General features: G+C 70.2%; 107 protein-coding genes and 2 pseudogenes. 47 read left to right on the forward strand and 62 right to left on the reverse strand.

Annotated elements, in window-relative coordinates:
* Positions 1 to 133: 133 nt before the first annotated feature.
* Together ACIBEF_RS20480 and ACIBEF_RS20485 are read right to left on the reverse strand one after the other, a co-directional pair.
* On the reverse strand, positions 134 to 655 hold the full coding sequence (locus ACIBEF_RS20480; protein ID WP_396794796.1) for a hypothetical protein: 522 nt from the start codon (positions 653 to 655) through the stop codon (positions 134 to 136).
* 7 nt (positions 656 to 662) lie between these two features.
* Positions 663 to 1,370 (reverse strand): DUF899 family protein, encoded by a 708-nt coding sequence (locus ACIBEF_RS20485; RefSeq protein WP_396794797.1) that lies wholly within the window; start codon positions 1,368 to 1,370, stop codon positions 663 to 665.
* 136 nt (positions 1,371 to 1,506) lie between these two features.
* On the opposite strand from ACIBEF_RS20485, the gene ACIBEF_RS20490 reads away from it, so the two are divergent.
* Positions 1,507 to 2,427, forward strand: coding sequence for an RNA polymerase subunit sigma-70 (locus ACIBEF_RS20490; RefSeq protein ID WP_396794798.1), 921 nt, complete (start codon positions 1,507 to 1,509; stop codon positions 2,425 to 2,427).
* An 11-nt stretch (positions 2,428 to 2,438) separates the two neighbouring features.
* Here ACIBEF_RS20490 and ACIBEF_RS20495 read toward each other — a convergent pair whose 3' ends face one another.
* From ACIBEF_RS20495 to ACIBEF_RS20535, 9 genes and pseudogenes are all read right to left on the reverse strand, one after another.
* Positions 2,439 to 2,672, reverse strand: coding sequence for a hypothetical protein (locus tag ACIBEF_RS20495; protein WP_396794799.1), 234 nt, complete (start codon positions 2,670 to 2,672; stop codon positions 2,439 to 2,441).
* Positions 2,635 to 3,330 (reverse strand): annotated as a pseudogene (locus ACIBEF_RS20500) (IS701 family transposase); the annotation flags it as partial. The gene ACIBEF_RS20495 and the pseudogene ACIBEF_RS20500, both read right to left, overlap by 38 nt.
* 144 nt (positions 3,331 to 3,474) lie before the next feature.
* Complete coding sequence (locus tag ACIBEF_RS20505) at positions 3,475 to 4,089, reverse strand: dihydrofolate reductase family protein (RefSeq protein WP_396794800.1); 615 nt, start codon at positions 4,087 to 4,089, stop codon at positions 3,475 to 3,477.
* Between the two features lie 284 nt (positions 4,090 to 4,373).
* Positions 4,374 to 5,774: a non-reducing end alpha-L-arabinofuranosidase family hydrolase gene (locus ACIBEF_RS20510; RefSeq protein WP_396794801.1), complete on the reverse strand. Its 1,401-nt coding sequence runs from the start codon at positions 5,772 to 5,774 to the stop codon at positions 4,374 to 4,376.
* 188 nt (positions 5,775 to 5,962) lie between these two features.
* Positions 5,963 to 7,048, reverse strand: a complete 1,086-nt coding sequence (locus tag ACIBEF_RS20515) for a hypothetical protein (protein ID WP_396794802.1) — start codon at positions 7,046 to 7,048, stop codon at positions 5,963 to 5,965.
* Between the two features lie 47 nt (positions 7,049 to 7,095).
* Positions 7,096 to 7,548, reverse strand: coding sequence for an OsmC family protein (locus tag ACIBEF_RS20520; protein WP_396794803.1), 453 nt, complete (start codon positions 7,546 to 7,548; stop codon positions 7,096 to 7,098).
* Positions 7,549 to 7,573: 25 nt separating this feature from the next.
* Positions 7,574 to 9,313: a multicopper oxidase family protein gene (locus ACIBEF_RS20525; protein ID WP_396794804.1), complete on the reverse strand. Its 1,740-nt coding sequence runs from the start codon at positions 9,311 to 9,313 to the stop codon at positions 7,574 to 7,576.
* Positions 9,310 to 9,762 carry a DUF6220 domain-containing protein gene (locus tag ACIBEF_RS20530; RefSeq protein ID WP_396794806.1) on the reverse strand — a complete coding sequence of 151 codons (453 nt, stop codon included), beginning with the start codon at positions 9,760 to 9,762 and terminating at the stop codon, positions 9,310 to 9,312. The genes ACIBEF_RS20525 and ACIBEF_RS20530 overlap by 4 nt, the downstream gene beginning before the upstream one ends.
* Before the next feature lie 10 nt (positions 9,763 to 9,772).
* Positions 9,773 to 10,765 carry a carboxymuconolactone decarboxylase family protein gene (locus ACIBEF_RS20535; protein ID WP_396794808.1) on the reverse strand — a complete coding sequence of 331 codons (993 nt, stop codon included), beginning with the start codon at positions 10,763 to 10,765 and terminating at the stop codon, positions 9,773 to 9,775.
* Positions 10,766 to 10,909: 144 nt separating this feature from the next.
* Here ACIBEF_RS20535 and ACIBEF_RS20540 point away from each other — a divergent pair, with 144 nt between their 5' ends.
* The 3 genes from ACIBEF_RS20540 to ACIBEF_RS20550 all read left to right on the forward strand — a co-directional run bounded on the left by ACIBEF_RS20540 (position 10,910) and on the right by ACIBEF_RS20550 (position 13,549).
* Positions 10,910 to 12,040, forward strand: a complete 1,131-nt coding sequence (locus ACIBEF_RS20540) for a sensor histidine kinase (protein ID WP_396794810.1) — start codon at positions 10,910 to 10,912, stop codon at positions 12,038 to 12,040.
* A 25-nt stretch (positions 12,041 to 12,065) separates the two neighbouring features.
* Positions 12,066 to 12,728, forward strand: a complete 663-nt coding sequence (locus ACIBEF_RS20545; protein ID WP_396794811.1) for a response regulator — start codon at positions 12,066 to 12,068, stop codon at positions 12,726 to 12,728.
* Between the two features lie 107 nt (positions 12,729 to 12,835).
* Positions 12,836 to 13,549: a hypothetical protein gene (locus tag ACIBEF_RS20550; protein ID WP_396794812.1), complete on the forward strand. Its 714-nt coding sequence runs from the start codon at positions 12,836 to 12,838 to the stop codon at positions 13,547 to 13,549.
* Between the two features lie 12 nt (positions 13,550 to 13,561).
* Here the strand turns inward: ACIBEF_RS20550 and ACIBEF_RS20555 are convergent, their stop codons facing one another.
* On the reverse strand, positions 13,562 to 14,329 hold the full coding sequence (locus tag ACIBEF_RS20555) for a class I SAM-dependent methyltransferase (RefSeq protein ID WP_396794813.1): 768 nt from the start codon (positions 14,327 to 14,329) through the stop codon (positions 13,562 to 13,564).
* Between the two features lie 352 nt (positions 14,330 to 14,681).
* Positions 14,682 to 17,678, reverse strand: coding sequence for a glycosyl hydrolase family 95 catalytic domain-containing protein (locus tag ACIBEF_RS20560; protein ID WP_396794814.1), 2,997 nt, complete (start codon positions 17,676 to 17,678; stop codon positions 14,682 to 14,684).
* A gap of 482 nt (positions 17,679 to 18,160) precedes the next feature.
* Between ACIBEF_RS20560 and ACIBEF_RS20565 the strand changes: the two genes are divergently transcribed.
* Positions 18,161 to 19,165 carry a hypothetical protein gene (locus ACIBEF_RS20565; protein ID WP_396794815.1) on the forward strand — a complete coding sequence of 335 codons (1,005 nt, stop codon included), beginning with the start codon at positions 18,161 to 18,163 and terminating at the stop codon, positions 19,163 to 19,165.
* Here the strand turns inward: ACIBEF_RS20565 and ACIBEF_RS20570 are convergent.
* The gene (locus tag ACIBEF_RS20570) at positions 19,138 to 19,767 is read right to left on the reverse strand and encodes a transcriptional regulator (RefSeq protein ID WP_396794816.1); all 630 of its coding nucleotides are present in this window, start codon (positions 19,765 to 19,767) and stop codon (positions 19,138 to 19,140) included. The two genes, ACIBEF_RS20565 and ACIBEF_RS20570, sit on opposite strands and share 28 nt — an antisense overlap.
* A gap of 82 nt (positions 19,768 to 19,849) precedes the next feature.
* On the opposite strand from ACIBEF_RS20570, the gene ACIBEF_RS20575 reads away from it, so the two are divergent.
* Positions 19,850 to 20,725: an alpha/beta fold hydrolase gene (locus ACIBEF_RS20575; RefSeq protein ID WP_396794817.1), complete on the forward strand. Its 876-nt coding sequence runs from the start codon at positions 19,850 to 19,852 to the stop codon at positions 20,723 to 20,725.
* Between the two features lie 7 nt (positions 20,726 to 20,732).
* Here ACIBEF_RS20575 and ACIBEF_RS20580 read toward each other — a convergent pair whose 3' ends face one another.
* Positions 20,733 to 20,963 carry a hypothetical protein gene (locus ACIBEF_RS20580; RefSeq protein ID WP_396794818.1) on the reverse strand — a complete coding sequence of 77 codons (231 nt, stop codon included), beginning with the start codon at positions 20,961 to 20,963 and terminating at the stop codon, positions 20,733 to 20,735.
* Positions 20,964 to 21,088: 125 nt separating this feature from the next.
* Between ACIBEF_RS20580 and ACIBEF_RS20585 the strand changes: the two genes are divergently transcribed.
* Complete coding sequence (locus ACIBEF_RS20585; protein ID WP_396794819.1) at positions 21,089 to 21,484, forward strand: hypothetical protein; 396 nt, start codon at positions 21,089 to 21,091, stop codon at positions 21,482 to 21,484.
* A 15-nt stretch (positions 21,485 to 21,499) separates the two neighbouring features.
* Here ACIBEF_RS20585 and ACIBEF_RS20590 read toward each other — a convergent pair whose 3' ends face one another.
* A complete protein-coding gene (locus ACIBEF_RS20590; protein WP_355008640.1) occupies positions 21,500 to 21,883 on the reverse strand; it encodes a hypothetical protein in 384 nt (127 codons plus the stop codon).
* A gap of 350 nt (positions 21,884 to 22,233) precedes the next feature.
* Between ACIBEF_RS20590 and ACIBEF_RS20595 the strand changes: the two genes are divergently transcribed.
* Entirely contained in the window at positions 22,234 to 23,277 is a 1,044-nt protein-coding gene (locus ACIBEF_RS20595; protein WP_396794820.1) for an SMP-30/gluconolactonase/LRE family protein, read from the forward strand.
* A 51-nt stretch (positions 23,278 to 23,328) separates the two neighbouring features.
* Here ACIBEF_RS20595 and ACIBEF_RS20600 read toward each other — a convergent pair whose 3' ends face one another.
* Together ACIBEF_RS20600 and ACIBEF_RS20605 are read right to left on the reverse strand one after the other, a co-directional pair.
* Entirely contained in the window at positions 23,329 to 23,967 is a 639-nt protein-coding gene (locus ACIBEF_RS20600) for a hypothetical protein (protein WP_396794821.1), read from the reverse strand.
* On the reverse strand, positions 23,964 to 24,125 hold the full coding sequence (locus tag ACIBEF_RS20605; RefSeq protein ID WP_387353843.1) for a hypothetical protein: 162 nt from the start codon (positions 24,123 to 24,125) through the stop codon (positions 23,964 to 23,966). The genes ACIBEF_RS20600 and ACIBEF_RS20605 overlap by 4 nt, the downstream gene beginning before the upstream one ends.
* A 63-nt stretch (positions 24,126 to 24,188) precedes the next feature.
* On the opposite strand from ACIBEF_RS20605, the gene ACIBEF_RS20610 reads away from it, so the two are divergent.
* The 3 genes from ACIBEF_RS20610 to ACIBEF_RS20620 all read left to right on the forward strand — a co-directional run bounded on the left by ACIBEF_RS20610 (position 24,189) and on the right by ACIBEF_RS20620 (position 29,898).
* Positions 24,189 to 28,271: a tetratricopeptide repeat protein gene (locus ACIBEF_RS20610; protein ID WP_396794822.1), complete on the forward strand. Its 4,083-nt coding sequence runs from the start codon at positions 24,189 to 24,191 to the stop codon at positions 28,269 to 28,271.
* A 65-nt stretch (positions 28,272 to 28,336) separates the two neighbouring features.
* Positions 28,337 to 29,041 carry a haloacid dehalogenase-like hydrolase gene (locus tag ACIBEF_RS20615; protein WP_396794823.1) on the forward strand — a complete coding sequence of 235 codons (705 nt, stop codon included), beginning with the start codon at positions 28,337 to 28,339 and terminating at the stop codon, positions 29,039 to 29,041.
* Complete coding sequence (locus ACIBEF_RS20620; protein ID WP_396794824.1) at positions 29,038 to 29,898, forward strand: oxygenase MpaB family protein; 861 nt, start codon at positions 29,038 to 29,040, stop codon at positions 29,896 to 29,898. The genes ACIBEF_RS20615 and ACIBEF_RS20620 overlap by 4 nt, the downstream gene beginning before the upstream one ends.
* Before the next feature lie 134 nt (positions 29,899 to 30,032).
* Here the strand turns inward: ACIBEF_RS20620 and ACIBEF_RS20625 are convergent, their stop codons facing one another.
* The 4 genes from ACIBEF_RS20625 to ACIBEF_RS20640 are packed head-to-tail and all read right to left on the reverse strand — an operon-like array spanning position 30,033 to position 35,561.
* Positions 30,033 to 32,357 carry a glycoside hydrolase family 3 N-terminal domain-containing protein gene (locus tag ACIBEF_RS20625; RefSeq protein ID WP_396794825.1) on the reverse strand — a complete coding sequence of 775 codons (2,325 nt, stop codon included), beginning with the start codon at positions 32,355 to 32,357 and terminating at the stop codon, positions 30,033 to 30,035.
* Positions 32,358 to 32,395: 38 nt separating this feature from the next.
* Entirely contained in the window at positions 32,396 to 33,262 is an 867-nt protein-coding gene (locus ACIBEF_RS20630; RefSeq protein WP_393224165.1) for a carbohydrate ABC transporter permease, read from the reverse strand.
* Positions 33,259 to 34,257: a carbohydrate ABC transporter permease gene (locus tag ACIBEF_RS20635; protein WP_396794826.1), complete on the reverse strand. Its 999-nt coding sequence runs from the start codon at positions 34,255 to 34,257 to the stop codon at positions 33,259 to 33,261. The genes ACIBEF_RS20630 and ACIBEF_RS20635 overlap by 4 nt, the downstream gene beginning before the upstream one ends.
* On the reverse strand, positions 34,254 to 35,561 hold the full coding sequence (locus ACIBEF_RS20640; RefSeq protein WP_396794827.1) for an extracellular solute-binding protein: 1,308 nt from the start codon (positions 35,559 to 35,561) through the stop codon (positions 34,254 to 34,256). Before ACIBEF_RS20640 ends, ACIBEF_RS20635 begins: the two co-directional genes overlap by 4 nt.
* A gap of 139 nt (positions 35,562 to 35,700) precedes the next feature.
* Here ACIBEF_RS20640 and ACIBEF_RS20645 point away from each other — a divergent pair, with 139 nt between their 5' ends.
* The 6 genes from ACIBEF_RS20645 to ACIBEF_RS20670 all read left to right on the forward strand — a co-directional run bounded on the left by ACIBEF_RS20645 (position 35,701) and on the right by ACIBEF_RS20670 (position 43,383).
* Positions 35,701 to 36,705 (forward strand): LacI family DNA-binding transcriptional regulator, encoded by a 1,005-nt coding sequence (locus ACIBEF_RS20645; protein ID WP_357227031.1) that lies wholly within the window; start codon positions 35,701 to 35,703, stop codon positions 36,703 to 36,705.
* Between the two features lie 150 nt (positions 36,706 to 36,855).
* Positions 36,856 to 38,703 (forward strand): glycoside hydrolase family 15 protein, encoded by a 1,848-nt coding sequence (locus ACIBEF_RS20650; RefSeq protein ID WP_396794828.1) that lies wholly within the window; start codon positions 36,856 to 36,858, stop codon positions 38,701 to 38,703.
* 129 nt (positions 38,704 to 38,832) lie between these two features.
* A complete protein-coding gene (locus ACIBEF_RS20655) occupies positions 38,833 to 39,387 on the forward strand; it encodes a hypothetical protein (RefSeq protein WP_396794829.1) in 555 nt (184 codons plus the stop codon).
* A 322-nt stretch (positions 39,388 to 39,709) separates the two neighbouring features.
* Positions 39,710 to 41,905, forward strand: a complete 2,196-nt coding sequence (locus tag ACIBEF_RS20660) for a HelD family protein (protein WP_396794830.1) — start codon at positions 39,710 to 39,712, stop codon at positions 41,903 to 41,905.
* A gap of 76 nt (positions 41,906 to 41,981) precedes the next feature.
* Complete coding sequence (locus ACIBEF_RS20665; RefSeq protein ID WP_396794831.1) at positions 41,982 to 42,662, forward strand: DUF1152 domain-containing protein; 681 nt, start codon at positions 41,982 to 41,984, stop codon at positions 42,660 to 42,662.
* A gap of 52 nt (positions 42,663 to 42,714) precedes the next feature.
* Positions 42,715 to 43,383, forward strand: a complete 669-nt coding sequence (locus ACIBEF_RS20670) for a class I SAM-dependent methyltransferase (RefSeq protein ID WP_396794832.1) — start codon at positions 42,715 to 42,717, stop codon at positions 43,381 to 43,383.
* Here the strand turns inward: ACIBEF_RS20670 and ACIBEF_RS20675 are convergent.
* A complete protein-coding gene (locus tag ACIBEF_RS20675) occupies positions 43,380 to 44,030 on the reverse strand; it encodes a TetR/AcrR family transcriptional regulator (protein ID WP_396794833.1) in 651 nt (216 codons plus the stop codon). The genes ACIBEF_RS20670 and ACIBEF_RS20675 overlap by 4 nt on opposite strands.
* 58 nt (positions 44,031 to 44,088) lie before the next feature.
* Between ACIBEF_RS20675 and ACIBEF_RS20680 the strand changes: the two genes are divergently transcribed.
* Both ACIBEF_RS20680 and ACIBEF_RS20685 read left to right on the forward strand, forming a co-directional pair.
* Positions 44,089 to 44,919: an SDR family NAD(P)-dependent oxidoreductase gene (locus ACIBEF_RS20680; RefSeq protein WP_396794834.1), complete on the forward strand. Its 831-nt coding sequence runs from the start codon at positions 44,089 to 44,091 to the stop codon at positions 44,917 to 44,919.
* Between the two features lie 90 nt (positions 44,920 to 45,009).
* On the forward strand, positions 45,010 to 45,333 hold the full coding sequence (locus tag ACIBEF_RS20685; protein ID WP_396794835.1) for a nuclear transport factor 2 family protein: 324 nt from the start codon (positions 45,010 to 45,012) through the stop codon (positions 45,331 to 45,333).
* A 129-nt stretch (positions 45,334 to 45,462) separates the two neighbouring features.
* Here the strand turns inward: ACIBEF_RS20685 and ACIBEF_RS20690 are convergent, their stop codons facing one another.
* A complete protein-coding gene (locus ACIBEF_RS20690; protein ID WP_396794836.1) occupies positions 45,463 to 46,236 on the reverse strand; it encodes an alpha/beta fold hydrolase in 774 nt (257 codons plus the stop codon).
* A 319-nt stretch (positions 46,237 to 46,555) separates the two neighbouring features.
* Between ACIBEF_RS20690 and ACIBEF_RS20695 the strand changes: the two genes are divergently transcribed.
* Positions 46,556 to 47,164: a TetR/AcrR family transcriptional regulator gene (locus tag ACIBEF_RS20695; protein WP_396794837.1), complete on the forward strand. Its 609-nt coding sequence runs from the start codon at positions 46,556 to 46,558 to the stop codon at positions 47,162 to 47,164.
* A 164-nt stretch (positions 47,165 to 47,328) separates the two neighbouring features.
* Here ACIBEF_RS20695 and ACIBEF_RS20700 read toward each other — a convergent pair whose 3' ends face one another.
* The 4 genes from ACIBEF_RS20700 to ACIBEF_RS20715 all read right to left on the reverse strand — a co-directional run bounded on the left by ACIBEF_RS20700 (position 47,329) and on the right by ACIBEF_RS20715 (position 51,178).
* Entirely contained in the window at positions 47,329 to 48,768 is a 1,440-nt protein-coding gene (locus ACIBEF_RS20700) for a dihydrolipoyl dehydrogenase family protein (protein ID WP_396794838.1), read from the reverse strand.
* A 1-nt stretch (position 48,769) separates the two neighbouring features.
* A complete protein-coding gene (locus tag ACIBEF_RS20705; protein ID WP_396794839.1) occupies positions 48,770 to 49,327 on the reverse strand; it encodes a hypothetical protein in 558 nt (185 codons plus the stop codon).
* Between the two features lie 78 nt (positions 49,328 to 49,405).
* Complete coding sequence (locus ACIBEF_RS20710) at positions 49,406 to 49,705, reverse strand: hypothetical protein (RefSeq protein WP_396794840.1); 300 nt, start codon at positions 49,703 to 49,705, stop codon at positions 49,406 to 49,408.
* A gap of 237 nt (positions 49,706 to 49,942) precedes the next feature.
* Positions 49,943 to 51,178 carry a low temperature requirement protein A gene (locus ACIBEF_RS20715; RefSeq protein WP_396794841.1) on the reverse strand — a complete coding sequence of 412 codons (1,236 nt, stop codon included), beginning with the start codon at positions 51,176 to 51,178 and terminating at the stop codon, positions 49,943 to 49,945.
* A 381-nt stretch (positions 51,179 to 51,559) separates the two neighbouring features.
* Between ACIBEF_RS20715 and ACIBEF_RS20720 the strand changes: the two genes are divergently transcribed.
* From ACIBEF_RS20720 to ACIBEF_RS20730, 3 genes are all read left to right on the forward strand, one after another.
* Complete coding sequence (locus ACIBEF_RS20720; protein ID WP_396794842.1) at positions 51,560 to 52,837, forward strand: PQQ-dependent sugar dehydrogenase; 1,278 nt, start codon at positions 51,560 to 51,562, stop codon at positions 52,835 to 52,837.
* A gap of 200 nt (positions 52,838 to 53,037) precedes the next feature.
* The gene (locus ACIBEF_RS20725) at positions 53,038 to 53,619 is read left to right on the forward strand and encodes a DinB family protein (protein ID WP_396794843.1); all 582 of its coding nucleotides are present in this window, start codon (positions 53,038 to 53,040) and stop codon (positions 53,617 to 53,619) included.
* 43 nt (positions 53,620 to 53,662) lie between these two features.
* The gene (locus ACIBEF_RS20730) at positions 53,663 to 55,234 is read left to right on the forward strand and encodes an LPXTG cell wall anchor domain-containing protein (RefSeq protein ID WP_396794844.1); all 1,572 of its coding nucleotides are present in this window, start codon (positions 53,663 to 53,665) and stop codon (positions 55,232 to 55,234) included.
* A gap of 120 nt (positions 55,235 to 55,354) precedes the next feature.
* Here the strand turns inward: ACIBEF_RS20730 and ACIBEF_RS20735 are convergent, their stop codons facing one another.
* The 3 genes from ACIBEF_RS20735 to ACIBEF_RS20745 form a co-directional block, all read right to left on the reverse strand.
* Complete coding sequence (locus ACIBEF_RS20735) at positions 55,355 to 56,098, reverse strand: alpha/beta fold hydrolase (protein ID WP_396794899.1); 744 nt, start codon at positions 56,096 to 56,098, stop codon at positions 55,355 to 55,357.
* 97 nt (positions 56,099 to 56,195) lie between these two features.
* A complete protein-coding gene (locus ACIBEF_RS20740; RefSeq protein ID WP_396794845.1) occupies positions 56,196 to 56,765 on the reverse strand; it encodes a DJ-1/PfpI family protein in 570 nt (189 codons plus the stop codon).
* A gap of 89 nt (positions 56,766 to 56,854) precedes the next feature.
* Positions 56,855 to 57,598, reverse strand: a complete 744-nt coding sequence (locus ACIBEF_RS20745; RefSeq protein ID WP_396794846.1) for a GntR family transcriptional regulator — start codon at positions 57,596 to 57,598, stop codon at positions 56,855 to 56,857.
* A gap of 435 nt (positions 57,599 to 58,033) precedes the next feature.
* Here ACIBEF_RS20745 and ACIBEF_RS20750 point away from each other — a divergent pair, with 435 nt between their 5' ends.
* The 8 genes from ACIBEF_RS20750 to ACIBEF_RS20785 all read left to right on the forward strand — a co-directional run bounded on the left by ACIBEF_RS20750 (position 58,034) and on the right by ACIBEF_RS20785 (position 66,407).
* Positions 58,034 to 59,419 (forward strand): extracellular solute-binding protein, encoded by a 1,386-nt coding sequence (locus ACIBEF_RS20750; RefSeq protein WP_396794847.1) that lies wholly within the window; start codon positions 58,034 to 58,036, stop codon positions 59,417 to 59,419.
* A 38-nt stretch (positions 59,420 to 59,457) separates the two neighbouring features.
* Positions 59,458 to 60,366 carry a sugar ABC transporter permease gene (locus tag ACIBEF_RS20755; RefSeq protein WP_357260678.1) on the forward strand — a complete coding sequence of 303 codons (909 nt, stop codon included), beginning with the start codon at positions 59,458 to 59,460 and terminating at the stop codon, positions 60,364 to 60,366.
* The gene (locus ACIBEF_RS20760; protein WP_396794848.1) at positions 60,366 to 61,277 is read left to right on the forward strand and encodes a carbohydrate ABC transporter permease; all 912 of its coding nucleotides are present in this window, start codon (positions 60,366 to 60,368) and stop codon (positions 61,275 to 61,277) included. Before ACIBEF_RS20755 ends, ACIBEF_RS20760 begins: the two co-directional genes overlap by 1 nt.
* Positions 61,277 to 62,344, forward strand: a complete 1,068-nt coding sequence (locus ACIBEF_RS20765; RefSeq protein ID WP_396794849.1) for an ABC transporter ATP-binding protein — start codon at positions 61,277 to 61,279, stop codon at positions 62,342 to 62,344. Before ACIBEF_RS20760 ends, ACIBEF_RS20765 begins: the two co-directional genes overlap by 1 nt.
* Complete coding sequence (locus ACIBEF_RS20770) at positions 62,344 to 63,420, forward strand: ABC transporter ATP-binding protein (protein WP_396794850.1); 1,077 nt, start codon at positions 62,344 to 62,346, stop codon at positions 63,418 to 63,420. The genes ACIBEF_RS20765 and ACIBEF_RS20770 overlap by 1 nt, the downstream gene beginning before the upstream one ends.
* A 152-nt stretch (positions 63,421 to 63,572) precedes the next feature.
* Positions 63,573 to 65,033, forward strand: a complete 1,461-nt coding sequence (locus tag ACIBEF_RS20775; RefSeq protein ID WP_396794851.1) for an NAD-dependent succinate-semialdehyde dehydrogenase — start codon at positions 63,573 to 63,575, stop codon at positions 65,031 to 65,033.
* On the forward strand, positions 65,030 to 65,179 hold the full coding sequence (locus ACIBEF_RS20780) for a hypothetical protein (protein WP_396794852.1): 150 nt from the start codon (positions 65,030 to 65,032) through the stop codon (positions 65,177 to 65,179). Before ACIBEF_RS20775 ends, ACIBEF_RS20780 begins: the two co-directional genes overlap by 4 nt.
* Entirely contained in the window at positions 65,172 to 66,407 is a 1,236-nt protein-coding gene (locus ACIBEF_RS20785) for an iron-containing alcohol dehydrogenase (RefSeq protein ID WP_396794853.1), read from the forward strand. The genes ACIBEF_RS20780 and ACIBEF_RS20785 overlap by 8 nt, the downstream gene beginning before the upstream one ends.
* A gap of 143 nt (positions 66,408 to 66,550) precedes the next feature.
* Here the strand turns inward: ACIBEF_RS20785 and ACIBEF_RS20790 are convergent, their stop codons facing one another.
* Positions 66,551 to 67,687: a hypothetical protein gene (locus ACIBEF_RS20790; protein WP_396794854.1), complete on the reverse strand. Its 1,137-nt coding sequence runs from the start codon at positions 67,685 to 67,687 to the stop codon at positions 66,551 to 66,553.
* Between the two features lie 364 nt (positions 67,688 to 68,051).
* Between ACIBEF_RS20790 and zwf the strand changes: the two genes are divergently transcribed.
* Complete coding sequence (gene zwf / locus ACIBEF_RS20795) at positions 68,052 to 69,545, forward strand: glucose-6-phosphate dehydrogenase (protein ID WP_396794855.1); 1,494 nt, start codon at positions 68,052 to 68,054, stop codon at positions 69,543 to 69,545.
* Between the two features lie 150 nt (positions 69,546 to 69,695).
* On the opposite strand, the gene ptsP is transcribed toward zwf, so the two are convergent.
* The 9 genes from ptsP to ACIBEF_RS20840 form a co-directional block, all read right to left on the reverse strand.
* On the reverse strand, positions 69,696 to 71,369 hold the full coding sequence (ptsP, locus tag ACIBEF_RS20800; protein WP_396794856.1) for a phosphoenolpyruvate--protein phosphotransferase: 1,674 nt from the start codon (positions 71,367 to 71,369) through the stop codon (positions 69,696 to 69,698).
* On the reverse strand, positions 71,362 to 71,628 hold the full coding sequence (locus ACIBEF_RS20805; RefSeq protein ID WP_357203559.1) for an HPr family phosphocarrier protein: 267 nt from the start codon (positions 71,626 to 71,628) through the stop codon (positions 71,362 to 71,364). Before ACIBEF_RS20805 ends, ptsP begins: the two co-directional genes overlap by 8 nt.
* 9 nt (positions 71,629 to 71,637) lie before the next feature.
* The gene (locus tag ACIBEF_RS20810; protein WP_396794857.1) at positions 71,638 to 72,678 is read right to left on the reverse strand and encodes a zinc-dependent dehydrogenase; all 1,041 of its coding nucleotides are present in this window, start codon (positions 72,676 to 72,678) and stop codon (positions 71,638 to 71,640) included.
* A complete protein-coding gene (locus ACIBEF_RS20815) occupies positions 72,675 to 73,109 on the reverse strand; it encodes a PTS sugar transporter subunit IIA (RefSeq protein ID WP_396794858.1) in 435 nt (144 codons plus the stop codon). Before ACIBEF_RS20815 ends, ACIBEF_RS20810 begins: the two co-directional genes overlap by 4 nt.
* Complete coding sequence (locus ACIBEF_RS20820; protein ID WP_357203568.1) at positions 73,102 to 73,410, reverse strand: PTS lactose transporter subunit IIB; 309 nt, start codon at positions 73,408 to 73,410, stop codon at positions 73,102 to 73,104. Before ACIBEF_RS20820 ends, ACIBEF_RS20815 begins: the two co-directional genes overlap by 8 nt.
* A gap of 4 nt (positions 73,411 to 73,414) precedes the next feature.
* Positions 73,415 to 74,575: a mannitol-specific PTS transporter subunit IIC gene (mtlA, locus tag ACIBEF_RS20825; RefSeq protein ID WP_396794859.1), complete on the reverse strand. Its 1,161-nt coding sequence runs from the start codon at positions 74,573 to 74,575 to the stop codon at positions 73,415 to 73,417.
* A 58-nt stretch (positions 74,576 to 74,633) separates the two neighbouring features.
* On the reverse strand, positions 74,634 to 75,542 hold the full coding sequence (pfkB, locus tag ACIBEF_RS20830; RefSeq protein ID WP_396794860.1) for a 1-phosphofructokinase: 909 nt from the start codon (positions 75,540 to 75,542) through the stop codon (positions 74,634 to 74,636).
* A 13-nt stretch (positions 75,543 to 75,555) separates the two neighbouring features.
* On the reverse strand, positions 75,556 to 76,317 hold the full coding sequence (locus ACIBEF_RS20835; protein WP_396794861.1) for a DeoR/GlpR family DNA-binding transcription regulator: 762 nt from the start codon (positions 76,315 to 76,317) through the stop codon (positions 75,556 to 75,558).
* A gap of 113 nt (positions 76,318 to 76,430) precedes the next feature.
* Entirely contained in the window at positions 76,431 to 76,637 is a 207-nt protein-coding gene (locus tag ACIBEF_RS20840) for a hypothetical protein (RefSeq protein WP_396794862.1), read from the reverse strand.
* A gap of 119 nt (positions 76,638 to 76,756) precedes the next feature.
* Between ACIBEF_RS20840 and ACIBEF_RS20845 the strand changes: the two genes are divergently transcribed.
* Positions 76,757 to 76,957, forward strand: a complete 201-nt coding sequence (locus ACIBEF_RS20845; RefSeq protein ID WP_396794863.1) for a hypothetical protein — start codon at positions 76,757 to 76,759, stop codon at positions 76,955 to 76,957.
* Between the two features lie 357 nt (positions 76,958 to 77,314).
* Positions 77,315 to 78,334 (forward strand): aldo/keto reductase, encoded by a 1,020-nt coding sequence (locus ACIBEF_RS20850; protein WP_396794864.1) that lies wholly within the window; start codon positions 77,315 to 77,317, stop codon positions 78,332 to 78,334.
* A gap of 241 nt (positions 78,335 to 78,575) precedes the next feature.
* On the opposite strand, the gene ACIBEF_RS20855 is transcribed toward ACIBEF_RS20850, so the two are convergent.
* Positions 78,576 to 79,673 (reverse strand): tartrate dehydrogenase, encoded by a 1,098-nt coding sequence (locus ACIBEF_RS20855; protein ID WP_396794865.1) that lies wholly within the window; start codon positions 79,671 to 79,673, stop codon positions 78,576 to 78,578.
* Entirely contained in the window at positions 79,670 to 80,359 is a 690-nt protein-coding gene (locus ACIBEF_RS20860) for a GntR family transcriptional regulator (protein WP_393224064.1), read from the reverse strand. Before ACIBEF_RS20860 ends, ACIBEF_RS20855 begins: the two co-directional genes overlap by 4 nt.
* A gap of 98 nt (positions 80,360 to 80,457) precedes the next feature.
* Between ACIBEF_RS20860 and ACIBEF_RS20865 the strand changes: the two genes are divergently transcribed.
* The 6 genes from ACIBEF_RS20865 to ACIBEF_RS20890 all read left to right on the forward strand — a co-directional run bounded on the left by ACIBEF_RS20865 (position 80,458) and on the right by ACIBEF_RS20890 (position 86,886).
* Positions 80,458 to 81,717, forward strand: coding sequence for an MFS transporter (locus ACIBEF_RS20865; protein ID WP_396794866.1), 1,260 nt, complete (start codon positions 80,458 to 80,460; stop codon positions 81,715 to 81,717).
* Complete coding sequence (locus ACIBEF_RS20870) at positions 81,717 to 82,661, forward strand: phosphoglycerate dehydrogenase (protein ID WP_396794867.1); 945 nt, start codon at positions 81,717 to 81,719, stop codon at positions 82,659 to 82,661. Before ACIBEF_RS20865 ends, ACIBEF_RS20870 begins: the two co-directional genes overlap by 1 nt.
* Positions 82,658 to 84,322: an FAD-binding dehydrogenase gene (locus tag ACIBEF_RS20875; protein WP_396794868.1), complete on the forward strand. Its 1,665-nt coding sequence runs from the start codon at positions 82,658 to 82,660 to the stop codon at positions 84,320 to 84,322. Before ACIBEF_RS20870 ends, ACIBEF_RS20875 begins: the two co-directional genes overlap by 4 nt.
* Before the next feature lie 29 nt (positions 84,323 to 84,351).
* Positions 84,352 to 85,725: an acyclic terpene utilization AtuA family protein gene (locus ACIBEF_RS20880; protein WP_396794869.1), complete on the forward strand. Its 1,374-nt coding sequence runs from the start codon at positions 84,352 to 84,354 to the stop codon at positions 85,723 to 85,725.
* Positions 85,715 to 86,050, forward strand: coding sequence for a DUF4387 domain-containing protein (locus tag ACIBEF_RS20885; protein WP_396794870.1), 336 nt, complete (start codon positions 85,715 to 85,717; stop codon positions 86,048 to 86,050). Before ACIBEF_RS20880 ends, ACIBEF_RS20885 begins: the two co-directional genes overlap by 11 nt.
* A 128-nt stretch (positions 86,051 to 86,178) precedes the next feature.
* Positions 86,179 to 86,886: an SDR family oxidoreductase gene (locus ACIBEF_RS20890; protein WP_396794871.1), complete on the forward strand. Its 708-nt coding sequence runs from the start codon at positions 86,179 to 86,181 to the stop codon at positions 86,884 to 86,886.
* An 83-nt stretch (positions 86,887 to 86,969) separates the two neighbouring features.
* On the opposite strand, the gene ACIBEF_RS20895 is transcribed toward ACIBEF_RS20890, so the two are convergent.
* Both ACIBEF_RS20895 and ACIBEF_RS20900 read right to left on the reverse strand, forming a co-directional pair.
* Complete coding sequence (locus ACIBEF_RS20895) at positions 86,970 to 87,608, reverse strand: response regulator (RefSeq protein ID WP_396794872.1); 639 nt, start codon at positions 87,606 to 87,608, stop codon at positions 86,970 to 86,972.
* The gene (locus tag ACIBEF_RS20900; protein ID WP_396794873.1) at positions 87,605 to 88,750 is read right to left on the reverse strand and encodes a sensor histidine kinase; all 1,146 of its coding nucleotides are present in this window, start codon (positions 88,748 to 88,750) and stop codon (positions 87,605 to 87,607) included. Before ACIBEF_RS20900 ends, ACIBEF_RS20895 begins: the two co-directional genes overlap by 4 nt.
* 146 nt (positions 88,751 to 88,896) lie before the next feature.
* On the opposite strand from ACIBEF_RS20900, the gene ACIBEF_RS20905 reads away from it, so the two are divergent.
* From ACIBEF_RS20905 to ACIBEF_RS20925, 5 genes and pseudogenes are all read left to right on the forward strand, one after another.
* A complete protein-coding gene (locus ACIBEF_RS20905) occupies positions 88,897 to 89,892 on the forward strand; it encodes a DUF418 domain-containing protein (protein ID WP_396794874.1) in 996 nt (331 codons plus the stop codon).
* Positions 89,893 to 89,990: 98 nt separating this feature from the next.
* Complete coding sequence (locus ACIBEF_RS20910; protein ID WP_396794875.1) at positions 89,991 to 90,887, forward strand: ABC transporter ATP-binding protein; 897 nt, start codon at positions 89,991 to 89,993, stop codon at positions 90,885 to 90,887.
* Positions 90,884 to 91,633 carry an ABC transporter permease gene (locus tag ACIBEF_RS20915; RefSeq protein ID WP_396794876.1) on the forward strand — a complete coding sequence of 250 codons (750 nt, stop codon included), beginning with the start codon at positions 90,884 to 90,886 and terminating at the stop codon, positions 91,631 to 91,633. The genes ACIBEF_RS20910 and ACIBEF_RS20915 overlap by 4 nt, the downstream gene beginning before the upstream one ends.
* Positions 91,634 to 91,647: 14 nt before the next feature.
* Positions 91,648 to 92,802 (forward strand): sensor histidine kinase, encoded by a 1,155-nt coding sequence (locus tag ACIBEF_RS20920; RefSeq protein ID WP_396794877.1) that lies wholly within the window; start codon positions 91,648 to 91,650, stop codon positions 92,800 to 92,802.
* A pseudogene (locus ACIBEF_RS20925) lies at positions 92,799 to 93,451 on the forward strand (response regulator). Before ACIBEF_RS20920 ends, ACIBEF_RS20925 begins: the two are co-directional and overlap by 4 nt.
* 246 nt (positions 93,452 to 93,697) lie before the next feature.
* Here the strand turns inward: ACIBEF_RS20925 and ACIBEF_RS20930 are convergent.
* On the reverse strand, positions 93,698 to 94,585 hold the full coding sequence (locus ACIBEF_RS20930; RefSeq protein ID WP_396794878.1) for a LysR family transcriptional regulator: 888 nt from the start codon (positions 94,583 to 94,585) through the stop codon (positions 93,698 to 93,700).
* A gap of 84 nt (positions 94,586 to 94,669) precedes the next feature.
* On the opposite strand from ACIBEF_RS20930, the gene ACIBEF_RS20935 reads away from it, so the two are divergent.
* Complete coding sequence (locus tag ACIBEF_RS20935; protein WP_396794879.1) at positions 94,670 to 95,983, forward strand: aspartate aminotransferase family protein; 1,314 nt, start codon at positions 94,670 to 94,672, stop codon at positions 95,981 to 95,983.
* A 61-nt stretch (positions 95,984 to 96,044) separates the two neighbouring features.
* Here the strand turns inward: ACIBEF_RS20935 and ACIBEF_RS20940 are convergent, their stop codons facing one another.
* The gene (locus tag ACIBEF_RS20940; protein ID WP_396794880.1) at positions 96,045 to 96,575 is read right to left on the reverse strand and encodes a hypothetical protein; all 531 of its coding nucleotides are present in this window, start codon (positions 96,573 to 96,575) and stop codon (positions 96,045 to 96,047) included.
* A gap of 223 nt (positions 96,576 to 96,798) precedes the next feature.
* On the reverse strand, positions 96,799 to 97,338 hold the full coding sequence (locus ACIBEF_RS20945) for a DinB family protein (RefSeq protein WP_396794881.1): 540 nt from the start codon (positions 97,336 to 97,338) through the stop codon (positions 96,799 to 96,801).
* 656 nt (positions 97,339 to 97,994) lie between these two features.
* Here ACIBEF_RS20945 and ACIBEF_RS20950 point away from each other — a divergent pair.
* Positions 97,995 to 98,765 carry a BTAD domain-containing putative transcriptional regulator gene (locus ACIBEF_RS20950; RefSeq protein WP_396794882.1) on the forward strand — a complete coding sequence of 257 codons (771 nt, stop codon included), beginning with the start codon at positions 97,995 to 97,997 and terminating at the stop codon, positions 98,763 to 98,765.
* Positions 98,766 to 98,774: 9 nt separating this feature from the next.
* On the opposite strand, the gene ACIBEF_RS20955 is transcribed toward ACIBEF_RS20950, so the two are convergent.
* The 14 genes from ACIBEF_RS20955 to ACIBEF_RS21020 form a co-directional block, all read right to left on the reverse strand.
* Positions 98,775 to 99,632, reverse strand: a complete 858-nt coding sequence (locus ACIBEF_RS20955) for a 2,3,4,5-tetrahydropyridine-2,6-dicarboxylate N-succinyltransferase (RefSeq protein ID WP_396794883.1) — start codon at positions 99,630 to 99,632, stop codon at positions 98,775 to 98,777.
* A complete protein-coding gene (locus ACIBEF_RS20960; protein WP_396794885.1) occupies positions 99,625 to 100,749 on the reverse strand; it encodes a pyridoxal phosphate-dependent aminotransferase in 1,125 nt (374 codons plus the stop codon). Before ACIBEF_RS20960 ends, ACIBEF_RS20955 begins: the two co-directional genes overlap by 8 nt.
* Positions 100,743 to 102,068 carry a diaminopimelate decarboxylase gene (lysA, locus tag ACIBEF_RS20965; RefSeq protein ID WP_396794886.1) on the reverse strand — a complete coding sequence of 442 codons (1,326 nt, stop codon included), beginning with the start codon at positions 102,066 to 102,068 and terminating at the stop codon, positions 100,743 to 100,745. Before lysA ends, ACIBEF_RS20960 begins: the two co-directional genes overlap by 7 nt.
* A gap of 40 nt (positions 102,069 to 102,108) precedes the next feature.
* Entirely contained in the window at positions 102,109 to 102,813 is a 705-nt protein-coding gene (locus ACIBEF_RS20970; protein WP_396794887.1) for a class I SAM-dependent methyltransferase, read from the reverse strand.
* A 5-nt stretch (positions 102,814 to 102,818) separates the two neighbouring features.
* Positions 102,819 to 103,556, reverse strand: a complete 738-nt coding sequence (locus tag ACIBEF_RS20975) for a thioesterase II family protein (RefSeq protein WP_396794888.1) — start codon at positions 103,554 to 103,556, stop codon at positions 102,819 to 102,821.
* Entirely contained in the window at positions 103,553 to 104,659 is a 1,107-nt protein-coding gene (locus ACIBEF_RS20980) for a hypothetical protein (RefSeq protein WP_396794889.1), read from the reverse strand. The genes ACIBEF_RS20975 and ACIBEF_RS20980 overlap by 4 nt, the downstream gene beginning before the upstream one ends.
* Positions 104,656 to 105,855: a cytochrome P450 gene (locus ACIBEF_RS20985; protein ID WP_396794890.1), complete on the reverse strand. Its 1,200-nt coding sequence runs from the start codon at positions 105,853 to 105,855 to the stop codon at positions 104,656 to 104,658. Before ACIBEF_RS20985 ends, ACIBEF_RS20980 begins: the two co-directional genes overlap by 4 nt.
* Positions 105,852 to 106,664, reverse strand: a complete 813-nt coding sequence (locus ACIBEF_RS20990; protein ID WP_396794891.1) for a methyltransferase domain-containing protein — start codon at positions 106,662 to 106,664, stop codon at positions 105,852 to 105,854. Before ACIBEF_RS20990 ends, ACIBEF_RS20985 begins: the two co-directional genes overlap by 4 nt.
* A gap of 4 nt (positions 106,665 to 106,668) precedes the next feature.
* Positions 106,669 to 107,829, reverse strand: coding sequence for an acyl-CoA dehydrogenase family protein (locus ACIBEF_RS20995; protein ID WP_396794892.1), 1,161 nt, complete (start codon positions 107,827 to 107,829; stop codon positions 106,669 to 106,671).
* Positions 107,826 to 109,010 carry an acyl-CoA dehydrogenase family protein gene (locus ACIBEF_RS21000; RefSeq protein WP_396794893.1) on the reverse strand — a complete coding sequence of 395 codons (1,185 nt, stop codon included), beginning with the start codon at positions 109,008 to 109,010 and terminating at the stop codon, positions 107,826 to 107,828. Before ACIBEF_RS21000 ends, ACIBEF_RS20995 begins: the two co-directional genes overlap by 4 nt.
* A complete protein-coding gene (locus tag ACIBEF_RS21005) occupies positions 109,007 to 110,626 on the reverse strand; it encodes an amino acid adenylation domain-containing protein (RefSeq protein WP_396794894.1) in 1,620 nt (539 codons plus the stop codon). The genes ACIBEF_RS21000 and ACIBEF_RS21005 overlap by 4 nt, the downstream gene beginning before the upstream one ends.
* Positions 110,623 to 110,886 carry an acyl carrier protein gene (locus ACIBEF_RS21010; protein WP_355008489.1) on the reverse strand — a complete coding sequence of 88 codons (264 nt, stop codon included), beginning with the start codon at positions 110,884 to 110,886 and terminating at the stop codon, positions 110,623 to 110,625. The genes ACIBEF_RS21005 and ACIBEF_RS21010 overlap by 4 nt, the downstream gene beginning before the upstream one ends.
* 72 nt (positions 110,887 to 110,958) lie before the next feature.
* Positions 110,959 to 111,924: an EamA family transporter gene (locus ACIBEF_RS21015; protein ID WP_396794895.1), complete on the reverse strand. Its 966-nt coding sequence runs from the start codon at positions 111,922 to 111,924 to the stop codon at positions 110,959 to 110,961.
* Positions 111,925 to 112,005: 81 nt separating this feature from the next.
* Complete coding sequence (locus ACIBEF_RS21020; protein WP_396794896.1) at positions 112,006 to 113,031, reverse strand: iron-containing redox enzyme family protein; 1,026 nt, start codon at positions 113,029 to 113,031, stop codon at positions 112,006 to 112,008.
* Positions 113,032 to 113,199 lie beyond the last annotated feature (168 nt).

Genomic DNA, 113,199 nt, shown 5'->3' on the forward strand with positions numbered 1-113,199 from the left:
TCGCTAACCCACTTACCGGAGACCTCTTCAGTTATCGATCACCGCCACGCCGTGACCTCACCCGGCCCACGCCCACTTACGAAACACGGCCTAGTACTCCTACGTCACTTGATCTGCCGGCTGGCTTACTCGGCTAGCTCATGAAGAAGATCATGGCCGCGAGGCTTGCCCCCATGGCCAGGTGCTCCCAACGGAGCAGGTCCGTGATCGGTCGATCGCGCAGCCGGACGAGTGCGGTCGCCATCCAGCAGAGGTAAGCCGCCGTGGCGGCGCGTAGCAACACGAGCGCCGCGTCATGGCCGGTGACGGTGCCGTGGTCCGTCCGGGGCCCGGCGGTCATGTGGTGGGCAGCCATCGACTCGCCATGTTGATGCACCAGCACGGAGAGCGCCATGAGCACGGCCCCGGCCATACGGTGCCACTCCACCTCCGGGCCGCGCTCGGTCGGACCGCCGACGACGATTGCCACCGCCAAGACCAGGAGCAGCAGCGTGCCCGCGTACTGCACAACCGATGCGGCGTCCAGGGCCACCGCGACCATGACAGCCACCATCGCACCCGCAAGCATTCGGGCTCTGCGGGAAGCGCCCGCCCGCGGCACGACGCAGCAGCAGGCTGACACCGCGGCCGACCCGAGCATGATCACCTCGATCATCAGGACGTCATCGTGGTGCGACGCCCGGGCGTGACCATTGCGCGGTGGGGCGGCCGTTGAGACGCCACGGGTGCCCGGTCACCCGCGGCCAGCCTTCAGGCGAGTTCTCCCAGTTCTCCTGCCGGCCGTACACCGTGAGGTCCAGGGCGTGGTAGGTGGTCATCAAGGCCTCCACGCCCCGCCCGGTGGTCCAGTAGGTTTCGTAGACCTGGTCGCCGTCGCGCCGGTAGCAGGCGATGAACCCGAAGTCACGACCGTCGGCCAGCGCCGGGTCGGAGTCTTTCGCCGAATACCAGGGGAACGGGTAGCCCATGAACTCCGCGAACGGGGCACTTTCGTCGTAGGGGCCCTGGCAGAACACGGCGTAGGTGACGTCCCGAGCGTGCAAGTAGTCCAGTATCTGCATGTGACAGGTCGAGAAGGTGCACCCCTCACACTGATGCTCGTACGGTTTGCCGTCGTGCCACATGTGAAAGTAGGCGATGAGCATCCGGCGGCCCTCGAAAACCTCCACCAGCGGGGTGTCCCCGCCGGGGCCCTGGACCGTCACCGTCGGCATCAAGGTCATCGGCAGCTGACGACGAGCGGCTGCGATCGCGTCTCCTTCGCGGGTATGGGCCTTCTCCCGGACCAGCAGTTCGTTGCGCTCGCGCAGCCAGGTCTCCCGGTCGACGACCGGGGGCGCGGCGGCGCTGGACGTGGGGGTTGCCGTCATGGCTATCTCCTTCGTGGAGTGGGGATCGGTCACAGGTACAGACGACCGAGTCGGCGATCGTCATCGGTGACCGATGACGGATGGGTCCGCGGTCGTCAGTACGGTTGTGAGGACCATTCAGCCCCGGGGAAACCACATGTCCGACTCGTCTGATGAACAGGCGGTCTGGCTGCAGCGCGCCTTCGACGAGCACCGGCGTGAGCTACACATCCACTGCTACCGCCTCGCAGGGAACGTCACCGACGCGGATGACCTGGTGCAGGAGGCCTTCCTGCGTGCCTGGCGGGCTCGCGACCGCTTCGAGGGTCGGGCGTCGGCGCGCACCTGGTTCTACCGGATCGCCACGAACGTCTTCCTCGACAGCCGCAAGGCGGCCGGTCACCGGACGGTTCCGTATGGTGACCCGCTGGAGTGGTCCACCGAGCTCGGTCCTTATCCAGACGCCCTGTTGGCCGACGATCCGCAGACCGGTCTCGCCGCCCGGGAGACCGTCGAGTTGGCCCTGATCGCAGCGCTCATGTACCTGCCGCCGCGGCAGCGGGCGGCCTTCGTGCTGCGCGACGTCTACGGCTGGACGCCGCAGGAGATCGCCGACGCGCTCGACACCGCCGTAGCGGCCGTCAACAGCCTTCTCCAGCGGGCCCGCCACACCCTCCGGCGGCGCGCTCCGTCGGACCCGAAGGACTGGCGCCGCCCGCAGCTCACCAGTGAGGACGAAGAGATCCTGCGCCGCTACGCCAACGCGAAGGACCCGGAGATGATCCGGGCACTGCTCGCCGAGGACGTACGGATCACGATGCCGCCCGAGCCGCCGGTCGTCGGGATCGACGCGGCCGCGGAGTTCCTCGGCCGACCGCTCGACTGGCGTACGTTCCCCACCTCGGCCAACGGGCGCCCGGCACTGATCAACTATCTCCGCCGGCCTGGCAGCTCGCACTACGAGGCGTTGGTCGTCGACGTACTCCGGATCGAAAACGGGAAGATCGTAGAGAGCAACGCCTTCATCGGTGCCCGTCACGTCGCCGCCTTCAGCATGCCCGCCACGCTCGAGCCCTAGACGAGTAAGTCTCAAGCTAAGCGGCCGAGCCTGCGCTGGTAGTGGGATCGCCGGGCTCGGGCTTGGGATGTTCGTCGCCAGGTGGACCAGCGCAGGGTGTGCGCTGGGGGTAGTGGCAGGGCGAGGACGAAGGCGTTGAGGAGTCGGCGGATCTCGGCGACGGTCAACGCGATGATCTCCGGGTCGGGGTCGGGCTGCTGCGCGGTGGCGGCGGCGAGGATGGTCAGGACGGCCAGGGCGAGCATGGCCAGGGTGATGAACCGGTGCCAGGACGTAGGCGATCCCGCGGCGTTCCAGGTCAGCGCGCAGGCCAGGGTCGGCGCCGTAAACCTCGTCGCCAGTCACCCACCCGACCGGGACACCGGCGTCCAGCGCAGCGGCGATCATCTGCCGTGCCAGGGCAGGCTTCGTAGCGAACCCGACGTCGTCCGGGACGCCGGCGGCGGTGAGACGGTCGGGGCGATCGCACCAGGATGCCTCGGGTAGGTAGAGCCGGCGATCGATCATCGCCCGCCCCGCCGGTGACACGTAGGCCAGGAACACCCCGACCTGGCTGTTCTCGACACGCCCGGCGGTGCCCGTTTACTGCCGCTGCACCCCGACCGAGCACACGCCCTTCTTCAGGAAGCCGGTCTCGTCGACGACAAGCACCGCGTCGGGGTGGCCGAGCTGCTCGATCAGCCAATCACGCACGTCATCGCGGACGGCGTCGGCGTCCCACACCGCCGTACGCAGCAGCCGCTGCATCGCCTGCGGATCGTCGTGACCCGCCCGTTCGGCCAACGACCAGCAGGTCTTACGTTCCACGCCCGACAGCAGCCCTTCCACGAACTGCCCGGCGGTCCGACGGGGCTCCGCCCGCACGAACCGGTCCGCGACACGTGTCACCGCCTCGTCCAGGATGACCCGCCACCCGGTCGGGTCTACGCTGTGGTACACGGCCACCGCACGATCTTCGGTTGTCCTCACAAACCATCGATGATCAACGTGGTGGCCGTCCTCATGCCCGCGCCACGCCCAACGCCGAAGCCAAGTGACGTTGGAGTACTAGTTTCCGGCCGGCACCTGGTCCTTGACCTCGTCGTAGCCGACCGGCGTCGGCACCGGGCCCGGCGCGTAGATCACGCGAAGGACACCCGTCGGGAACGCTTCCGTTGCCAGCAGTCGCAGGTGGTACGCGGTGTCACCCTCGTCGAACAGCCTGCGGCCCTTGCGCGCGGCCACCGGATGCACCAGCAGACGCAGCTCGTCGACCAGGCCGGCGGCGAGCAGTTGCTGCACGACGGAGATCGACCCGGGGATGAGAACCCCCCGCACGCCGACGTCGGCCTTCAGCGCGGTGACGGCATCGAGGAGGTCACCGTCGATCAGCTCGGAGTTGCGCCAGGAGAACTCCGGCGACTGACGCGAGGCGACGACCTTGCGCATGTCGCCGAGCTGCTTGGCGAACGGTGCGTCCTCGCCACCGGCGGCCTCGCGGTCCGGCCAGGCCCCGGCGAAGCTGTCGTACGTCTCGCGGCCGATGAGCAGCACGTTGGCGGCGTCGTAGTCCTCGGTGACGGCGCGGCCCATGTTCTCGTCGAAGTACGGGAAGTGCCAGTCAGGGTCGATCTCGGCCACACCGTCGGCCGAGATGAACAGCGTGGAGATGACCTTTGCCATCGCGGAGGTCCCTTCGAGTCGGGTGATGTCGGTAGGTCGACCGGCGCATCGTCCCAAACTCGTCAGCCGCAGCCCGCCCCGCTGGCGCGTGTCGTGCCCCGTCTTTGTCAGCCGGGGTACCGCGACTTCCGTGAACTCGAGTGGATCAAGCGCCGGACCGGGCCGGGCAGGCCCAACCGGAGACCGGGGCGCCAGAGGATCGATCGCGCCCGGCGTGGTGCGGGGCGGGCTCGGCGTGACGCCGAGCCCGCCCGTTCCGGGGCGGTCGAGCTTGATCAGACTGGTCAGCGCTGCAGGGTCAGCAGCCCCGGCCGGTACGGCAGCAGGCCGTAGTCGCCGCCGGAGCTGGGAGAACGACCCTGGTAGAGCAGTTGCAGGTTGCAGGCGTTGACGGTCATCGTCTGGTCGGCGTTGGTGCGCAGCAGCTCACCGTGGCTGATGTCGTTTGTCCAGGTGGCACCGCTGTTGACCTTGCCCGCGAACGGGTTGCTCTCGCTGGTGGCTTGCGGCGTCCACGAACCGCCCAGACTGGTGGCCGTGAATGAGCGGAAGTAGCGACCCTGCGAACCGATCGCCTCGACGATCATGAGGTACTTGTTCAGACCCTGGAGCTTGTAGACCTGCACCGCCTCGAACAGGTTGTTCGTGGTGTCACTCATGATGGTCGTGTAGTTCGAGCCGAAGCTGCCCGGGAAGTTGCCGATCGGCATGCTGGCCCGGTAGATCTTGCCGTTGTCACCGGCGAAGAACAGGTACATGTTCGTGCCGTCACCGATGACCGCCTGGTCGATCGGGCCGGTGCCGGAGCCGGTGATGCTGCCGCTGAACAGCGTCTGCGCCGCCGACCACCCGTTCGGGTTGGTCGGGTCGGACGAGGTCCGGTACGAGAACGCTGGCCCACCCCACTGGTAGGCCAACACCCAGATGTTGCGCGGCGCGAAGTAGAACAACGACGGCGCGACAGTCGCGTTGTTCATCGCGTTCTGGCTCGCCGATCCCATCTGCGAGTAATTCGAGAACAGACCGAAGTTCATCGAACCCCACCTGGTCCCGGTGTCGTGGGTGGTGGCATAGACGAGCTGCTGGCCGTTGTACGGCGCGACGGTGAAGTCCTTCAGCGACACCCAACCCGACCTCGGCTGCGCCAGCGCACCGGTCGACGACCACCGGTACGTCGAGGGAAGGTCACAGGTCTGGGTGGGCGGCGGCGTGGTCGGCGGCGGATCGGTCGGCGGCGGAGTCGTCGGGGGTGGAGTCGTCGGCGTCGTGCCACCGGTGCAGGTGACACCGTTCAGGGCGAAGCTCGTCGGTGCCGGATTGCTGCCCGTCCAGGACCCGTTGAACCCGAACGACACAGTGCCGTTGGCCGGGATAGCACCGTTGTAACTCACGTTCTTCGCGGTCACCGCCGACCCGCTCTGCGTCAGCGACGTGTTCCAGGCCTGCGTCACCGTCTGCCCGGCACCGTACGACCAGGTCAGCGTCCAACTGCTCAGCGGGTCACCCAGGTTCGTGATCGCGACGTTGGCGCCGAAGCCGCCCTGCCACTGCGACGACACGGCGTAGTTCACCGAACAACCCTCAGCCGCGGCACCGGCCGGCAGCGCCGCGACAACTGTCGACGACAGCAGTAAGCCGACGCCGGCCGCAACCAGACCGGCATTGGTGGCTCTGGATCTGACCATGTAGCACCCTCCTCGCGGGACGGCGGCCCATGCATTGGTGGTGGTCATTGCGTGGTGACCGGTTGTGAACGTTAACAGGCCGCGTCAGACATGCTACGGGAGCGCTCCCATACCCTCAACAGCATCTATCTCTCGTCCTCGCCGATGTCGAGCTCGCCGATGCCGCCGGCCGAGGCGGTGACCTTCCCTCAGACGACGGTGAGGGTCACGACACCGAACTGGTTGCTCCGCTGTACGTAGTGCGGCAGATAGAGCTTCCACGTCACGGTCAGCTCACGCCCGGCCCGCATCGACGCCGGCACCTCGGCGACCATCTCGAACACGGCACTGCCGCCAGCGGGGATCTGCGGCAGGGCGCGGCAGTTCAGCCGGTACAGCTGGGCCGAGTTCACCGCGTCGTTCGTCGCGTCGCCGAGAGAGAACCGTTCCATCAGGTAGGCCGGGCAAGGGTCCAACGCGAGGGTGCCGTCGGTCGGGTTGCCCAGCGTCACCCGGAAGGTGAGCCGCGACCCGGCGACGGCGGTCGTCGGCCCCTGCACGGCGACGGTGAGCTTCTCGAGCGGCGAGGACGGGGGCTTCGACACCGCCACCGGCTCGGTGAATCCGCCCGCGGACAGCGTCCCGCGCGCGCGGGGGTTGACCCCCTCCCCCTGCGGACAGCCCGGACGCTCGTCGGCGGTGACCGGTGCGCGAAGCCTGCCACCGTCGTGCGGCAGTTCGATCGCGAGCTCCAACGACCCCTTCACGGGCTGGCAGAACGGTCCGGACCAGTCCAGACGCAGGCTGGCGTTGCCGCCGGCCGGCACGACGACCACCCGGGTACGGCCCTCCTCGTCGATGCCGTGGGTGTAGAGCATCGGGATCTCGCGACCGCCGGCGCGCATGGTCGTGGGCACCTCGCCCTGCAGGGTGCACTCGTCCGTCGACGAGTTCCGCACGTCCACTTCGCCGATGAGCTTGCCGATGGCGGCGTCGAAGCCCCGAGGCGTCTCACCGCCGTTGCCGGGCCGCGTCCAGGTGGTGAGCCGACCGGTCAGCTGCTCCGCCCGGCACGGTTCGCTGCCGGTGGCCGGCGTTCTCGGCGCGGGAGGGCGACCGTTGAAGTCCTCGTCGGTGATCTTCAGGTCGGCCCAGGGCACGCTGCCGTCGGCGAGCAACTCGGTGGGCACCGGCAGCGCGACCGTCGGGTCCGAGCGACCCGGCTGGGCGTTCGGATCGGCACACGCCACCACCACGGTGAGGACGATCAGCAGTGGCACCAGTAGTCGACGCATCCCGCCACCCTCACACGAACGAGCCGCCCGGGCCTGAGTAGCAGTGCTCAGCGCCGATCAGTCTCCGATGGCCCCGGGCCCTCGGCGATCGCGACGGGAGTGCCGAGCTCGACGGTACGGGAGACCGTGCACAACCGATCGTGCGACTGCTGCAACGACCGGGGCAGCGCCGCACGGGCCGCGTCGCCCTCCGCGCCCTCCGGGAACGTCACCGTGAACTCGACCCGCAGGTTGCGCATCCGGTTCCCGCCGGCCTCGTCCCGGATCTTGTCACCGGTCACGGCGACGGCGAACCCGGTCGGCTCGGCACGACGACTGGTGATGTGGTCCACGTCCACGGCGGCGCAACCGCCGATGGCGGCCAGCAGCAACTCCACCGGCGTGAAACTGCCGTCCTCACCCGTGCCCAACGACACCGACCCGCCACGGGAGTTCCGCACGACGTAGTTGCCCAGGCTGGTGCGCTCGATCGCCACCGAACGGAAGGTGTCCTCAGTCATGACAGAAAACTACCCGCCTCGACGATCACGAGTACGTGAGATGCAGCGTCATCCCGGCATCGGCGTGCGCCAGGTTGTGGCAGTGGTTGGCCCACATCCCCGGGTTGTCGGCCCGGAACGCCACCTCCCACACCTCGCCCGGACGGACGTCGAACGAGTCCAGCCACAGCGGGCTTCCGGTCGCCGGTTCACCATCGCGGGCCAGCACCAGGACGTGGTGGCCGTGCAGGTGCCACGGGTGCACGGTCTGCGACCGGTTGACGATCGTGAACCGTACGACGTCACCCAGGCGTACGACCTGCGGTGGGATGTCCGGATCGGCCGCGCCGTTGACGGTGTGGGCGTACCGCGGTAGCAGTCTGCGCAGGTCGAGGACGCGGTCGAGGACGAGGGTGAACGTCTTGTCGAACCGGGACCACCGCACCGGGGCAGTCGTGCCGTAGCCGAGCGGATCCAGCACCGGCCAGGCGCCGGTCGCCGTCGACACCGGGCCGGTCGAGTAGACGGTGCGTCCGTCGACGACCAGTGCCACCGGGGTCGCCGACGCGTCGAAGACCAGGTCGTAGCGGCCCCCGGCCGGGATCAGCACGGCGGTGTCCACCAGCGGCGTCGGGCCGCGCAGGTCGACACCGTCGACCGCGGCCACCCGGAACGCGGTCCCGGCCAGGGCGTAGCGGTGCGTGGTGCTGTCGGTGTTGATCAGTCGCATCCGCACCGGCACGCCGGCCTGGACCTTCTCCACTCTCGGCGCGGGCAACGGACGGCCCGCCAGGGTGTGCACCGGCACTGTGACGTCGAGGCCGGTCACCGGGCCCGGTCGCACCACCAGCACGCCGTAGAGACCCATCCGCACGCCGACATCGGAGGCCGAATGCGTGTGGTACCAGTACGTTCCGGCCTGGTCGGCGCGGAGCCGGTAGACGAACTCCTGCCCGGGCCGCACCGCCGCCTGGGTCACACCGGGTACCCCGTCCTGATCGTTGGGCACGTCGTACCCGTGCCAGTGCACTGTGACGCCGCGCTCGATGTTCCGGTTGCGCAGCGTCACCTCCAGGACGTCGCCGACCGTGGCGGTCAACTCCGGTCCGGGGACCTGCCCGTTGAACGCCCACGCCGCTACGTTCCGCCCGGCCGCGTCCACAGTGGCGGCTGCGGCGGTCAGGGTGAACCGCCGGGTGGGTTCGTCGGCGATGCGGGCCGCCGGAGAACCATGCTCATGCGGTACGGCGGGCGCGGCGCCCGGGGTGACGGTCAGCCCGGTTCCGGTCAGCAGGGCCGCGACCGCCACCACGAGGGCCACCCGGGACACCGTCCGGGACGGGCGCGCACCGAGCGCACGCGCCGAGATCACCGTGGCCGCCACGACCCCGGCGACTGCCAGCAGCCCCGCCCCGGCCGACGCCGGATAGCCGTGCAGGACCGTCACGAGCAGGGCGCTGCTCGTGGCGTACCCGGCGAAGAGGAGCGGGACCGCGACGGCCCGGATGTCGCCCCGGGCCCGCAGCAACCGCGGGCCGGCGACGCCCACCGCCGCGAGCGACAGCGGGGCCGCGATGAGGACCTTCTCCGCCGCGAACCACCAGCCGGCCCGGGCGAGGCCGGTGATCGTGAGCGCGCGGGCGAGCGTGGCGAGCAGCGCGACGGCCGCCAGTCCCAGTGCGAGCGGGCGACGACGGGCAGCGGACGCGGCGCCAGCCCCCAGCCAGGCGGCGACCGCGAGGACCGCGATCACGAGGTCGGCCACGAGTAGCGACCCGGTGGTCACGCCGGCTCTCCTTCCCGGGTGACCAGCCGAGCCACGCCGGCGGGAACCGAAACGGCGAGCTGTCGCGCCGCCCGATGGACGCCGACCACGACGTGCACCGCGATGATCCCGTTGAGCGCGTGCAACCCACCGATGGTCAGGCCGAGCGGGGTGCTGACACCCGACGCGTCGGTGGAGGCCTCCGCCAACATGGCGATGAGTGGCTGGAGGGCGACGAGGCCGATCGGGAGGACCGCCAGTCCGATGATCTTTCCGGGTGCCTTCGCCAGCGCGGCGAACAGGGCGGTGAGCAGCGTGAGAAGCGGGATCACCGCCATGCCGTTGACGCTGTGCAGCGCGTACGCGTCGTCGCCGGCGGGTCTGGTGAACCCACCCACGGCGGCGAGGACGAACTGCACGGCGAACGCGACGAGCAGCAGTGCGCTGATGATGACGAGTGCCTTGCGCATGGGTTACCTCCTAGATGTGCGCCGAGGCGAGGGCCTGGGCGACGTGATCGGTGGCCGTGATCGCCCCGTACGCGACCAACCGCACGAGGTCCGCGTCGGCGGGGTGGGAGAGCCGCCAGAGAGCGACGTCACCCGGGCTGATCGCGCCGGGCGCGAACGCCGCCAGCAACGCGATCCGCGTCCCGACGCGGTCCGCGCCCGGCACGTCCCGGACCAGGTCGACGGCCCAGTCCGCGGGCCGCGCCGGGAACTGCCCGTCCTCCCAGCGCACCGTGGCCGTGACGGTCTGGCGCGCCACCGCGCCCAGCAGATCCCCACCCCGGGTGGCGGCGTTCCGCAGCGACGCGTAGGCGACACCCACCGGGCTGTCCCCCGCCCAGGCGGGAGGTGATGCCGTCGGGTCGACGTCGAGCAGCGGAAGGCTTCGGCCGGGCTCCTTCGACTCCCGGGCCGCCCTGGCGTAGAGCCGGCCCCCGACCGAGCGCACCAGCGGGGAACGTTGCAGGCCGCCGGGGAGCAGATCGGGGTCGAGCAACGCGGAGACGACCCGGTTGATGAAGTGGAAGGCGAGCAGGGTGCCGGTGATCTCCGGGCCGTGGGCGCTGGTCCAGTCGGCGGATCTGGGGTTGCGGCTCGCCTGCGCCCAGCCGACGAGCGCGGCGTACCCCGGCTCGGCGGGCGTCTCGCCCCGGGCGACGGTCTCGGCCAGCTTCGGTGCGCCCAGCGCGTGCAGCAGCAGCACGTGGGCGTCGACGCAGAACTGACAGCGGTTGACCCGGGAGACCGACGCCGCGACGAGTTCGCGGTCGACCCGGGGCGCGTCCCCGGCGAGCAGCGCCTCCCGCATCAGCGCCCAGGTCGCGGCCAGCACCTCCGGCACGGCCGAGAGCGCCTGGAAGGCCGGCAACGGCCCGAGAAAGTCGTCGCGCAACTGTTGGTAGACGGCTGCGGTGCGGCCGGTGGCCGCCCTCGTCGGTGTGGGGGCGAAAAAGCGGTATGTCATGGGCTCGATGCTTGTTCCGGCGGGCCGGGAAAACGTCGTGCCGTCGCAGACACTTGCCGCGCCGCTCATACCGCGTCCGTGGTACGCCGCAGCTACCACGCGCGCGGGATGCTCCACCGACGACGGCCGTTCTACAGTGCGACCATGCGCCGCGACCTCCCGTACGCCGTCGGCGGTCTCGCCCTCGGCGTCCTCCTGCTCGGCAACGCCGTGCTCACCCCGGACGCCGCGCCGGTCGAGGTGCTCGACGTCGCCCTGGTCCTCGCCACCGTGGTGGCCCTGGCGGCGTGCCGGCGATACCCGGTGGTGGCGCTGGGCGTGGTCACCGTCGCCATGCTGGCCGTCCACGTCCGGGTGCATCCCGGGGTGTCCGCCGCGTTCCCCGTCCTGTGCGCGGTCTACGTCAGCGCCTGGCAGGGGCACCGGTCGGCCGCCGCCGTGGCCAGCCTCGCCTTCCTCGGTAGCTTCCTGGCCAGCGACATCTCGATGGCGCCGCCCGGCCGAGCGGGCCAACTGGTCGCCGAACGGACGGCCCTGCTGCTCGGCTGGTTCGTGGCGGCCAACGTCGCCGGCCTCGTCGCGCGGCAGCGCCGGGCGTACCTGGAGCAGGTCGAGCAGCGGGCCGTCGAGGCCGAACGCACCCGCGAGGAGATGGCGTTGCGCCGCGCCGGGGAGGAGCGCCTGCGCATCGCCCGCGACCTGCACGACTCCCTGACCCACAGCATCTCCGTGATCAAGGTGCAGGCGGGGATCGCCGTGCACCTGGCCCGCAAACACGGCGAGGAGCCGTCGGCCACGCTGCTGGCGATCCAGGAGGCCAGCGGCGCCGCCATGCGGGAACTCCGCACGACCCTCGACGTCCTACGCGCACCGACCGACGGCGATCGGGTCGGGCTGGCCCGGGTGGACGAGTTGGCCGAGCGGACCCGGGCGGTCGGCGTACCGGTGCAGGTGACCGTCACCGGCCAGCGCGGCGACCTGCCCGACGAGGTCGACCAGGCCGGGTACCGGGTCATCCAGGAGGCGCTCACCAACGTGGCCCGCCACGCCGGGCCCGCGACCGCGCACATCCAGGTGGAGTACGCCCCGGCGGGGCTGACCGTCGCGGTCAGCGACGACGGTCGCGCGTCGCCGGCCGAGCCGCTGACCCCGGGCGTGGGCCTGCGCGGCATGCGGGAGCGGGTCAGCGCCCTGGGCGGCACACTGCGGACCGCCGCGCACGACGACCACGGGTTCACCGTACGGGCCACCTTCCCGCTGGACGGCCCACGATGACCGCCCGCCGCCCGCAGGAGCCGGGATGATCCGGGTCCTGCTCGCCGACGACCAGGCGCTGATGCGGGCCGGCTTCCGGGCACTGCTCGAGGCCGAGGACCACCTGGAGGTCGTCGGCGAGGCGACCGACGGCACCTCGGCCGTCCACCTGTCGCGGAGTCTGCGCCCGGACGTCGTCCTCATGGATGTGCAGATGCCGGGCCTCGACGGCATCGAGGCCACCCGGCGCATCGCCGCCGATCCCGACCTGGCCGCGATCCGCGTTCTCATCCTCACCAACTACGGGCTCGACTCCTACGTGTTCGCCGCGCTCCGCGCGGGCGCCAGCGGCTTCCTCCTCAAGGACGCCGACCCCGCCGACCTGCTGCACGCCGTCACCGTCGTGGCGCGCGGTGACGCGCTGCTCGCGCCGACCGTCACCCGCACACTGATCAGTGAGTTCGTGGCCGGACCACCGCCGGCCGTGCCGACCGCCGGCCGCGACGTGCTGACCGCCCGGGAGCAGGAGATCGTCGAACTGGTCGCCCGTGGGCTGACCAACGACGAGATCGCCGCGCGCATGGTGATCAGTCCGCTGACCGCCAAGACTCACGTCAACCGGGCGATGACGAAGCTGCACTGCCGCGACCGGGCCCAGTTGGTCGTGTGGGCGTACGAGTCGGGGCTGATCACGCCGCGTCGGCGGTGATCGCCGTCTCCGAAAGACGAGTCGATCAACCCCCCTTGGGAACATGAGGGAGGGTCGACGCACTAGCATTGCCGCCGTCCGCGACGGCTCTGCTGAATCGAGGCGACATGCGTTGGCTCCGTCGATTGCTGGGCGGTAGGCGAGTCCAGCTCGACCCGGGACGCCAGCAGGCGCTGCTGCACGACGTCCAGTCCCGGTACGGCCCCCACGCGCGGGTCCGGTTCACCGAGCAGGTCGACGCGCTCGCCGGTTCGCTCGACAGTGACGACGGCCTGGTGGTGGCGACCCGGATCGTGAGTCAGGTCGCCGACGAGGCCCACGTGGACCTTCAGGCCCAGGCGCAGGAGATCCACCGGCGGACGGGCCGGCGGCTGCTGGTGCACCGCCGTAACTACCGGCCGCTGTGGAAGGAGGCGGGCCCGGCCCTGCGCTGGCCGCTGTTCGCGTTGCCGTGTGGCTTCCACCCGTACGCGCAGGTGGCCGCCGCCGTCACCGTGGTCGGCAAGCGGGCGCCCCGGCTCGACCGGGTGACCGACCCGAACCCGGTGGTGACCCGCGTGTTCGAGGTGCTCGACCTGACCACCTCCGGCTGGGAGTACGGCCGGGTGCGGGTGGACACCGACGCCGCCACCCTGGCCGATCGGCTGATCGTCAGCGCCGGGCAGGTCCTCGCGGCCATGGACGACCCGCCGCGACTGCCACCCGCGGTGCGGGAGCTGATGCGTCGCAACAACACCGTCGCCGTGCACGACCCGGCCGGCCCTCGGGCGGTTGGCGGGATCAACCTGGGCGCGCGGATGCGGGAGGAGTTCCTGGTCTGAGCGCCGTCGGCGCTACTGATCGGGGCGCCGACGGGCGAGATGGACGGTGAGGTCGGCGCAGAGCTCGACGGTCTCGGGTAGGACCTGTTCGATCTGGGCGAAGACCTGCTCCTGCGTGGAGGTCGGCAGCTCGAGGTACGCCGAGATCGTCGACAGCTGTCCGACGTAGTCGCGCGCACTCATCGTCAGCCGACGCTCGATCACGGTCTGCTGCACATCGGTGAACCACTCGGACCGTTGGAGCTCGGTGCCCGGCCACTGCATGGCCTGCTCCGGCGGCGTGCCGTCGGGCGAGGGGATCTCGTCGCTCTCCAGGAAGGGTGCCCGGGCGGCGCGGAGAGCGTCCGCCACCGCCGGGTCGACCAGCTGGGTGGGTCCACCGAACGAGGCGAACACCCCGCCGGGTTCCAGCAACGCGGCCATCCGTGACCACCGCGCCTCCGGTTTCGTCCAGTGCAGGGCCGCCGCCGCGTAGACCAGGTGGTACGTCGCGCCCGGCCGTAGGTCCTCGAACGCGGCCCGCACGGTGTGGACGCCTGCCGGCACGTGCTTGCGCAGCTCGGCGAGCATGGCCCGGTCCGGCTCGGTCGCGGTGACCGTGACGCCCGCTGCGGCGAACAGCCGGGTCGCCTTGCCCGTGCCGGCGCCGATCTCCAGGGCCGTTCGCACGGGCCGGCCCGCGTACGTCAGCACCACATCGACAAGCTCGGCGGGGTACCCCGGTCGGTACCGTTCGTATTGTCTGGCCACCATCCCGAAGCTCAGTGCGCGAACAGGCATGGGGCAATCCTGTCACCACTCGCGTCGGTGACGCCGGAACCTTCCCGGAACGGTCGGCTGCGTGCCGGCGTGACGACAACCACGCGCAACCGCTTGCCGGTCCGCCGAACACCGCTCGACCATGGGCGGACGGGGCCGGAGGGTCTGGTGATCGTCGGAGTCGACGTGAGCGGTATACCTCAGAGTCAGATTCATACCTCCGAGGTATACCGCTCAACACCGGCCGACACCGGATCCGCCCCGAGGAGGGTGACCGACGGTCAGCGCCGACCGCCGACCGCCGACGGCGACCGGGCCCGTCCCCCAGGTGGGACGGACCCGGTCGTGCTCCCCCGAGCTGGATTCGTTGCCGTCAGCCCCCGATCGCGATGGCGAAGATGTGCATGGTCGGCACGTTCGTCGCGGGACGGGCGCTGATGTTCGGCAACACGACCGAGGCCACCGCCTTGCTCTGCAACGCCACACCGACGTAGTAGACGCACGCGGCGGTGTTCTGACGGCCGTTGTTGGGCCGGTTCTGGTACGCGGACACGATGGCCGCGGTACCCCCGGAGTGTGGCCCGCCGTACCAGTCCGGCGAGCTCAACGTGAACGTCTGGCGGGTGCCGTCGGCGTAGACCACGGTGCCGGTGCCCGACACCGCTCCGTAGGTGCCGGTCAGCAGGAAGCCGAGCGTGCTGCCGGTGCCGGTCACGCCGATGGTCTGGCCCGAGGCGATGGCGTTGTCGGCGGCCCCGGAGCTGACGTTGGGCCAGCGGAAGTTGACCCCGTTGCGGCTCACCGTGCCACCCGGGCTCGCCCCGGCCTGCGCGAGGGCCTGCGCGGAGAGCGAGGCCCCACCGCCGTCGAAGTTCCCGACGTTGGTGTTGCTGTCGCTGGTGATGCCGACGTTGCTGAAGCTCTGCTCCAGCGTCGGCGTGGCGGCACCGGAACTGGTGACCCGGTAGGTGCGCCCGGCCTGCACGGTGACCTCGATCAGGTCGGACTCGATCCGGGTGGTCCGGGCCGCCGTACCGTCGGCGGTGTCGACCACGGTGACGGTGCCGGTCAGGATCCGGGAGCGCAGGCGGACGGTGCCGGCCCGGTCCGGTCGGACGAGGATCTCGGTGGCCAGGCCGCTCGCCCAGGTGATGCCGACCGTGTGCCCACCCCGACCGCGCAGACCGGTCACCCGCCCGCTCGGCCAGGCCGGCGGCAGCGCGGGCAGGACGTGCAACTCGCCGATGTGGCTCTGCAGCAGCATCTCGGCGATGCCGGCGGTGGCGCCGAAGTTGCCGTCGATCTGGAACGGCGGGTGCAGGTCGAACATGTTGGGCGCGAGTCGCGCGGTGGTGGCGAGGTAGCGGATCAGGTCGTGGGCCCGCTTGCCCTCCTCCATCCGCGCCCAGAAGTTGATTTTCCAGGCCAGCGACCAGCCAGTGCCGTCGTCACCGCGCAGCGCCAGGGTCCGCCGGGCCGCCTCGAACAGCTGTGGGGTGCCGCGCTTGGTGATCTGGTTGCTGGGGGCCAGCCCGTACAGGTGCGAGATGTGCCGGTGGTTGGGCTCGGTCTCCACCCAGTCGTAGAGCCACTCCATGATGTTGCCGCGCGAGCCGACCTTCATCGGGGGGAGCCGGTCCCGGGTGGCACGAACCTGGGCCCGGAAGGTGCTGTCCACGTCGAGGATCTCGCTCGCCCGGGCGACGCCGTCGAACAGGTCCCGCAGGATCTGGTTGTCCATGGTGGGGCCGGCGCAGACGCTGGCGTTCGAGTGGTGACTCAGCTCCGGTGAGTTCGACGGGTTCGTCACCAGGTAACCGAGGGTCGGCTCGGTCACCAGAGTGTTGAGGAAGAACTGCGCGGCACCCTTCATGGCCGGGTAGTTCGTCCGCAGGAACTCGATGTCGCCGTTGAACAGGTAGTGGTCCCAGATCAGCGTGGACAGCCAGGCGCCGCCGGTCTGCCACATGCCCCAGAACGCGCCGTCGACCACCGCCGTGGCCCGCCACGCGTCCGTGTTGTGGTGGGTGACCCAGCCGCCGGCCCCGTACTGCACCTGGGCGGTCCGTGCTCCGGCGACGGCGAGATCTCTGACCATGTCGAAGACCGGGTTGTGGCACTCGGCCAGGTTCGTGGTGTTGGCCGGCCAGTAGTTCATCGGCAGGTTGGCGTTGATCGTGTACTTCGAGTCCCAGGATGGGGTCAGCGAGTCGTTCCAGATGCCCTGGAGGTTCGCCGGTTGGGTGCCGGGCCGCGAGGACGAGATCAGCAGGTACCTGCCGAACTGGAACAGCAGCGCCGAGAACTGCGGGTCGTTGACGCTGTTGTGCTGCGCGATCCGGACGTCCGTCGTCTGGTCGGCCGCGGACGTGCGGCCCAGATCCAGGCTGACCCGGTTGAACAGCGCCTGGTAGTCGGCCACGTGCCGGTTGCGCAACTGGTCGTAGCTGCTGGCCCGCGCGCTGGTGAGCCGCTGCCGGGCGATGCCCTGGTAGTCGCCGCCGACGTTGCGGTAGTTGACGTAGCTGGAGCCGATGGAGATCAGCAGGACCACGCTGTTGGCGTTCGTCACCCGCAGGGTGCCGCCGGAGCTGGACACACTGCCGCCGCTGATCGTCGCGTTGGCGAGGGCGAGGAAGCGGACCTGGCCGGTGACGCCCTCCATGTTTCCGGAGACGCCGTCGAGGCCGATGGTGGTGCCGTCGGGGCTGGACACCGACGTCCGCTGCGGGCTGTCGAAGGTGGCGGTGAAGCTGATCGAGCCGGTGCGGTCGGCGGTCAGTCGCATGGCGATGACCTGATCCGGCGCGCTCGCGAACACCTCCCGTTGGTGGCGAACGCCGTTGAGCACGTAGGACGTCGTCACGGTGGCGGTGGTGAGGTCGAGCGTCCGGTCGTACTGTGACGCTCCGCTGGCGGAACCGAACGCGAGCCGGAGGTTGCCGACGGTCTGGTAGGCGAGCTGACCACCGGGGTTGCCCATCATGGTCTGGTTGATCAGATCCTGTGCCTGGGTCCACTGGTTCGCGTTGACCAGCCGCCGGATCTCTGGCAGCGCCGCCGCGCCTCGGGTGTTGCTGGGATCGTGCGGCCCACCGGCCCAGACGGTGTCCTCGTTGAGCTGAAGCCGCTCGGTGTCGACGTTGCCGAAGACCATGGCGCCGAGCCGGCCGTTGCCGATCGGCAGCGCCCGCAGCCAGTCGGTGCCGGCCCCTTCGTCATACCAGAGGGCGAGGTCCCCGGCGGCCATCACCTGCGGCGGGGCCGCCGAGTCGGCCTTGGCCACCGCGGTCCAGGGCACCGGCAGGAGAGCACCGCCCGCGCCGGCTGCGCCGACCTTGAGGGCCTGCCGTCGGGTCAGGTCTGACATCGATCCTCCAAACGGTGGCCAGTCCGGCCACCCCGAAGCGTGACAACTATGGGACTCGACATGGGGATCCGCTTGGTGGGGCCAACCGGGACCCTGCCTGAGCAGGCCGACGCCGGGCCTTGGCGCGCCAGACATCTGATGTGTTTCGGGAAGGTTACTCCGGGGCCACAGAATAGGCAACGGTCGATAGATCGATGGACGCGGCGACCATCTGGCCGGTCAGCAAGATGCACGGGCGGATGGGCAGCGTCGCACAGACTCTGCACCGCACAGAGATCCGCCAAAATCACGCCGACGAACACTCGGGCCGATGCACATACATCAGATGTACGCGGGCGGGCAGTCGGGTCAGCCGTTGCACCAGCTCCGACGTGCGACCCGAAGTGGCAGCGCAACCCTGGTGGGCGCGGCTCCCGTACGCAATCGGGTTGTCCTCTGCCCGCGTCACGGGTGACCATGGGCGGCATGGCGGGAGCTCGGGGGTGAGATCGCCTCTTCAAGGTGGACTACCGCCCGGCAGCGCGGTGGTGGTCGGGGCCGTCGTGGAGATCGCCTGCGACGAGTCGGGATTCTCGGGTACGAACCTGCTGCACTCGACCGCCCCGGTGATCACGCACGCGAGCGTCGACCTGGCCGTCGACGAGGCGGTCGCGCTCATCACCGCCCTGCGGTCCGGGTTCCGGTTCGCGCCGCACGAGCTCAAGTCCGGCCGGTTCCTGCGCGGTTCGGGTGCCCAGGAGGCACTGGAGTGGTTCCTGGCGGCGCTGGCCGGTCGCGCGCACGTCCACCTCATCGACAAGGAGTTCTTCCTCGTCACCCGAATCGTGGACTTCCTGCTGACCGAGCCGTCGTACGCGGCGGGCACCCACCTGGCCCCCGAGCACCATCCGGCGGCTCTCGCCCTGCACGAGGCCGGACGCGCGACCGGAGGCGACTGGGCCGCCTTCCTGTCGGCGTTCGTCGATCTGGTCCGGATGAAGCGGCGGCTTCCGGTCGACCAGACCGTGCAACGGTTCTTCCAGGCCCGGGACGCGCTGCGGCGACACGGCCTCGGCACGGTGGCCGACGCCGTCCTCGACGGACTGAGCCCGGACCACGTTCGGGCCGTGGTGGCCAGGCTCGACGTCGACGACCGCACGGTCCCTCCCCCGCTGGAACCACTGCTTCCGGCGCTGGCGGAGACGGTCCTGTCCTGGAGCGGCGGCCGGCGGCAGGTGCTGGTGACCCACGACGAGCAGAGCGCCCTGACGGCTGATCGCCTGACCCGCCTCCAGAGGGTGTTGGCCGACGGCTACGCGTCGGCGACCGGCGCCGACCGGGCCGGGGCGTTGCCGAACGGGGTGTCGCCCCTGGCAGGGCTGGTGATGGTCGACTCCCGCGACGATCCGCGCGTACAGGTAGCGGATCTCCTCGCCGGAGTGGCCCGGCGGATGCCCGGCATCATCGACGACGCGCTCCGTCAGCCGCCGCCCGCTGCCGCAGGGTGACGGGCAGCCGGGTCATGATCGGCACGGGCGCGGAGGGTCTGCGTGGTCGCCGAGTCAGCGGGGAAGAACGCCTCGACGGCCAACCCGGCGACTGTGACCTCCCGCGGCGTACCGAAGAGGGTCGTGGTGCTGACGAAGGACAACTCCTGGTCACCGTGCCGGTAGCGCAGCGGGACGAGAACACGTGAGAGGGCATCGCCTGGCGGTGTCGTGTCGACGTCGCCACCGGGATAGCCGCGAAGCTCCTCGTGCAGGTCGTACAGGATCGGGTCGTTGGTTGTCGCCGCCTGCTGTTGCAGCCGTTTCAACAGGTGGGCACGCCACTCGGGCAGATTGACGATGCGCGGTGCCAGACCGTCGGGGTGCAGGCTGAGGCGCAGCACGTTGATCGGTGCAGTGAGCAGGTGGGGCTGCGCGTCCATGGTGAACAGGGCGACGGCAGGGTTGGCGTCGACGAGGTGCCAGTGCTGGTCGACGAGCAGCGCGGGGTACGGGCTGTGCCCATCGAGGATCCGCCATACGGCGGCCCGGACCGGTGTCAGCTCGGTTTCGCCCAGTTCGTGGCGCGGGAAGGCGGGCGCGTAACCGCCGGCCAGCAGCATCGCGAGCGCCGTCCCGAAGAACCCGACGGCTCGCCGCCCGCAAGGCACCCCGACACAGGTCAGCCGTCCGTAGTCTCATCGAATGCAGGACATCCAGACGCACACCTTGGCCATTCCCGGCGTCGACCTGGTCTACGACGTCCGCGGCCCGCTACCTCCCACCGGCGCCCATCGCGCGCTGCTCATGATCGGCCAGCCGATGGCGGCGGAGGGCTTCACCGCGCTCGCCCCGCACTTCACGGACCGCACGGTCCTCACCTACGACCCGCGCGGTCTGGACCGCAGCGTCCGCACGGACGGTCGCTCCGACCACACGCCGCAGCAGCAGGCCGCCGACCTGCACGCGCTCCTGCAGGCACTCGGGGTCGGCCCGGTCGACGTGTTCGCCAGCAGCGGCGGCGCGGTGACGGCGCTCGAACTGGTCGCCACCCATCCCGACGACATCGCCACCCTGGTGGCGCACGAACCCCCGATCAACGCCGTGCTCCCCGACGCCACGGCCGCCGAGCGCGCCCGAGCCGACTTCTACGAGGCGTACCAGACGAAGGGCCCGGGTGCGGGGATGGCCGCGTTCATCGCCATGACGTCCTGGCAGGGCGAGTTCACCGACGCCTACTTCGCCCAGCCCGCTCCTGACCCGGCGACGTTCGGGTTGACCGACGACGACGACGGCAGCCGCGACGATCCGCTGCTGTCGCAGAACTCGTGGGCCATCACCGACTACCGTCCCGACGCGACTGTGCTCGCCGCCGCGCCCACCCGGATCGTAGTCGCTGTCGGCGAGGAGTCGGCCGGAACGTACAACGCTCGGACCGCCCTGGGCCTCGCGGCGCTGCTCGGCCAGGAGGCCGTGGTGTTCCCGAGCCACCACGGCGGGTTCCTCGGCGGCGAGTTCGGCTACGCGGGCAAGCCGGAGGAGTTCGCCGAGCGTCTGCGGGAGGTGCTGGACGCCGGCTGACCTCTGCTCAACCGGTCGCCTCGGAGTAGACCTCGACGTCGTAGAGCAGCTGCACATCGCGGCGGCCGTTGGTGACGCCGACGAAGACCGGATCACCGCACGGGGTACGGCCCTGACGCCACACCTGTTCCCGGGCCGCCTCCAGCGACTCGTGGTGGGCTTTGCCCTGCTGATGCAGTTGCAACACCCGGCGGGCGGTGCCCCGGTCGGTGCCGAGGTGGATTCGCAGGAGAGGCACGCCGGGACCTCCTTGCTCGACGCTGGATCTCGTGCGGCTGGCCGACCAGCCGTATCGTGAGACGCGGGGGCGATGATCCGCCGTCTTCGATTAAACGCCACCCGCTGCGGTCGAGGAGGGCATTGATGACTGGTCTGGCGACCGTCGGCGCACTCGTGGGTGTCCTGCTCGTCGGTCTCGTGGTCCTGATCCGTAAGCCGGCCAACGTCCGCTCGCTGCTCAGATGGTCGGCCCTGGCGATCACTGTGCTGGTGGCCGCCGTGCTGGTTCCCCTCACCGTGGACGACTCGGGCGCGGCGGCCGGCTATCTGCTCGGCGTTCCCGTTGTCGCGGCGTTGCTGCCCGTCCTCGCGCAGCAGACCGGGCGGCTGACCATGGTCGCCGATCTGGTGGCCGCGCTCGTGCTCACCGGATGGGGTCTGCTGCTCGGGCTGGGCATCGGTGTCGCGTTCCTACCAGCGGTGATACTCCTGATCGCCAGCGCCGCGGGCACCTGGGCGCAGCGACCGTCCACCACGTGACCCGGTGACCCGCTGTCAGCCGTCCGGGGTGAACAGCCCCTGTACGCCGACGACGATCGCGATGAGGCCGAAGATCGCGAGCAACAGCCGGACGCCGGTGGCACCGTCCGACCGCTCGTCGCGCGGCGTCGACCGCCCGGTCAACCGGCCCCACAGAAGGGCGAGCCCCACACCGATCCCCACCACCTCGAAGTGGAACACCCGGGGCCCGGACACCAGGTGGACGATCAGGTAGTAACCGCCGGTCACCAACGCCACGAGGCCGACCACCCACGCGATCGGGGCGGCTCGACCGGCGAGGCGGCCCAGGTCGTCGCCGACGCGCGGCAGCAGCCGCAGCACCGCCACGGCGAGCAGGAAGCCACCGACGATGTTGGCGAGGTCGAGCAGCAGAGCCATAAGCACGGGAGGCCTCCGTCGATCGGGTGATCAGCCGGTGGGAGCGTACCCACGGAACCGGTCAGTCGAAACGGCCCGCCTCGATGATGAGTTCCGACGCTCCGGGTCACCGATGATGCGTCCACTGTGGTTGTACCGGAAGGATTTCCGGAGACCGATTTGGCATTGACCAGCGTCTTTGTGTTTGCGATCCTCGTGCCGCTCGGAATCAACGCCGAAAGATTGCTGCGAGTTGTCGGTTCATCACCTAGGCTCCCGAATGCCCACATCGACGGCCCGCCCTCACGCCGTGCCAGCCACCGACCTTGCACGCTGGCCATCGCTACCCTCGACGCCGATTGGAGTGTTCGATGACCTGGCGTCCAACCATTGCCGCACTGGCCGGCCTGTGCCTGGCGGTCAGCGCCACCCCCCTGCCCGCCGGTGCTGCCGTCGCCGCCCACGTCAGCGCTCACGCCGCGCTCGCCGGTCCGCCCGGCGCACCGCCCGGGGCCTGCCCGACGGGGGCCAGTTACGGCCCGCCGCTGCCGGCCAGCACCGTGACGGCCCCACGAATCCAGGGCGGGTTCACCTTCCTCGAAGGGCCGGTCTGGGTCGCCGACGGCGGCTACCTGCTGTTCTCCGACATGACCGCCGGCACCGGACCGTACAACGTCCAGCCGTCGACGATCCGCCGGTTCACCGCGCCCGCCACCGTCGACACGTTCATCACCAACGCCGGCAGCAACGGCCTGGCGCTCAGTGCCGACTCCCAGCAGCTCGTCGCGGCCACCCATGACCAGCGGAGCGTGTCGTCGTACCGGCTGAGCGACCGGGCCCGCAGCACCGTCGCGCCCAACTACCAGGGCCGGGCGTTCAACTCGCCGAACGACGTCGCGGTCCGTTCCGACGGCGTCGTCTACTTCACCGACCCCAACTTCCAGCGCGGCAACCGCCCCGACCAGATGAGCGGGCGCACCAGCGTCTTCCGCGTCTCCAACGGGCAGGTGTCGCTGGTCGACGACCGGTTGCGCCAACCCAACGGCATCTCGCTCTCACCGGACGGGACGGCGTTGTACGTGGGCGCCTACTCGGAGAACAAGATCTACAAGTACGCGGTCCAGCCCGACGGCAGCATCGGGGCCCGCAGCGTCTTCGTGAACTACATCGGCGGCCCGGACGGCGGCACGATCGACTGCGCCGGCAACGTGTACTGGACCTCGGGCGGAGACTCCCTGGTCCACGTCTACTCCCCCGCGGGCACCGAGCTCGGCACGATCCGGTCCGGCAACTCCGGCACGACCAATGTGGCGTTCGGCGGCCCCGACCGGCAGACCCTCTTCGTCACGTCCGGCCGCTGGGGTGACTCCGGGCTGCACAGCGTGCGGCTCAACGTCCCCGGATATCCGTACTGACCAACGGTTGGGCGGCGCGCCGCTCTCGTCGTGGCCCGACGAGGCGGCGCGCTATCCGGCGGTCGCGGCGATGAACACCACCGCCCGGACCACCACCAGCGCGGCGGCCAGGAACGTCTGCCGGCGGGCCCGGCGCAACGCCTCCCTGACCTGCCAGGCGTGCGCCGTGGCGAGCAGCCAGCGCAGGTACGGGTCGGTCCGGGCGATGTTGCGGCGCGCGGTGGCGAGCCCGGCCCGGAGAGCGGCCCGCTCCTGCGGGGCAGCCGTGGACAGGCGGCGGGTGATCTCCGCGGCGATCCGGCGATGACGCAGCAGACCGTCGACGTCGTCCGCGTACCCGCCGAAGTGGTACCAGGGCTCGGCCTCCAGCCGCTCGCGCAGGCCGCGCAGCTCCGGCCCGGTGAGCGTCGCCGGCGTGGTCATCGGCGGTACGAGCACCTCGCTGGTCCGCCAGATCGCCCAGGCCACGCCGAGCAGCGTCACCAGCAGGCCGCCGCCCGCCCACGCCGCGTGAGCCCAGTCGGTGACCTTGCCGGCGGCGATCAGCGGGCCGCCACCGAGCAGCAGCGCGCCCACCGCGCCGGCCGAGGAGATGATCCACCGCGCCGCCGCCCGACTGTCCGCGACCGAGTCCAACGGGGACGGCAGCACGTCCAACCCCGCGCCGGTCGTCGGCGACTCCCCGGTCATCGACTGTCGTCGCGGAAGACGACGCCCAACGGGCCGTTCTCGTCGTCGGGCAGATCGGTGTACGGCACCCAGCGCTGCCCGTCGAAAAACTCCAGCTCGCCGCTGTCGTTGATCCGCACGGCGTTGACCTGCGCGAGCTCCTCAGGATCGTCAGCCATGGATACAGTATCGGTCAGCCCGGCAATCCATCCCGGCATCGGGTCGTCCGCAGGGGGCCCCTCGTGATCCGGTTGACAGTCAGCGCGACCGACGTGGTCCTGGTCGTTGGGGGCGACCGACGCCGGTACCCGGTGGGCCCAGGCGATCAACGTACGGCCGACCTGCTCTGGCGGCTGCGCGGCAGCCCCTCGGTGGAGCTGTCGTACGAGGTCGGCGTCGCGCTCGGCCGCCGTTTCCTCGACGCCCCCGGTCCGGCCCTGCGCGCTGAACTGGCCCGCCCCGGCCGGCACCGGCTCGGCATCGAGGTCGTCGGCCCAACCCTGGCCGACCTGCCCTGGGAAACCCTGGTGCTGCCCGGCGAGGAACTGCCGTTGGCGCTGCGACCCGACATCGACGTCTGCCGGACCGGCGACGACGCACCGGCACCCACGGTCCGGGTGGACGGCCCACTGCGGATGCTCGCGGCGATCGCGAGCCCGGACGACTCGACCCAGCCGCTGCTGGACCATGAACGGGAACTCGGGCGGATACTCGGCGCTGTGGAACCCGGGCATCGGCACGGGGTGCGGGTCCGCGTCCTGGAGTGGGGCAGCGCCGCCGCGATCCGGGCCGCCCTCGCCGAGGAACCGTTCCACGTCCTGCACGTCTCCAGCCACGCGCGTCCGGGTGCGCTGCTGCTGGAGACGCCCACCGGCACGGAGGACCGTGTGGACGCCGCGCGGTTCCTGGCCGAGGTGCTGCCGCCCGGCCGGACCGTGCCGTTGATCGTGCTGGCCGGCTGCTCGACAGCCCGCCCGGATCAACGGGAACTGCCCGGGTTGGCCGGCGCGCTGCTGAGCCACGGCGCGCCGGCGGTGTTGGCGATGAACGGGACGGTCAGCGACGGGTACACCATCGACTTCTGCGCTCGGCTCTACGAGCGGTTGGCCGCCCGCAGCGAGCCGGAGCTGCTGGCGGAGGTCTCCGCCGTACGCCGCGAGCTGGCCCCGACCGCCGCCGAGTGGTGGATGCCGACGCTGTTCCTGGCCGACCCGGCGCTGCGGCTGGCCGGCGGACGGGACGGCGCTGCCATTGCCGCACCGCCGGGTCAGTCGATCGTCGGGGACGGCGTGGTGCGTGCGCCCACGGACTTCGTGGGCCGCCGGGAGATCCTGCGTCGGCTGTCCCGGGGAAAGCTTCGGGTACTCGTCCATGGCATCGGTGGGATCGGCAAGACGAGTCTCGCCGCGGAACTCGCGCGGCGGTTCCGCGACGCGGGTGGCATCGTCGTGGCGACCCACGGCGACGCCACCGTCGACGCGATCCTCGACGAGCTGCGCCGCCAGGTGGAGAGCCACTGCGCCGAAGCGGCCTCTGACGACCCGCTGCGGCGATGGCTCGTCGCCCTCGTCCAGCCGGGCCAGGACTGGCGGCGACGGTTGGACGCGATCGGCACCGGTGGCCCGCCGCTGCTGCTCGTCCTCGACAACGCCGAGGACGCCCTGGATGCCGAGCACCGGTTGGCCGACGCGGACCTGGCGGCGTTCCTCGCCGCCTGGGCGTCCCACCACGAGCTGGTCGTGACCAGCCGGCACCCTTTCCCGGTCGCCGGTCTGGAAGCCTGTCACCTCGGTCCGCTCTCCTGGCAGGAGACCCGCAAGCTGCTCTGGCGGCTGCCGGGCGTGGGCCAGCTGGCGTCGGCGGAACAGCAACGGATGTGGCACCGGCTGGGTGGCCACCCTCGCGCGCTGGAGTACCTCGACGGTCTGCTGCGCGGCGGCAACGCCCGATCCGACGAGGTCGCCGGCCGACTGGCCGCAGCCGGTGGTGGCCGGGACGCCGCGCCGGCCGAGGTCGGCACACCGCTGGCCGAGGCCGGGGCGCTGGCCGCCGAGGATGTGCTGCTGCCCCGGCTGCTCGCCCGCCTGGAGTCCGTCCCGGAGGCCCGTCGGTTGCTGCTCGGCGCGGCGGTGTACCGCACTCCGGCGGACCGGACCGGGCTCGCCTGGCAGCTCGCCGACCCGGCCGACGGCGACGACCCACCACCGGAACCGGCGGGGCTGGACGGGGCGGTCGAGACGCTGTCGCAGCTGGGGCTGCTCGCCCCGGTCACCGGAGGCCACCTGGTGCACCGGTGGACGGCGGCGAGCCTGCAGCGGATCGCCGGCCGCGACGCGGTGGTCGACGCGCACCGCCGGGCGGGCCGTTACTGGGGCTGGCGGGCCCGGTCCAGCACCGACCAGCACGACTTCATCCGCCGGGCCGTCGAGGCCAGGTACCACCACCTGGCGGCGGGTGACACCGACGAGGTCGTCACCTACTCCGAGCTGGCCTGCCAGGAGTTGCACGCGGCCGGGCACTGGGCCTGGGAGGAGAAGATCTGGCGGGAACTGCTGCCGCTGGCATCCCCGGGCTCGGCGCGTTACGCGAGCTTCCTCAAGGGACTCGGCGACGTGCACCTCAGCCGGGGCGAGTACCCGCAGGCGACGCAGCGTTACGAGGCGGCGCTTGCCGTCTACCGGGATCTCGGCGACGACAGCGGGGTCGGCAAGCTCCTGCACCAGTTGGGCCTGGTCGCCGACAACCGGGGCGACCGGGCGAGCGCGGACCGGCTGTTCCAGGAGGCGTTGACGATCCTGAGCGGACTCGACGACCGCTCGGCGGTCTCCCGGACCCTGCACCAGCTCGCCGGGATCGCCCGCGGCAACGGCGACGCCGAGCTGGCCATGTCGCGTTACCTGGAGGAGCTGGCGATCGCCCGGGACCTCGACGACCTGGAGGGGATCGCGGCGAGCCACCACCAGATCGGCGTACTCGCCTTCGAGTCCCGGGACTTCGTGAAGGCGGAGCGGTGCGTCCAGGTGGCGATCACCAGCTACGGACGGTTGGGCGTCCGGGTCCAGCAGGGCAGCGGGCTGGTGATGCTCGGACGCATCGCCCTCGCCCAGTTCGCGTACGAGACCGCTGAGGAGCGGGTCCGCGCCGCCCTGAAGATCTTCGAGGAGGTCGGCAGCAACGGTCACATCGCGGAGTGCTCGCTGTTGCTCGGTCACCTCTCCCGCGACCTCGACGACCTCGAGTTCGCCGAGAGCTGCTACGCCCGCGCCCGGACGATCGTCGCGGCCCTCGGCGAGGACCCGCTGCTGCGCCGCTGCGACGAACTGCTCGGCGGTGTCCGAACCGTCCTCGGCCGGGCTGCCGAGGCGGTGCCGCACACCCTCAACGCGATCGGCGGGGACGACCAGCCGCCGCTCCAGGCGGCTCTGGAATGGCTGGCCGTGCAGCGCCTGGAACTGGGCGCGCACGCCTTCTCGGCCCTGCTGTCCCGGCACCTCGACCGGAGGCACGCGGCGCAGCGGGCCGAGTGGGTCGAGGCGTACCTGCGGTTCCGGTTCGACGCTTCCCACCCGACGCCGCTGGGCAGTGGTTACGTCCATCGCGCCATCGCCGCCGCCCAGGCCGGTGAGTTCGGCACCGCCCGGATGTGCCTGCTGCGGGCGTTGCCGATCTGCGCCGCCGCCGGCTACCAGGCGGGGGTCGCCAAGTGCCACGAGGACCTCGGAGGGGCAGCCCTGGAGACCCGCCGGCTGACCGAGGCGCGGTCCCGCTACGAGCAGGCGTTGCAGGTCTACCGCGTGCTGCGCCACGAGCCCAACCAGGCCATCGTCCTGCACCAGCTCGGCCGGGTCTGCGAGGAGCAGGAGGATCTCGCCGGCGCGGACGGGTTCTACCGTCGCTCCATCGCGATCAAGAAACGGCTCGGGAACCTGTCGGGCGTCTCCAACAGCACCTTCCACCTGGGCAGGGTGGCCGGCCTGCGCGGCGACCGGGCCCTGGCCGAGCGGTGCTACCGGACCTGCCTGCGGATCGACCGCGAGCAGGGCAACTGGGAGGCGGTGGCACTGGACCAGGTGGCGCTCGGGCAGCTGCGCGTCGAGCAGGGCCACCCGGCGGAGGGCGTCCCGCTGATCGTCGAGGCGCTGAGCATCGACCGGCAGATCGGGTCGGCGAACGCGGCGCTCGACCTCAACGCGCTTCGCGAACTGCGGGCCAGGATCGGCGACGAGGTGTTCGCGGCCATCCTCACCGACGCCTTCGGCGCGGCCAGCGCCGCCGAGGTGCTCGACCTGATCGCGGTGCTACCGACCGCGGACGAGCCAACCTGACCCACCCGGCCACCCGTACACTCGGCCAATGGCGAACCGCCCGCGGCACCGAGGTCGGTAGACCGATGAGGGCGTCGACCGCAGACACCGTGATCTTTGATTTCGACGGTGTGCTGCTGCGCGGGGACGCATTCGGGCTGTTCCTGCGACGCACTGCTTTCGCGGGTGCCCGGCTGCCGCTGGCCGTCGCCGCGCTCGTCCTCCTCGCGCCCGTCGCCACCGTTCCCGCGCTCCGTCCGTGGGCGGCGCGGTGGGTCAGCCGGATCGGCCTGGTGGGCCGGAACGGGGACGAGTTGCGGGCGGAGCTGGAACGCTTCGGTACGAACCTCGGTGCGGAACCCGGGCGGATGATCGAGCCCGGTCTGCGGATGATCCGTAGCCACCTCGCCGCCGGCGACCGGGTCATCGTGGTGACCGCGTGCGAGCACACCCTGGCGCGCGCCGTGCTCGACGCGATCGGCCTCGCCGAGGTCGAGCTCGTGGCATCGCACATTCGCGGGCCGAGGCTGATAGTGCACAACCACGGGGCGACCAAGATGGCGCAGCTCACCGGCCAGGGGGTGACGCCACCGTGGCGGGTCGCCTACAGCGACTCCCTGTCGGATCTGCCCATCCTCGACGCCGCCGAGCAGCCAGTGCTGGTCAACGCGACAACACGTGAGGTCACCCGGGCACGGCGGCTCCTCGGCGCCCGGCTGACGACTGTCACCTGGTTGGCTGGCCAGGGCCCGGGGCACCCACATCACACCGCTGGAGACGACCGCCGATGAGAGGCCGCTACGACAACCTGACCCGCATCCGCGCTCTCGACCCGGAGCGCGACCACCTGGCCATCTACCAGACGATGCTGCGCTACGAGTTTCCGTGGGACATGAAGCTCGGGCTCAACCTCGCCTTCAACCGGTCGTTCTCCATCCCCGCCATCGCCGCCGTGCACACCGCCACCGGGGAGCTGACCGAACGCACCCAGAAGCGCATCGACGACACCGGTCTGCTGATGTACGAGATGGTGCTCAACGGCTTCGACCAGCCTCGGGGCCGCGAGGCGTTGCGGCGCGTCAACCAGATCCACCGCCCGTACGACATCAGCAACGACGACTTCCGCTACGTCCTCGGCTGCCTGGTCGTGATCCCCACCCGGTGGTTGCAGGAGTACGGCTGGCGCCCACCCTGCTGCCACGAACGTCACGCCACGTACCTGTTCTACCGGGAACTCGGCCGACGGATGGGCATCACCGACATCCCGGGGTCGTACGGCGAGTTCGAGACCTGGTTCGACGCGTACGACGCAGCTCACCTGCAACCGAACGACGACGCGGCGGCCATCGAACGCGCCACCCGCATGCTAATGCTCACCCGGATCCCCCGGACGCTCACCCCACTGGGAAACGCACTGGTCAGCGCCCTGTATGACGCGCCGCTGCGGCGCGCGACACGGGTCGACACGCCGACCTGGCCGGTCCGGGCGGGTGTGCACCTGGCCCTGCGGACGCGCTCGCTGTCGCAGCGGTGGTTCGGTGCGCCACCGGCGACCGCGTTGTTCGCCGACGGCATCAACACCAAGAGCTACCCCGACGGGTACGAGATCAGCCAGCTCGGCCCCCACCAGGACCGCGTGCACGAGTAGCACGTCGTGGTGCCAGCGACACCGGCTCGGACGCGCCGGGCCCTACGCCATCGGTGCGAGGTCACCGCGGCGACCGGCCCGAGAGTGCGGTCGGTCCGCCGACCGTCCGTTGGGGACAGTCGGCGGACCGGCTCTCAGCGGACGTCCGTGGTGGTCCAGCGTGGGGAGGTGTTGGTGATCGGGACGGTGTCGCCGACCAGCGTGGTCAGCGCCTGGGCGTCCCGCCGCGCACTGGTGCCGACCCACAGCTCGACGTCGCCAGGCTCCACCACCCGGGTGAACGTGCGGTCGGAGAAGGCCAGACGGGTGGTGGGCACCGTCAGCTCGACAGTGACGGACTGGCCCGGTTCCAGATGGACCCGCCGGTAGCCGAGCAGCTGCGCCACCGGCCGGGTCACCGAGGCGACCACATCGCGACCGTAGAGCTGGACCACGTCGTCGCCAGCGACCGCGCCGGTGTTCGTCACCCGCACGGTCACCTCCACCGCCCCGCTGGTGGGCGTCGTGCTGGGCACGGTGAGCTCGCTGTACGCGAATGTCGTGTAGGACAGGCCGTGGCCGAACGGCGCCACGGGCGTCGCCGGAAGGTTGGTCACCTCGTTGCCCGTACCGAGGGTGGGGTGCAGGTAGGAGTACGGTTGCGCGCCGGCCGACCGGGGCATGCTGACCGGCAGCCGGCCCGACGGGTTGACCCGCCCGGAGAGCACCCCCGCGATCGCCCCGGCGCCCTCCTCGCCCGGGAAGAACGCCTGCACCACCGCCGCGCAGCGCGCGAGCGCCCAGCCGACCGCGTACGGCCGGCCGGTAACCAGAACGAGGACGACCGGTGTGCCGGTTGCCAACACCGCCTCGACCAGTTGGCGCTGGACGCCGGGCAGCTCCAGGTCCTCCCGGTCGCAGCCCTCCCCTACCGTGCCGCGTCCGAAGAGGCCGGCGTGGTCGCCGACGACCAGGACGGCCACGTCAGCGGCGGAGGCTGTGGCGATGGCCTCGTCGAAGCCGGATCGGTCGTCGTCGTCCACGTCGCAGCCGCGTGCCCAGGTGACGAGGTCGCCGCCGAACTCGGCCCGCACGGCGTCGAGCACGGTCGGCACGTCGATGCCGGTCTCCACGCCGGGGTGCTGGACGAGGACGTGGTTGAGGAATGAGTAGCACCCGAAGAGCGCGCTCTGCCGGTCGGCGTTCGGGCCGATGAGGGCCACCCGTCGCCCCGCGGGCAGCGGCAGCGCGTCCCGGTTGGCGACCAGCACGATCGATTCCTCGGCGAGCCGACGGGCGATCGACCGGTGCTCGGGCGAGTCGAGATCGATCGTCTGGGGCGGCTCGTCGTCGAAGGTCGCGTCGAGCAGACCCAGGTCCCGCTTCTGGCGCAGCACCCGCAGCACCGCGCGGTCGATCAGCGCCTCGTCGAGCTTGCCCGCCCGCAGCGACTCCCTCAGGGTCAGGTAGGCGTCGCCGGTGGGCAGCTCGACGTCGAGACCGGCGGTCAACGCCTGCCCGGCCGCATCGGGGTGATCGCTCGCCACGTGGTGCAGCAGGTTCAGGAACGCGACCCCGTAGTAGTCGGCCACCACAGTGCCGTCGAAGCCCCACTGGTCGCGCAGGATGCCGGTCAGCATCGTCGGGTCGGCGGCGACCGGCACCCCGTCGATCTCGGTGTACGAGTGCATGACGCTGCGTGCGTCGCCGTCGAGGATCGCCATCTCGAACGGGGGCAGCAGCACGTCGGCCAGTTCCCGGCGGCCGATGTGCACCGGGGCGAAGTTGCGCCCGGCGCGCGAGGCGGAGTAGCCGGCGAAGTGCTTGAGGGTGGCGTGCACCCCCTGCGACTGCAGGCCGCGCACGTACGAGGTGCCGATGGTGCCGACCAGGTACGGGTCTTCGGCCACGCACTCGTCGACCCGGCCCCAGCGGGGGTCACGGATCACGTCGAGCACCGGAGACAGCCCCTGGTGCACGCCCAGGGCCCGCATCGAGGCGCCGATCGCCGCGGCCATCTCGGTGACCAGTTCGGGGTTGAACGCGGCACCCCAGGCCAGCGGGGTGGGGAACGTGGCCGCCTTCCACGCGGACAGCCCGGTGAGGCACTCCTCGTGCACGATCGCCGGGATGCCGAGCCGGGTGCCGGTGACCAGGTCCCGCTGGAACTTCCACAACCACGACGCGCGTTGCGCCGGGTCCAACGGCCGGGTCCCGTAGGCGCGGGTGAGGTGACCGAGCCCGTGCCGGGAGAAGTCCTCGAGCTTGGAGGAGTCGCCGAACTCGCCCTGCAACGGTGCGACCGCTTCGCCGTCCTCTTTTTCCCAAAAGCCGACGAGCTGGGCGATCTTCTCCTCGATCGTCATCCGGCCGAGGAGTTCGCGTACGCGGGCCTCGCCGTCGTGCCCGTCCGGTCGTCCGTGTTCCGGACCGGCCTGGGCCGGCACCGGCCCGTCCACCACCGCGTGGACCTCAGTCATGCTGTGCCTTCCTGTGGTTGTGCTCGTACCGCTGCCGCTCAGCCCTTGACCGCACCCTGCAGGCCACCGACGATCTGCTTCTCCGCGAGCGTGAAGAAGAGCAGCGCCGGCAGCATTGCCAGCGAGGTGAAGGCGAGTACGCCTGCCGTGTCGGTCGTGTACTGGCTGGAGAAGTTCTGCACGCCCAGCGGCAGGGTGTGCAGGTTGACGTCGCTGAGGACGAGCAGCGGCAGCAGGAACGAGTTCCAGCTCGCCACGAACGCCAGGACGCCAACGGTGACGAGCGCGGGCCGCGACAGCGGCATCGCGACGCGCCAGAGGAAGCCGAGCCGACTCGCACCGTCGATGGCGGCGGCGTCCTCCAACTCTCGCGGAATGGCGGAGAGGAAGGGACGCAGAATCACGATCGTCAGCGGCAGTGAGAAGGCGACCTGAGGCAGGATCACCGCGTAGTAAGAGTTGATCAGGTTCAGGTCACGCAGCATGAGGTAGAGCGGCAGGATCGCCGCCCCGGCCGGAAACAGCAGGCCGAGCGTGAAGAAGGTGTAGAGCCCTTCTCGCCCGCGGAACCGGTAGCGGGCCAGCACGAACGCGGCGGCCAGGCCGAGGACGACGACGGCGAGCGTGGTGCCGAGGGCGATGACCGCGCTGTTGAACGCCTGTTGCCAGAAGTTGCTCTGGGTCAGCACCCGGGAGTAGTTGTCCCAGACGAACGGGTCGGGCAGGCCGGCCGGGTCGGCGACGATCTGCGGGGTGGTGCGGAAACCGCCGATGACCACGTAGATGACCGGGGCGATCGACACCGCCGCGATCGCGAGGGCGAGCGCGTAGGTGAGCGGCGTGCCCCAGGAAACCTGGCGGCGTCCGGTGGACGGGGGGAGAACCGAATTCACGGCCATCGTCACTTCGCCCTTCCGGTGATGGCGCCCTCGATGTCGCGGCGGAGCAGGAACCGCTGGAACAGCAGCGCCGCCACGAAGGAGATGACGAAGAGGATTACCGCCACGGCGTTGCCGTAGCCCCACAGCCGGGCGAAGAACCCGTTGTCCACCATGTACGTCGCCATGGTGGCGGATGCGCCGAGGGACCGCACGGCGGGCACCGATGTCACCCAGATCATGTCGAAGATCTGCAGTGAGCCGATCATGGACAGGAACATCCAGATCCGGATCGTCGGGCCGAGCAGCGGAATCGTGACGTGCCGTTGGATCTGCCACCAGCTCGCACCGTCGATGGCGGCGGCCTCGGTCAGCTCGTCGGGCACATTGGACAGTCCGGCGAGGAGCAGGATGATGGCGAAGCCGACGTATTTCCAGGTGAGAACGGCCAGCAGGGTCCAGATGACCACGTCCAGGTCGGCCAGCCAGGCCTGCACCAGGCCGCCCATTCCCAGGGACCGCAGCAGCGCGTCGACAGTGCCGTCGCCGGTGAGGAGCAACTTCCACATGATGCCGACCGTGACCTCGGCCAGCACGTACGGCACGAACACCAGGAGGCGGAACACCGACCGCCCACGGAAGCGGCGGTTGAGCAGCAGGGCGACGCCCAGGGCGATCGGCCCCTGGATCAGCAGCGACCCGAACACGATGATGGCGTTGTTGCGCAACGCGTCGAGGAAGATCGGGTCCTGGAAGGCGAGGGTGTAGTTCCGCAGACCGACGAACTCGGTGGGCGGCCCGACCCCGCGCCACCGGAACAGGCTGTAGTAGACCGCGAAGCCCATCGGCACCAGCACGAACATCACGTAGATGGCGACGGCCGGCGCGGTCAGCCCGATGATCTCGTACCACTTGCGGCGGTTGTCGGCTCGGCGGGCGGAATCGCGCGCGGCCCGGTGGGGGCCCGCCGGCGACGCGGAAGCGCCGCCGGCGGGCATACGGATCTGGTTGGCGGAGGTCACTTGCTTGCGGCCGCCTTCATTGCCGAGACGACCTTCTCAGGCGTCCCGTTGCCGGCGAAGATGGTGACGATCGCGTCGTTCATCGCGTTACCGATGGTGCTGCCGTAGGCCGTGTCGAGCCAGAGCTGGACGTAGCTCGCCCCGGAGGTGGCCTCCAGGATGGACTTCAGCGCGGGGTCCTTGACGGCGTCCGCCGCACCCTTGGCAACGGGCAGGCCGGTGCCGGTCTCGGCGTAGCCCTTCTGCACCTCGGGGCTCACGATGTACTTGAGGAACTCGACGCACTCGGACGGGGCGTTCTTGGAGCAGGAGAACCCGTCACCACCGCCGAGGGCCGCCTTCGGGTCACCCGGGGAACCGCTGATCGCCGGCACCGGGAACCAGCCGAGGAACGACGCGAGCTTCGTCTTGTCCGTGGCGACGGTGTCCAGCGTGCCGCGGTTCCAGTCACCCATGAGCTCCATCGCGGCCTTGCCGTTGGCGAGCATGCCGTTGGCGCTGGTCGGATCGTTCTGGCCCGGCGTGGCGATGAAGTTGGGCTGGAACGGCTTGGTGTCGATGAACGCCTTCAGGTCCTGGCCGGCCTTCACGAAGCACGGATCGTCGAAGGTCTTCTCCGTAGACGCCTTCTTGAGGGTGTCGACCGAGCAGGCACGCAGCGCCATGTTGTACCACCAGTGCGCGGCCGGCCACTTGTCACCGGCACCCACGGCGATCGGAATGACGTTGATCGCCTTGAGCTTGGTGACCGCGGCGTTGAGCTCCTCGAAGTTGGTCGGCGGAGCCGCGATGCCCGCTCGCGCGAACATCTCCTTGTTGTACCAGACGCCCTCGATGCCCATCCGGAACGGCAGGCCGTACTGCTTGCCCTTGACCTGCCAGATCTCTGCGGCACTGCCGATGTCGCCGACCTCGGTCTTGGTCTGGTCGGTGATCTCCTTGAGGTAGTCGGCCTCCACCTGCTCGGTCATCTCGCCGCCACCCCAGGCCTGGAAGATGTCCGGCGGGTCGCTGCTCAGCAGCGCGGCGGGGAGCCGGGTGCGCTGGAGCTGGTTCGTCTCGATCGCCTCGATCTCGATCTTGACGGTGGGGTGGAGTGCGGAGAAGTCCTTGGCGACCTTCTCCCAGTAGGTCTTGCCGGGCCCGTCCTGTGAGGCGTTGTGCCACCAGGTCAGGGTCACCGGGTCCTTGTACAGCTCGTTCTGAGGGGCCGCCTCTTCGCCGCCGCCGCCACAGCCGGCGGTAACGAGAACACTTGTCATCAACAGTGCCAGGACGGCACTTGCACGCCGCTTCGTTGCCATAGATGTCTCCTCGACTACTCAGTCGCGGTACTCGGCCTGCGGCGAAGTTTTACAGTCATGTAACTTGATGTCAATCGGTATCGATAACGTTTTCGAGTCGCCGACACCGCAGCGGCAGCAGGGCCCTATCATCATCGGCGTGGTGTTTCAGCAGCGCGTCAAGATGTCGGATGTGGCACGTACTGCCGGCGTCTCGGTCGCGACCGTGTCGAAGGTCGTCAACGGCCGCTACGGCGTGGCCCAGGCAACCGTGGAGCGGGTCCAGCAGGTCATCCACGAGCTCGGCTACGAGGCGAGCCTGGGAGCGCAGAGCCTGCGCAGCCACCGCACCAACGTGCTCGGCATCCTGGTCGCCGAGTTCGAGCCGTTCTCGACCGAGCTGCTCAAGGGGGCGTCGCAGGAGGTCGCCGGGAGCGGATACCAGCTACTGGCCTACTCCAGCGGCGACGGCGAGGGTGCCGCCGTGGGGTGGGAGCGGCGCTCGCTCGCCCGACTCTCCGGCACACTCATCGACGGCGCCGTGATCGTCACGCCGACAGTGGTCGAGACCGAACACAGCTTCCACGTCGTGGCCGTCGACCCCCACACCGGGCCGTCCGACCTGCCCACCGTCGACTCGGACAACTTCGCCGGCGCCGTACTGGCGACCAACTATCTGCTGTCCCTCGGCCACACGCGCATCGGGCACATCAGTGGGCGCACCGACCTGAAGTCCGCCCAGCTACGCGAGGCCGGCTTCCGCAGTGCGATGGCCGAAGCCGGCGTGCCGGTGGACGAGCGGCTCGTCCGCGTCGGCGGGTTCCGGATCGAGAGCGCCGCCGGCACGGCCGCAGAGCTGCTCGCCCTCAGCGACCGACCGAGCGCGATCTTCGCGGGTAACGACCTCTCCGCGATCTCCACGATGACCGTGGCCCGCGACATGGGCCTGTCGGTGCCCGACGACCTGTCGGTGATCGGCTTCGACAACGTCCCGGAGTCGGCGCTGGTCAACCCGCCGCTGACGACCATCATGCAGCCGCTGCAACGAATGGGCGCCGAGGCGTTGCGCCTCCTCGTCGACCTGATCGCCGGCGTCGACCGCGACACTCACATCCGGCTCCCCACCGAGCTGGTCATCCGCTCCTCCTGCCGCCCGCTGCGCTGACTGTGCGGCCGGCCGGGTCGGCGCAGAATCCCGGCCCTGGCCGTGTCACGTGGGGGGAACGCGACAGGGTGGCGGAACGTGAATCTCACCTAAGCCGACAATTCCTCCCCTAAGTTCGGTGCGCAGGACGCCGCCGAACCGGGGAGAGATGTGGACAGCTATCCGGCGATCGAGGATCACGGGCTCATCGGCGACCTGCAGACCGCCGCGCTGGTGACGTGCGACGGGACCGTCGACTGGTTCTGCGCGCCGCGCTTCGACTCACCGAGCATCTTCGCCGCCCTGCTCGACAAGGAGAAGGGCGGCTACTTCCAAATCGCGCCGCACGACGTGCGGTACGTGACCAAACAGCTCTACCTCCCCGGCACACCCATCCTGATCACCCGGTTCATCAGCGCCGACGGGGTGGCCGAGGTAATGGACTTCATGCCGGTCACCGGCGAGCGGGCCACCGACGCGCATCGGCTGGTCCGTACCGTCACCATGGTCCGCGGCAGCATGCGCTTCCGGGTGGAGTGCCGCCCACGGTTCGACTACGCCCGCGAAGAGCATCAGCTTGAGCGCCACCACAACGGCTACGTCTTCCGCAGCCGGTCGGCGGCGCTGACGTTCCACCCCGTCGACCCGGTTCGGCGGCTGATCTCCGAACAGGGTGACGTCCACCTTGAGGGCGGCGACCTGGTCGCGTACGGCACGCTGAACGAGGGCGACACCGGCGGGGTGGTCCTGGAGACGGGTGGGGTTGAACCGCGCATCTTCGCGCCGGAAGAGATCCAGGGCATGTTCGAGTGGACCCGGGACTACTGGCGGCGCTGGCTCGAACGTTCCCGCTACACCGGCCGGTGGCGGGAGATGGTCGAGCGCTCGGCCATCACGCTCAAACTCATGACGTACGCGCCGACCGGCGCGATGATCGCCGCGCCCACCACCGCGCTGCCCGAGCTGGTCGGCGGCACCCGCAACTGGGACTACCGCTACACCTGGGTACGCGACACGTCTTTCTCGGTGCACGCACTGCTCGGCCTCGGCTTCACCGAGGAGGTCAGCCGGTACATGAACTGGCTGGACGAGCGGATCCGCGAGGCCGGCGACCATCAGGACCCATTGAAGATCATGTACCGGGTGGACGGCTCCTCCGACCTGCACGAGGAGGTTCTGGACCATCTGGAGGGCTACCGAGGCTCCCGGCCGGTACGGATCGGCAACGGCGCCGCCGACCAGCTCCAGCTCGACATCCACGGCGAGGCCCTCTATGCCATGCACCTCGCCGACGAGCAGGGCATCCGCGTCTCGCACCAGGTGTGGAAGAGCACCGTCCGGCTGGTCGACTGGCTCTGCCACAACTGGGACCAACCCGACGCCGGCATCTGGGAGAGCCGCCACCACCCCCGCAACTACACCTTCGGTCGGGTGATGTCCTGGGTCGCGCTGGACCGGGCCATCCGGCTGGCCACCCGCACCGGCCGCCCCGGGGACATGACCTGCTGGACCGAGCAGCGCAACCGCATCTACAACCAGGTCATGGAGCGCGGATACGACCGGGCCCGCGGCACCTTCGTGCAGGCGTACGACGAGAACGTGCTGGACGCGGCACTGCTCGCCATGCCGGCGGTCGGTTTCGTCACGCCGAGCGACCCGCTGTGGCAGTCCACCCTGCAGGCGATCGAGCGTGAACTGGTCTCCGACAGCCTGGTCCACCGGTACGACCCTGTCCACTCCCCCGACGGCCTCCCGGGCCACGAGGGCACCTTCAACATGTGCACCTTCTGGTACGTCGAGGCGCTGGCCCGTGCTGGCCGCCTCGACGACGCCCGACTCACGTTCGAGAAGATGTTCACCTTCAGCAACCACCTCGGCCTCTATGCCGAGGAGATCGCGGCGACCGGGGAGCAGATCGGCAACTATCCCCAGGCGTTCAGCCATCTCTCCCTGATCAACTCAGCGCTGACACTCAACGACCTGCTCGACACCGAGGCCGACGCCCGCCGCAGGCGGTAGCGCCAGCTCGTCCCGGCCAGCCCGCCGCGCACGCGGAGCCGACGGCGGGAATGACTTGACGCGCCCGAGTCCATCACGCATCGTCGATATACATTGACCATCTCGAATGTATAGACGCGGGGAGAGCCGATGAAGGCCTTCGTCACCACCATTTCGGTTGCGGCACTGCTGCTCCTGGCCACCGGCGGCGCATCCCACGGCCAGTCAGCTGCCGACCCGCCCTGCACCGGGCAGATCCACCCGAACCCGGGGTTCGAGCACGGCACCACAGGCTGGACGGCCGGCCCCCGCATCGTCGTGTTCGGCGACGCGACACGACCGGCACACACCGGCCGCGCCTACGCCGCCTTCGCCGGACTGGACGTGACGCGTACCGACCTGCTGCGCACCACCGTCACAGTGCCGGCCAACTGCAACCTGACGGTCAGCTTCTGGGTGCGGACCACCACCACGGAGACCAGCCGCGGCGACTACCTGAACGTCGGACTGGCGGTCACCGGGATACCCCCGAAGACGAGGTTCTCGCTGGCCTTCGACGGCGGAGCGCAGTGGCGGCAGTACGTGATGTCGAGCGGAACCGCCACGAGCGAACGCACCGCGACGGCCAGCTTCCTCGCCAGCGAGACGGCCGGCAACGGGGCCACCGCCTTCGACGTCGACGACGTGTCCTTCAGCTTGGGCTGACCTGCGCCGGACGACCCTCGGCACCGCGGTGACCGTCCTCGCGCCGCGCGACCTCGGCCGACATCTGCCGCAGGTCGGCTCAGTGGGGTTGATCGGGCCACGTCACCACTCGGAATGCATCCGCAGAACAGATGGAGACTCGACTGTCAATAAGATAAATGGGATTGGTGAGGCCACGAAGAGCCACGGAACTGCGCGGCATTGAGATTCCGATCTCTGCTGGCGGATTGCCTGGTCGGTGAGGGAAACGGACTCTATGCTTGCCGCCGAATGCGCTGCGGCCCATCCGGGCCGAGGGTTACGCCGATCCAAGGATTTGTGAATGCACCGGAAGTCTGCCCCGAGCATCGGCACCGCTGGCGTCGCCGAATCAGCACCTGGCGGCCAACTGCCGGCCTCCACCGCGGAGGGTGCCGCGCGACGACCCGCGGTCGCCGAGGAACAGGCATTTCTGGATCTGGCCACGGCACGGCGCGACAGGCTGGTCGATCACCTACAGGTCGAGCTTTCTGCAGAGGCCCTGGACGCGTTGGAGCTGGCCCGGCAGCGCATGCTCCGCCAGCAGTACGACGAACTACGGCGAGCAGAGGAAGGGCTGGTCTTCGGCCGCCTCGACGGCCTCGACGGCACTGTGCGCCACGTGGGCCGCGTCGGTCTTCGTGACGACGGCGAAGGCACTGAGCCACTGCTGGTGGACTGGCGCGCTCCCGCAGCTCGGCCGTTCTACACCGCTACGGCTGTCGACCCACAGGGTCAGGCACGGCGCCGGCACATCCGTACGACGGGATCGGCCGTCGTCGGCGTGGACGACGAACCCCTCGACGGAAGTACGACTGCGGAACTCGTCGGCGAAGGCGCCCTGCTGGCCGCTCTCGACCAGCGGCGCACCGGCCGCATGTCGACGGCGATCTCCACCCTGCAACGCGAACAGGACGACATCATCCGGGCTGAGGCGACGGGCCCACTGATCGTCCAGGGCGGTCCCGGCACGGGCAAGACCGTGGTTGCCCTGCACCGCGTCGCGTACCTGCTGTTCACCCACCGGAAGATGGCCGACCAGGCGGTCCTGGTCCTGGGTCCCTCGCCGCGGTTCCTCCAGTACATCGCGCAGGTGCTGCCCGCGCTCGGTGAGACCGCCGTCGTCTCGGCGACCTGCGACACCCTGCTGGCCGACATTCACGTGGGCCGCGACGAGAGCCGACGTCTCGCCGAGATCAAGGGCCGCGCCCTCTGGCAGCCGACGCTCGAAAGCTACGTCACGTCGCTGCTCCCCCGACCGCGCGAGCTGAAGCTGCGCTGGGAGGGCGAGTTCTACGTCATTCCGGCCGCGACCGTGGCGCAGGCGCTCGCCTCGGCGGTGCAGGGGCGTCCGTACCACCGGGCCCGCGCGGCGTTCGCCGAGCAGTTGCACCACCGTCTGGCCGATGTCGTCGCCGAACAGCGCGAGACGCTGATGGCGGAGATGGAGGAAGGCTTCGAGGACATCCTCGCCCGCGTCGACAAGGGCATGGCGCATGACCAATCCTCCACCGAGGCGTCCACCGGCAGCGACATCAACGGGTTGCTCTCCGAGGAGGAGGTCGAAGAGCTTCGGTGTCGTATCGCCGAGAACACCACCATCGCCCGGTTCATCGAAGCGTGGTGGCCCACCCTCGATCCCGAAACCCTGCTGGGTGGCCTCCTGACCGACCGCACCCTGCTGGCCCGGTTCGCCCCGCAGCTGTCCCCCGAGGAGATCGCGGCCGTCGCGGCCGAGCCCACGCCCTGGGCATCAAGCGACGTCCCTCTTCTCGACGCCCTCGCCGACCTGCTCGGCGACGTCGACACCCCGCAACCACAGGGCGAATTCCTCGCCGAACGTGCTCGCCGCCAGCGCGGCTGGGTGTACGGCCACGTCGTCATCGACGAGGCGCAGGAACTGTCCGAGATGCAGTGGCAGACGATTCTCCGCCGTTGTCCCAGTCGCTCCATCACCGCCGTCGGCGACATCGACCAGGCCGAGGCAGCCCACCGGCACACCAGTTGGGCGCAAGCGGTACGGGCTGCCTTCGGAGAACGCTGGACCGCCGCGGAACTGACCATCTGCTACCGGACCCCGCGCGAGGTCATGGACCTCACCGAACCGATCTTGAAGAAGGCTGGCAGCCACAACACTCCGCCACGAGCGGTGCGCTCCTCCGGCATCGCCCCCTGGGAGCGGACGATCACACCGGCTGAGCTTGCCGGCGCCGCCGTGGACGGGGTGCGGCAGTTGCAGCAACGGTGGCACGGCGGCACGGTCGGCGTCATCGCCCCCGCGGAGCGCATCGCCACACTCCAAGCCGTGCTGAGTGATGTGCCAGTGCTCACCGCGACCCAGTCCAAGGGACTGGAATGGGACGCGACACTCCTCATCGACCCTCAGGGCATCGCCGCCGAACCGCGCGGTTGGAACGGCCTCTACGTCGCGCTCACCCGATGCACCCAGGAACTCGGACAGCTGACCCTCACGCCGCGGTCATGCGGCTCAGCCGCGTAGGCAGAAGGGATGGCCGGCCGGGTCGCGCAGGACGCGAAAGCGTTCCGGCGCGGGTTGTTGCTCTTCTTCGACCTCATTGACCGTTCCGCCACTGTTCGCCGCGCTGGCTCCGGCACGGAGCATCCTCATCGCCGGAGCGGGTGGGGGTTTCGACGTGTACGCGGGTCTGCCCCTGGCGCTAGCCCTGTGGCACACCGGCGCGCAGGTACACCTGGCCAGCCTCTCCTTCTCGGAACTCGAGTTCATCGACCGAGACGCGTGGCTGGTTGAGCACGTCGCAGCGGTAGGGCCGGACACCTCCAACTCCGACTCGTACTCCCCGGAGCGAACGCTTGCCCGATGGCTGGCGGCACAGCAACTGCCGTCGACGGTGTACGCATTTCCGCCGCTCGGTGTCCAGCCACTGCGGACGGCGTACCGGCACCTCATGGAGCACCTCGACATCGACGCTGTGGTGCTGGTCGACGGCGGCACCGATGTGCTGCTGCGTGGCGACGAGAGCAACCTCGGCACTCCGGTGGAGGACATGACCAGCCTGGCCGCTGTGGCAGCGCTGGACGTACCGGTGGAGCTGGTGACCAGTCTGGGCTTCGGCATCGACGCCTACGACGGCGTCAACCATGTCGAGGTGTTGGAGAACCTGGCCGCGCTCGACCGCATCGAGAACACCGTCGGCAGACGGCAGGTCATCACACGCATCCACGCGTTCCGCGACGAGCTTCTCGCCGCGCGCATACCCCGCGCCTTCCCGCACTGATCGCCCGGACCACGGCAGGTGCGGGTGGGTACGGGGTCCTACTGTCCTCTCCGTGGACGCCAAGACCGAAGAGTTGCGAGCCGCGCACGACGTCCTCGCCGAGCTCTATGCGGAACGCCTGAATGACGCCCTGGATCGCATGCCCGCGGAGAGGGCCGTCCTCGACCTGTTCTGTGTACTGGCGCTCGCCACCGGGCTGGGCACCAACATCGGCGACATCGGCTGCGGATCGGGGCGCCTCGCGCCCTACCTGGCCGCCAAGGGCCTGACGCCCTGGGGAATCGACCTCTCACCCGAGATGATCCGCGTGGCCCGCCGTGACCGTGCGGCTTACCGATTCGACGTCGCCGACCTGCGTGAGCTGCCCTTCGAGGACGCGTCGCTGGTAGGCGCGGTCTGCTGGTACTCCCTCATCTTCTTGGCACCGGACGATCGACAAGTGGCCTTTGGCGAGCTGTACCGCGTTGTCAAGCCGGGCGGCTATCTGGTGACCGCTTTCAAGGCCGGCAGCAGTCAGGTCCGACGCGCGGGACGCAGCGCCAATCTCGGCGTCGAGTTCGACCTTTACTGGCAGACCCCACGGGAGGCGGAACAGAGCTGCACCGACGCCGGCTTCATAACCGTGTTCTGGGGTGGCGTCCCCGCCGATGGACCGGACAGCCCTGGCCAAGGGTTTCTCCTCGCCCAGAAACCTGTCGCTCAGGCACCACGTTGTCCCTAGCGGGCCAGGCGGTCCAGCAACTCGCCGAGCAGCGCGTGTTCGCCAGGGGTGAGGTCGCCCGGGTCGTTGCCGACCAGCGCACGCAGCGTCAGTGCGGCGCTCGCGCGAGTCTCGGGGGCTTCGGCGGGGGGCATGCGCAGGACTCCGGCCAGCGCGGCCTCGCGGACGCGTTCGGACAGCCCGAGATCCGGCTCCGGCTGGCTGATCAAGGTGAGCGTGATGCCGACGTTGGCGGCCAACACCTGTTCGGCGGCATCGGCCGCCGGCACCTTGAGCAGGCCCCGGGCGGCGGTTAACCGATCGCGCAGCGCGGCGTGCGCGGGTGCGGTGACGGCGCAGGGCTTTCCTGGCTGGGCGCGGCCGTAAAGCAGCCCGTAGAACGACGGGTGCTCCAGCCCGAACTGCACGTGCCTGTTCCAGCCCTCGCGCAGGTCGTCCAGCGGGTCGCCGGAGCTCTCGACCGCCGTGTACTGGGTGAAGCCGTGGCTTGCCACGGCGTCGATCAGGCCCTGCTTGCTGCCGAAGTGGTGGTACAGCGTCGGGGCCTGCACCCCGGCGCGTTCGCACACCGCCCTCGTGGACACCGCGCCGCCGCTCTCCAGCAATTCCGCCGCGGCGAGCAGGAGTCGATCCCGTGCGTTCTGCATGCTTGCTACATTACCTCATGTAGCGCTACATTGGCTTCTATAGCGAAAGGAGAAGTCCGTGAAGACTTGGTTCATCACTGGTGGGACTCCGGGTGGGTTCGGCCTGGTCTATGCCGAGGCCGCCCTGGAGCAGGGCGATCAGGTGGCGGTGACCGCGCGTCGGCCGTCTGAACTGCGAGAGTGGGCTGAACGACACGGAGACCGTGTGCTGGTTCTCCAGCTCGACGTCACCGATGCCGACCAGGTGCGGGCGGCGGTCAAGACGGCCGAGGAGCGGTTCGGCGGGATCGACGTGCTCGTCAACAGCGCGGGCCGTGGCTGGTACGGCTCGATCGAGGGTGCCCCTGACGAGACGATTCGCCGCACGTTCGACCTCAACCTGTTCGCCGTGGTCGAGGTGGTGCGCGCGGTCCTGCCCGGTATGCGGGCACGAGGCGACGGATGGATCGTGAACATGTCGTCGGTGGCAGGCCTCGTCGGCGCACAGGGGTTCGGCTACTACGCGGCGGCGAAGTTCGCGATCGAAGGACTGTCGGAGACACTGCGCCAGGAAGTTGAGCCGTTCGGTGTGCGCGTGCTCGTCGTGGAGCCGGGTGCGTTCCGCACCAAGGCCTTCACCTATTTCCAGAACGAGGACGTCAACGAGATCGTCGACGCCTACGTACCGATGGTCGAGGGCGTCAAGGCGGCGTTCGTGGACCACAACGGCAAGCAGGCAGGAGACCCTGTCCGTGGAGTGCAGGCCGTGATCAGCGCAATGAACGCACCCGTTCCGCCGAAACGAATCGTGCTCGGCAACTCCGGCTACGACGCCGTTGTTGCGATGCACGAGAACGCACTCGCGGAGCTGCGCGCCAACGAGAAGCTCTCCCGCGGAGCGGACTTCTGAGCGTGACCCTGGTCGGCACCTCGAGCTGAACACCGGCGCCGCACCAGCGCGCGCCCGCGTCCGGGCATCGGAGAAAATTGGAGGCAGAAAATGAACGAGATCACTCTATCCAAGGCCGTCGACAGCTTCATCACGGCCACTAACGCGCACGACGCGGAGGCCCTGGCCGCGGTCTTCGGCGAGGGGGCCAGCGTGCACGATGACGGGAAGACCTGGGCCGGCGAGGCCGAGATCCGCGAGTGGGTCCAGGGGCACCTGATCAACCCAAAGGTCGTGCTCACGCCGACCTCGTTCGCGGACGACCGGCTGGTGGCCTCCGGGGACGGTGATTTCCCCGGCGGGCCCCTGTCATTCGCATTTGTGTTCGACATCAAGGACGACCAGGTCATCGACCTCGCGATCGAGCCCGTCTGATGCGTCACCGGCCGGGCTGCCCGAGGGCTGCTCCGGCCGGTGAACGCGACAGTGGTTCACGGCATCAATCGGCTCAAACGCCACCGTGCAGTCGCGACGAACTCGCCGTTCACTACGAAGCGACCGTCGTCAACCTCGACGACTCTTGGACATCTGCATCGAGCGTGCGGTGGCGCGGGCGGCGGTGTCGATGAAGTCGGCGACCGGGCCGGGTTGCGAGACCGCCACAGCGTGGGAGGCGGCGATCTCAATTGTCGTGGACCCCGCCCTGTCGGCCATGAAGCGCTGCAGGTCTGGCGGGATGGCCTGGTCCTGCGCGCTGATCAAAGTCCAGGAGGGAATCGTCTTCCAGGCGACCTTGGTCACGCTCTCCTCCTGAGCGTGCGCGGAGGCGGGCCGCTGCGTTGCCTCCATGAGTTCGGCGGTGGCGGAGTCGACGTCGGCGGCGAACGCCTCGTGGAACTTGTCCTGCACAATGTACTGATCCATGGTTGTGCCGCCGTCGTCGTCGGGTATCGGGATCATCCTGATGCTCGAGGTGAGCATGCTTCCGGGGTGCTTGGTGAGCAACCCGAGCGCGCTTTCGCCCACGTCCGGGCTCAAGCTGGCGACGAACACCAGGGCCTTGACGTTGGGGGCGTCAGCCGCCGCCTCGGTCATGACCGCCCCGCCGTAGGAATGGGCGGCAATCACGACCGGTCCGGGCAGGCTGTCCAGGAGGGCGCGAACGTACGCGGCGTCCTTTTGCACACCCCGCAGCGGGTTGGCGACGGCAATGACCGGATAGCCCCGATGTTTGAGGTTGGCAATCACCCCATTCCAACTCGACGAGCCGGCGAATGCCCCGTGGATCAGCACGATCGTCGGCATCTCCTGGGCAGACATGTCGGAAGCAGCGCTCATCTGGAGGTCCTTTCGAGAGGCCTCGTCACCCGTTGCCTGCGATTGCCGGCCGGACCGACGAGTACGGTCGACGGAGCGTTTCCCGGGGCACCGCGTTTCAGCCCGCGCGGTCCCTGCTCCGTTGGGGTTGCAGCATCCAGAATTCCGCATTGATCGGGCACTGTCAGCGGGATCGGAGAACGCCGTACGCCTGGCCGGCATCCGAACCGGACAGCGGGACGAGTTGACGGTCACCGTTCGCACTTTGGGCGAGCATTGGGTGACACGTCTCAACCACAGACAAGGATAAGACCGAACGTTCTGTCGCTAAGATGGTTGGATGGCGAGCGACGAACCCACCAACCGGCCCTCCGAGGCACGCCTCAAGCTTCTCCGAACGGCGACCAGGATCTTCTACGCGGAGGGCATTCACGCCGTCGGCGTCGACCGGATCATCGCCGAGGCGAAGGTGACCAGGGCTACTTTCTACCGCCACTTTCCCAGCAAGGATGATCTCATCCTGGCCTACCTGCGGGAGGTGCATCAGCTGGAGCGCGGCATGGTCGACGAGGCGCTCGCCGCCAACCGATCGCCGGTCGACCCGCTCCTGGCCATCGCCAATTCCATCGCTCAGAACATCCAGTCCCCCGGGTTCCGTGGGTGCGCGTTCCTGAACGCCGCGGCGGAATATCCCGACACGAACCATCCCGTGCATCAGGAACTCATGGCCCACCGGCAATGGTTCCTGGAGACCATCACCACGCTCATGGCACAGGTCCATGAAGGAACGGCGGATCCCGCAGCGCGCCATTTCGTCATGCTCCGGGACGGTGCCATGGCGGCGGGATGCCTCGCCGACCCCACGAAGGTGTCCGAGACCTTCCTGAGTGGTGTCGAAGGGCTCCTCAGGATCAACTCGGAGCGTCGGTCGGCAGAGTCGGCCCGATAGCCCTGCACGACCTCGAGCTGGGCCACCCTCCGTTAGGAGGATGACCCAGCTCCTGTGTGTTGCCACGACCGGTTGAGCGCGCACCCCTCGCCCGGCGGACCTCGTCGTCTTCTCGTCGCAGCGGCCCACGGCCGGCGATGACGCGGACGGCCGTACGGCGCAGGTCAGCGGCCGTACGCCTCCAGCAGGCGCAGCCAGATCTCGCTGACGGTCGGGTACGCGGGCACGGCGTGCCACAGCCGCTCCAGAGGAACCTCACCGACGATGGCGATCGTCGCGGCGTGGATCAGTTCCGCGACGTCCGGGCCGACGAGGGTGAAACCGACGATCACCCGTCGGTCCTCGTCCACGACCATCCGGGCGTGCCCCTGGTAGCCGTCGGCGTGCAGCGCGGCCCCGGCGACGGCGGCCAGGTCGTAGTCGACGACCCGAATCCGCAGTCCAGCGGCCTCGGCGGCGGCTGCGGTCAGCCCCACCGACGCGACCTCCGGGTCGGTGAAGACGACCTGCGGCACGGCACGCTCGTCGGCGGTGGCGACGTGCCGACCCCACGGACGGTCATCTGTCGCTTCGCCGGCGGCCCGCGCCACGATCACGTCGCCCACCGCGCGAGCCTGGTACTTGCCCTGGTGGGTCAGGAGCGCACGCCGGTTGACGTCCCCCGCCGCGTACAGCCATCCGTCGCCGATCAGCGCGCCGGCACCGTCGACCACCCGCAGGGTGTCGTCGACCGTGAGCCAGGCGCCCGGCTTCAGGCCGATCCGGTCGAGGCCCAGGTCGTGCGTGTTCGGCGTACGGCCGATCGCGACGAGGATCTCGTCGGCCTCGACCTGTCCGCCGTCGGTGAGCGTGATGTGCACCGTGCCGTCGCCGTCGCGGCTCACCGATCTGGCCTCGACACCGAGTTGCACCGACACGCCAGCTTCCCGCAGAGACTGCGTGACCCGCTCGCCGACGAACGGCTCCGCCGCAGTGAGCACCCCGTCGCGCGCGAGCACCGTCACCGCTGATCCGAGGCCGGCGTACGCGGTCGCCATCTCCGTGGCCACCACGCCACCACCGATGATGGCGAGCCGGCCGGGCACCTGGCTCGCGGCGGCTGCCTGACGGCTGGTCCACGGTGCCGACTCACGCAGACCGGCGATGTCCGGCACCAGCGCGCCACTTCCGGTCGCGATGACGACCGCGTGCCGGGCGGTGAGCGAGGTGGTGGCACCGTCCGCGCCGGTCACCTCGACGACCCGGTCGGCGCCAAGCCGCCCCTGGCCCCGATACAGCGCGATCCCCGCCGAATTCAGCCAGGAGACCTGCCCGTCGTCCTTCCAGTGCGCGGCGAAGGCGTCCCGGCGACGCAGCACGGCCTGCGCGTCCAGCTCGCCGGTCACCGCCTCGCGCGCACCGGGCAGCTGACGAGCCGCACGGAGCGCGGTCTGGCTGCGCAGCAGCGCCTTGGTCGGCATGCAGGCCCAGTACGAGCACTCGCCGCCCACCAGTTCCCGCTCGACGATCGCGGCGGTCAGGCCGCCCTGCACGACGCGGTCGGCGACGTTCTCCCCCACCGGTCCCGCGCCGATGACAATGACGTCGTACGAGGCCTTTTCCACGTCAGTTTCCCTTCGCGGTGCGTCCGAGGCGGATGGCCGCGATGAGGAAGAAGATGGCGCCGGGGATGGCGTAGCCGATCGCGTTGGTCAGCGCCGGGTTGTCCGCGGAGGCTGCCGCGAAGAACGATCCGCCGGCGATGACGGAGATGCCACCGCTGATGATCATCGGCCATTGGCCACCCATCTTGCGGCGGGTGACGGCCACGATCAGCTGAACCAGTCCGGCCACGACCGCCCAGGCGCCCCAGACGCGCAGGACCGCCGGGATGCCGGACGCGCCGGCGACACCCAGGCCCACCGCGGCGAGCAGGCTGATCGCGACGTTCACGTACAACAGGGTGGGCGATCCGGTGGCCCGCGACGCGCGGACGTCGACGATCGCGGCGGCCACGTCGAAGAGCGGGTAGAGCACGAGCAGCGCGGCGGTGAGGGGGTTGAGGTGTGTGGCGAGGGGGAACGTCACGGCGGCCCAGACGATCGCGAAGGCGAAGCGACCGAAGTACAACCGCCGCAGGGCGGCGGCCGTCGTCGAGATGCCGGGAACGGCAACGGTGGTCATGGTCATCCTCTCGGAAATCTCCGGAGCGAAGGGACATCCAGCGGGGTGAGGGCCGCCGCCGGGAGGGGAAGGGCCGTACTACTCGACGTGGGAGAACAGCCCCGTGATCTCCACCTGAGCCCCCTGGAGCCCACCGAAGACGGCAGCGGCAGCGGGCGTCGCGACTGCGGCAGAGGCGTCCTCGTAGCTGGCGAAGTACAGGTCGAGCGTCCGGTACGCGGGTGTGGGCGTGCCGTCCTCCTTCGGCCAGACCTTGGCCGACTCGACCCGCTGAAGCTTCGGGAACGTCTCCGCGGCCCGGAGTACGTCGGCGTAGACCTTCTCGAACTCGTCGGGGTCGGCGGGGTTACCGATGACAAGGGTGATCTTGGTGGGCACGGCGCTCTCCTTCAGGGACAGCCGTACACCTGGCCGAGCGCCAGGTGGAACGAACGTTCTGTCTGGCAGAACGGTAACGGGTCCCCACGTCGCCGTCAATACCGACCGTTCTATCTCGGCATTCTGTGGCGCTCGCCACCACGCGGGAGAAGGAGCACCGGTTCGACGTGAACGCGTTGTGCGCCCAGCCCGACGGTTACGGAACGAAACGGGCCGTCATGGCGTACGGGTGCCGCGTTACGCCTCGGAGTCGCCTTCCCCGGACGTCTCCCGTCCGATCGGCGAGGCGGGAACCTCCAACGGCTGGCCTCGCCAGCGCAGCGCTCCGAGTAGCGCGACCAGGGCCAGCACGCAGGCCACCACGCTCAACCCGACCATCGGCGCCCAATGCGCCAACACCGGCGTGGACAACAACAGAACGCCCAGACCGATCAGCTGGGGTCGGGCGACCTGACCGAAGATCTCGTACTCCAGCCGCAAGCGGGCCACGAGGAAGAGCATCGGTCCGCCCACCACGAACAGCAGCCAACTGGGCCGCGGCTGCCCGAACGGATGATCGATCACCAGCTCGTAGCCGACCGCCGTGACAAGCACGCTGAGCACGATCAACAGGTGCGTCCGTTCCGACGTCGCGCCCAGCCGGCCGGGCATACCGGCCCGACCGAACGCCTCCGACAACAGCAGACCGGCGCGGTAGAAGTAGATTCGCCAGAGCAACGCGCTGGTCGCGAACGTGACCGCGAAGGCGGCCGCCCGATCCCCGGAGTAGTCCGCGCCGCTGAAAACCACGCCGATAACCAGAATCGACTCACCGAGCGCGATGAGGAACATCTGCTGATAACGGTCCGCGAGATGAGTCCCCGCGATCCGCCACCGACCTATCTTCGAGACCCCGAGCCACGGCAGCGGCCAGCCCAGGACCCAGGCGAGGTAGTCGACAGCGAGGGCGACAACCCACAGCGGCAGGCGGAGGTGATCCGGGCCCAACGCGCCGACCAGCCACAGCGGGGCGCTCGCCACGGCCCACACGACAAGCCGGAAGGGCACCAGCCGTCGCGGATGCCCGCGCAGCGCGACCGCTACCACCAAGGGCCGCAGCACCATCACCACCAGGTACGCGACCACGAACGGCACCGCACGTTCCTCAAGGGCGCGGGGCAGCGTCACCGCCATGATCAGTCCGGCGAACATGGTGCCGATCATGACGGCCTGAATGACCGGCTGCTCCGGTTCGTACCGGCTGGTGATCCAGGCGGTGTGCGACCAGATCAACCAGAGCGCCAGAAACAGCAGCAGGGTACGCCCGAAGCCCGAGACGAGCGCCCAGCCGGTGTCATCGGCCGCTCCGGCGAAACGTTGCGAGACCCGGGTGAGGGCCACAACAAAGGCCAGATCGAAGAAGAGCTCCAGGAACGTCGCCCGACCCGAACTCATCGGAGGGCGCAGCAGCTCGGCACCCCGCCCCGCCGCCATCGTCCGCCTCCGTCCGCCCCTCGCTTCCAACGAGCCGACCGCCAGTGGAGTTGCGTCGACGCTCACCTGGCGTCTGGCGTGGACGCACGCCGAGCTGGATGACCTGACCATCATCTGGAACAACGCGGCTGACTTCGGCCTGGAATGACGGCGGCGGGTCCGGCGTGACAGTTACGGGCGGGCGTTGACCGGTCGAGGCGCGAACGCGGAGGGCAGGCCGAGTTCGGCCCGGGCAACCTCGATGAACAGGCGCTCGGCCTCCCACAGGGCGTCGAATCGTTCCGCGGGCAATGCCTCTGCGCCACTACTGGCCGAACGGCACGCGCAGACATCGGTTGGATATCGATTCCAGTCACTGTACGGTGGGAACGCTCCCAGACCGTGTCCACCACCCACCTGCTCGAGGAGCTGAACATGTCACGACGACGACGTCGCCCGGCCGCCATGCTGGCCGGGTTGCTCGCTCTGGCCCTGGCTGCGGCCCTGTCGCCACCGACGCCGATGGCCGGCACCGCCGCGGCCGGCCCATCCAAAACCCGTGCTGTGCCACTCGCTGAACTGACCGTGGTTTCCGAACGGGTGGCTTTCGGTCTGCAGCGTCCCATCGCGATCACCGGGCTTCCGGACGGCCGGATGCTGATCGCGGAGAAGAACGGCACTGTCCGCGCCTACCACCCCGACACCGGCCTGGCACCCGACCCGGTGATCGACCTGACCGCCAGGATCGACACGTCGGACAACGAGCGCGGCCTTCTCGGCATCACACCGGCGCCGAACTTCGCGCGGACCGGGATGCTCTACGTGGCCTACACGAGCCTGCCGGCCGGCGCGCTGACCCTGGCGCGAGTGCCCATCAACGCCCCCGATCGGGTGCAGGTGCTGCTCACCCAGGAGCACGCCGAGTACGGCAACCACAACGGCGGACAGGTGGCCTTCGGCCGCGACGGTTACCTCTACTGGTCCCTCGGCGACGGTGGCTACGCCAACGACCCCTACAAGAGCGGCCAGAACCTCGGCACCCTGCTCGGCAAGATTGTGCGGATCGACGTCAACCGCAGCTGCGGGGCGAAGCCCTACTGCGTGCCCTACGACAACCCGTTCGTCCGCACGGCGGGCGCGCGGCCGGAGATCTGGGTCTACGGGCTGCGCAACCCGTGGAAGTTCTCCATCGACCCGGTCGACAACTCGCTGTGGATCGGTGACGTCGGCCAGGGTCTGATCGAGGAGATCAACCACATCCGCCCGTCGCAGCGTGGCGCGAACCTCGGCTGGTCCTGTCGAGAGGGGACGCCCGTCTTCGACGAGACGCAGTGCCGACCGGGCGTGCGGCTCACCGACCCGATCGTCGAGTACGACCACTACATGACCGAGAACTGCTCCATCATCGGCGGGCTGGTGTACCGGGGGTCCGTCACCCCGGAGGCGCGGGGCACCTACATCGCCAGCGACTACTGCTCGACCCGCGCCTTCGCCGTGCGTCCCAAGTCCACCGGTGGCTACGAGTCCGCTGAGATCGGCACCTTTCCCACCCAGCCGACGGCGTTCGGCGCCGACGTGAACGGCGAGCTGTACGTGCTCAGTGACCTCCCGGGATGGCTGAGCAAGGTGCAGTTCGAGCGGGTCCAGCCGACTCCCACCGGCGGGGCGCCGATCCGCTGAACCTCCGGACATGCCCGTGACACCCGCACTACCTCTGGGGACGGCCGCGCTCGGTGGCCGTCCCCAGGCTCACTCCGACGCAGGCTCGGGCTGCGCCCTGGTGGTGTTGTCCAGCACCAGCTCACGTAGACGACGTGACCGGGGACCGCGGCGCGGCCCGGGGGACACAGCCGGGCCTCTGCTGTAGGTAGCGTGCGGGAATGACACGGAGCGAGCGGATCGCGGACCAGTTGGACCGGCACTGGCACAAGAACCTGCGACCTCGGCTGCACGGTCTCGCCGATGAGGAGTACTTCTGGGAGCCGGTGCCTGGCTGCTGGAGCATCCGCCCACGTGGCACGTCGGTCACATCGATGCCGGCGGGTTCGGGGGCATGGACGATGGACTTCGCGGCCCCTGACCCGGTGCCGGCGCCGGTGACCACGATTGCCTGGCGGCTGGCGCACATCATCGTCTCCTGCCTGGGCTACCGGGTCGGATGGCACTTCGGCGGCCAGGACGTCGACTCCCAGACCTTCGCCTATGCGGCCACCGCTGACGAGGCGCTGAAACAGCTCGACGAGATGTATGGGACATGGAACGCCGGCGTCCGCGAGCTTTCGGATGCCGACCTGGAGAATCCGCCCACGGTCGGTCCTGAGCGGTTTCCCATGGAGGGCATCGTCCTGCACGTCAACAGGGAGCTCATCCATCACGGTGCCGAGATTTCTCTGCTGCGCGACCTCTACCGCTGGCAGCGCCGGTGCCCGAGTGGGGCGGCACCAGCCCTAACGGCCTCATAAGCTCCACGGGCTCCACTGATCAATCCCACGGAGGAACCCGGTAATGTCCAAGCAACTCGCCCGGCGCTGGCTTGCCGGGTTCGGCGTCGTAGGCGTGCTTCTCGCCGCCTCCGCCATCCCCGTCTTCGCCGCCCCTGCCCCCGAGGACCTCGATTTCTTCGCCAAGGATGTGGTTGTCGCCCCCGGCGGCCCTGCGAAAGGATCGAACCTCTTTGCCCGCACCCGCACCAGCACCATGGAGTGGGGCGAATACACGGTCAAGGTGGACCGGAGCAAGGTCGCTGGCTTCGCCGATGTGAGCAACGACGGCAATGACAACTCCTGCACCGAGTCTGGTGCGATCCTCACCTGCAAGGTGGTGGCAGAGGAACACGACTACTACACGTACATCACCATGGTCAACCTGGTCGTGCGGGCAAAGAAGAGCGCCACGCCCGACCAGCAGGGCACAATCACGTTCACCATCACCGATAGCGACGGCGGTTCGGCCACCCACCGCTCGAGCGTCAGCATCGGTGAGGGCGTGGATCTCGCCGGCATCGAGCAGGGGCTCAAGCTGACCGGCGCCCTCGGCGGCACGCTCGACGTCCCGCTCACAGTGGCGAACCGCGGCGCGAAGGCCGTCCACAGTGTGGTGCTGTACTTCGAAGGCGGTTACGGTTTCGGCCCGTCGAAGCGGTACCGGAACTGCGAGTACAGCCCGGCCGACGCCTTCCGCCACGCCTTCGCCTGCCGGTTCCCCAACACCGTCGAGCCGGGTGGCGCCGCCCGGCTGGACTCCAGCTTCGGTTTCACAGTGCCGACCGACGACGCGGCCCCGAACGGTCACACCGGCGTGGCGCACTGGATGACTCCGGCCGACTGGGAGGAGTGGCAGTCCTTCAACCCAACGCGACTTGGGCAGCAGGGCACCGAGGGGGAGCTGAGGCTTGAGCCGCTTGGCCCGCGGAGCACGTCGCGGCAGACAGACGTCAACGGTCAGAACGACGTCACGGTGATGAGACTCCAGGTCAGCGGTGACCAGGGGGCTGAGGTGGCGGCGCTCGGGACACCGGCGACCGCTACCGGAAAGGTCGGCGCCACGGTGCCGTTGAAGGTCGGCTACGTCAACAACGGACCAGCGGCTGTCAACATTGACGGAGCCAAGGATCTCCGGGCCACTACCCTGCTGTCGCTGCCGGATGGCGTCACGGCCGTACGCGTTCCGATGACGTGCGCAAGCCCTGGCTTCTGGGTGCCTGGAAAGCCCGGCGGCAAGGAGTACCGCTGTACCGAGCACAAACGCCTGGCCAAGGGCGAGAAGATGGAGTACGAGTTCGAGTTGCGCCTCGACGAGGCCGGCACCCGGGCCGCAGAGGTGCGGCTGACCTTCGCCACAGGCGTGGATCCCAACCCGGCAAACGACAGCGCGAAGATCACCATCATCGCGAGCGCTGACGGCGGGAGCGAGAGCCCCGGTGGGGATGACGGCCAGGGAGGCGGGGACACCGATGGCTCGCTGCCGATCACCGGTGCCAAGGCCGGCCTGATTGCCGGCATCGGTGGCGTACTGCTCGCCGCCGGCGCTGCGGGCTTCGTGGTGGCCCGCCGCCGCAGGACCCGCTTCGTCGCCTGATCTGTTTGTTGCGCCAACCGTGCCCCGTCGACCTCAGGTCGACGGGGCACGGGTTCACCCGCATGAACTGCTGCAACTCACACGGTCGTCGCCCGGGCGTCGTGCGGAGTGCCGCAGCGATCAGTGATCTCGGTCCTGGTCGAGGAAGCACGACAGCAGTTGTCTGAACTCCTGCGGATGCTCGATCGCCGGCACGTGCCCGCATCGGCCGAACACGTGCAGACGGACGTCGGCCAGGTGTTCGAGCAGGGGCTGGGCTGCCGTCGCGAGCGGGGTGACCCGGTCCTCGACGCCGTGCACGAGCAGTACGGGCGCGCGCACCGCCGCCAGCGTCTGCGCCGAAAGGGTGAGATCGGCGGCCCATCGTGCCCGTGGTGGAGGGAACACCGATGCGAATGCCGCCGCCCCCGCCCGCATGGCGGATGCACGGGCGTCGACGGCCGAATCGGTCACGAGCGACTGGTCGAGGACGAGGCGACTGAGCATGTCTCGTGCGCCGGACGAGCTGGCGGGGGCGGCCCAGACCGCGTCGAGGTCGGCGGACAGCGGCGCCCCGGGTGCGCCCATCGTCGAGACCGCCACGACACGGGTGACCTGCTGGGGGCGCGCGGCCGCCATCGCCAGCGCCACGGCACCGCCCATGGAGTGACCCACCACGGCGTAGTGCTCGATACCGAGGGCATCCATCAGGCCCGCGGCCTGCTCCGTCCACAGCCGGAGCCCACCCCTGGAGCCTGCCGGGAGGGGCGTGCGGCCGAACCCCGCCTGGTCAGGAGCTATCACGTGCCAGGACATGCCCAGCGCCTGCGCCGTCGCTGCCCAGGCGCCGGACCCGGTCGTACCGGGTCCGGAGCCGTGCAGCATCAGCACCGCGGGCCCCTTGCCACTGTCCAGGACGTGGACGGGGGAACCGTCGACTGTGACGGTCCGACGTGCGGTCACCAGGGCAGGCCGGATGTGCTCATGCCGACGCGGGGTCGACGGACTTCGAGAAGACCTCCATCATCGCCCGGCCGAACTGCGGCATGTCGGGCCACCCGCGGCAGGAGACGAGGTTGCCGTCCACGACGTCGGGAGCGTCGATGACCGTCGCGCCCGCGTTCTCCATGTCACCCGTGATGGGGGGAAAACACGCCGTCTTGCGACCCTTCAGCAGCCCGTACACCGCCGGCACCTGCGCGCCGTGGCACACCAGCGCGATGGGGAGGTTGCGCGCGAAGAAGTGCTCGGTGATGCGCCTGACGTCGGCGTCGACCCGGATCCACTCGGGGGCTCGTCCCCCGGGGATGATGAGGGCGTCATAGCGCTCGACGTCGACGTCGACCCAGGGCACGTCGACCGGCAGCTTGCGGCCGTTCTTCTCCACATAGGCGTCGGAGTTGGGGTCGAACTCGTGGATGACCAGTTGCACGTCGCGCATCGTCCGTGACGAGACGTCGACGTCCCAGCCGCCCTCCTGCACGCGGTAGTAGGGGTACATGGTGTCGAGCTCCTCGGCGGCGTCGCCGGTCAGAAGCAGCGCTCTGGGCACCTACTTCTCCTCGCATCTAGGGACGGGTGAGGTGGATCCAATCCGATCCGATCCGGATTGGGTCAGCATTCCTGGGCCCGGCGCGCCCGTCAAGCCTCCACCGTCATTCCGTCCGCGTGCTCGATCTCGTTGAACAGTCGTCGGAAACGCTCACCGGATCGAAGGATGTGCCGACGCATCGCGTAAGCGGCCGCGTCGGGGTCACGCGCGGCGATCGCGGCCACAACGTCCTCGTGCTCGGCCATGGCCAGGTGCGTGACCTGGGTGTCGTGGTGAAGCCGGAAGAGGTGCACGTGGCTGTGCAGGCGACCGAGCGTTTCACGGATGACCAGGTTCTCCGCACTCAGGGCGACGAGATCGTGGAAGGCCGCGTCGCGTAGCCCGAAGGCGCCGTAGGCCAGGGGTCCGCTGCCCCCCTCCAGCTCCGCCATCTCCTCCAGCATTCGCCGCAGACCCGCCACCTGCTCCGCGGATGCGCGTTCGGCGGATCGGCGCGCCGCTGCCGGCTCGAGGAGCAGGCGGACCTCGAGCATGTCCTCGAACCGGTGACGGGTTATCTGGGGAGGAATGCGGTAGCCGGCATGGGGCACCCGCACGACCAGGCCCTCGGCCTCCATCCGGTTCAGAGCGTCTCGGATCGGCGTCTGCGAGACCCCCAGTTCCCGGGCCAGGACGTCGATCGTGACGCGGGAGCCCGGCTCGATCCGTAGCGACATGAGCTGTCCGAGCAGCGTGTCGTACACCTCGTCGGCGAGCCGGCCGCCAGATCTTGCCGCCGGCGTTCCGCCCGTCACGGCCCTGCGGCCCCGCGCGATCATCGCTTCGTCGTCCATCGTGACGTGAGGTCCCTTCCTGCGCCTTCGCGAAACTATTGACATCAGTCACAACGCTGCGGCATGCTGACGCCCCCACGCGATCGTATAGGAAAAGCGGCGCACGTCCGCCATCCCGCACATCGCGGCACCACCGCCACCGCTTCACTTCGATCACCTGAAACTCCCACGAGCATGCTCGACGTCCCGCTCGGGTCGTCACCGGGTCGCAGCTGAACCGAAGGACCTCTCGACGGCAGGCAGCCCCGGCACACGCGGCGTACTCGTGACGCCGGTCCGCGGGTCGGTCCCTGCGGCAGCCCGGCAACGCGCCTGAACAACCCAGCAACTGCTCGGCGAAGCACATAGCGAGGCCTTAGAAGTTCCCACCCAGAAAGCAGGCATAAGATGCGGTATCTGAAGCGAACAGGACGATTGTCCGATCCCAGCCGAAAGGTGCAGCTGGCAACCCTGGCCATGCTGCTGGTGGCCACGACCGCGACGGCGTGCGGCGATGGCAAGGACGAGGGCGAGAAGGCGAGCGCCCCCAAGGCGCCGGCGACCATCCCGGAGCTCACCAAGGATCCGCTGACGCTCAGCTTCATCTGGTTCGACTGGCCGCCCGCCAAGGCACTGGAAGCCTTCGCCAACGCGGAGTACAAGAAGGAACGGCCGAACGCGACCATCAAGGTCAACACCGTACCGAACGCGAACTGGCACGACGCCATGTTCACCCAGTTCGCGGCGCGAAAGACCGACTTCGACATCGCGATCCTGGACTCGCAACACATCGGCGAGGCCGTGACGAACGGCAACATCCTCGACATCACCGACTTCGTCAAGAAGAACATCGACGTCACCGCCTACGACCCGTACCTCCTGGCGGCCTACGGCCAGTACCCCCAGGCAGAGACCGGCAAGCGCGACGAGAACGCCAGCCTGTACGGACTACCACTGCTGGGCGACACCTGGACGATGATCTACCGCAAGGACCTGATCGGTGACACACCACCGCAGACCTCGGACGAGATGATCGCGGCCGCCGCGAAATGCCAGACGGACAACCCTGGCGTCAGCGGGCTGGCTTTCCACCAGGCCAACGGCTCCGACGCCGCGGCCGTCACCTACAACACGGTGAACGGCGTCTACGGCGGCAACCTCTGGGACGCCAAGGCGCGCAAGATCGAGGGTGTCCTCAACGACACCGCTGGCCAGGAGGCGATGGACGTCCTGGTCAACAAGATGAAGCCGCTGACCGCCAAGGGTTCCGGCAACTGGTTCATCGACGAGGTGAACGCGGCGGTCGCCCAGGGCAAGGCCTGCATCGCGTTCAACTGGATCGCCGCGAGCGGCGGCCTGCTCGATCCGAAGCAGTCGACGCTCGGCACCAGCCGGGAGCAGATTCTCGACAAGCTGGGTTTTGCCACCCTGCCGAGCCAGAAGACGAACCTGGTCCCCCTCGGCGGCATGGGGATGCACGTGTCGGCCTACTCCGCCAAGGACAACCAGGCCGAGGCCCTGAACTTCATGGAGTGGTTCGAACGGGCTGACATCCAGAAGAAGTGGGCCGCGGCTGGTGGCGTGCCATCGCGTACGGACGCAATCCAGTCACCCGAGTTCCTCAACGCCGGGCCGTTCAACAAGGTGTACGCCGACTCGGTGCCGCGGATGCGGGACATGTGGAACGTGCCCGAGTACGCGCGCCTCGTCGACATCGAGAACACCAACGTGAACGCGGCCCTCAACGGCGCGAAGAAGCCCAAGGATGCGCTCGACGACATCGCCAAGGAGCAGCAGGGCGTGCTCGACTCCGGCAACCGCAAGGGTGGCGGCGGACTGTGAGTGACCCCGCCCCTCTGACGACCGACGATCCCGGGCAGGTGGCGTCTGCGAGGCCGCCTGCCCGGGGTCGGGCCCCTCGGCTGAGCGACCGCGGGCTCGCCGTTGCCTTCATCTCCCCCGCGATGCTGCTGCTGCTGGCCATGTCGGTGTTCCCGTTGCTGTGGGCGTTGTACCTGTCGTTCACCGACTACTCCGCCACCCGCGGAGGGCCCGCCGATTTCATCGGATTCGGGAACTACACCGCCATCCTGACGTCGGCGCAGGTCCACACGAGGGCCCTGACAACGTTGATCTACGTGGTCGGCGCGGTCGGCCTGCAGACCGTGCTCGGATTCGGTATCGCCTACCTGATCTCACGGCGCACGCATGGGCGCGGAGTGCTGACCACCCTGTTCCTGGTGCCGATGATGCTGTCGCCGGTCGTGGTCGGGTTGTTCTGGCGATTCATGCTCGACGCGCAGTTCGGCGTGGTCAACAGCATGCTCGGCTCGCTCGGTCTGGGGCAGGTGGAGTGGCTCACCCGCCAGCGGACGGCACTGCTGTCCCTGATCGTGGTGGACACCTGGCAGTGGACGCCGTTCATCATGCTCATCGCACTCGCGGGCCTCACCGCGGTTCCCAAGTACCTCTACGAGGCCGCCTCGATCGACCGGGCGTCCGAATGGTTCCGGTTCCGCACCATCACGCTGCCACTGGTGTGGCCGCTGCTCCTCATCGCCGTGATGTTCAGGGCCATCGAGGCGTTCCGGCTGTTCGACCTCGTCTACATCCTCACCAACGGAGGCCCGGGTGTCTCCACCGAGACGTTGTCGTTCCACATCTACAAGGTCGCGTTCCTGGGCTTCAACACCGGAACCGCTTCGGCGTACGGAATCCTCATGGTCCTCGTCGTCATCGTCCTCACGCAGTTCTACCTGCGCTACCTGAACAAGCTCAAGGAGGGCTGATGGCCGTCTCCGTCGACGAGGCAGTGGCCACGGGTCCTGCCCGGGATCACACGCCCCCCGCGCGCCGCCTCGGCAGCCGAGGCCGCTCCGTGCTGGAGGTCGCGCTGCTGACCGCGCTGGCCGTCGTGATGCTCTTTCCGGTGCTGTGGATGATCGAAACGTCCATCAAGGAGAACCGGGACGTCTACGCCATCCCGGCCAAGTTCTTCGACTTCAAGATCACTCTGAGTCATTACAAAGACGTGTTCGTCTCCCCCGGCGGCGGTCGCTCGGCCCTGTCCACCTCGTTCCTCAACTCTGTCGTGGTGGCCGGAGCTTCCACGGTGCTGGCCACCGTGCTGGGGGTCCCGGCGGCCTGGGCCTACTCACGCTTCGCCGTGAAGGCCAAGAAGGATCAACTGTTCTTCATCCTGTCCACGCGCTTCATGCCGCCCGTGGTGGTCGTGATCCCGATCTTCCTCATGTACCGCCAGGTCGGACTCATCGACAACAAGATCGGCCTGATCCTCATCTACACCGCGTTCAACGTCCCGTTCACGATCTGGATGATGAAGGGGTTCGTCGACGAGGTGCCCGCGGAGTACGAGGATGCCGCCATGCTCGACGGCTACACCCGTCTGCAGGCGTTCCGGCGCTTCACCCTGCCCCTGCTCGTGCCCGGCATCGCCGCGACGGCGGTCTTCGCGCTCATCTTCTCGTGGAACGAGTTCGTGTTCGCCACCTTCCTCACCTCCAGCGACGACGTCCGGACGGCCCCACCCGCCATCGCCGGCCTGATCGGCGGCACCACCACGGACTGGGGTCTCGTGGCCGCCGCCTCCGTGGTGTTCGCCCTACCGGTGCTCGTCTTCGCGTACCTGGTGCGCAAGCACCTCATCGCCGGCGTGACACTCGGGGCGGTGCGACGCTGATGGCGGGCATCGAGGTGACCGCGCTGCACAAGCGCTACCCGGACGGGACGGTCGCGGTCGAACACGTGGACCTGTCCATCGGCCACGGCGAGCTGTTCGTGATGCTCGGCCCTTCGGGTTGCGGCAAGACGACCACGCTGCGGGCCATAGCCGGCCTGGAGAGGCAGACCACGGGCGACATCCGCATCGGCGACACGCTGGTCAACGACCTGCCGCCCGCCGAGCGCGACATCGCCATGGTGTTCCAGTTCTACGCCCTCTACCCGCACCTGAAGACCCGCGACAACCTGGCGTTCCCGCTGCGGGCCGAGGGGCTGCCCAAGCAGGAGGTGCACGAGCGGGTCAACGAGGCCGCCCGGCTGATGCAGCTCGGTCCGCTCCTGGACCGGCGACCCCGCCAGCTGTCCGGCGGCGAGCAGCAGCGCGTCGCGCTCGCTCGCGCCCTGGTGCGGCGACCGCGCGCGTTCCTCATGGACGAGCCTCTCACCAACCTGGACGCGGAGCTGAGGGCGGACATGCGCACGGAGATCAAGCACCTGCAGGGCGAGCTGGGCGCCACCATGGTCTACGTCACCCACGACCAGGTCGAGGCGATGTCGCTCGGTCACCGGATCGCCATCCTCAACAAGGGCCGCGTCGAGCAGATCGGCACACCGCTGGAGGTCTACGACCGTCCGGCAAGTCTCTTCTGCGCCGCATTCATCGGCTCCCCGCCGATGAACCTCATCGAGGTGGAGGTTGCCGACGGGAAGCTGCGCGGTGAGGGCGGACTGGTCCTCGCGCCACCGCCGGGCCTGCCGCGCGACCGTCGCCTGATCGCGGGCGTCCGACCGGAGGCACTGGAAGTCACCGAACCAGGGGCGGAAGGTTCCGTCCCGGCCCGCGTGGTCTCGGCAGAGTGGCTGGGCGACGAAATCATCTACGTGGTCGACCACGGCGGCCAGCGCGACGTAAGGGTTCGGATGCCACCGACCGTCCGTTTCGCCGCGGACGCAACCGTCGGGTTGCGGCACACCGGCGGCACCCCGGCGGTCTACGACGTGAGCACGGAAGAGCTGGTGGCCTGATGGGAACCGTGGCAGCGCACGGGCTGCGCAAGTCCTTCGGAAAAGTCCAGGCCCTCGACGGGGTGACGCTGGACGTGCCGGACGGCTCGTTCTTCGTCGTGCTGGGGCCCTCCGGGGCAGGCAAGACGACGACCCTGCGAGCGATCGCCGGCCTTGACAAGCTCGACGCCGGGTCGGTGCATCTGGACGGCAGGGACGCGACCGGTGACACCCCGGCCGCACGCGACCTGGCCATGGTCTTCCAGAGTTACGCCCTCTACCCGCGACACACGGTGTACGAGAACATCGCTTCGCCGCTGCGGGCACGCCGCTGTTCGTCGAGCGAGATCGGCGCTGCCGTCGAGCAGATGTCGAACCTGCTGCACATCGAACGGTTGCTGCAGCGTCGTCCGGCGCAGTTGTCGGGTGGTGAGATGCAGCGCGTCGCCCTGGCCCGGGCGCTGGTCCGGCGTCCGCGCGCGTTCCTCATGGACGAGCCGCTGACGAATCTCGACCTCAAGCTCCGCGTCGAGATGCGCACCGAGCTCACCCGCATCCACCGCAGCCTCGGAGCGACCTTCGTCTACGTGACCAACGACCAGGTCGAGGCTCTGTCCATGGCCGACCAGGTCGCGGTCCTGAAGGAGGGGACGGTGCAACAGGTCGGAACACCGACCGAGGTGTACGAGCGCCCAGCCAACCAGTGGGTCGCGGGATTCGTCGGGAGCCCCCCGATCAGCCTGCTCGCCTGCCGTGCCGAGGGAGATCGTCTGGTCGGTGCCGAAGGCTGGACGCTGCCGCGTCCCCGCTGGACCACGGCTGAGGACGGTCGTGAGCTGATGCTGGGCCTGCGGTCGGAGGACCTGTCGGTCGAGCAGCGGGGGAACGCGTCGTTGTCGGGCGAGCTCTACGGGCTTGAGCCGCTCGGTGACCGGACGGTGGTCGACGTCCGGGTCGGGACGGAGATCCTCAAGGTCAAGGCCCGACCCACAGTCACGGGTACGCCGGGCGAGCGGGTGCTTGTCACCGTCGACCTGGACCGTGCGCACCTGTTCGACGCGGGCACCGGGGTGTCGCTGTCCGAGGCTGGGCGGTAACAGCGCCGGGCGGCGACGGCGACATGCGCCCGTACGTGGCAGTCGAGCCCCCTCTCGCCCGCGACGAGGGCGTGGGACCCATCCGTCTACGCGCACAGCGCGATCGCTGAGGCACGCCGGACATCACGAGGAAGATCACAGGAGGCGACGCGATGAGTGACCCGATGAACGTGCTGGCCCCCGAGCACCGGCGGCTCCGGATCGGCGACGCCTGGCGCGACGCCGCAAGCGGCGCCACCTTTGCCGTCGAGGACCCGGCCACCGGCAAGACGATCGCCGAGGTGGCGGACGCTGACGTCGCCGACGGGCTCGCCGCCCTGGACGCGGCGAGCAGGGCAATGGCGGAGTGGGCGGCCACCCCGCCACGGAAACGGTCAGAGTTGTTGACCGCGACGTACCGGGCACTGACCGAGCGATCCGAGGAGGTCGCCCGGCTGATCACGCTGGAGATGGGCAAGCCGCTCGCCGAGGCTCGGGGAGAGGTGGCCTACGGTGCCGAGTTCTTCCGTTGGTTCGCCGAGGAGGCGGTGCGTGTCGAGGGGCGCTACAGCATCGCTCCGGCAGGTGGATACCGCATCCTCACCGTACCGAAGCCGGTCGGACCGTGCGTCTTCGTGACGCCCTGGAACTTTCCGTTGGCCATGGGTGCCCGCAAGATCGCTCCTGCGCTGGCCGCCGGCTGCACGACGATCACCAAGCCAGCAGGTCAGACGCCCCTCACCATGCTGCTCCTGGCCCGCATCATGGAGGAGGTCGGCGTTCCCCCGGGCGTCGTCAACGTGGTGACCACCAAGCGTTCCGGCGAGGTGGTCTCCGCACTGCTGGCCGACAGTCGGACCCGCAAGCTGTCCTTCACCGGGTCGACCGAGGTCGGGCGGGTTCTGCTACGACAGGCCTCGGAGAATGTGCTGCGCACCTCCATGGAACTGGGCGGCAACGCCGCCCTGATCGTGTGCGCCGACGCCGACCTGGATGTCGCGATCGACGGTGCCATGGTGGCCAAGATGCGCAACATCGGGGAGTCCTGCATCGCGGCCAACCGGATCTACGTCGAGGAGCCGGTGCGCGAGGAGTTCACGGCGCGCTTCGCCGAGCGGATGGGCGCGCTCTCGGTGGGCCATGGTCTCGACGACGGCGTGAACGTCGGGGCGTTGATCGACGAGGCCTCGGTCACCACGATCGACGAGCTCGTCGCCGATGCGGTCGATCGCGGCGCCCGGGTCCTGGTGGGCGGCGAGCGTCCCGATGGGCCGGGCCACTTCTACCCGCCCACGGTCCTCGTCGACGTGCCCGAGGATGCGCGGATGCTGCAGGCGGAGATCTTCGGCCCGGTGGCGCCGATCATCTCGTTCACGTCCGACGACGAGGTGATGGCGAAGGCCAACGACACCGAGCACGGCCTGGCCGGATACGTCTTCACCCGTGACCTCCAGCGGGCGCTCCGGTTCGCCGAGGGGCTGGACACGGGGATGCTCGGCATCAACCGTGGTCTGATCTCGGATCCGTCAGCTCCGTTCGGCGGCGTGAAGCAGTCCGGGATCGGCAAGGAGGGGTCGCACGAGGGCGTCCTCGAGTACCTCGACCTCACCTACGTGGCGATCGACCTACCGTGACCGGCCTGCTGCCCCGGGCACCCGCCGCGCGCGTCTGCGCCACCCGGGCGGCCAACCTCGCCGACGCCGTCCCGGTCCCGCAGGTGACCTGGACGTCCACCCAGCACATCGCCGCCGACGTTCCGGAGAGGCACTGCCATGCTTGAGACCGTCCGCGGGCCACGCCAGCTGATAGTGGGCGAAGGGGTCGCGCAGAACATCCCCCGAGTGGTGGCCGAGAGCGGCTCGCGAGTCCTCATCGTGACCGACCAGGTTCTCCTGGGGCAGCCGGGCGTGGCCGAGATCGTGGCCGCCGTACGGGAGAAGGTCGAGGCCGTCGAGGTGTTCTCCGACGCGACCTCAGACGTACCTCTCTCCGATGTCGCCCTGGCCGTCTCGGCCGCAGCCGAGGTGAACGCCGACGTGATCCTCGCCATCGGGGGCGGCACGGTGATCGACCTCGCCAAAATCGTCGGCGTCATCCGGCGCCACGGTGGGACGCCGCGTGACTTCTACGGCGAGTCGAGGGTGCCGGGGCCGACGATCCCTCTCGTCGCGGTCCCCACGACGTCCGGCACCGGCTCCGAGCTCACACCCGTCTCGGTGTTGACCGACCCGGACCGCGAGCTGAAAGTCGGGGTGTCCAGCGTCCACATCGTCCCCGACTTCGCCATCGTCGACCCCGAACTCACCTACACCTGCCCGGCGACCGTCACCGCCCACTCCGGTATCGACGCGTTCTGTCACGCCGTGGAGAGCTACACCGCCCGGCCCCGGGCCCACGGACCGCGCGACCCGGTGGAGCAGGTGTTCCTCGGCCGCAACCCGATCACCGACCACTACGCGCTCCGCGCCGCGGAACGGATCGCCCGTAGCTTGCGCCGTGTCGTCAGGGACGGAAGCGACACGGCCGCGCGCGCGGACATGTCCTATGGATCCATGCTCGCCGGGATCGCCTTCTCCCACGCGGGCAACGCGGCCCCGCACGCTCTCCAGTACCCCATCGGCGCAGCCACGCACACGCCGCACGGCCTGGGCGTCGGACTGCTACTGCCCTACGCGCTGGACGCGGCCAGGGATGCCATCGCAGACCGGTTGGCCATCCTCGCCCGGGTGTGCGGGCTCGACGTCACCGACGCCTCCGACGCCGAGGCCGCAGACACGTTCCTCACCTGGCTCGACGGGCTCCTTGCCGACATCGGTATCCCTGCCACCCTGGCGGACATCGGCGTGGCACGCGCCGACCTCCCGCGCTTCGCGGAGATGGCCAGTGGTGTCACCCGCCTGATCCAGAACCACCCGGGCCCGAGCGACACCGCCAGCCTGACCGCGATCCTCGAAGCGGCCTGGACCGGGGACCGGACCCGACACGCCCTGACTCCGAGCAGAGAGTGACTGACTTCATGCCGCCTCAATCCCCCTTCGTACATCCCAGGGACTGCGCCGCCGGGCCGGGGTCAAAGACGGGCCGTAGGCCGTAGGCGTGCCGACATGCAGCGCTCTTGACACCCTCCGTACCGCTGCTTGTGCGTTCTCGGTCACCCGGTCCGTTCGATGACGCCTGCGATGCCGAGGCCGTTGCTCGCGGCGGCACCGCTACCCCAGAAGGACGAGCTGCCCGGGACGTTCGCCAGGGCATCAAGGTGCGGGTCACTGCCGTCGACCTTCGGCCCGTACTCCACACGCCACCGGCCGCCGGTGTAGCGCAGCAACAGCGTGCCCGGGTACTCGATGTACGGAGGGATGGGATTCGTGCCACTGATCCAGACATTGCCGTTCGCATCACCGGCGACGGCGTACGCCCGGCCGGCAGGCGCCGGTCCGGCCAACCGCTGCCACGTGCGACCGTCCCAGTGCAGGATGACGGGCTTGGGAGCGGTGTCGTAGTCCTGCGTGCCGACGGCCCAGGCGTCGGTCGACGAGCGGGCCCACACACCCGTCAGTTGGGTGCTGGGAGTCGACGGCAGTGCCGCCACCTGCCACGCACCGCCGACGCGCTGCACAATCATCGGCTGCGGGTAGGGGGCGTCGGCGACGTAGCGATCACCGGCGGCGAAGAGGCTTCCATCCTGAGTGCTCGAAACCGCCCGCAGAACACCGTTGTGCTGCTCCGTCCCCGGCACCGCCACCCGGTGGAACTGACGGGTGTCGCCTTCGAGGACGAGCGGCCCGGAGCCGTCGTGGCCGACGAACACCGCCCGCCCACCGCCGGTGGCCGCCACGTCCAGCAGCGTGGAAGGCACTGTCGAGCCGCCCAGCGGCGTGTGTCGCGTCCAGGTCTGGCCGTTGAAATGTCCGGCGTACGGCTCGCCGTGGACTCCGAGACCCACCGTCCAGACGTCCCCTTCGCTCGCCGCAGCCACCCTGTACAGCAGGAACGCCTCGTGTGGCAGCCGCCGTTCCGTCCACGTCCGCCCGTTCCACCGCAGCAGCGCGTAGGGCTCGTCGATCGAGTATCCGGTGTAGGTCGATGCCTGATACCCGACCGACCAGGCATCGTTCGGGCCCGTGGCGACCACGTCGGTCAACCGGCTGTCCCTGATCAGCGGCGGCACCGTCGCCTTCCACACCGACGGGATGGCGGCCACGCCTGACGTTGCCGGCAGGAGCAACCCGCTCGCCGCCACCCCGGCGAGCGTCGCCGCCGATACCCCGCGCCGTGCCAGTGATCGCATAATGGTCCCCTCCTGGATTGGTGGACGACCTTCAGCGTGGCGCTCAGCAATGGATTGCGCACACCCAGCTCGCCGCACGTAACGAAGCCGTAAGAACGGTCCCCGGCGCCGCCGTCGACGGCTGCCGGTTGACCTCCGCGCGCTACCTGGCGACGATCATTCGTACGACCATCTCGTACGCCGGCAGACCGCAGCGAATCCGACACCGAGAGGGCTCCCCGTCAGCCCGGCATGCGACGCTCAAGCTTCACGGCAATGAGCCACACCGTTGTGGCCCCCGGACACCACCGCCATCGCCGCACAAGTCCTGGCAGGACAGTCCGCCCCCAATCCCACACCCCTTGTGCCCGGAGGAACCCAGACCATGGACCACGCTTCTCAGCTCATTCAGGAGCGGAGTGCCCCGCCGGCCACGCTGGTGATCTTCGGTGCCTCCGGTGACCTGACCCGGCGTAAGCTGCTGCCCGCAATCGAGAGCCTGGCTCGGCACGAGCGGCTCCCGGACCAGTTCGCGCTGGTCGGCGTCGCGCGTACGTCGATGACCGACGAGCAGTTCGCCGAGAGCGCCCTCGGTGCACGCACCCTCACCAGCAAGCGCCAGCTCCAGAGCGGCGTGCGGTACGTGGCCGGCGGCTACGACGACCCGGAGACGTACAAGCGGCTCGTGGAGACCCTCGACGAGCTGGACGCACAGCGGGGCACGTCCGGAAACCGGCTCTTCTACCTGTCCACCCCGGCCGGGGCCTTCGAGCCGGTGATCAACGGACTGGCCGGTGTCGGGCTCAACCAGCCACGCGAAGGCTCCTTCTCCCGCCTGGTCATCGAGAAGCCGTACGGACGCGACCTGGCCACGGCCCGCGAGCTCGACGGCGTCGTGCACAGCGCGTTCGACGAGCATCAGGTCTTTCGTATCGATCACTATCTGGGCAAGGACACCGTCCAGAACGTGCTGGCGCTGCGCTTCGCGAACTCGATCTTCCAGCCCATCTGGGATCGTTCCTGGGTCGACCACGTGCAGATCACCGTCGCCGAGACCCTCGGCGTCGGCAGCCGCGGCGGCTTCTACGAGGACGCCGGCGCGATGCGGGACATCGTGCAGAACCACGTGCTCCAGGTCCTCGCGCTGGCGCTGATGGAGCCGCCGGCCTCCTTCGAGGCTGAGGGCCTGCGCAACGAGAAGGTGAAGCTGCTACAGGCGATCCGGCTCCCCACCGACCGGGACATCGCCGAGGCCGCGGTCCGGGGCCAGTACACCCGGGGCGGCACCCGCGAGGAGCTGATGGCCGGCTACCGCGAGGAGACCGGCGTCGACCCTCTGTCGCGGACCGAGACCTACGCCGCGATGCGGCTCAACGTGGACAACTGGCGCTGGGCCGGGGTGCCGTTCTACGTACGCACCGGCAAGCGCCTGCCGGCCCGGCTCACCGAGGTGGCACTGCAGTTCCAGCGGCCGCCGCACCTACCGATCCCGACCGATCAGCTCACCGGCCTCGATGCTGACGCGCTGATCCTGCGGATCCAGCCGAACGAGGGCATCTCGCTGCGCTTCGGCGCCAAAGTGCCGGGCCACTCCTTCCGGGTCCGCACCGCCACGATGGAGTTCTCCTACGACCAGACGTTCGTCGAGGAGTCCCCGGAGGCGTACGAGCGTCTGCTCCTGGACGCGCTGATCGGTGACGCGTCGCTGTTCATCCGCAGCGACGAGGTGCAGCAGTGCTGGCGGATCGTCGACCCGATCATCGACCACTGGAAGAAGGACAACTCGCCGATCCCCACCTACGAGGCCGCCTCCTGGGGGCCGACCGACGCCGACCGGCTCATCGGCCGGCACGGCCGCAAGTGGCGCAACTCCGCGTGACCTTTGCACATCGAGGGTGACCACGCTGCGGAGTCCGATCGCTCAATCTCACGATCGGCGCGCAGCGCGGTCCTCTCAGTGCCCGGCGGGCATCGTCGCTTCCCCGGGCTGGGGGATCTCACCGACGAATCGCCGGTGACCGTTACCGGCTCACCGCACCGACACACCCTCGCCGAGGCGGAGTTGACGCGAGGCATCGGCCGCCGCCGCCCGTGCCGCCTCCGGGCTGGGTGCGGCACGGGCCGCCTCGGCGATCTGGCGGCACTCGTCGAGGGTGTGCGCGGCCAGGGACTCGCGCACCGCCGGGATGCTGCGGGGCGCCATGGACAGGCTGGTGATGCCCAGACCGGCCAGCACCAGGGCGAACTGCGGATCCGCTGCGGACTCTCCACACACGCCGACTGGCTTGCCCGCCTCGACGCCCGCTGCCGCGCAGGACGCGAGGAGCGCGATCAGCGCGGGCTGCCACGGGTCGAGCAGGTCAGCGAGGTCGCCGCACATGCGGTCAGCGGCGAACGTGTACTGGCTGAGGTCGTTGGTGCCGACGCTGAGGAAGTCCGCGTGGCACAGCACCTGGTTGGCGCGCAGGGCCGCGGCCGGCACCTCGATCATCACGCCGGCGGTCGGCAGGCCGTGCTCGCGGCAGGATTCGGTGAACGCTGCCGCCTCCGTCGCCGTGGCGACCATCGGTGCCATCACCCACACGTCGGCGTCCGTCGCAGCAGCCGCCGCCGCGATAGCGGCCAACTGCGCGGTGAGCACTGACGGTGCCTGCCGCGCGACCCGCAGACCACGGATGCCCAGTGCGGGGTTGGGTTCCTCGGCCAGCCGCAGGAACGGCAGCGGCTTGTCGGCGCCGGCGTCCAGGGTGCGTACAACGATCTTGCGGCCGGGCAGCGCGGCGAAGACGTCGCGGTACGCGGCGACCTGTTCCTCGTACGACGGCGGGTCGCTGCGGTCGAGGTAGAGCATCTCGGTGCGGAACAGGCCGACCCCTTCCACCTCGCCGGTGAGGTCGCGGACGGAGCCGATGTTGGCCAGTAGCGCGACGGGATGACCGTCCGCGGTCCGCCCGGGGCCCTGGGAGCGGGCGCGGCGTTCGATCTCGGCGAGCCGCTCCGCGTTGACGGCGGTCACCGTGTCCACGGAGACGCCGGCCACCACGACACCGCTCGCGCCGTCGAGACTGGCCAACGCGCCGTCGGTCACGTCGAGGATGCCCGCGCAGCGGACCACGGCCGGGATACCGAGTGTCCGGGCCAGGATCGCGGTGTGGCTGGTCGGCCCACCCTCGGCAGTGATCAGGCCCAGCACCAGGCCCGGTTCGAGGCCGGCGGTGTCGGCGGGCGCCAGGTCGCGGGCGATGAGCAGGTACGGATGGCCAGGGTCCGGAACGCCCGGCATCGGCTGCCCCAGGCACGCCGCGACGAGGCGGTCCCGCAGGTCGTCGAGATCGCTGATCCGCTCGGCGAGGTACCCGCCCGCGGCTTCGAAGGCGGCCCGGTGCCCGGCGAGCACGTCGGTGATCGCGTGCGGGGCGTCCGCACCGCCGTCGATGGCGATGTCGGCCGCGTCGATGAGCGTCTCGTCCTGCGCCATCATGACCTGCGCGCGCAGGACCTCGGCGGCGGTCGCGTCCAGGGCGGTGTCGGCGCGACGGGTCAGGTCGGCGGCGACGGCGACGACCGCGGCCCGGACGGCGATCTTCTCGGCGTCGGGGTCAACGGTTTCCGCCAACGGCGGCAGGGCCGGAGGCGGGGCCAGCCGGTAGACCGGCCCCGCCGCACCACCGGGGCTGGCCCCGATCCCTCGGAGTTCACGCATCGAGATCGCGTTCGAGGAGGTCGGCCAGGGTGTCGACGGCGGCCTGGGCGTCGTCGCCGTCGGCCTCCAGGGTGACCTCGGTTCCCTTCTTGGCGCCGAGCGACAGCACGCCGAGCATGCTGCGGGCCGGCACGGGTTTCTTGTCGCCGGTGCGGATGGTGACCAGCACCGGCTGCTTCGCCGCCTCGGCGACGAACAGCGCCGCCGGGCGGGCGTGCAGCCCGCTGGCGGAGCCGACGAGGACTGTTCTGCTGGGCAACGGTTCCCCCTAGGGTTCGATCGTCACCTTGATCGCTTCGCCGCGCGCCACGATGCCGAAGGCGTCGAGGGTGCGGTCGAGCGGCAGGCGGTGGGTGATGAGGTCGGCGACCGGCACGGCGCCGCTGGCGATGAGTCGGAGCGCTTCCTTGTTGTGCTCCGGGCTGGAGCCGTTGGCGCCGACGATGGTCAGCTCGCGGTAGTGCACGAGGTTGGAGTCCAGGGAGATGACGGGCTTGTCCTTCGGCAGGCCGCCGAAGAAGCTGATCCGACCCTGGCGCGCGGACATCTGCACCGCCTGCTCCTGGGCGACGCCGGCGGCCGTGGCGGTGATGACGACGTCGGCACCTCGACCTTCGGTGAGTTTGAGCACCGCGTCGACGACGTCGGTCTCGGCACCGCAGATCGCCGCGTCCGGCTGGACCAGGTTGGCGGCCAGGTCGAGGCGTTCGCGGTTGAGGTCCACGAGGAACACCCGGGCCGCGCCGCGTGAACGGGCCAGGCGCACATGCAGGCAGCCGATCGGCCCGGAACCGACGACGACCACGTCGTCGCCCTCCCCCACACCCGCGAGGTTCTGGCCGTTGAGGACGCAGGCGAGGGGCTCGGCGACGGACGCCTCGGCGAAGCTGAGCCCCTCGGGGATGCGGTTGAGCCCGTCGACGGCGAGGACGTTGTGCGGCACGACCAGGTATTCGGCGAACCCCCCGTCGAAGTGGTATCCCATCGACACCTGGTTGGGGCAGACGGTCATCCGGCCGCGCCGGCACTCGGCGCACGTACCGCACGGGATGGCGGCGATGACCTGAACCCGGTCCCCCGGCCGCCAGCCCGTGACGTCGCCACCGACTTCGCTGATCTCACCGGCGATCTCGTGGCCCATGACGCGCGGCGGGGCGATGTGGTGGTGGCCGAAGCGGGAGATCTTCACGTCGGTGCCGCAGGTGGAGCAGGCGCGGACGCGGATCTTCACCTCGGCGGGGCCCGGCGTGGGCTCGGGCGCGTCCTCGATGCGGACGTCACCGGGCGCGTGGAATCGAACGACCTTCACGAGGGCTTCCCTTCGAGGATGGTGATGACGTCATCGGCGCTCGTCGACTCGCGTAGCCGCTGCGCCTGGGCGGGGTCCATCAGCACCGAGGCGAGCTGGGCGAGGATGTCCACGTGCCCGTCGCCGGCAGCGGCGATGGCGACGCAGACCCGTACGTCGAAGCCGTCCCAGTCGACGCCGTCGGGGAAGCGCAGCACCGCGAGGGCGTCGCGCTGGACGGACTCCTTGCTGTTCAGCGTGCCGTGCGGGATGGCGACGCCCTCTCCGATGTACGTGGAGACGCTCTGCTCGCGGGTGAGCATCGCGTCGACGTACGCCGGGGCGACCGCGCCGATCTCGACGAGTACCGCGCCGCAGCGGCTGATCGCCTCGTCCCGCGATCCGGCCCGCTCGTCGAGCCGGATCGCGTCACGGGCCAGCAGTTCAGCCACTCAGCTCACCACCGCGCTGTACCGCGTTCACGACCCTGGTGACGGCCGGGTCGCCGATGAACACCTGGATCGGCACGATCACCGTGTCGGGTGCGCTGACCCGGGCCCGCGCGGCGAGCCCCTGGTGGCAGACGACCACGTCCGCGTCCGCCGGGATCGAGTTGACCGGCGTGTGCTCGACGGTCACCGCGTTCTTCGCCAGTTGCCGCCGAAGTTGGCTGGCCAGCATCACGCTGCTGCCCATGCCGGCGTCGCAGGCGACGACGACCTTCTTGATCTCGGTGCCGTTGATGGTGGGCATGGATTCAGACCTCCTGCTTTGCCGACTTGTGGAGGGTCTCGTCAGGGTCGACAGCCCCTTCCTCGTCTGGACGGACAGCCGTTTCCTCGTCCGGGCCGACGGCGTCCGCGGCGGGCTCGCCGCGGCCGAAGCCGAGCAGGGCTGAGGCGACCGCGAAGGTGACGGCGGCGGCGATCACGACGCCGAGGATGACCCCGAAGTGGCCGCCCTTGGGGGTGACGGCGAGGTAGGCGAAGATGCTGCCCGGCGAGGGGGTGGCGACCAGGCCGGCGCCGGTGATCACGAAGGTGCCGACGCCGGCCGCACCCCCGGCGATCATGGCGAGGATCAGCTTCGGCTTCATCAACACGTACGGGAAGTAGATCTCGTGGATGCCGCCGAGGAACTGCACGATGATCGCGGCCGGGGCGCTGGGGCGCAGCGCGCGGGGGCCGAAGACCATGAAGGCGAGCAGCAGACCGAGGCCGGGGCCGGGGTTCGACTCGATCATGAACAGGATCGACTTGCCCTTGTCGGCCGCCTCGGCGATGCCCAGCGGGCCGAAGACGCCGTGGTTGATGGCGTTGTTGAGGAAGAGCACCTTGGCGGGTTCGACGAGTACCGAGGTCAGCGGCAGCAGGTCCTTGCCGACGAGCCAGTCGACGCCCGAGCCGGCCTGCTTGGTGAGCCACTCGACCACGGGGCCGATGCCGTAGACACCGCCGATGGCCATCCCGGCACCGATGATGCCGGCGCTGAAGTTGTCGACCAGCATCTCGAAGCCGGGGCGGATCTTGTTTTCGATCAGGCCGTCGAAGAGCCTGAGGACATACGCCGTGAGCGGCCCGATGATCATCGCGCCGAGGATCATCGGCACATCCGCGCCGACGACGAGGCCCATGGTCGCCACCGCGCCGACGACGGCGCCGCGTTGGCCGTGGACCAGCCGGCCGCCGGTGTAGCCGATGAGCACCGGTAGCAGGATGCTGATCATCGGGCCGACCAGTTCGGCCAGGGTTTTGTTGGGGATCCAGCCGGTCGGGATGAACAGGGCGGTGATCAGGCCCCAGGCGATGAACGCGCCGATGTTGGGCATGACCATCGCGGCCAGGTAGCCGCCGAGGCGTTGCACGGTGGCTTTGAGGCCCTGGCCCTTCACCTCTGGTGTGTAGGAAGAGGAGGTCACGGGGGTATCTCCTTCATCGAGGGGCGGTCCAGACGGCTGCGGGGAGAAGCTCGTCCGGCTAGGGGTGGATGGTGACGTCGTGGCGGAGCAGGTCCGCCGGACCGGGCATCCGGCTGCCGGGCAGGCTCACCGCGGCGGCGCCCCAGGCCAGACCTTCGGCGAGGGCGGCGGCACCCTGTGCGCCCGCGGCGAGGAACCCGGCGAGCAGCGCGTCGCCGGCACCGACGGTGCTACGGGGCCGGGCTACGGGGCAGGTGCCGGCGCGGACCCCTTCGGCGTCGACCAGGACGGCGCCGTCGGCGCCGAGGCTGGCCACGACGGTGCCGGCGCCCCATGCCCGCAGGCACTGAGCGGCATCGACCACATCGCCGAGGTCCTTCAGCGGGCTGCCGACCACGTCGGCCAGTTCGTCGCGGTTGGGCTTGAGCAGGGTCGCTCCGGCAAGGGCGGCCTCGCGTAGGGCAGGGCCGCTGGTGTCGACGGCGACCCTGACATCGGCAGCGCGCAGCTTCCGGCACAACTGCGCGTAGGCGTCGGCGGGCAGGCCGGGCGGGACGCTGCCGCACAGCACGACCCAGTCGGCGCCGCTGGCACGGGCGAGCACACTGTCGATCACCTCGTCGAACTCGGCGCGGCGCAGGGTCGGGCCCGGCTCGTTGATCTTGGTGACCGTGCCGTCGGGCTCGGCCAGGGTGATGTTGGAACGAGTCCTTCCGGCGATGGAGACCGCGAGAACCTCCACACCCTCCGCCTTGAGGAGGCGGATGAGCTGGTTTCCCTCGTCACCGCCGGACGGCAGCACCGCCACCGACGGCACGCCGTTGGCCAGCAGGGCACGGGACACGTTGACCCCCTTGCCGCCGGGGTCGAGGTGAGCGGTGGCAGCCCGGATGACCTCGCCCCGGGTGAGTGAGTCGACCTCCACGGCCCGGTCGAGGCTGGGGTTGAGGGTGACGGTGACGATCATGCCCGGCCCGCTCTCATGCGCGGGCCACCCGAACGCCTGTGGACTCCAGGTCACCGACCAGGTCGAGGTCGGCACGGTTGTCGGTGATGAGCAGGTCGACGTCGGCCAGCTCAGCGAATCGGGCCAGATAGTCGTTGCCGAGCTTGGTGTGGTCGGCGACCACCACCGTGCGGCGGGCCGCACGGACCATCGCCCGCTTCACCGCAGCTTCGGACGGGTCCGGGGTGGTCAGCCCCCGCTCGACCGAGATGCCGTTGGTGCCGATGAACGCGACGTCGACGTAGAGGTCCGCCAACGGTGACAGCGCCCAGTCGTCGACGGTCGCCAGGGTCTTCCCGCGGACCCGTCCGCCCAACAGCAGGACGTTGAGGTTGGCATAGGTACCGAGGGTCGTGGCGATGACCGGCGAGTTGACCACGACGGTCAGCTCTCGGTCGACCGGCAGCAGTTGGGCCAGCCGGGCGGTCGTGGTGCCGGCGTCGAGGATGATCGCGCCCTCCTCCGGCACCTCGTTCAGAGCGAGTTTGGCGATGCGCTCCTTCTCCTCGATGAGCACCGCGTCACGCGCCGCCAGCGCGGGCTCGAACCCGAGCCGTTCGACCGGAATCGCTCCACCGTGGACTCTGCGCAGCACCCCGGCCCGCTCCAGGATGGTGAGATCGCGGCGGATGGTCTCCGCCGTCACGTTGAGCCCATCAGCCAGGCCGGCCACCTCGACCCGGCCCACATCCCGGGCGATGCGAAGGATCTCCTGCTGTCGTTCCTCGGCGTACATGTTGTTTCACCGCCGTTTCGTTTTGCTTGTGCTTTGTTTACGCCCGGCTGTGAGGGAAGTCAAGAGAGTGACCACAGAAACCCACACCCGGCGCGACGGTGATGGGGTTGTCCCTACGACTTTGGCGTCCGGTTACGGCGGTGGTGGACGATCAGCGCGACCGCGCAGAGCACCGCCACCAGGCCGAACGACGAGCTGACCCACTGGTTGGCCGCCGCGTTCGAGAGCACCGCCGACGGCCTGGTCGCGGTGCCGGCCGCGGTCGGTACGGCGGTCCTCGTGGCGGTGCTCGCCGCGTTGGTCGCCGCACGTCGGGTCACCGGGACCAAGCCGATCGAGGCGCTCGGTGAGATCGCTGTCGAGCCTCGGCCTAGCGGCCGGGTGCGGCTGATCGCCGGCGTGCTGACGCTGGCGGCGCGCGGCACGCCTGCTCACACCGTTGTTGCCGCGGGTGTGGCGGGTCAGCGGCTACCTGGCTGCGGCCAATCTGCGGGCCAACGCGCAGGGCATGGCGACTGTCCTGACCGTCCTCGTGCTGTCCGTGGGGTTCGGCGGCTCGGTCTGGTTCCTGCAGACCAACCTGGAGCGGCAGACCACCACGCAGAGCAGTACGGGAACCCTCGTCCGGACGCGGGAGTGACGACGCGCTGCGACAGGGGTCCGAGGTGGACCGCCGGCTTCGAGATCCTCTGGATCTCGGCACCGGCGGACCTGACACGGTGTGGCCCCCGAGTGTGCGGCTGCCTCCAAGTCAGCAGTGCCGATCCGCTAGTGACGCCGGTCATCAGCGCACGTGACGCGGTGTTACTGGTCGCGCCCAATCTCCGGCCGGCCGTCGATGTCGGCTGCGTCGCGTTACCTCCGTCACTTCGCTTGGCATCCGGAACGTCGTTCCGTATGTTGATTACCGGAACACCGCTCCGGTTGTCGGGCAACACTGAACCGGGCGGGCTGCCACCAAACCGTGGACGTTGAACGTCTGAAGGAGCAAACAGTCATGCAGTACCGCACCTTGGGTCACACTGGTGTGCAGGTCAGCACCCTCGTACTCGGCGCAATGAACTTCGGCAAGATCGGCAACACCACCCAGGAGGACGTCGCCGCCATCGTCGACGGCGCGCTCGATGCGGGGATCAACCTCATCGACACCGCCGACGCCTACAGCGGTGGCCAGTCCGAGGAGATGGTCGGCAAGGCCATCGCCGGCCGCCGCGACGACGTCGTCCTGGCCACCAAGGCGACGCTGCCGATGGGCGACGAGCGCAACCAGCGGGGCGGCTCGCGCCGCTGGCTGGTCACCGCGCTGGAGAACAGCCTGCGCCGCCTCGGCGTCGACCACGTCGACCTCTACCAGATGCACCGGTGGGATCCGACGACCAGCGACGACGAGACGCTGTCGGCGCTGACGGACCTGCAGCGCGCGGGCAAGATCCACTACTTCGGCTCCTCGACCTTCCCTGCCTACCGCATCGTGCAGGCGCAGTGGGCCGCCCGCGAGGGGCACCTGAGCCGTTACGTGACCGAGCAGCCGAACTACTCGATCCTGCAGCGTGGCATCGAGACCCACGTGCTGCCCGCGACCCAGGAATACGGCATGGGCGTGCTGGCCTGGAGCCCGCTGGCGTCGGGCTGGCTGTCCGGGGCGATCCGCGCCGACCAGGAGATCAGCACGAACCGCTCGGGCTTCATGCAGCACCGCTTCGACGTCAGCATCCCCGCCAACCGCGCCAAGCTCGACGCCGTCGAGCAGCTCGCGAAGGTTGCCGACGAGGCTGGCCTCAGCATGATCCAGCTCGCGCTCGGCTTTGTCACCGCACACCCGGGCGTCACCAGCGCGATCATCGGTCCCCGCACCATGGACCACCTCAGCTCGCAGCTCGCCGCCGCGGACACGGTGCTCTCGGCCGACGTGCTGGACGCGATCGACGCGATCGTGGCTCCCGGCGTCGACCTCGCGGCCCACGAGAAGAACGACACCCCGCCCGCTCTGCTCGAGCCGGCGCTGCGCCGCCGCTGATCACTCGGCACGTCGGCGACCTGACGGCAGGCGGACGTACGCGTCCGCCTGCCGCTGACCCGCCGCGCCGCGTCGCGCGTTGGGTCGCGGATGAACTCATCACCCCGTCGACCGCATGACCGCCTGGCGGGCCGGTCTCGGTTGATCCGCGCAGCGGGCGGGTCAGGTGGTGGAGCGACTGATTCCGAGTGGCCGGGCACCGCCGGCCACTACGTTCAGCCGGTCGCGCGGAACGACGACCTCATGCGGTGCCGGACGGGCGTTCGCTGACCCTCTCGGCGATCGCTCGGCCCAGCTCCGCCGTCGTGCCGGTGCCCTGCAGGTCGGGGGTCAGAGGCGCCTGTCCGGGCCCGTACGCCAGGACGTCCTCGACCGCGCCGAGCAGATGGGCGGCGGCCTCCGGATGGCCGAGGTGCTCCAGCATCATCGAGCCGCACCAGATCTGGCCGATCGGGTTGGCGATGCCTTTGCCTGCGATGTCGGGTGCGGAGCCGTGCACGGGCTCGAACAGGCTCGGGTGCTCACGCTCAGGGTTGATGTTGGCGCTCGGGGCGATGCCGAGTGTGCCGGTGCAGGCCGGGCCGAGGTCGGAGAGGATGTCGCCGAACAGGTTGCTGGCCACGACCACGTCGAACCACTCCGGATGGAGCACGAACTGCGCCGCGAGCGCGTCGATGTGGAACTTGTCCAGGCGAACGTCGGGGAACCGCTCGCCCATCGCGGCCACCCGCTCGTCCCAGTACGGCATGGAGATGGAGATGCCGTTGCTCTTGGTGGCGGACGTCAGGTGCCGTTTCGGGCGACGGTTGGCCAGCTCGAAGGCGAAGCGCAGGACACGGTCGACGCCGATGCGGGTCATGATCGTCTCCTGCAGGACGGTTTCCCGGTCGGTGCCCTCGAAGATCCGCCCACCCACGCTGGAGTACTCGCCCTCGGTGTTCTCCCGGACGACGACGAAGTCGATGTCGCCCGGGAGCCGACCGGCCAGGGGGCTACGGACGCCGGGCATGAGCCGGCAGGGGCGCAGGTTCACGTACTGGTCGAAGACCCGCCGGAACCGCAGGAGGCTGCCCCAGAGCGAGACATGGTCGGGCACGACCTCCGGCCAGCCCACCGCGCCGAAGTAGATGGCGTCGTAGCCACGCAGCGTCTGTTCCCAGTCGGGCGGCAGCATGTCGCCGTGCCGCTGCCAGTAGTCGGCGCTGGCGAAGTCGAAGCTGTCGAAGTCGAGCGTCAGGCCGAAACGGCTCGCCGTGGCGTGCAGCGCGTCGAGGCCGGCCGGCACGACCTCCTTGCCGATGCCGTCACCGGGGATGACGGCGATCCGGTGCGTGGTCACGGCACCTCCCGAAGCGCTGCGAGGCCGCCCTGCGAGTCCTCGAGTGCGATGCGCTCCGCGGCGGCGGAGTCACCCGCGCGGAGCGCCCGGACCAGCGCCCGATGGCTGGTGTATCGCTCCAGGCCGAACGTGTTGTCCTCCGCCACCCGTTGCAGAAGCAGCTCGCGACGCTGCGGGCGGGAGAACACGCGGCTCTGCTCGAGCATCCGGATCAGCACCGGGTTGTGCGCGCAGGCGCTGACCGTGTCGTTGAACTGCTGCATGCTGTCGAGCAGCTCGGTGAGGTGCCGTTCGACCGGCCCGCCCTGCCCCGACCGCTCCTTGAGGAGGATCAGCAGGTCGTCGGCGCGGTCGAGAATGGCGTCCAGCGCGTCGAGCTGCTCGGCGGTGGCGTGTCGGGCGGCGAAGCGGGCGACGAGGCCACGCAGGCCGACCTCCACCTCGGCGAGGTCGTCGATGGCGGCGTCGCGGATGGCGGCGACCAGCACGGTACGCGGGCCGATCCGCTCGATCAGCCCGTCGAGCTCCAGCCGGCGTAGGGCCTCGCGGACCGGTGTCGGGCTGACCGCGAGGCGCTCGGCCATGCCGCGCTCGGTGACCTTTTCTCCCGGCGCGAGTTCGCCGGTGGCGATCGCGGTGCGGACCTGTCGGTACGCCTGATCGGCGAGCGTCCCGGCTGTCGTCATGGACGCACTCTAGCGCATGACACAGCAAGTTCGTTTGCAACTGTTGACGAGTTTGCTACAGCAATTTAACGTGACCGGGGACACAAGGAGGTGGACGTGTGTCCAACCGGCGGATCACGTTCTTCATAGCCCTCGCACTCTTCGCGCAGGAGTCGACCTGGAACTTCTATGACAATCAGGTGCCCGTGCTGCTGCGCGAGCACGTGGCGAGCGCGGCGCTCGTGGGCGCGCTGATGGGGATGGACAACCTGCTGGGAATCTTCATCCAGCCCTGGATTGGCAACCGGTCCGACAACACCCGGACCCGGTGGGGGCGGCGAATCCCGTACCTCGCGGTGGGCATGCCCCTGGCCGCGCTGGTCTTCGTCCTCCTGCCGTGGACCACGTCGCTGGCCACGCTGGTCGTGGTGATGTTCTGTTACGCGCTGATCGCCAACACCACACGACCGCTGGCGGAGTCGTTGGTGCCGGACTTCCTGCCCCCGCAACGGCGCAGCCGGGCGAACGCCGTCGTGAAGATCGCGACCGCACTGACCATCATCGTCGCGTCGCTGATCAGCCTGCTCGTGGTGGACGAGCATCCAAGGGCGGCCTTCGTCATCCCGTCGGTGATCATGCTGGCCGCCACGGTCGTGCTGCTGGCCAACGTGCGCGACAGCCAGTCGGCGGCCTACCAGGCCGCGGTGGCCGAGGAGGCCTCCGCCGGTCCGGCCGCGGTCAGCCAACCGCTGCGGCAGATCGTCGCCGGACTGTTCACCGACCAGGACCGCCGCCGGCTCCTGCTGCTGCTGACCGTCCTGCTCTTCGGCGGGGCATGGTTCGCCTCACGGTCGCTGATCACGCCGTACGGCATGGAGGCGCTGGGCCTCAGCCGCGGCGAGGCGGGCGGGCTCACCCTGCCCAGCGGCATCGTCTACGTGGCTGCGGCCTATCCGGCCGCGCTGCTGGCCGAGCGCTTCGGACGACTGCGGATCATCGCCGTGGGCATCACCGTCTTCGCCGTCGCGCTGGCGGCGGGCGCCATCGTGCAGACCGCCACCAGTACGGTCGTCGCGTTCTGCGTGGCCTCGGCCGGCGCCGCCGCCTTCACGATCAACGCGGCGGTGGCGCTGTGGAACCTGGCACCGTCCAGCCGGGTGTTCGGGGCCTACACCGGCCTGTACGCGGTCACCTGGTACCTGGGCGGTTTCGGCGGCCCCGCCCTGATCGGCGCGGTGATCGACCTGGTCGGCTGGGACGGGATGCTGCTCTACATCGCCGTGCTCGCCGTACTCGCCGTGCTCGTTGTCGTACGTCTCGAACGCCTGCAGCGTGTGCACCGGGCCAACCGGGCCGTCACCCTCACCGGAAGCGAATGATGTCGACCATCCTCATCACCACTGACTACCTCGCCCCCGGCGACGAGGTGGACACCTACCTGACCGGGCTCGGCTTCACGACGCGGCACGACCCCATGCGGGGACCACGCCGGCCGGAGCAGCTGATCGCGGCCCTGGCCGGCGTCGAGGGGGCGCTGATCGCCAACGAGCCGATGAGCGCGGAGGTGCTGCGTCAGGCATCGGACCTGCGCGCCGTGGTGCGTACCGGAGTGGGGTACGACTCCGTCGACGTGGCCGCCGCCGGGCGGCTCGGGATCAGCGTGAGCAACCTGCCCGGGATCAACGCCAACGCGGTGGCCGAGTACACCATGGGGTTGCTGCTCGCCCAGGCCCGGCACCTGGTGCCGATGGCCGCCGGGGTGGCCGCCGGCGGCTGGCCCCGCACCGACGGCCACGAGCTGCGCGGCAGGACGCTCGGTCTGATCGGGCGGGGCGCGGTGGCCCAGCGGGTGGCGCCGCTGGCCGCCGCCTTCGGCATGACGGTGCTGTGCACCGGCAGCCTGCCCACGCCGGTCGCCCGGGTCACGCTCGACGAGTTGCTGCGCGACGCCGACTTCGTGTCGGTCCACACCGCACTGACCCCGCTCACGCGCCATCTCATCGACAGCGCAGCGTTGGGCCGGATGAAGCCGGGCGCACACCTGATCAACACCGCACGCGGGCCGCTCGTCGACGAGGTCGCCCTGGTCGAGGCGGTCCGGTCCGGCCGGTTGGCGGGCGCAGCCCTCGACGTGGTGGACGTGGAGCCGCTGCCCGCCGACAGCATCCTGCGCGGCGTGGCCGGCATCACTGTCTACTCGCACATGGCCGGGCAGACTGCCGAGGCCCGGCTGGCCGCGGGGATGGAGGGTGCCAAGGAACTCGTCGCCGCCCTGGATGGCCGGCCGGCCCACTCGCTCACCGAACTGAAGGAGCCGGCATGACCACCAGGACAGCGGACGCGGACGTGATGGTGATCGGCGCAGGCCTCGCCGGGCTGGTGGCCACCGCCGAACTCGTCACCGCCGGCCGGTCCGTCCTGCTGCTCGACCAGGAGCCCGAGCAGAGCCTCGGCGGCCAGGCGTTCTGGTCGTTCGGCGGGCTGTTCCTGGTCGACTCACCCGAGCAGCGCCGGATGGGCATCCGCGACTCGACCGAGCTCGCCTGGCAGGACTGGCAGGGCAGCGCCGGGTTCGACCGCCCCGAGGACGCGTGGCCACGGCGCTGGGCCGAGGCGTACGTCGACTTTGCCGCCGGCGAGAAACGCGCGTGGTTGCGGGGTCTCGGCGTCAAGATGTTCCCCATCGTCGGCTGGGCCGAGCGTGGGGGCTACGACGCCACCGGACACGGCAACTCGGTGCCCCGCTTCCACGTCACCTGGGGTACCGGGCCGGGCCTGCTCGAACCCTTCATCGCGATCGTGCGGGAGGCCGCCGGACGCGGCCTCGTCCGGTTCGCCTTCCGGCACCGGGTCGACGCACTGACCGTCAGCGACGGCGCGGTGGTGGGCGCCACCGGTCACGTCCTGGAGCCCAGCGACGCCGCCCGCGGCACCGCCAGCTCGCGGGAGGAGATCGGCGACTTCGCCTACACCGCGCAAGCCGTCATCGTCACCTCCGGCGGCATCGGCGGCAACCACGACCTGGTCCGCCGCAACTGGCCCACACGGCTCGGCACCCCGCCCACACACATGATCAGCGGCGTGCCCGCCCACGTGGACGGCCGCATGGTGACCATCACGCAGGACGCCGGCGGCGCCGTGATCAACCCCGACCGGATGTGGCACTACGTCGAGGGCATCCAGAACTGGAACCCCATCTGGGACAAGCACGGCATCAGGATTCTGCCCGGGCCGTCCTCCGTCTGGCTCGATGCGCGCGGACGACGGCTGCCGGTGCCGCTCTACCCCGGATTCGACACCCTCGGCACGCTCGCCCACCTGCGCACCACCGGCCACGACCACAGCTGGTTCATTCTCACCCAGAAGATCATCGAGAAGGAGTTCGCGCTCTCCGGCTCCGAGCAGAACCCGGACCTGACCGGTCGCAGCGTCAAACAGGTACTCGGCCGCCTCCGTGGCGGCGCACCGGCACCGGTGGAGGCATTCAAGCAGCAGGGCGCCGACTTCGTCGTGGCCAACCGGCTGGACGAGCTGGTGAAGGGCATGAACGCGCTCACCGACGAGCCTCTGCTCGACCCGCTCGACATCCAGCGCACGATCGAGGCACGCGACCGGGAGCTGACCAACAGCTTCACCAAGGACATGCAGATCGCCGCCATCCGCAACTTCCGAAACTACCGGGGTGACCGGCTCATGCGGACCGCGGCGCCGCACCGGTTCCTCGACCCGAAGGCCGGGCCGCTGATCGCCGTGCGCCTGCATGTGCTCACCCGCAAGACCCTGGGCGGCCTGCACACCGACCTCGACGGTCGGGTGCTGGACGGCACCGGCCAGCCGGTGCCCGGGCTCTACGCCGCCGGCGAGGCCAGTGGATTCGGCGGTGGCGGCATGCACGGCTACCGCGCGCTGGAAGGCACCTTCCTGGGCGGCTGCCTCTTCTCCGGCCGCCAGGCCGGCCGCGCCGTGGCCACCACCGTCGGATGACCGGCTCGTACCCGCGAAATGAGGAAACCGTGACCCGCGACCGCGTACGCATTCTCGTGCCCTCCGGCATGCTCGGCTCGGGATTCCCGCCCGAGATCGTTGACCGTGGACTGGAACTCGGTGCCGACGTCATCGCCGTGGACGGGGGGTCCACCGACTCCGGCCCGTACTATCTGGGCACCGGCACGGCCAAGACCACCGCCGCGGCCGTGGCCCGCGACCTGCGCCTCCTGCTCCGGGCGGCGGCGAAGGCGCGCATTCCGCTGATCGTCGGCTCGTGCGGCACCAGCGGCACCGACTCCGGCGTGGACTGGGTGGCCGGGATCGCCCGCGGCATCCTGGCCGAGGAAGGGCTGGACCTGCGGGTCGCCACCATCTACAGCGAGCAGCGGGCCACCGACCTCAAGGACCATCTCGACAAGGGCCGGATCCACCCGCTCCCGCCGGCCGGTGACCTCGACCCCGCGACGTTGGACAGCTGCCAGCACATCGTCGCGATGATGGGCCACGAGCCGATCGCTGAGGCGCTGGCGGGCGGCGCGGACGTGGTACTGGCCGGGCGCGCCACCGACACCGCCCTGGCCGCCGCCTTCCCGCTGATGGCCGGCATGCCGGCCGGCCCGACCTGGCACGCCGCAAAGATCATCGAGTGCGGCGCGCAGTGCACCACGAACCCGCGCTCCAGCGGTGTCTTCGCCACCATCGACGCCACCGGCTTCACCATCGAGCCGCTCGACCCGGCCGTCGCCTGCACGCCCACCTCGGTCGCGGCGCACATGCTCTACGAGACCGCCGACCCGTTCTCGATGCGGGAACCGGCCGGCACGCTGATGGTCGCCGACGCCACCTACCGGGCCCTGGACGAGCGGCGGGTACGGGTGGAGGGCTCCCGGTTCGAGCCGGCCCCGTACACGAACAAGCTTGAGGGGGCCCGGATCACCGGCTACGAGACAATGTCGTTCACCGCCATCCGGGACCCGCACATCCTCGGCCAGATCACCACCTGGGCGCAGCTGCTGCGCCGGGTCACCGAGGATCGGGTCGCCCAGACGCTCGGGCTCGGTGCCGACGACTACGCCTTCGACATTCGCCTGTACGGCTACGACGCGGTGCTGGAGGCAAAGGACCCGGACACCCGGACACCCCGTGAGGTCGGGGTGATGCTCCTGGTCAGCGCCGTGGATCAGCAGACGGCCACCGCCGTCGCGAAGATCGCCAATCCGCTCATGCTGCACCTGCCCACGCCCGACATGGACTACCTGCCCAGCCTGGCGTTCCCCTACTCCCCCGCAGAGACCGAGCGCGGGGCAGCGTACGAGTTCGTCCTCAACCACGTCGTCGACGTCGACTCCCCCACCAGCCTCTTCCGCATCCACCTCCCGGAGGACAGCGATGCCCGCTAACGCCCACCCCCGCACCGTCGCCGACCTCGCGCTGGAGGTTCGGTCGAAGAACGCCGGCCCGTTCTGGGTGACGATGGAGCTGTTCATGCGCGACACCGCCGGGTACGCCGTGGTAGCCGACCCGGGCTTCCTGGACGCGCCGCTGATCGCCCGCCTCTACGGCGTACCGGCTGACGCCATCCGCATCTTCCGGATACCGGCGCTGAACGTCGTCAAGATTTCGTTCCCGCGCCCCGTGGCGCAGGGCAGCCTGCGCGACCGCGACATCCACGCCGGGCAGCACCATGTACCCCTGGCCATGCTCCCGCTGCCGGAGTCGCACTGAGACCAGTGCCGACCGGGTCAGCGGGAGCCTCCCGATCGCGCGGCCGGGGCCGGCGGACGCCCGTGCCGGCAGTGATCCACCTCGCAGTACTTGCCTCTCACGTTAGCGTGAGGTTTTAGCGTGGTGGCATGCAGATCAACGGCTCAACAGCTCTCGTGACCGGTGCCAACCGCGGGCTCGGCAAGGCCTTCGCCGAGGCACTCCTGGCCCGCGGCGCCACCGTCTACGCGACCGCCCGTCGCGTGGAAAGCATCGACATCCCCGGTGCCGTCGCCCTCCAGATGGACATCACGGATCCAGCGTCCATCGAGGCCGCGGCAGGCAAGGTGGGCGACCTCGACATCCTCGTCAACAACGCCGGCACCTCCACCGAAGCCCCACTGCTCGGCCCCTCCCTGGAGAACATCCGCCACGACTTCGACACCAACTTCTGGGGCACCCTCAACGTCACCCGCACCTTCGCGCCGAGGCTGGCCGGTGGCGCCATCCTCAACGTCATCTCGGCGCTGAGCTGGTACACCTTCGCCCCCGGCAGCAACGGCTACGCCGCCTCCAAGGCCGCGGAGTGGTCCCTGACGAACGGCATCCGACTCGAGTTGGCCGGCCAGAAGACTCTGGTCACCGCCCTGGCGCTGGCGATCGCCGACACGGACATGATGGCCGGCATCGACATTCCCAAGCTCCCGCCCCACGAGGTGGTCAGGCAGGCTCTCGACGGGCTGGAGGCGGGCAAGATCGAAGTCATCGCCGACAAGCCCACCGCCAACGTCAAGGCCTCCCTCTCAGGCGACCCCGCCCTCTTCTACGCCGACATCACCGGCAACCTCTTCAGGTGACGTCGCCTGGGGCACCGCGGATCAGGTCCCGGTCGCCTCGGGCGGATCCTCTGGACGCGGTCATGCTGCCCGACGAAGTGCTCTCAGTTCGCCGGGATGCCGGCCCGGTGCGCCAACAGGCCCGCCTGGGTGCGGTTGTCGCAGCCGAGCTTCTCCAACAGTCGGGAGACGTACCCCTTGACCGTCGCCTCGGAGAGGCGCAGTCGTCGGGCGATCTGCTGGTTGGAGCGGCCGGCGCCGAGACAGCCGAGGACCTCGACCTCCCGGGCGGTGAGCGTGGCGACCAGTTCGCGGACCCGTTCTCCGCCGTGCCGGCTCAACACCAGCCGCTGGGTCGCGGTCGGGGACAGCACCGTGTGCCCGGCGGCGGCGACCCGTACCAGGTTGACGAGATCCTCCGGCGCCGTCGACTTGAGGAGGAAACCGACGGCACCCGCCCGCATCGCCCGCAGCACGTACTCGTCGAGGTCGAACGTGGTCAGCGCGACGATCCTCGGTGGCGCCGAGGACCGGTTGAGGTGCTCGATGGCGGTGAGCCCGTCGACGCCCGGCATCCGCAGGTCCATCAGGACCAGGTCCGGCCGGTACCGGGTCACCGCCTCCACGGCCTCCGCGCCGTCGTACGCCTCGCCGACGACCTCGACGTCGGGGGCCACTTCGAGAATCGTCCGCAGGTAGGCGCAGACCATCCGTTCGTCGTCGACGAGCAGGATCCGGATCATCGCGGCACGTACCCGGGAAGGGTGGCCCGCACCACGAAGCCGCCCTCCGGGGTCGCCGCGGCGGCCAGGGTGCCGCCCAGCACGTCGACCCGACTTCGCAGGCCGGCCAGGCCGCAGCCCCCGCCGGCGGCGGCGAGGTCCGGGTCGGGGGCACGGTCGGGCCGGTCGTTGGTCACTGTCGCGCGGACCTGATCCGGCTGATAGCGGATCGACACCGTCACCTGCGAGCCCGGGGCGTGCTTGTGCACGTTCGTCAGCGATTCCTGCACCACCCGGAAGAGGGTGCGCCGCATGGCCGGTGCCAGCGCCGACGGGTCACCCTCCTCGTCGAGACGGACCGGTAGACCGACCGCGCGCGAGTCGGTCACGAGATCGCTCAGGTCGCCCTCCGCAGCCGGGTCCTCCGTCGCGACGCGGGTCGTCGGTGGGTCGCCGTGCCGCAGCACGCCCACCAGGTCGCGCAGCTCGGCCAGCGCCTGACAGCCCGTCGTTCGCAACTCCTCGGCGGCGCTGCGAACGGCGGGATCCGTGGTGCTGGTGCCCAGCGCCCCGGCGTGCAGCACCATGAGGTTGATCCGGTGGGTGACCACGTCGTGCATCTCGCCGGCAATCCGGAGCCGCTCGTCGCTACGGGCCTGCTCGGCAAGGAGCAGCCGCTCCTGCTCGGCGCGTTCGGCGCGGTCGAGCAGCTCCGCGACGAGCCGGCGGCGGGCACTCACGTAGAGGCCGAGCAGGGCCGAGATGGCCAGCAGTCCGGGCCCGCTGAACGGGTCGTCGACCGTCCACAGCCGCGCGCCGAGCAGCCAGCACACCCCGAGCACCGCGATCACCGCCCAGGACCGCCGGCGGTCGCGACCGTAGACGATCACCGCGTACGGCACGAGGAAGACTGCCGACGCCGGCACCAGCAGGCTGACGCCGGCGATGACCAGAGCCATCGGGTACGGCCGGCGTCGGCGCAGCAGCAGGTTGGCCGCCGCGGCGACCTGCACCACCGCGTAGACCCAGACGGGTGCCGGGAGATGCCTCGACCCGGCGCTCGGAAAGGCGACCTCACGGGCCACGCCGGCCGCCGCCGCTACGACGACCAGCAGCACGTCGACGGCGAGCGGCGGCACCTTCCGGCGGTCCACCGCGCTCATGCGTTGCACGTTAGCCGGGCCGGCCAGGATCGGCGCGGCGAGCAACAGCAGTAGCGACGAAGGAACCGGGGGACGCGACGAAGGTAGGTCGCGGAGGCGACCTCCGGGCCTGTCCCGACCGGACACGACCGCGGTGGCATTGACGGATGGCACACTCGACCGATCCCGTGGCGCAACCGGCTGGGCCCCACCGCATCGACGAACTTGACGCGCTGCGTGGGCTCGCGCTCCTCGGCATCGTCATGTTCAACATCGTCCAGATGACCCACCTGACCCGGGTTTCCGGGCCGGCCGATGAGCACGTCGGCGCGTACCTCTGGGAGCTGCTCTTCGTCCAGCGGCCGTTCCCGATCTTCTCGCTGCTCTTCGGGATCAGCTTCTCGCTCTTCCTGCGGACGGCGGCTCGGCGCACCGACCGGCCCCGACTGGTGCTGCTGCGCCGGCTGCTCTGGCTGGGTCTCTTCGGCGCGCTGCACACCCTGATCCAGCCCGGTGAGGTGCTGAAGTTCTACGCCGTGTTCGGGCTGGTCGTGCTCCTGCCGGCGTCGTACCTGTCCCGGCGCTGGGCGCTCGGGCTGGGCATCGTGTTGACCCTCGCCGCCGCGCTGACCTTCAACGGTGTCTTCATCATCCCGGGGCTCTTCCTGCTCGGCCTGGCGATCGCGGAGTACGGCATCCCGGACACGCTGCCGTCTCGGGGCCGGCACCTCGCCCTCGCCCTCGCCGTCGCGGTGCCGGTAGCCGCGGTCATGGGCTGGTTGCAGTTCCGGGCTGGAGTCGGCCTGACGGCCAACTACCGCATCCTGCCGGCCGGCCTCGCCTTCGCCTTCCTCTTCACCGTCGGTTTCCTGCTGCTGATGCGAACCGCCCTGCGACGGCCGCTCGGCGCGCTGCTGTCGCCGCTCGGTCGGGTGGCGCTCACCAACTACGTCGCCGCGTCGTTCCTGATCGTGGCCGGTGACGCGCTGCTCGACATCGGTTCCCGGTCCTCCTACTCGGCCGTCGTCGGACTGGGCCTGGCGATCGGGGTCGTGCAGGCGATCTTCAGCGTGCTGTGGCTGCGCTGGTTCCGGTACGGCCCGCTCGAATGGCTCTGGCGGTGCCTCACCTGGTGGCAACGGGTGCCGATCCGCCGCGCCTGATGCGGCGACGGCCGATAGAACCTGGGTACCACCGGCGGATCGGAAGAGCCGACTGCGGTACCACGATGAGGGCTGCGCCCAGACCTAGCGTGGTGAGCATGATTCAGGTACGTGAGGTAACCAAGCGGTACGGCGCGAAGACGGTCGTCGACCAGCTGTCATTCACCGCGAAGCCCGGACAGGTCACCGGCTTCCTCGGACCCAACGGCGCCGGCAAGTCGACGACCATGCGGATGATCGTCGGTCTCGATGCGCCGACCTCGGGCGACGTGCTGGTCAACGGCAAGCCCTACACATCGTCGAAGGCACCGCTGCACGAGATCGGCGTGCTGCTCGAGGCCAAGGCCGTGCACCCGGGGCGCACGGCGGTCAGCCACCTCCTCTCCATGGCTCGGACGAACGGCATTCCGCGCTCACGCGTCGATGAGGTGCTCGACCTGGTCGGCCTCTCGGCCGTCGCCCACAAGCGGGTCGGCGCATTCTCCCTCGGCATGGGCCAGCGGCTCGGCATCGCCGCCGCGCTGCTCGGCGACCCGGCCGTGGTGATGCTCGACGAGCCGGTCAACGGCCTCGACCCCGAGGGTGTCCTCTGGGTGCGCAACCTGCTCACCGGCCTGGCCGCTGAAGGCCGCACCGTGATGCTGTCCTCGCACCTGATGAGCGAGGTCTCGCGGATCGCGGACCACCTGGTCATCATCGGCCGGGGCAGACTGCTGGCCGACACCACCGTGGCCGACTTCGTGACCGCCGAGGGGGTCCGGGTCGTCACGCCCGCCCCGGACGCGCTGCGCACGACGATTGCCGGCCCGGGCATCACGGTCACCTCGACAGGTGCCGAGGAACTGCTCGTCGCCGGCGCCTCCGCCCGCGTCATCGGGCTGGCCGCGGCCGCCCGCGGCATCCCGCTGTTCGAGCTCACACCGCAGAACGCCTCGTTGGAAGAGGCGTTCATGGACCTGACCCGCGACGCTGTTGAATACGAGGCCGCCCGATGAAGATCACCCCTGGTGGCGTCACCGCCGCCGAATGGACCAAGTTCTCCTCCCTACGCTCCACCTGGATCACGACCGGCATCTCCGTCTTCCTCCTGATCGCCTTCGGCATGATCGCCTCGGCGTCCTTCTCGGGCGACACCATGAGCTCGGTGGACCTGGTCCTGTCCGGCAGCGTCCTGGCCGCCCTGTCCGTCGGTGTCCTCGGCGTGCTCCTGGGCGCGAGCGAATACACCACCGGCATGATCCGGGCGACCCTCGCCGCGGTACCGCGCCGGTTGCCGGTGCTGCTCTCGAAGAGCCTCGTGGCTGGCTCGGCCGCCTTCGTCACCATGACCGTCGGCGCTTTCGCCGCCTTCGCCGCAGGGTCGGCCGTACTCAACGACAACGTCGACGCCTCGGGCCTCGCTGACGACGGTGTGCTGCGGGCCCTGCTCGGCGCCGGCGTCTACCTCGGCCTGGTCGCCGTGCTCGGCGTCGCGCTCGGCATGCTCGTCCGCTCCAGCGCCGGCGCCATCACCATCCTTGCCGGCCTGCTGCTGATCGTGCCCGGCCTGGCCCCGCTGCTGCCAGACTCGATCGCCGACGCCGTCACCCCGTACCTTCCCAGCAACGCGGGCTGCGCCGTGATGGCACTGGCTCCCACGGACGGCACGCTGGGTCCGTGGGCCGGTCTCGCGGTCTTCGCCGGGTACGTGGTCGTGACGCTCGCTGCCGCCGCTTATCGGCTCAAGAAGACCGACGCGTAAGGGAGACTCGGGCGATGAGCACGCAGGGATGGCTCGTGGACCGGCAGGCACGGCTGCGGGCGTTCGACCGGCGCCACCCGTGGGTCACGGACACCCTGGTAGCCGTCCCGATCGTGCTCTTCAGCATCCCGAACGTCATCGAGAAACCCCTGTCGGCGACCATCGCGACCCTGGTGCTGCTGCCACCGCTCTACTGGCGGCGGCGGTACCCGTTCCCGGCGTTCCTGGCCACCGCAGCCACCGACCTGCTCCTCAGCGGGCTGGGCATCAGCGTCGGCGCCGGGGTGATCCTGCTGGTGGTGCTCTTCGGGGTGGCCTCCCGAGGTACCTGGCGGTCGCTGGCCTGGGCGTCCGGGATCACGGTGGCCCAGCTTCTCGCTGAGATCTACCTGTTCGGGTCGGTCACCCAGAACCGCACTCTCACGTCGTTGCTGGCTCTCGGGGCGACAGTGGCGGCGGTCGCGTCCGGCGTCGCGGTGCGCACCCGCCGGGCGTACCTCATCGCCCTGGAGGACCGGGCCGCCCGCCTCGAGATCGAACGGGATCAGCAGGCCCGCCTGGCCGTCGCTGAGGAGCGGGCCCGGGTGGCCCGGGAGATGCACGACATCGTCGGCCACCACGTGTCAGTGATCGTCGGCCTCGCCGACGGCAGCGCCGCCCTCGCCAGATCGCGGCAGGAGCAGACCGCCGAACCGCTCCGGCTGATCGGCGAAACCGGCCGCCAGGCGCTCGCGGAGCTGCGCCGGGTGCTGGGCGTGCTGCGCGGGGAGGACACCGATCCGCAGCTGAGGCCGCAGCCCGGCATCGACGATCTCGACCGGCTGCTGCCGAGCGTGCGGGCAGCCGGGCTGCCAGTCACCTACTCCACCTCGGGCGAGCTGCACACCCTCAGCAAGGGGCTGCAGCTCGCGGTCTACCGCATCGTCCAGGAAGCGCTCACCAACATCCTCAAACACGCCGGACGGGGCGCGACCGCCGACGTGAGTCTCAGTGTCTCCGACGGAGAGGTACGGATCCGCGTGCGCGACAACGGCCGGGGCGCCCCCGCCGCCCCGAGCCACGGTCTGCTCGGCATGCGTGAGCGCGGGGCCATGTACGGCGGGGTGGTGACCGCCGGCCCGGCCGAGCACGGCTGGGTGGTCGACGTCGTCCTCAAGGAGCCCGCATGACAACAGTGCTGATCGCCGACGACCAGCCGCTGCAGCGCATGGGTTTCAAGATGCTGCTCGATGGAACCCCCGGAATGACCGTGGTAGGCGAGGCCTCGGGCGGCGCCGAGGCGGTCCGGATGATCGACCAGAGCCGCCCAGACGTGGTGCTGATGGACGTTCGCATGCCCGGGATGGACGGCATCGAGGCGACCCGGCGCATAACGGCGGCCGGCTCGCGCACCCGCGTCCTGATCCTGACCACCTTCGAACTGGATGAATACGTCTATGCCGGGCTGCGGGCCGGGGCGAGCGGCTTCCTGCTCAAGGACGCCCGGCCCGAAGAGCTCATCGCGGCCATCCGCGCCGTGGCTGCCGGCGACTCGGTCGTCGCTCCCAGCCTGACCCGCAAGCTGATGGACGCCTACCTACAGGAATCGGCGCCGGCACGTCCGAGGATCCCCGCCTGGGCACGCTGAGCGAGCGGGAACGCGAGGTGCTCGAAGCGATCGGCCAAGGCGCCACCAACACCGAGATCGCCGAACGCTTCACGCTGACCGAGTCGACGGTGAAGAAGCACGTCGGACGGGTTCTGTTCAAGATCGGCGCCCGCGACCGGATCCAGGCGGTGATCTTCGCGTACGACAACGGCCTGGTGCACCCTCGCTGACGGGCGGCAGGGCAGGGGCGCCAGAAGGCATGGATCGGGCCGTACGGGACCGCTCTGGTGGCGCCGTCCTCACCTGCTCCGGCCGGCGCCACGCGTCGAGCGTCTTTCGCCGATCAGATGCCCGCCCAGCAGGGCCTGCCTGGGTCACAGCACGCGGGTGTGGGTGTCGGTCAGTCCGGCGGCCGCTCGGGCCGTCGACGCACAATCGCGGTGTGGAGATCGGCCCGACCGACGGTCCGGTCAAGGTCAGTCACCTGCTCTCAGGGCATTGAGCACGGCCGTCACCTCGGGGCGTGACGCGGTCGGTCGCCGGACCCCGGCGGTGATGCGCCGGGTCAGCGGCGGGCTCAGCGCTCGGGTCACCACCCGGTATCGCGGGTCCACCGCCAGCTTCGGCAGCATGGTGATCGAGCGGCCGTTCTCCACATGCTGAAGGGCCAGCACGTAGTTGTTGAACCGACAGATCACCACGGGCTCGAAGCCGGCCTCCCGGCACAGCCGAGTGGACAGCTCGGACATGTACGAGCCGGCGACGTCGAACGTCCAGCGCTGCTGCGCGCAGGCCTCCAGTGCGACCGACTCAGCGCTGGTCAGCGGATGCTCCAGGGGTAGCACGAGCACGATCGGGTCGGTGGCGAGCGGCACCAGATGTATCTCCGGGGAGAGCTCGGCGCCGGCGAAGTCGGCCGTCGTGATGATCAGGTCGACGTCGCCGCGACGCAGCGCCGGCATACTCTCGTGCGGCTCCAGCTCCAGCAACACCACGCTCACATCCGGGTGTCGGGCCGCGAGACGAACAAGTGCCGGTTCGGCGAGGGCCTGCACCGCACTCTGGAACGCGGCCATGGTGACCGTGCCAGCCGGCTCGTCGGCGAGGCGGCGCAGCTCCGCCTCGGCCTCGTCCATGGCTGCGAGGATCTCCCGAGCCCGGCCGGCGAGCAACATCCCGGCCGCAGTGAGGCGCACCCTCCGCCCGGTGCGTTCCAGCAGCGCGACCCGGGTTTCCCGTTCCAGCGTGGCCAGCTGCTGCGACACCGCCGACGGGCTCAGGTTGCCGCGCTGCGCGACGGCCCGGACGGTGCCGTAGGTCGCCAGGTCGGCGAGCAGGCGCAGCCGCCACGGATTCAGCGTCATGGCCGTCGACTGTACGGCTTTGCTTAACAGCGACAGCGGAAATGTGCGATGGACGTGTCTGTCCGGGCTGCCTAGCGTCGGTCCATGGCTGATTCGTTCTGGTCCGACGCCGATCGTCACCTGGTCCGCTACATCGGCGCGGGCAGCTTCGTACGGGAGATCATTGACCGCGCCGAGGGCAGTTTCGTCTTCACCGCCGACGGCCGCCGCCTGCTCGACTTCACGTCGGGGCAGATGAGCGCCATCCTCGGCCACTCTCACCCGGCCGTCGTAGCCACGATCCAGCGGCAGGCAGCCACTCTCGACCACCTGTTCAGTGGCATGCTGAGCCGGCCCGTGGTCGAGCTGGCACGCCGCCTCGCCGGTTCGCTTCCCGCGCCGCTGGAGAAGGTCCTGCTGCTCACCACCGGCGCGGAGTCCAACGAGGCGGCAATCCGGATGGCGAAGCTGGTCACCGGCCGGCACGAAATCATCTCGTTCGCCCGGTCCTGGCACGGGATGACGCAGGCGGCGGCGAGCGCCACCTACAGCTCGGGGCGCAAGGGGTACGGGCCCGCAGCGCCCGGCAACTTTGCCATCCCCACGCCGAACGCGTACCGGCCCGACTTCACCCTTCCCAGCGGAGAGCTGGACTGGCAGCGTCAGCTGGAGTTCGCGTTCGAGCTGTTCGACGCCCAGTCGGTGGGCAGCCTGGCGGCGTGTGTCGTCGAGCCGATCCTCAGCTCCGGCGGGGTGATCGACCTGCCGCCGGGATACCTCGTGGCGCTGCGCGACAAGGTGCACGAGCGGGGCGGGCTGTTGATCCTCGACGAGGCGCAGACCGGTCTGTGCCGCACCGGTGAGTGGTACGCGTTCCAGCGTGACGGTGTCGTGCCGGACATCCTGACCCTGTCCAAGACGCTCGGCGCCGGCCTGCCGCTGGCCGCTGTGGTGACCAGCCCGGAGATTGAGCAGACCGCGCACGAGCGCGGCTTTCTCTTCTTCACCACGCACGTCTCGGATCCGCTGGTGGCCGCGGTCGGCAACACGGTCCTGGACGTGCTGGAGGCCGACCGGCTCGATGAACAGGCGGCGCATCTGGGCGCGTACCTGCGGAAGGGCCTTCAGGAGATCAGCCAACGGCACCCTGTGGTCGGCGACGTGCGGGGCCGCGGGCTGCTGGTCGGGCTCGAGCTGGTCAGCGACCGGGAGTCGAAACGACCGGCCGACGCGCTGGGCGCGGCAGTGACAGGGCGTTGCCTGGAGCTGGGCCTGCACATGAACGTGGTGCAGCTGCCGGGCATGGGCGGCGTCTTCCGCATCGCGCCAGCGCTCACCTCCAGCCACGCGGAGCTGGATTTGGGCCTGGAAATCCTCGACCATGCACTCGCCGACGTGGTGCCGCAGTTCGGACCTTGATGCACCAGCCAGGGCTCGTGATTCGGATTGGGATGAATGACCACCGAGCGCACGGCGGGTGCTACCCAGGAGTGTCGTCCTGCCGGGCCGGCCCGAAGAGAGTCATGACGAGCGCCACGATGCTGAAGAAGCCGGAACCCAAGGCCAGCAGAAGCGAGGGTACAAAGGCAGATGGCGGTGGCACCCAGCCACCAAGCACCCAGGGCAGCGTGACAAGGACGACGACCGCGGCCGTGGTGGCGACTTCGTTGATGACGAACGCGGTCGATACAGCCGAGGCGCCGCGAGCGACTGTGCGGTAGGTCGTGTTGGCAGTCAAGGCAACCAGCACGACCGAGAGCGCGATGAAGGTGAGAGCACCCCAGAACGGCTCCAGGCCGGCGAGTGTGAGGGGCACGAGGAGCGGCATGGCTGACACCAAGAAGATCCAGCGCACTCCCGAGCGCATGTAGCGGTCGGCCGCGGCTGCGCCCTGGCGGTTCTTGTAGCGGTCGGAGTCGAGGTAGAAGAAGACTCCGACGAGAAGTGTGCCGACAAGAGCGGCGGAGACTTCTGCCATCGTCAGAAAGAACTCGTCACTGATTTCCCGCATCGCGACCGACTCCCTTCCGCATGGAAGATGTCCCGACGGCAGTCTCTCGGCCACCTTACGGCCGACCGAGGAGGGTTCGGGCCTGATTGCGGTCTCGGCTTTCCAGGTGCCAGGTCCATGCGTTCCGGCGCGAGTTGTCCGACGCACACACAGCACCATCAACACATGAGAACGCGTTTCGCGTGTGTGTCAGTCAGGTGTGGTGACCCATCGCCCCGGTGGGTCACACGCCGGTTCGCCCGTCGATGCACTCGCGCAGGAGGTCGGCGTGGCCAGCGTGCCGCGCATACTCCTCGATCACGTGAAGGAGCACGTCGCGTGTGGCGTGGCTGCCACCGTCGACCGGCACCTCGCGGCCCAGGTCGGCCTCCTCGAGGGCATCCAGCCATTCGTCGGCCTTGGCGATCTCGGCCTTCCAGGTCGCGAAGGCTTCCTTCACCACCGCTGGATCGGCGACCGCGCCCCCGAAGTCCCAATCCGGGTCGTCCTCGTGCTGGTAAAGGCACGGCGCGTCGGTCCGTCCTTGGAGTACCCGCTGGAACCATTGGTGCTCCATCTGAGCCAGATGGCGGACCAGGCCGAGCAGGCTCAGGGTGCTGGGCGGCACCGGGCGTCGGCCGAGCTGCTCGGCGTCCAGTGCGTCGCACTTCATTTCTATGGTGAGACGGTAGTTGCCGAGGTACTCCCGGTAGGTCGCCTTTTCACCGACGGGCTGACCGAAGGTTCTGGGGTCGTCCTCAGGGGCGGTCCACAATTTGCTCACGGCGCCACCCAAGCGCGGGCGGACGGTACCAGTCAAGCGAGTTGCGGTGTCCCGAATCCCACGGCCGCCGGGAGGAATTCTCCTATCCCGATCCAGCGCACACTCCGCATCCCTGTCTCGGACCATGAGGGCGTCCACGCGGTGCGCCCGCGTCCAGAATCAGCGTCGCCGCCCGCCTGGTGGACTCCTGTCGGATGTCGAACACTTCCCGCATGTCGGGCTGCGGGTGCGCATCCGGCACGGGGACCGGCATCCTGGCACCGGATCAATCTCCCCTGCGGCCGGGTCGCCGCCAGAGCCCGTTGCGGGCCGGCCAGGGGGCTGTGACACGGTTCCCGGTGAGGGCACCCGCGGTCGGCCGACCAGGGACAGTGCCGCCCACCGACGGGGCATACCCGATCGGCCCCCTGCTCACAACCGTCCTTCCCGCCGATCCGACGAGTCGCCCTGACATGTACCGCGAATCGCGCCACAGTGGACGCGGGTGACGCACGGGCGAGGCCACGGCCCTTGCCATCGCCGACCTACCGTGAGCACACCACCGCTCACAACGATGTCGCCCGGTGGCCGGCAGAACGGTCACGGACGCCAGCGCGTGACGGTCCGTGGTGCGCAAATCGGGGGAAGAACATATGGACATCAATATTCTAGGGCCAGTGCGGGCGCGCGTCGATGACCGGTCCGGCGGTCAGACCACGACCATGCGGGAGAGCGACCTGGGGGGCACCAAGCCCCGCACGGTGCTCGCCGTTCTCCTGCTCGCCAGAGACGGCGCGGTCGGCGACGACCGGCTCAGTGAGCTGCTGTGGGGCAGCCGGCCGCCCACCACCGCCATCGGGCAACTGCACACGTACGCCTCCCGGCTGCGCCGCGAGCTGGGCCGCGAGGTGCCGCTGCTGCGGGTCGGGCGGGGCTACCGGCTGATCAGTGAGCACCTGCGGGTCGACTACGCCGAATTTCTGCGCCTCACGACCGCAGGCCGGCAGGCGCTGGCCCAGGGGCATCCCGAGCGGGCCGCGTCGCAACTGCGCCGCGCCCTGCTCCTCTGGCGCGGAGACGCCCTCACCGACGTCACCTCCCACTTGGCGGCAGCCGAACGGCCACGACTGGAGGAGCTGCAGCTCGAGGCCCTGGAGGGCCGCGCGGAGGCCGACCTCCTGCTCGGGGAGCACGGCCGGCTGGTCTGCGAGCTGACCGGCCTGGTCGCCCGGTATCCGCTGCGGGAGCGGCTCCGGGCCCAGCTGATGATCGCGCTGTGTCGCTCGGGTCGCCAGGCCGACTCGCTCGACGTCTACCAGGCGGGGCGGCGGATCCTCACCGAGGAACTCGGCGTCGACCCTGGTCCCCTGCTGCAGGCAGCCCAGTGCGCGGTGCTCGCTGGCGGGACGGTGGCCAACGACGGCGCGGTGCTGGCCGGCGTCCGATAGGGACGCCGGTCAGGTGGCCACGCCGTGGCTTCGGAAGAGCTCGTCGATGGCGAGCTTGTCGAAGGTCTGTCCCTCGGCGAGTCGGCGCAGCACCAGCAGGCACGGCATGCCGAACTCACCACCGGGAAACGACCTGGGCCGGGTCGCGCCGACGCAGACCGACCACGCGGGTGCCTGCCCGCGCGGCAGTTCCACCCCGGTCTCCGCGTCGAAGACCCGGGTGCTGGCCGTCAGGATGACGCCGGCGCCGAGCTTGGCGCCGCGCCGTACCCGGCCCCCTTCCACCACGATCGACCGGGAGCCGACGAATGCCTCGTCCTCCACCACGACCGGTACCGCGGAGGCCGGTTCCAACACCCCGCCGATGCCCACCCCACCGGAGAGGTGGACGTTGCGGCCGATCTGCGCGCACGAGCCCACCGTGGCCCAGGTGTCCACCATGGTGCCGGCGCCCACCCAGGCGCCGATGTTGGTGTACGAGGGCATCAGCACCACCCCGGGCGCGTGGTGGCTGCCCCACCGGGCGATAGCGCCGGGCACCACCCGCACCCCGTCGAAGGTGCGCTTGAGTGGCAGCCGGTCGTGGTACCGGAACGGCCCGGCCTCGGACAGCTCCAGCCCGAGGACCCGGAATGCCAGCAGGATGGCGCGTTTCGCCCGCTGGTCCACGACCACCTCGTCGGTGACCGGATCGACGGCGGCGACCCGGCTCACCCCGCTGTCCAGTTGGTCCACCGCGGCGGTGACGACGGCATGGCCGGCCGGATCGTCGATGGTCAGCGTGTCCCGGCGGTCCCACAGCTCGTCGATCTCGGCCGGCAGGGGCGCCCCGGTCGGGGCGTTCGGCACGACGGTGGCGTCAGACATGCGCCGCCCTCCTCTGGTCGGAATCCAGCAGCCCCAGGGCACCCGCCCGGGGGGTGATCTCGGCGATGTCGCGGACGGCGGCGAAGCGGACGTGTCCCCGACCCGCCGGGCCGTATGCGCGGCCGGGCATCACCACGATGCCGGCGCGACTGGCAAGGTTCCTCGCCCAGGTGTCGCCGTCGCCGCCCGGCGCGGCGGTCCACACGAAGAAGCCACCGTCGGGACTCCGTACCGCCGCCCCGTTGACGGTGAGCAGTCGCACCAGGTCGGCCACCCGGGTGGCGCCCCGCTCGTGCTGGGTCCGGGCGTGCTCGTCGTCGCCGAGCAGGTACGCGGCCGACCGCTGGGCGGCCGCGCCCGCCATCAGCCCGGCCGCGCGGCGGCACGGCACCAACCGCTCCACCACGGAGGGATCGCCGGCGTAGAAGCCGACGCGCAGCCCCGGGCTGTTCGACCGCTTCGACAGGCTGTGCACGGCGAGGACCCCGGCGGCGCCGTGCGCCAACGCGGTCCGTGGCGACCCGGACCAGGTCGACTCGGTGTACGCCTCGTCGGAGATCACGAGCACGCCGTACCGTCGGCCCCAGGCGATGAGGGTGTCCAACGGTTCGAGCGCACCGGTGGGGTTGCTCGGGCTGTTCACCCACAGGCACAGCGCGCGGTCGCGTACCGCGGCAGGCAGCAGGTCGGGCCGCATGCGGTGGTCGGCGTCGGCCGGTACCCGGTGGGTGGCGAAGCCGGCGAGGCGCGCCCCGGTCTCGTACGCGGGGTAGCAGAGCTGCGGGACGAGCACCGTGTCACGCCCCGGCGGGACGAGTCCGGCGTCGCGCAGGAACAGCGGCAGGGTGGAGATGAACTCCTTGGCCCCGGCGCAGGCCGCGACGGCGTCCGGTGCGAGCGCGACCCCGAACCGGCGGCGCAGGTAGCCCGCGGCTGCCAGCCGCAGCTCTTCGGTCCCGGCACTGGGTGGATAGCCGGCCGGTTCCTGCCCGGGCGGCTCGCCGGGTGTCACCGGCGGCGGATCGGCGGGAACCCCCAGCGACAGGTCCAGCAGTGCCGACCCCGACCCGCGCGCCAGGTCGAGTAGCTCCTCGCGCGACGGCGGGGCGCTCAGCACGGCACCGCAACGCCGGACATGGCCACCAGCCCGGGGGCGGGCACCACGGCAGGCGGAAATTCGAGGGTGGCGAAGTGGTCGTGTTCATCCTCGGCCCGGCGGATCATCTCGATGCTGCCGTCGCGACGCAGAAGAAGCTCCTGCGGACGCAGGCGACCGTTGTAGGTGAAGCCCATCGAATGGCCGTGCGCACCGGTGTCGTGGATCAGCAGCAGATCACCCTCCCGCAGTGCCGGCAACGGGCGGTCCCTGCCGAACCGGTCGTTGTTCTCGCACAGCGGCCCGGTCACGTCCACCGACTCCGTGGGCCCGGCCGCCCGCGCGAAGGGCACCGTGATGTGGTGGTACGCGTCGCGGTAGAGCGCCGGACGCATCAGCGCCGTCATGCTGGCGTCCACCCCGGCGTACTCGCGCCACTTGGACATCCGGTTCACCACCCGGGTGGCGAGCACCCCGTGCGGCCCGGTAATGAAACGGCCGCTTTCGAAACACAGACGGGGCGCGGGCAGGCCGTACTCCTGCTGCCACCGGTCGAGACGCTCGCGGAGCGCCCGGCCGAGCGCGTCGATGTCGGCGGTCGGTTCGCCCGGCCGGTAAGGGATACCGATGCCACCGCCCAGGTTCAGCGTCCGCACCGCGACGCCCGTGCTGCGGTGCAGGGCGACGACCTGCTCCAGCAGCAGTTCGAGGGTGAGCAGCACCGGCGCTGCGGTGAGCGAGTTGGAGGCCAGCATCATGTGCAGGCCCACGGTGCGAACCCCGAGCGTCACGGCGCGCGCCACCACGTCGGTGAGCCGGTCGGCGGGGACGCCGAACTTGGCGTCGGCCGGGTCGCCGAGGAAGGTGTCCGCGTGCCGGCGGGAACCCCGGTGCGCGTCGTCGCCCGGGTTGACCCGGAACGCCAGGGTGTCCGGCACGGTGCCCAGTTCGGCGATCTTCTCGAGGACCGTTGCGTCGTCGACGGTGATCAGCGCGTCCGCGTGCAGTGCCGCGGTCAGCTCCGACCGGCTGGTGTTGTTCGAGTTGTAGCAGATCTGCCGGCCCCGCGCGCCGGCCCGCAGCGCCAGTGTCAGCTCGGGCCCCGAACTGACGTCGAAGCCGAAGCCGTGCCGGGCCAGGATGCGCAGGATCGCCGGATTGGGCAGCGCCTTGACCGCGAAGTACTCGGTGTAGCCCACCGACCGGAACGCCCGGTCGAAGGCCGCGCAGGTGTCGTCGATGCCCTGCTCGTCGTAGAGGTGGAACGGTGTGCCGAAACGCTCGACGGCGCGCGGTAGGGCGTCGTCCAGACGTGCCTGGAACGCGGGGCTCACGGGCATCTGTCGGGCTCGCTTTCTGCCAGGGGCGGGTGATTCGGGGTCAGTAGCCGAACCGGGCGATGATCACCGAGCGGACGCGGTCGCCGGAGAGGGGGCGTCGGTAGACGTAGCTGTCCACGCTGACGTCGTCGAAGCCGGCCAGCTGAGCCTGCTCCCGCAGGTAGTCGACGGCGAGCCAGTGGAAGCCGGTCACCCCCGGTGCCGCCTGGACCCGGCTGCCGTCGCGGGTGGCGTCGTTGGAGGCCACGAGGATGCCGCGGCCGTCCACGCCGAGCCAGCTCCGGACGTGCGCCAGGATCGGCAAGGTGGCGGTACGGGCGTCGTAGAGGTGGCCGAGCAGCCCGTCGAGATAGGCCACCGGCCACGGGTCGGTCGGTGTCCAGGTCGTCACGTCGGCTTCGATCGACCGCACGCCCTTGGCCGTTGACATGGTGACGGCCTCGGCCATCGCGTCCACCGCCAGCACCTCGACCCCGGCCGCGGCCAGGTGACTCTCCACCACCGCGTTGCCGCTGCCCAGGCTGACCAACCGGCGGCTGCCGGCCCGCGTCAGCTCACCGTTGAGCAGCTTGAGCATCCAGGTCCGATAGGCCGGCGAGTGGGTGGAGGGGGTGACCGAGTCGCCGCGCGCGCCCCCGGTCTCCCAGATGTCGAAGAGGCTGACGTCGTCGCCGGACCGCGAGCGGTAGAAGTCGGCGAGGTCGGCGAGTTGGTCGGGTCGGGTGTCGGTGGTCTCGATGGTCACAGCGGTCACCTTCGTTCGGCGGTAGCCGGCAGGGTCGGTGCGGACAGGACGTCCGCGAGCAACGGCACCAGGTCCTCCATGCCGCAGCGGTAGAAGTGGCCTCCGGGCAGGACCCGGAAGGTGAATGCGGCGGTCGTGAGGGCCGACCAGGCGGTCGTCAGCTCGTCGGTGACGAGCGGGTCGTCGGCGCCGCGAACCGCCAGGACGGGGCAGCCGACCGGCGCCGGCCCGGCCGGCAGGTAGCGGGCCGATGCCCGCACGTCGCCGACGAGGGCCCGCTCGACCAGCCGCCGGCCCAGCGGCGTCGCCCGGATCTGTGCCGGCAGACCGCCGAGGGCACCCACCCGGTCCCAGATCTCGTCGTCGGTGCCGTCGAGGTGGGCTGCCGTGCTGTGCCGCCACGGCGCGGCGGCACCACTGACCACGACCAGGGCGGGGCCCCTGCCCGCCTGGTGGGCGACCGCCGCCCAGGACGCGGCGAGCAGGGCGCCGAAGCTGTGGCCGACGACGGCCCAGCGTTCGCCAGGGGTGGGCGCGTACCGCTGGTCGAGGTCCCGCACGTAGCCGTCGACCTCGGGCGGCGGCCGCTCGGCGATCCGCGCGCCACGGCCCGGCAGCTCCGGTGCGACAACCGACAGGGCGTCGCCCAGCAGCTCCCCGAGTCGGTCGTCCCAACCGCGGAAGACTCCGGCCGAGCCACCCGCGGGGGGCAGCAGGAACAGTCGGCTCGCCGCGACGGTCATCGTGTCGCGGTCGCCGGGACGGCGAGCTCGGCGGCGTACATCCGGTCGAAGGCGGTGACCAGGGTACGGTCGGCCACGGTCCCCCCGCTGAGCGCCGTGCGACACAGCATCTTCAGCGCGCGCCAGCTCTTCGTGGCGACGGCGAGCCCTTCGATGAACGGCTCGCCGTCACCGGCCAGCCCCGTCCACGGTTCGCCGGTTCGCCGGTACGCCTCCGCCACCGCCAGGTACGCCCGCTCGATCATCAGCGCCGAGTGGTACGTGTTGGTCAGTTGCGCGTGCCGGCGCTGGCCGGGAGCGGTGAGCGCCGGCACGAACGCGTCGCGGTACCGGGACAGTTGCTGAGGCAGCGTCCGCCGGTCGGCGAGGAGGGCGTCGACGGCGGCCCGTTCACGGCGGTGAACCGTCCCGTCGGTCAGGGCGGTCTGGGTCCGCTCGCCCAGGTGCAGCCGGTAGAGCGAGTCGTGCTTGTCGTAGACGTGGAACAGGTTGGAGCGGATCGCCTCGACGAACAGGGCCCTGTCGAAGCGCAGCACCAGGGTACGGACGCCGACGTTGTCGATGCCGAGGTACGAGTTCTCGTCGAAGTCGACGACCGTCACCTTGTGCCCGTTGGTGCGGTGCTCGCGCAGGTAGTACTCGTCGAAGTGCTCGTGGTAGTAGCTGTCGACGCGGGCGACGCAGTGCCCGTGGTCGCGCACGGCGGCGCGCAACGTCGCCTCGATGTCACCGTCGACGGGAAGGTGGTGCTTTTCCACGCCCCACTCCCCCAGCAACAGGGCGTCGCGGGCTTCCTCACCGTCGAGAAGGTTCCGGCAGGACAGGCCACCCCACTCGGCGCGCACCGTCGGGGCGCCGGCGACCAGGAGGAACGCCGCGAGCAGGCGAGGCGGCAGAAGCTGGGTCAGGCTGACGATGTGGCAGTCGTAGTAGACGCTCTCCACGGCGTTCCAGTGCCGGCCGGTGACCTCCGACTGATGGGCGGTCACCCCGGGGACGTCGCGGGTCGGGTGGGCGACGGCGACGGGCTCGGGCTCGAAGGCCACTGTCACGGCGTCGCTCGTCGGGCTGTCGGTGATGGGACCGTCGACGGTGGTGGTCACGGGCGTCTCCCGAAGGCGAGGCGGAGGGTGGCGGGTGAGCGGAAGCTGAGCCCCTGCACGGGGCTCGGCGTGACGTCGGCGAAGCGCAGGCCGGGGCGGCGTTCGAGCAGCAGGCGCAGCGCGGTGGTCACCTCTGCCAGGGCCATCCGGCGGCCCATGCACTGGTGGCGCCCGGCGCCGAAGGAGAGCAGGCGCTGGTTTCCCGGCCGGCCCGGGTCGAACGTGTCCGGGTCCGGGAACACCGCCGGGTCACGGTTGGCCGAGCCGAGCAGGACGGTCAGCAACGAGCCCTTCGGAATGTCCTGGCCGAGAAGCTCCCCGCCGCCCCAGATGCGGATGGTGCTGTGGATCGGCGCCTCGTACCGCAGGGTCTCGTCCACCACCGCCTCGACGAGGTTGCCGTCCGCGGCGACCTGCGCCATCAGCTCCGGGCGCGAGCACAGGGTGTGCAGCACGTTCGCGATCAACCGGTTGCTCGTGTCGATGGCGGCGGGGATGAGCAGCCCGACCTGGCGGACGATCTCGTCGTCGTCGACGTCGGCGCCCTCCGCGGCGGAGGACAGCAGCTGCCCGATGACACTGTCGTCCGGTGCGGGTCGCAGCTCGGCGACCCGGCTGTGCAACAGGGCGCTCATGCGTGCCCACGCCGCGACGGCGGCCCGTCGGCGCACCGGATCGGCCGAATCGATGAAGGCGATCACCGCGTCGCTGCAGCTCTGGAACTGCGGCACGTCCGCCGGCCGCAGGCCGATGATGCGCGACATCACCCGGATCGGTACGGCGTTCGCGAAGCCCGTCACGTAGTCGGCCGGGCCGTCACCGGCCGCCGTGTCCAGGTCGTCGAGCACACCGCGCACCGCCGCCGGGACGAGTTCGTCGAGGTACCCCGGGATGGCCGACGCGGAGAAGCTCCGGTTGGTCAACGCCCGCAGCCGGACATGCTCCTCCCCCTCCACGTCGGTCACGGTGCGACCGAACAGCACCCGGGTCGCCCGGAACGGGCTCTCCACACTGGAACGCCGGTCCCGCAGCACCGCACCGGCGGCGGCGTGGTCCGTGGCGAACCAGGTGCGGCGCGACGTCGAGTGGACGAGCTGGCCCTGCGCCCGCAGCGCCTCGTACACGGGGTAGGGGTCGAGCTGAAACGCGGGCGTCCCGAAGTCGCGGTCGGCGCCGTTGCGCGCGGGCGCGGTCACCGCGCCGCGTCCGACGTGTCGGCCGGCTCCCGCACGGCGGCGAAACGCAGCCGGTGGTAGTCGGCGTACCAGCGGCCGTCACGCAGCAACGTCGGCGCGGCCAGCTCGTTGATCCGCGCCAGGACGGCGTCGCGCCGCTGCGGCGGCACATGGCCGATCAGGGCCGCGCCGAACATGGCGACCCAGTCGGCGACACCATCCGGGCAGTCGGTCAACTCGGTGGGCCGGGCGAAGTAGTCCATCCGCAGCACCTGGAAGCCGTGCGCCTCCAGCAGGGTGGCGTACTGCCCGGGGCTCGGGAAGTACCAGGGCATCCGCGCGCCCTCGGTCAGGCCCTGCTCGGCCAGCGCGGCGCGGACGGCGGCGAGGATCCCGGCCACGTTGTGCGCACCGCCGAGTTCGGCGACGAAACGCCCACCCGGGCGCAGCGCGCGACGGACGGCGACGACGACCTCCGCCGGACGGGTCATCCAGTGCAGCGCGGCGTTGGAGAACACCGCGTCGACCTGCTCGTCGATCAGGAAGTCGTGGCCGTCCGCGAGCAGCACGTCCGATCCCAGCCGGGCGGTGGCCGAGGCGACCATGGCGGGGTCGCCGTCGACCGCGATCACCCGCGCGCCGCTAGCCGCGATCGTGGCGGCCAGCTCGCCGGTGCCGCACCCCAGGTCGAGGACGGTTTCGCCGGGCACCGGGGCGAGCAGCTCGACGACGCCGCCGGCCAGCGCGGACACGTAGCCGAACTGACGGTCGTAGCGGTCGGCGTCCCACCCGGGGTCGGGCCGGGACTGGTGGACGGAGTGCTGTGTCATCGTGTCACCCTCGATCGATCTGTTGGAGCATGAGTTCGGTGGTGCCGCCGGCGAGTGCCAGGCCGGTCGCGTCACGCAGGGCCCGTTCCGCCGGATGGCCGCGCCGGTAGCCGTCAGCACCGGAGAGTTGCAGCGCCTCGTCGGCGACCTCGGCCAGCACTACGGCGGCCCGGTGCTTGACGGCGGCCGCCCAGCCGCCGGGGCAGGCGCCCGCGGCGAGCAGCCGGAGGCTCTGCCCGGCCATCGCCTGCACCTCCTGGATCGCGGCGTCGAGCCGGGCGAGCGTGAATCGGACGTGCTGGTTGGTGATCAGCGGAACTCCGAAGGTGATCCGCCGGCCGGCGTCGGCGACCGCGTGGTCCAGGACCGACTCGGCCAGTGCGGCCATCCGGACGGCGAGCATCACCCGTTCGTGGATCCAGTGGCGCATCAGCACCAGCAGTCCGTGCCCGCCGACGGCGAGCACGGACGTGACCGGGGCCGCGTCGAGCACCACCGCACCGGTCAGGCCGGTGTGTCCCAGGCCGTCCAGGGTGCTCACCCCGACGCCCGGCCCGGCGGGCACCAGCAGGAGTGCCGGCCCACGCCGACCGGTGTGCCCGTCGCGGTCGTCGGCCAGTACGAGCAGGTGGTCGGCGTACGGGGCGTTGCTGATGAACCACTTCGTGCCGGTCACGGTCAGCCCACCGGCCGCCCCGGCGCCCACCGTGGTCCGCAGGGCGGTCAGGTCGCTGCCGCCGTCCGGTTCGGTGGCGGCCAGCGCACTGGTCGCCGAGCCGGCCAGGGCGTCCGTCACCAGCCCCACCGGTGTCGTCGGCAGGACGCCGAGCAGGCGTGTCGCCACCTCCAGGTGGGTGAGCAGCGCCGCGCCCGGCGCGCCGTTACCGACCCGGGCGAACGCGCGGTGCAACGCGGCGGCACGCCACAGGGCGGCGGCGCGGTCGCCGCCACGCTCGGCCCACGCGTCGCGCAGCAGGCCGGCCTCGCCGACGGCGCGCAGCAGCTCCCGTACGGGCGGGCCGGCCGACTCCCAGACGCCCGCGGTGAGCAGACCGTCGCGGTGCTGGTCGGTGAAGGCGTCGAGCCGCGTCGCGAATTCGGCGTCGGCGGCGCCCTGCGGACAACGCGACCCGACGGTCGAGGCGAGCACCGACGCGGGGGTCACTGGGGCCACCCGCGCAGGCGGGCGAGGGCGGTGAGCATCATCTCGTCCGATCCGGTGGAGATGGACAACAGCCGGGTGTCGCGGAAGGCGCGGTTGGCCGGGTGGGTGCTGAGCTGCCCCTCGGCGCCGTGCAGGTGCAGGCAGGTGCGGGCGACCGCACGGGTGAGACGGCTGGAGCGCAGCTTGACCGCGGCGGACAGGGTGTTCACCGCACCGCCGGTCACCCACCGGTCGATGCCGGTGTACGCGAGCTGGCGAACCGCCTCCACCTCGGCGCGCAGGCCTGCCAGCTGCGCGGCGGGCTGCTGACGGTCGGCGATCGGTACGCCGAAGGTCCGCCGCTCCCGCAGCCGCTCGGCGGTTCGCAGCAGCAGGGTGTCCGCCATGGCGATCGCGCGGCAGGCGGACAGGATGCGCTCCGGTTCGAACTGGCGCAGCTGGGTGACCAGTCCGAGGCCGTGCCCGCCGAGGCGGTGCCCGTCGGGCACGAACACACCGTCGAAGCGGAGCTGCCCGGCGACGCCGGCGGTCCGCAGCCCGAGCGTGGCGTCCGCCGGTTCCCTGCTCACGCCCGGGGCGTCGGCCGGCACCATCAGCAGGACGTGACCGAAGGTCCCACGAGCCTCGGGCAGCCGGGCCAGTACCGCGAAGGCGTCCGCGGTGAGCCCGGCCACGACCCACCTTTTGGCGCCGGTCAGCCGGTACCCGCCCGGCTCGGGGGTGGCCGTGGTGGCGACGGCGGCCACGTCGGCGCCGGCGCCCGGCTCGGAGACCGCGTGCCCGAGCAGGCAGCGCCCCGCCAGGGCCGGGCGCAGGAAACGCTCGACGGCCTCCGGCCCGCCGGCCTCGGCCAGCATGGGCGCGACCATGTCGTTGTGGACCGTCACCCCCATGCCCACGCTGTCGAACAACAGCGCGCCGAGGCATTCGGCGAGGACCACGTGCTCCCAGGCGGTGCCGCCGGCGCCGCCCTGGTCGACGGCGAACCGCATGCCGAGCCAGCCTCGCGCGGCCAAGCCGGTCAGGACCTCGCGCAGGGGGACCGCGCCGCGCCGCTCCCAGGCGTCGACCATGGGTACGACGGTGGCCGCGAGGTGCTCGGTGAGGCGGGCCCGCAGCTCCTCCTCGGCGGGCGTGAACCAGCCGGTGCGGGCCGCGACGGTGAGGGCCGCGGTTTTCACGGTGCCTCGCCGAGCAGCAGCGCGGCGATGCGGGCGCGGTCCGGTTTGCCGGTGGACAGCACCGGCACGGACGGCAGCCGGTACAGCTCCCGCGGCACCATGTATCGGGGCAGGAGGTCGCCCACGTGCCTGAGCAGGGCGTCCACCGTGTCCCCGGGCAGTGGCAGCAGGGCGGCGGCCGGGCCGGCATCCGGCTGGTCGACGGTCGCGTGGGCGCGCAGCACCACGGCGCACGCCAGCGACAGCCCGTCGCGCGGATCCGGGACGGCCGCCACGAACGCGCTGCCGACGGCCGGGTGCGTCTCCACGGCGCGGCGTACCTCGTTGAGGTTGATCCGGTAGCCCTTGATCTTCACCTCGTCGTCGCGCCTGCCCGCGAAGCGCAGCGCCCCGTCCGCGCCGCGTTCGCCGATGTCGCCGGTGAGGTAGAAGCGCGTCCCCTCGTGGTCGAGGAAGACCGCCGCCTCCTCCGTCGGGCGGTCCAGGTACCCGCTCATCAGCTGCGTTCCGGCGATGGCGATCTCACCCGGGCCGTCCGTGGTGATCCGGCCGTCGGCGTCCCGGAAACGGATCGTCACCCCCGGCAGTGGGGGCCCGATGGGGTACGCCTCGGTGCGGCCCGGTTCCCGCTCGGCGATCGGGTGGAAGGTCACCCCGCACGTCGCCTCGGTCGGCCCGTAGCCGTTGACCACCACAAGATTCGGGGCCGCGTGCAGCCAGTCCTGGACGGTGGCCGGGTTCAGCACCTCCGCGCCGGTGAGGATCCGACGCAACGCGCTCAGGTCACGCCCGGACAACCCGGGCTCCGTCCGGGCCAGCAGCGTCAACGTGGAGACCACCGCGGTGAAGTGGGTGATCCGGTCCCGTTCGATGAGGTCCAGCACCCGAGCCGGCACGACGAACGCCGGGCCGAGCCGCACGTGCGCCCCCTTGAGCAGCGGCAACAGCAGGTCCGCCACCGAACCGTCGAAGTGCAGGGCTGTCGTGTTCAGGCAGCGTGCCCGATCGGTGATGCCGAGCACCGGGTCGACCGCGGCGAAGAACGCCTCCAGCGCGCTGTGCGGGATCCGGACGCCCTTCGGTCGTCCGGTGCTGCCGGAGGTGTACAGCACATAGACCCCGTCCTCCGGCGCGGTGGCCACCGGCAGGCCGTCGAGGTGCACGTCCGCCTCGGTGCCGAGGTCCTCCACCGCCACCACCGGCACGGGCAGCTCCTGGTCGACCAGCCGGGCCACCGCCGCGCGGCGGGCCAGCAGGCGTGGGCTGCCGCAGTCCAGCAGCAACGCGCGCCGCCGGTCTGCGGGCGCCGAGGGGTCGATCGGCAGGTAGGCGGCACCGGCGGCGACCGCACCCAGCAGCGCCGTCACCGTGGCGGCGGTCTTCTCGCCGTGGACGGCGACCAGGTCACCGCGGCGCACCCCGCGGCTGCGCAGACCCGCAGCGACCCGCAGCACCCGCTGCCACAGCTCGGCGCGGGTGAGCGTCGCGTCCGGTCCGGTGAGCGCGGGCAGGTCCGGCCCGGTGGCGGCGTGCGCGGCGAGCGCCGCCATGAGGGACCAGCCGGCCGGTGTCGGCGCGCCGGCCGGCGGCGTCGAGGGCTCGACGAGCATGGTCATCGGGTCGCACGCCGCTCGACGAGGGCGACCAACGTCGAGAGGCTCTCCAACGCGTCGAGGTCCTCGATCTCCTCCCCGAACTCGATGCCGTACTCGCTGCCGAGCCGGACGGTGAGCTCCACAGCGTCGAGTGAGTCCAGGTTGAGCGCGCGCATGAAGTTGTCGTCCGCGGCCAGCTCGGCGGAGACGTCGCGCTTCTTGATGGTGGCGAGGGTGTCAGCGAGGCGGTCGCGGACGCTCTCGGCGGTGGGACGGGTCATCGGCTGACTCCTGAACGGTCTCGGGTGACACGGGTACGACCGGGCGCGGCCTTACCCGTGCGTCGGGTGCGGTTACCGGCTGGCCGGGACGGCCGGCGCGGTCGGGACATCGTCGGTGTGCGGGGCGGCCGGCCGGGCGGCGGACCGCACCGTCCAGGCCACCGCCGCGACCAGGCAGGCGGTGCCCACCACGGTGGCCGAGGTCAGGTCCTCACCGAGGACCAGCGCTCCCAGCGCCACCGCCACGAGCGGGTTGACGTACGAGTAGGTGCTGGCCAGCCGCTGGTCCACCCGGGTGACGAGCCACGTGTACGCAAGGAAACCCACCAGCGACCCGAGCAGCACGAGGTGCAGCTGCGCCAACCACACGGTGGGGTGCAGGTGGCCGACGTCCAGCCGGCCCCACTCCCCGGCGAGCCCGGAGACGACCAGCAGCGCCAGGCCGCCACCGAGCATCTGCACCGCGCTGGACAGGGCGGCGCCCGGCACGATGTCGGCGTCTGTGCCGCGCCCGGCCGAGGCGGCGGCGATCCGCCCCGCCACGGCCCACGTCAACGCCGCGGCCAGCACGAGCAGCGAGGGCAGCAGCGGGCCCGGCTGGAAACCGAGAAGGATCGCCACGCCGGCCAGTCCGACCGTGGCCGCGCCCAGGTCCCGCCCCCTCGGCCGGCCCCCCATCACCAGCACCCAGATGGGTACGGTGGCGAAGTAGGTGCCGGCTGCCGCCGACGGCAGATCCTCGGAGGCGACACTGACCAGCCCGTTCGCGCCGAGGAAGTGCATGAGCCCGAGCAGGGTCAGCCGCCCGGTGTGCCCGCGCAACCGCACCGCCAGTCCCGGCTGGCCGCGCCGGCGCCAGTGCCAGCACAGCCCGCCGAGCAGCAGCGCCCCCGCCGCGGAGAAGCGGACCCCGGCAGCGAACAGGGGCGGCACCTCCTGGACGACCACTCGGATACCGAGGAAGGTCGAACCCCAGAGCAGCCACACCGCGAGCAGCGCCGCGGCGATACGCCACCGATCGGCAGTCGGCCGGTCCATCGTCAGGGCGGGTGTCGACGTCCCCGGTCGCGCCGAGGCGGAGTCCGGGCGGCGGTCCGGCCAGGGGCGTCGACGCACGCGCTAGGCCGGGTTCTGGGCGAGGATGCGGTCGAGGTACCGGCAGGAGGAGTTCAGCCTCCACAGCGCACCGCGTGCCATGGCCCGGCGGGTCTGCGGCTCGGCCGCCATCGGCTTGACGACGTGGGCGAACCACGCGCTCGCGTGGTGGGCGTCGATGCCGATGTGCAGCCGGTGGTACGTGATGCCGTCGGCGGGGAGCCCGAGGCGCTCCCAGCCGTGCAGCACCTGGGAGAACCGGTCCGGCGCCAGCCACTCCGCAACGGCGAGGTGGCCGACGGCCTCACCGAACAGGTTCCGGTACCGGCAGATCAGCACCGGTAGGTTCCCGCCGAGCAGCGCCTCCGTCGACAGGCTCTCCTTGAGCTCGCCGTCGGTGATGCCGAAGTGGGCGATGATCCGGCCGAACAGCGTGGTGTGGACCATCGCGGGGTCGCCGTTGCCCATCTCGTCCCAGAAGTTCTTGGCGATCTCCATCTTGGTCTCACCGTCCGACCCGACCTGCATCATGGCCAGCAGGTCGTCGAACCGGGCGTCCACCGACGACTCCTGCAACACGAAGCTGCGGAAATCCTCCGGGGTGGCCCGCTCGCGCAGAAAGGAGTGGTAATAGGGGTGCTTGAACACCCGGTGCTCCCGCGTCATGTTCTTGAGCCACGGCACGAACCGCTCCGGGTCGTCCGGAATCGAGGCGTAGATGCTCTCGTCGATCCAGCTGTCCTCGTCCCGCGCGGTGTCCCGCTCCAGCTGCCGCGTCACCGCGTGCAGAACGGTGGACGCCTCGGCTGTCGATTCCGTCCCCAACTGGGTGTGCAGGCCGTAGATCTTCGCCAGCAGGTACTGCTGAGCGAACTGGGCGTCGGCGTCCCCGGCGGACGCCGCGGTACCCAGCCGGGTGACGTTCTCGAGCAGTTCGGCGTAGGCGTCCTGCTCGGCGTACGCACGGTCGAAGTCTTCCTCGGACAAGGCGAAGCGGCTCACCAGATCGGTGACGAACGCCGTGGGAGTGGTGCTCAGCGTGGCGGGCATCCGGGTGCGCTCCTTGCAGTCGGTATAACCCGAAGCATTCCCCCGCCGTCTGCACGGCTTCGCTGATTTTTCTGTATTCGCAGGTCAGAGGGCACGCGACGCGCCGCGCGGGCGGTCAGCCCCCTCCGGCGTGGATTTCTCGCGGGCGGGACCCTGCGGGGTGGGGGT

Source organism: Micromonospora sp. NPDC050795 (genome assembly GCF_044456785.1).
Taxonomy (GTDB): Bacteria; Actinomycetota; Actinomycetes; order Mycobacteriales; family Micromonosporaceae; genus Micromonospora.

Coding starts and splice junctions, on each gene's coding strand:
- ACIBEF_RS20760 (WP_396794848.1), top strand. CDS start 60,366: ATGGCCGTCTCCGTCGACGAGGCAGTGGCCACGGGTCCTGCCCGGGAT.
- ACIBEF_RS20785 (WP_396794853.1), top strand. CDS start 65,172: ATGCTTGAGACCGTCCGCGGGCCACGCCAGCTGATAGTGGGCGAAGGG.
- ACIBEF_RS20585 (WP_396794819.1), top strand. CDS start 21,089: ATGACTGGTCTGGCGACCGTCGGCGCACTCGTGGGTGTCCTGCTCGTC.
- ACIBEF_RS21005 (WP_396794894.1), bottom strand. CDS start 110,626: ATGACCATGCTCGTCGAGCCCTCGACGCCGCCGGCCGGCGCGCCGACA.
- ACIBEF_RS20730 (WP_396794844.1), top strand. CDS start 53,663: ATGTCCAAGCAACTCGCCCGGCGCTGGCTTGCCGGGTTCGGCGTCGTA.
- ACIBEF_RS20560 (WP_396794814.1), bottom strand. CDS start 17,678: ATGTCAGACCTGACCCGACGGCAGGCCCTCAAGGTCGGCGCAGCCGGC.
- ACIBEF_RS20765 (WP_396794849.1), top strand. CDS start 61,277: ATGGCGGGCATCGAGGTGACCGCGCTGCACAAGCGCTACCCGGACGGG.
- ACIBEF_RS20575 (WP_396794817.1), top strand. CDS start 19,850: ATGCAGGACATCCAGACGCACACCTTGGCCATTCCCGGCGTCGACCTG.
- ACIBEF_RS20875 (WP_396794868.1), top strand. CDS start 82,658: ATGACCACCAGGACAGCGGACGCGGACGTGATGGTGATCGGCGCAGGC.
- ACIBEF_RS20775 (WP_396794851.1), top strand. CDS start 63,573: ATGAGTGACCCGATGAACGTGCTGGCCCCCGAGCACCGGCGGCTCCGG.
- ACIBEF_RS20655 (WP_396794829.1), top strand. CDS start 38,833: ATGAAGGCCTTCGTCACCACCATTTCGGTTGCGGCACTGCTGCTCCTG.
- ACIBEF_RS20860 (WP_393224064.1), bottom strand. CDS start 80,359: ATGACGACAGCCGGGACGCTCGCCGATCAGGCGTACCGACAGGTCCGC.
- ACIBEF_RS20530 (WP_396794806.1), bottom strand. CDS start 9,762: ATGCGCAAGGCACTCGTCATCATCAGCGCACTGCTGCTCGTCGCGTTC.
- ACIBEF_RS20770 (WP_396794850.1), top strand. CDS start 62,344: ATGGGAACCGTGGCAGCGCACGGGCTGCGCAAGTCCTTCGGAAAAGTC.
- ACIBEF_RS20835 (WP_396794861.1), bottom strand. CDS start 76,317: ATGTACGCCGAGGAACGACAGCAGGAGATCCTTCGCATCGCCCGGGAT.
- ACIBEF_RS20675 (WP_396794833.1), bottom strand. CDS start 44,030: ATGCAGAACGCACGGGATCGACTCCTGCTCGCCGCGGCGGAATTGCTG.
- ACIBEF_RS20545 (WP_396794811.1), top strand. CDS start 12,066: ATGATCCGGGTCCTGCTCGCCGACGACCAGGCGCTGATGCGGGCCGGC.
- ACIBEF_RS20725 (WP_396794843.1), top strand. CDS start 53,038: ATGACACGGAGCGAGCGGATCGCGGACCAGTTGGACCGGCACTGGCAC.
- ACIBEF_RS20870 (WP_396794867.1), top strand. CDS start 81,717: ATGTCGACCATCCTCATCACCACTGACTACCTCGCCCCCGGCGACGAG.
- ACIBEF_RS20595 (WP_396794820.1), top strand. CDS start 22,234: ATGACCTGGCGTCCAACCATTGCCGCACTGGCCGGCCTGTGCCTGGCG.
- ACIBEF_RS20550 (WP_396794812.1), top strand. CDS start 12,836: ATGCGTTGGCTCCGTCGATTGCTGGGCGGTAGGCGAGTCCAGCTCGAC.
- ACIBEF_RS20520 (WP_396794803.1), bottom strand. CDS start 7,548: ATGACTGAGGACACCTTCCGTTCGGTGGCGATCGAGCGCACCAGCCTG.
- ACIBEF_RS20625 (WP_396794825.1), bottom strand. CDS start 32,357: ATGACTGAGGTCCACGCGGTGGTGGACGGGCCGGTGCCGGCCCAGGCC.
- pfkB (WP_396794860.1), bottom strand. CDS start 75,542: ATGATCGTCACCGTCACCCTCAACCCCAGCCTCGACCGGGCCGTGGAG.
- ACIBEF_RS20640 (WP_396794827.1), bottom strand. CDS start 35,561: ATGGCAACGAAGCGGCGTGCAAGTGCCGTCCTGGCACTGTTGATGACA.
- ACIBEF_RS20905 (WP_396794874.1), top strand. CDS start 88,897: ATGGCACACTCGACCGATCCCGTGGCGCAACCGGCTGGGCCCCACCGC.
- ACIBEF_RS21015 (WP_396794895.1), bottom strand. CDS start 111,924: ATGGACCGGCCGACTGCCGATCGGTGGCGTATCGCCGCGGCGCTGCTC.
- ACIBEF_RS20790 (WP_396794854.1), bottom strand. CDS start 67,687: ATGCGATCACTGGCACGGCGCGGGGTATCGGCGGCGACGCTCGCCGGG.
- ACIBEF_RS20900 (WP_396794873.1), bottom strand. CDS start 88,750: ATGAGCGCGGTGGACCGCCGGAAGGTGCCGCCGCTCGCCGTCGACGTG.
- ACIBEF_RS20895 (WP_396794872.1), bottom strand. CDS start 87,608: ATGATCCGGATCCTGCTCGTCGACGACGAACGGATGGTCTGCGCCTAC.
- ACIBEF_RS20495 (WP_396794799.1), bottom strand. CDS start 2,672: ATGCTCGCCCTGGCCGTCCTGACCATCCTCGCCGCCGCCACCGCGCAG.
- ACIBEF_RS20915 (WP_396794876.1), top strand. CDS start 90,884: ATGAAGATCACCCCTGGTGGCGTCACCGCCGCCGAATGGACCAAGTTC.
- ACIBEF_RS20975 (WP_396794888.1), bottom strand. CDS start 103,556: ATGACCGTCGCGGCGAGCCGACTGTTCCTGCTGCCCCCCGCGGGTGGC.
- ACIBEF_RS20510 (WP_396794801.1), bottom strand. CDS start 5,774: ATGGTCAGATCCAGAGCCACCAATGCCGGTCTGGTTGCGGCCGGCGTC.
- ACIBEF_RS20570 (WP_396794816.1), bottom strand. CDS start 19,767: ATGCTGCTGGCCGGCGGTTACGCGCCCGCCTTCCCGCGCCACGAACTG.
- ACIBEF_RS20890 (WP_396794871.1), top strand. CDS start 86,179: ATGCAGATCAACGGCTCAACAGCTCTCGTGACCGGTGCCAACCGCGGG.
- ACIBEF_RS20620 (WP_396794824.1), top strand. CDS start 29,038: ATGAGAGGCCGCTACGACAACCTGACCCGCATCCGCGCTCTCGACCCG.
- ACIBEF_RS20940 (WP_396794880.1), bottom strand. CDS start 96,575: ATGCGGGAAATCAGTGACGAGTTCTTTCTGACGATGGCAGAAGTCTCC.
- ACIBEF_RS20600 (WP_396794821.1), bottom strand. CDS start 23,967: ATGACCGGGGAGTCGCCGACGACCGGCGCGGGGTTGGACGTGCTGCCG.
- ACIBEF_RS20705 (WP_396794839.1), bottom strand. CDS start 49,327: ATGACCACCGTTGCCGTTCCCGGCATCTCGACGACGGCCGCCGCCCTG.
- lysA (WP_396794886.1), bottom strand. CDS start 102,068: ATGCCCGTGAGCCCCGCGTTCCAGGCACGTCTGGACGACGCCCTACCG.
- ACIBEF_RS20745 (WP_396794846.1), bottom strand. CDS start 57,598: ATGGACGACGAAGCGATGATCGCGCGGGGCCGCAGGGCCGTGACGGGC.
- ACIBEF_RS20555 (WP_396794813.1), bottom strand. CDS start 14,329: ATGCCTGTTCGCGCACTGAGCTTCGGGATGGTGGCCAGACAATACGAA.
- ACIBEF_RS20505 (WP_396794800.1), bottom strand. CDS start 4,089: ATGGCAAAGGTCATCTCCACGCTGTTCATCTCGGCCGACGGTGTGGCC.
- ACIBEF_RS20540 (WP_396794810.1), top strand. CDS start 10,910: ATGCGCCGCGACCTCCCGTACGCCGTCGGCGGTCTCGCCCTCGGCGTC.
- ACIBEF_RS21010 (WP_355008489.1), bottom strand. CDS start 110,886: ATGACCCGTCCCACCGCCGAGAGCGTCCGCGACCGCCTCGCTGACACC.
- ACIBEF_RS20955 (WP_396794883.1), bottom strand. CDS start 99,632: ATGTCTGACGCCACCGTCGTGCCGAACGCCCCGACCGGGGCGCCCCTG.
- ACIBEF_RS20615 (WP_396794823.1), top strand. CDS start 28,337: ATGAGGGCGTCGACCGCAGACACCGTGATCTTTGATTTCGACGGTGTG.
- ACIBEF_RS20695 (WP_396794837.1), top strand. CDS start 46,556: ATGGCGAGCGACGAACCCACCAACCGGCCCTCCGAGGCACGCCTCAAG.
- ACIBEF_RS20485 (WP_396794797.1), bottom strand. CDS start 1,370: ATGACGGCAACCCCCACGTCCAGCGCCGCCGCGCCCCCGGTCGTCGAC.
- ACIBEF_RS21020 (WP_396794896.1), bottom strand. CDS start 113,031: ATGCCCGCCACGCTGAGCACCACTCCCACGGCGTTCGTCACCGATCTG.
- ACIBEF_RS20935 (WP_396794879.1), top strand. CDS start 94,670: ATGGCTGATTCGTTCTGGTCCGACGCCGATCGTCACCTGGTCCGCTAC.
- ACIBEF_RS20885 (WP_396794870.1), top strand. CDS start 85,715: ATGCCCGCTAACGCCCACCCCCGCACCGTCGCCGACCTCGCGCTGGAG.
- ACIBEF_RS20660 (WP_396794830.1), top strand. CDS start 39,710: ATGCACCGGAAGTCTGCCCCGAGCATCGGCACCGCTGGCGTCGCCGAA.
- zwf (WP_396794855.1), top strand. CDS start 68,052: ATGGACCACGCTTCTCAGCTCATTCAGGAGCGGAGTGCCCCGCCGGCC.
- ACIBEF_RS20920 (WP_396794877.1), top strand. CDS start 91,648: ATGAGCACGCAGGGATGGCTCGTGGACCGGCAGGCACGGCTGCGGGCG.
- ACIBEF_RS20690 (WP_396794836.1), bottom strand. CDS start 46,236: ATGAGCGCTGCTTCCGACATGTCTGCCCAGGAGATGCCGACGATCGTG.
- ACIBEF_RS20735 (WP_396794899.1), bottom strand. CDS start 56,098: ATGCTGCACGGCTCCGGACCCGGTACGACCGGGTCCGGCGCCTGGGCA.
- ACIBEF_RS20820 (WP_357203568.1), bottom strand. CDS start 73,410: ATGCCCACCATCAACGGCACCGAGATCAAGAAGGTCGTCGTCGCCTGC.
- ACIBEF_RS20605 (WP_387353843.1), bottom strand. CDS start 24,125: ATGGCTGACGATCCTGAGGAGCTCGCGCAGGTCAACGCCGTGCGGATC.
- ACIBEF_RS20490 (WP_396794798.1), top strand. CDS start 1,507: ATGTCCGACTCGTCTGATGAACAGGCGGTCTGGCTGCAGCGCGCCTTC.
- ACIBEF_RS20535 (WP_396794808.1), bottom strand. CDS start 10,765: ATGACATACCGCTTTTTCGCCCCCACACCGACGAGGGCGGCCACCGGC.
- ACIBEF_RS20910 (WP_396794875.1), top strand. CDS start 89,991: ATGATTCAGGTACGTGAGGTAACCAAGCGGTACGGCGCGAAGACGGTC.
- ACIBEF_RS20715 (WP_396794841.1), bottom strand. CDS start 51,178: ATGGCGGCGGGGCGGGGTGCCGAGCTGCTGCGCCCTCCGATGAGTTCG.
- ACIBEF_RS20590 (WP_355008640.1), bottom strand. CDS start 21,883: ATGGCTCTGCTGCTCGACCTCGCCAACATCGTCGGTGGCTTCCTGCTC.
- ACIBEF_RS20685 (WP_396794835.1), top strand. CDS start 45,010: ATGAACGAGATCACTCTATCCAAGGCCGTCGACAGCTTCATCACGGCC.
- ptsP (WP_396794856.1), bottom strand. CDS start 71,369: ATGCGTGAACTCCGAGGGATCGGGGCCAGCCCCGGTGGTGCGGCGGGG.
- ACIBEF_RS20850 (WP_396794864.1), top strand. CDS start 77,315: ATGCAGTACCGCACCTTGGGTCACACTGGTGTGCAGGTCAGCACCCTC.
- ACIBEF_RS20515 (WP_396794802.1), bottom strand. CDS start 7,048: ATGCGTCGACTACTGGTGCCACTGCTGATCGTCCTCACCGTGGTGGTG.
- ACIBEF_RS20930 (WP_396794878.1), bottom strand. CDS start 94,585: ATGACGCTGAATCCGTGGCGGCTGCGCCTGCTCGCCGACCTGGCGACC.
- ACIBEF_RS20990 (WP_396794891.1), bottom strand. CDS start 106,664: ATGACACAGCACTCCGTCCACCAGTCCCGGCCCGACCCCGGGTGGGAC.
- ACIBEF_RS20480 (WP_396794796.1), bottom strand. CDS start 655: ATGATCGAGGTGATCATGCTCGGGTCGGCCGCGGTGTCAGCCTGCTGC.